The sequence below is a fragment of the Mycoplasma sp. 13536 genome (genome assembly GCF_055523495.1).
This window is the reverse complement of the sequence record NZ_JBVFVC010000001.1, coordinates 749,729-865,071: the sequence shown is the minus strand read 5'-3', so window position 1 is coordinate 865,071 and position 115,343 is coordinate 749,729. Positions and strand designations below refer to the sequence as shown.

The window sequence follows — 115,343 nt, the reverse complement described above, 5'->3', positions numbered from 1 at the left end:
GGCAAACCAGAATGTCTTATGCTATGCTCTCAAAACGCAACTCCAAAGCTATAAAACAAACTCTTGTCAAACTAATCAAGAAACATAACTTAGACATTAAAACTTTAACAGTTGATAATGGTAGTGAAAATGTCTTATTGCACGAGGTAATTCCAACTGAAAGATTATTTAAATGCCAACCATATAGTTCATGACAAAAAGGTTCAATAGAAAATATGCACCGCTTAATTAGGTATTACATTCCCAAAGGAAAAAGCTTAGATAAATACTCTCAGCAAGAAATTGATTATATGATGGAAAAAATAAATAACTATCGGCAAGTTGTAAGGCAATATAAGATAACCTAAAAACTTTTTTAATCCCCCGCCTTTGATTGCAATCAAAGGGGCCTTACTTTTGGCAAAAGTAAGCAAAACCAACGAGAAAACACTGCCGCGTTTTCTGTTTTCGCATACATTTTTTTATCTAAAAATTATGTTAAAATTAAAAGACAATTATTTTGTTAACATCTCGCAAGTGACTTTTCCAAAAAACACAATATTATAATAGTAGAAATAAAAGAAATTATTTTATATAATATTAATATTATTATTTTTTTACTTTTTAAACTAGTAAATAGATATTTTATTATTAGATCATAGATAAATATTAAAATGGCTGAATTTTTAGATAAATACTTTAATTGTGTTAATGTATTTATATTGTACAATTTTAAAATTATTTTTGGATAGGAGCTATAACTTGCAAAATTTTGAACCAGATTCTTTAAAATGATATTTCTTGGATAATTCATTAAATGACCCAAATTTATTAATAATATATAAATATTATTACGTAATATTAATAATTATGGTTCTATTACTTTTTGTTATTCAATTTTTTTATATGAATGAAAGGAAAAAAACTATGAAAAAACAAAAGATTCCTTTTGTTCATATATATAATTTGTTAAATGGATCCACTATGAAATTTTTTACGACTAACAAACTTAAAATAAAAGAAGATTACTTTAATTTTATGCTTTTATTGGTTTCAAAATATGATAAATATCTTCAGAATAGTATTTGAAAGAAAAAAATAAACATTTGATCAATTTTGTTATACCTTTATCATCTTTTTATGTACTTTTTTAATTGATATATTTGATGGGCTGTAACTAGTGATTATTATATAATTCATATTATCTTCACCTTAACTGTGCAAATATGTATAATTATTTCTGTATTTATTATTTATAAAACTAATAATAATAAGTGGCTCATTTCAAGTTATAAGAGTCAAAAAATAATTCAAGAATGGTGATTATTAAATAGAGAACTTCCTAGCAGCAATGATTTTCATAATAAATTCGCTGATCATTATATTAACCTATGTAGAAATTAACAAAATTTATATTTAAAAGATTTGACAACAAAAAATAAAAAGATAAAACTATATAAGGATATAAGCAATTACGATACTGAAATTTTTAAATCGCAAGAAGAATTTCTTAACTTTTTAATTATATTACCATTTGACAAACTTTATAAAAACAAGAAGAGTAAGGAGCCAATAATATGAAACTAAAAAAACATTTTATTAATTCTTTCGAAGTTATTCAAGCAATGGGTGCGCCCACGGCTATAAGCAATACAAACCAAAATACAGTTAATATTTATGAAAAGACTGCGCAAGACGATATTTTGAAAAGAATTGAACTTTCCAAAGTCAGAATATCTAAATTGGATATTACCACCTTGCAACAAACACTAAAAAATCCTATAGAATTAAAACAAATTTTAGCCAAAAATGAATTCACCGATGAGGATAGACAAAGGAACAGACAAATATTAAATATTATAAATAATATAGATTTGTCTAAAACAAAAATAAATATTAATGCGATAAAACTTAAGGTTTTATCTCATCCAATATTTATAGATGATAGATACGGGACTTTGGATAATAAAAAACGAGAAAGGAACGTAAGTGATAATAAACCAAAGCACAAAATTCCCACCCAGGTTAACACTGAGAAACAATGATATGTTAATAATGATGTTGAAATTAAAGATTTACAAACATCAAAATTGCTCCATATCATGTTACAAAAAACTTATGACACACTTAAACATAAGGAAGATTTAACTAAAAACTTAAAAGAAACTCAAGAAATTATTAAAAATATCGATATTGCAATTGTAGCATTAGCAACTGCTACAGTAATTTCAAGCTTCGCAGCAATTTTCTTTTGACCCTTTGCAGGACTTAGTTTAGCTATTAGTGCAGTAATATTAGGTTTAAAACTAGGGAAAGACCATTTTATCAATAAAAATAATAGCACAAAACAAGCTCTAGGAGCTCTTGAATCCATAAAAAGCACAAGCTTGTTGAATCATGCACCGGATGTTGCTCAAGGTGTTTTCAATGGTGTTTTATTCGGTAATGATCTTTTAAAATCAATTGGTTTGGTACATCTTGAAATATCTAAAACAACCACAAAATATTTATCATTAGTTAGCTTTATATATGATGCGCAATCCTTATCTAATTCAATTTATAGTTTATTAGAAACCGATAAAGAATTATCTAATATATACAGAGATATTTCTAATATCCAAAATTTACAAAATCAAAATAAAAAAGAATGAGCTGAATTTAAGAAATTAAATAAAATTGTAGTTATTTCTGAATCTTTGCAAAATAAATCGTATAAAGATGGTGGAACTGGAGGTACAAACAAACTTTTTAAACGTTTAATTGATGGTAAAATCTTCACACGTAAAGAAATGCTTGAGATGAGTAAATATGAATTAGATATGTATAACCTTATCAAAGTTAAGCGCACTGTTACTAAAAATAACAAAACATATACATATGAATATATTCGTAGCAAATATAGTAATAAAACCTTAAAGGATAATCTAGGTTAATAATGATAACCATTGGACTTACAATTACATATTTAATTTTGCTTTTACTTGGATTTTTATGGTATATATTTTTAAATATTTATAAAAAGCGTGTTAATAAGTTAGGTTTAGTTTTTTATAATTTAGTTTTTATAAGTTTTGAAGAAACTCAAAATTATTTTTTGGAAAACAAAATAAAGCTTGACGATTGGTTTTTTAGCGCTTTGAAAGATATCCATGATAAGTATGGATTAGATTTTCAAAAAAAAGCACGGGCATGGAATCATATTTTCTGATTATCAATTATTTTTTGAGTTTCGATACCCTTATTTTCTCGTGTATTTTTTTATATTTTTCCAACACTTGGTGTGTCAGTCTTTTACGGGATGCCTGTTTATTTGATTAGCCATATTTTCTTTTTTTTATTTATGTTAAATATTGCTGTTATTTATTCAAAATACAAAATAATAGTACTTGCTAAATGAGATAACATTGATAATTGGAGATTAAAAAATAAGGAATTTACAGATAATAATTATATTACCCAAGAGGAATTAAGGGCACTTTATAATAAAAAATGTAAAGATTTTAAAAAGTATAAAATTACGAACATTAAACGACCATTAATATATGTAAATGCAAAAATAGATTATGAAAAAACTGATAAAGAAATCTTTGATACACCTGAAAAATACTTATATTTCATTTTAATCTTACCTTATAATGTGTTTAAAATCAATTTTAAAAAAACTACACATAATTTTATTAAAGAGCTTTAATTTATATTTTAAAACTATATGTAAAATTTTACGTATAGTTTTAATATTATCTATAGTTATAACTAAATTTGCTATAATAAATAAAAGGGGGATAATGTTCACAAAAAAAATATTTAAAATGCATAAAGAGGGTTTTAACAACCTTAATTCATATGACTTTCTTAATTTTATAAATAACCCGCCTTTATGGTATCTTATATTAATTATTGTAGTACTTTTTACTTTAACAATCATTTACGCTTATTTAAAACAAACTATACGAAAAAAACAAAATTTACCATTAATTTATATTCATAATATTTTAAATGGAAAAACTAAAAATTTTTTTATACAAAATAAAATAAAAATTAATGATGAATTTTTTGATAAGATGGAATTGCTAGTGAAAAATTATGAAAATACAATAACATATACCAAAGAATGACGTGAGAGATTTAGACCTACAGGATTATTTGTAATAATTTTCTTTTTTGCTATGATTCCGCTGATTTTAAATTTAACTGTAACGCATGACTTTTATACCATTAAATTACTAATATTTTTCCCATCTACATTTACTTATATTTCTTTGTCTTTTATTATAGCTAAATATCATACTAATCCTTTAATCATTGGTAGTCAAAATATTCAAAGCATTATAAATGAGTGAAAAGAGCAAAACAAAAATTTTGATGAATCTCGTAATATAATTAATTTATTTAATATGATGAAAATAGACCTTGAGCAACACAAAAAAATAATTTATAAAGATAATAATAACAAAAGTATTAGATTTGAAACGAATTGAAAAACATATAATAAATCAATTTTTAAAAATCCAGAAGAATGATCTTATTTTAAATTATTATTGCCGTGAAATAGTATTTATAAAGATAAAACAAGCCAAAAACCTTTTTGAATTATAAAGGGTGAAGATTCAGCTGGTAAAATATGTTAAATTTAGTTAATAAAATATGACTAGTATTTTATTAATAAGAATAAGGAAATTATGTTTTACACAACGTTTTTTATTACATGAATTTTTGTTTTATTAATATGGCTTTGTTTCCAGACATGATTTATTTTTTTTGTTAAAAAGTTTTATAAACTACAAATTTTTCATGGTAATTTTTTATTTCTTGTAAAAGGAAAAACAGCTGAATATTACATAAAAAACGAGATTAAATTAGAAGATGGTTTTTTTGAAATCATCATAAGGATTTATAACAAATATTTTTTAAGAACTAAGTTATATGCTATAGCTTTTACTTTATGTTTGGCTTTTTATCTTATTCTTTCAATTTTTTTTCTTGGTTTTACTGATTATTTAATGAATATATTAGGAGAATTATCATACCCTTATGTCTTAATGATTTTTATTTATTTATTTTGTTTTTGTATTACACTTAGTGGGTTATTGTTTTACTTTAAAACTATTTGGTATTTTACTAAGCTTGAAAAACTTAGCCTTAAAAAGGTGCAAGAGTGGCAAAACTTAAACACTCTATATAATGATAATAAAAAAATAAGTTTTGATAGTTTTGGAAATACAACTAACTTTAAAAAACCAATAAGATTCTTCATCTCATCAGCAACAGAATCTTCGCTTATATTTTTACAAAAATTCGAACCTATGAACTATGATAAAGAAATTTTTGATAACCAAGAGCAATATATTTATTTTCTGAATATTCTACCTTATGATGATATTAAACTTAATTTTAAAAAAATAGAAAATAATTTAATAGCTGAACTTTTAAAGTAATATCGTAGATATAAAAGTAAAATAATAGATAATAAAAGCTCCAAAAAGTCAACATGACAATGTTGACTTTTTTGTTACCTCTTTTTTAGTATCAACAATACTTTTAAATATTGATATTTAATTCAGAATAATTTGCTAACTGAATCTAGTATATTGAAGGACAAACTAATATTTATAATAACTTAATGGACATTAGCAAGATACATAACATTTTTGTCATAAAATGCAACGTTCACGAAATAAAATAAGGAGTTATTTAGAAAGAAAATCTTAAAAATAAAAAAGTTTTATACATAGTGGGAATGCTTTAATATGACCAAAGTATTGTAATATTCATCATTGCTTTAAATGCTATATTTTGAAATAACTTTTGGTACAAAAAACACAATAAAAAAAACATATTAATTGGAAATGTCACATGCAAGTTTTTTGCATGTGACATTGTTTTTGTCTGCCTTGTAATAAAATAGTTGTATTAATAAATTTTAAAAAAATGAAAGGAGACTTTAAAATTATATGAAAAATTTAGAAAAATATATTTGTGTTTTTGACAAATATCGAAAAGAAAATAAATATCAACATTTTAAAATCGAAGAGAATTACAACACTATCTTGAAAATGCAAGGAGCTCTTGAGTCGCATCGAAAATTAAGATCAGACCAAATAGATCTAGAACAACTTTATAATATTTTACAAGAACTTTCTGAAGGCTTCTCAATCCAAGAAGTAGCCAAGATTTTTGATAGAGACATTCGAAGTATAAAAAGTAAAATCCAAATTATTACAAATCGCAGACTACTTAGTTTAGATAAACAAAATCGCTATGTTTGTCCTAAGTGCTCAAAAAGAGTAATGCGTGTTAAAACCCTTAATTTTACTAAACTATACGAACATTTATTAGGTTATTCATTTTCGCGACTCTTTTTTGTAAGTGATGCAATTAAAGAGAAATGAAAGGCCTACAGAAAATATTGGTATAGTGAACTTAATACATACAATAAAAATAGAAACAAAAAGAATTTGCAGCAAAAAGAAGTTAAGAAATCAGTTACCTATCTTGTTAATTCTTTTAAAAAATTATCCCCTGATGAATTTGCTCCTTCGCCTAGTACAATTTATAAAATAATTAAAAAATACCCTTATTTCCTTGATTTTGACCATATTGTTAAAAAATCTGAAGGCAAATATGGCATAAGGAAGCAAAAACAAACCAAACCTAAAACATTAAAATATGCTACAGAAATTTCAAAACGTCCAGCTTATATTAATGATCGCTCTGAACACGGCCATTTTGAATTAGACACCGTTATTGGTAAAATCAATGATACATATTGTATTGTAACCATAATTGAACGGCAAACCAGAATGTCTTATGCTATGCTCTCAAAACGCAACTCCAAAGCTATCAAACAAACTCTTGTCAAACTAATCAAGAAACATAACTTAGACATTAAAACTTTAACTGTTGATAATGGTAGTGAGAATGTATTATTGCACCAGGTCATTCCAACTGAAAGATTATTTAAATGCCAACCATATAGTTCATGACAAAAAGGTTCAATAGAAAATATGCACCGCTTAATTAGGTATTACATTCCCAAAGGAAAAAGCTTAGATAAATACTCTCAGCAAGAAATTGATTATATGATGGATAAAATAAATAACTACCGACAAGTTGTACGGCAATATAAGATAACCTAAAAATTTTTTAAATCCCCCGCCTTTGATTGCAATCAAAGGGGCCTTACTTTTGACAAAAGTAAGCAAAACCGCCGAGAAAACACTGCCGTGTTTTCTGTTTTCTCATACATTTTTTTATATAAAAATTATGTTAAAATTAAAAGACAATTATTTTGTTAATATCTCGCAAGTGACTTTTCCAAAAAAGAAATAAAAAAAACATATTAGAAATATTTACATAAACTATAAATTATGTTATAATAGCAAAGCATTATAACAGCAGCTTATTATAGCTTAAGGGTAAACCTAATTTTAACGTTTTTATTTTGTTAGTAAAGAAGCTGAATTTAATTGAACACATTAAGTTAAAATTAATTTAAGATAGAAATAAGCCCTCTTAAAATAGTGCACAATAAGAAAAGAGGAATAAATATGTCAAGATATACAGGACCTGTATTTAAAAAATCTCGTCGTTTAGGTTTTTCTATCCTTGAAAGTGGCAAAGAATTTGCTAAAGGTAAGAAAAGAACATATGCTCCTGGACAACACGGGAATAAAAGAGTTAAATTATCAGATTACGGATTACACTTATATGAAAAACAAAAAGTTAAACATTTATTTGGTGTAAGCGAAAAACAATTGCGTAAAACCTTCCAAAAAGCTATTAAATTAAAAGGTGTTACAGGTACTAACTTACTTCAACTTTTAGAAGTTCGTTTAGATAATTTAGTTTACAGAGCAGGATTTGCTTCAACTAGAAGACAAGCTCGTCAATTAGTTAACCATGGACACTTTACTTTAAATGGAAAAAAGGCTAACATTCCATCAATTTTAGTTTCACTTGGTGATTCAATTGAGTTAAAAGAAAAATCACGTAACAACAAGCAAATTACAGAATCATTGGCAACTAATCAAGCAGCTGCTTGATTAACAAGAAAAGACTTTGTGTTTAAATTAGATAGATTACCAGAAAGAACTGAAATTCATCAAGAAATTAAAGATGCCTTGATTGTTGAGTTCTATTCTAAATAATAACTAAGTAAGGAATCTAATGAAAAAAAATCTTCACCCAGAATATCACGAAGTTCAAATTGCTTGTTCAACATGTGCTACTAAATTTACTTTTAAATCAGTTAGAAAAAACTTTTCAGTTGATGTTTGTTCAGGATGTCATGCAGTCTTTACTGGAAATAGAACCCAAGTAAAAGCTACCGGAAGAATTGATAAATTTAACAGACGTTTACAAAAAATGTCTAAATAATATAAACTAGCATAAGCTAGTTTTTTATTTTAACGTTTCTAATTAAAATACAAATAGTTTTATTTACAATATCAAGAGAATATATTAAAATACTAAATTTTCTCATAAACCTAATATAATTTAATTGTTTTTTGGAAAAGTCACTTGCGAGATGTTAACAAAATAATTGTCTTTTAATTTTAACATAATTTTTAGATAAAAAAATGTATGCGAAAACAGAAAACGCGGCAGTGTTTTCTCGTTGGTTTTGCTTACTTTTGCCAAAAGTAAGGCCCCTTTGATTGCAATCAAAGGCGGGGGATTAAAAAAGTTTTTAGGTTATCTTATATTGCCTTACAACTTGCCGATAGTTATTTATTTTTTCCATCATATAATCAATTTCTTGCTGAGAGTATTTATCTAAGCTTTTTCCTTTGGGAATGTAATACCTAATTAAGCGGTGCATATTTTCTATTGAACCTTTTTGTCATGAACTATATGGTTGGCATTTAAATAATCTTTCAGTTGGAATTACCTCGTGCAATAAGACATTTTCACTACCATTATCAACTGTTAAAGTTTTAATGTCTAAGTTATGTTTCTTGATTAGTTTGACAAGAGTTTGTTTTATAGCTTTGGAGTTGCGTTTTGAGAGCATAGCATAAGACATTCTGGTTTGCCGTTCAATTATCGTCACAATACAATATGTATCATTGATTTTACCAATAACGGTGTCTAATTCAAAATGGCCGTGTTCAGAGCGATCATTAATATAAGCTGGACGCTTTGAAATTTCTGTAGCATATTTTAATGTTTTAGGTTTGGTTTGCTTGTTCTTCCTTATGCCATATTTGCCTTCAGATTTTTTAACAATATGGTCAAAGTCAAGGAAATAAGGGTATTTTTTGATTATTTTATAAATTGAACTAGGTGAAGGAGCAAATTCATCAGGGGATAATTTTTTAAAAGAATTTACAAGATAGGTAACTGATTTCTTAACTTCTTTTTGCTGCAAATTCTTTTTATTTCTATTTTTATTGTATGTATTAAGTTCACTATACCAATATTTTCTGTAGGCCTTTCATTTCTCTTTAATTGCATCACTTACAAAAAAGAGTCGCGAAAATGAATAGCCTAATAAATGTTCGTATAGTTTAGTAAAATTAAGGGTTTTAACCCGCATTACTCTTTTTGAACACTTAGGACAAACATAACGATTTTGTTTATCTAAACTAAGTGGTCTGCGATTTGTAATAATTTCGATTTTGCTTTTTATACTTCGAATGTCTCTATCAAAAATCTTGGCGACTTCTTGGATTGAGAAGCCTTCAGAAAGTTCTTGTAAAATATTATAAAGTTGTTCTAGATCGATTTGATCTGATCGTAATTTTCGTTGTGTCCCAAGAGCTCCTTGCATTTTCAAGATAGTGTTGTAATTCTCTTCAATTTTAAAATGTTGATATTTATTTTCTTTTCGATATTTGTCAAAAACACAAATATATTTTTCTAAATTTTTCATATAATTTTAAGGTCTCCTTTATTTTTTGAAAAATTATTAATACAACTATTTTATTACAAGGCAGACAAAAACAATGTCACATGCAAAAAAACTTGCATGTGACATTTCCAATTAATAAATATAATTTAATTGTATGTATTCGAATTTCAATTAATCATAACTAACATACATACACCTATTTTAAATATTTTAAATTATATGGAGATATATGCAACAAAAATATGACATAGTTATTATTGGTGGAGGAATTATTGGATCAGTGATTGCTTATGAACTATCACAATATAAACTCAAAACCATTTTACTAGAAAGAAATCCGCTTTTTGCGGACGAAACATCAAAAGGTAATTCTGGAGCAATTCATGGTGGCTTTGATCCTGAACCACACAAACTTGAAGCTCGTTTAAATGTTTTAGGAAACCAGCTTTGACGTGAAAAAATCTTTAAGGACTTAGAATTTCCAAGAGTACAAGCTGATTCATTAATTTTAGCCTTTAACGAAGAAGAAATGCAACACGTTCATATGCTGTATGAAAGAGGTTTAACTAATAAAGTTCCACAAGAATATTTAAAAATAATTGATAGAGATGAAGTATTAAGACGTGAACCTAATGTTAATCCTAAAGTAGTTGGTGCCTTACTTTGCACTAGTTCTTGGGCAATTGATCCAGTTAGAGCTAGTTATGCTTTTTTAGGAGCTAGTGAGCAAAATGGAACAACTTTAAGTAAAAATTCTGAAGTAGTTAATATTCAATATCAAAATGATGAATTTACTATAACATTAAAAAATGGAACAATATTAAGATCTGATGTTGTGGTTAATGCAGCAGGACATTATGCTGATGTATTGGCTGAAAAAGCAGGATATGGAGATTTTAAACAAAAAACCCGCCGCGGAGAATATCGAATTTTAAGCCGAAGTGAAGCAGGTATTGTTAAATCAATTTGCTTTAAAGTGCCAACTATCCACGGAAAGGGAGTAATCGTTGCTCCTATGTTAGATGGCAGAATCTTAGTAGGTCCTACTGCACAAGAAAATGTACCAAAAGATGAAACGAGACTTGTAACTAAAGAAAAATTTGATTATATTGGTCAAATTGGTACTGAAATAATTCCAAGTTTACGAATTGACAAAACTGAGCTTACATTAGCTGGCTCAAGGCCAATTGACGTTGAAACTAATGATTTTGTAATTAGGTCAGCGAAAGATAATAAAAAGTTTATTAATGCTGCTGGAATGCAATCACCAGCTATTGCCTCTGCTCCTGCCATTGCACTCGAAATAGTGAAATTAGTTCAAGAAGCAGGAATTATCTTAGAAAAAAACCCAAACTATAATCCAAAATTTAAAATTCAATTTTAAGGAGTTTAAATGAACAATAAATACGTTATTACACTTGATTCAGGAACGACATCATGTCGTACACTTGTAATTAATCACCAAGGGCAAATTGTGGCAAGTAGCCAAGTTGAATTTGATCAACATTTTCCAAAATCTGGGTGAGTAGAACATGACCCACTTCAAATTTGGAATGTGCAACTTTCAACTATGCAATCTGCAAAGCATAAAGCAAAAATTAAATCTCATGACATCGTTGCCCTTGGCATCACCAACCAACGTGAAACTGTAGTTTTATGAGATAAAGAAACAGGTTTACCAGTATACAATGCAATTGTATGGCAAGACCGTCGTACAAGTGATTATTGTGAGACATTATTAGACACTGAGTGAGCTCAAAAAATCACAGATAAAACAGGACTAATTATTAACCCTTACTTTAGTGGTACAAAAATTAGATGAATTTTACAAAATGTGCCTGAAGCTAAGGAAAAATTAGCTGAAGGAAAACTATTAGCAGGTACCATAGATACTTGATTAATCTGAAAATTAACTGATGGAAAAGTACATGCCACAGATGTTTCAAATGCCTCAAGAACCATGCTATACAATATTCATACTCTAGATTGAGATCAAGAAATTTTAGATCTTTTTGAAATTCCTAAATCAATCTTACCAGAAGTAAAATCTTCGTCAGAACACTATGGAATTGTAACCCCAACTTTATGATCAAATAAAGCGCTTGGTGAAGTACCAATTACCGGTGTAGCTGGTGATCAACAATCAGCTTTATTTGGTCAAATGTGCACGGAAGTAGGAATGGTAAAAAATACTTATGGAACAGGATGTTTTACATTAGTAAATACCGGTACTACTGCTATTAAATCACAAAATAAATTATTAACAACTATTGCTTGAAAACTTGGTAATCAGCCAACAGTTTATGCATTAGAAGGTTCAGTTTTTATTGCTGGAGCAGCAATTCAATGATTAAGAGATTCAATTAGAATAATTTATAATTCAGCTGAATCAGATTTCTTTGCCTCATTAGTAAACGATGATCAAAGAGTTTATGTAGTGCCTTCATTTACAGGGCTTGGTGCACCATATTGAGATTCAAATTCACGTGGAGCTATTTTTGGTTTAGAACGTGGAACTAAACGTGAACATTTAGTTAAAGCAACGCTTGATTCAATTGCTTACCAATCAAATGATTTAATTCAAGCAATGCAAAAAGATTTAGGTAAACCAATTATTCAATTAAAAGTAGATGGTGGAGCATCAAAATCAAATTACTTAATGCAATTCCAAGCATCTATTTCGAATGTAAAAGTAGAAAGACCTTCAAATACTGAAACTACTGGACTAGGTGCTTCATACCTTGCTGGTTTAGCTGTGGGGTATTGAAAGAGTATTGAAGAAGTTAAAAAACTTAACCAACCTGATAGGGTTTTTGAACCTAATTTAACCAAACAAGAAACAGATAATCTCCTTAAAGGATGAGAATTATCTGTTAAGAAAACTTTAAATTGAACTAAAGATTTAGAATAGGAAAATGTATGTTATATTTATCAGAATTTATTGGAACAATGCTTCTTATTATTCTTGGTAATGGTGTAGTGTACAGCGTTTCAGGGAAACGCATGTTTGCTAATCAACCAGGAAAATGAATCGTTATTGCACTTGCATGAGGTTTAGCAGTGCTTGTTGCGGCTACCGTTGGCGTTGCAATGGGTGGTCCTGCTCATTTAAACCCAGCGGTGACAATCTTTTCGCTAGTTTCAAATAGTTTTAAAAATGCCAAAGAACTAGCTTATATTCCATTGCAAATTTTAGGTGCAATGGTTGGACAAATCATTCTTAACTTTATAAATTGAAAACACATTCAAGAAACTGACCTTGGTTCAGTACGGGGAGCTCACTGCACTGGTCCAGCTTATGACAATTTCAAAGAAAAAGCGGCTATCTTTAACTTTGCATATGAATTAGTTGGAACACTTTTATTAGTTGGTGTTATTTTAGCTTTAGGAAGCAAGAACCTTATTACTTTTGGATGAGCTCAAGGTCCATTACCTGTTGCATTATTAGTTATGGTAATTGGAATGTCACTTGGATCATCAACAGGTTATGCAATTAACCCAGCTAGGGACTTAGGACCTAGAATTGTTTATTTATTAATGGAAAAAACAGTCTTAGCACCACGTAAAAAAGAACATGTTGGAGCTAACTGATCATACTCATGAGTACCAGTTGCAGCGCCAATGCTTGGTGGAATATTAATTGGTGCAATTGCGCTTGCAGTTTAACAAAAATAAGATAAAATTAAATTTGTGCATTTTACCCTGCACAAATTTATTCATGTTTAGAGGAAAAATCAATGTCTTTTATTTATAAAAATTTAAATTTTAAGGCATAAAGTCTATACGTGAAAGTTATTACTTATATGATAGAACAGAGGTTAAATTTTGAAGATAAATTTATCTAAAGCAAAAATGATCATTAAGTCAATTCACCAAGAATTGACTGATCAATTAGATTATATTACACAATTAGATCTAGTAACAGGCGATGGGGACCATGGATCTAATATTTTAAGAGGTTTTGATGCTTGCATCGAACTTGATGCAAGCAATCAAACTTTAGAAAGCTACTTTGCTAGCCTTGGTAAAATGTTAATGACAAAGGTGGGCGGCGCAAGTGGTCCTTTATATGGAATGTCATTTTTAAATGCTTCGAAAGCTTTTGCCAACTTAGAAGTTATTTCATGAGATGCATTTAAAAACTTTACAAAAAGCTTTGCAAATACTTTAGAAACTTTAGGAAAAGTAAAATTAAATGATAAAACAATGTATGATATTTGAAGACCTTTTAGCATAAAAGTATTTGAATATAATGATTTTAATTCAAAGCTAAGAACTGACTTATTAGCATACTTAGAAAACCTTGTTGAAGCAACTAAAGATATGGTTGCTTCGCGGGGAAGAGCTGCTTATTTAAAAGGTCATTCAACAGGATCTATTGATCCTGGTGCATACACCACAGCAATTATTTTAAAAAACTTTGTAAGGGAACTTTAAAGTATGGCTAAAGCTAAATTATTTATTTTAATTAGTCATTATCAAAAATTAGCATTAACACTAGCTGAATATTTAACTAAGATGTTGCCTCTTAACAGCGAGTTTGTTAAAATTGAAGCATTGGGTGGTGTAAATAATGGCCAAGAATTAGGTACAGAACCAATGCAAATTTATGAATTAATTCAAGTTAATCCAAAATTTGAGGAAATTTTTATTTTTTCTGACCTTGGTTCAGCTACTTTGGGCGCTGAGTCAATAGCAATGCTTTTGCCAGATAAAAAGATTCATGTTGCTAAAGGAGCATTTGTGGAAAATACCTTTGGAGCATATGTTTTAGCTAATTCTGGTGCAGGTTTTGATGAAATAGTTCAAGCTTCACATGAACCATTAGCTAAATAATATAAAAAATAAACATCATAACTAAATTTGATGTTTATTTTTCTATTTTTTGCTTTTTGGCTTTATTTTTTTTTTTTTTGTTTTAAAAAATTTTAATATAATTTATATGTTAGTTTGAAAAATCTTAATAAATTTAAATACTTTAAAAGTAAACAGGAGTACAAATGACAAAAAAACAATGAATATTATTAGGTGGTGGGCTTGCCTTAGGTGCAGCAGTAGTAACTACTGCAACTATTATTGCGGTTACTAGCACAAATAAAACTAATACCCAAACAAACCCACAACCTGAACAACAATTTACAGTAAATAACAATTTAATTTTAAGTAAAACTGTAAGTTCCTTAACAACAAATGATGAATCAGCTCTTAATGCAGCTTTATCAGCATTTGCATCTTTATCACCAGAGAACCAAGCTAACTTGGTTAGTGAAAAAGTTAAGTTAGATCAATTAAAATACCAAATGGCTGATTTAAAGAAATTAGAATCTTTTAGAGCAACTCATAAAACAATTTTAGCTAAAACTAAATCTAATGTTACTGTTGCTGATCGTAGCCTTGTTGAAGCAGGATATACAGCGTATTATTCTATCTTAGGCGAAGTTTCTGATGCTACAACTAAATTAGCTGCTGAAAAAACTAAGTTAGATGATTTATCAGCAAAAATTAGAGAATTAGAAACTGAACAAAATAAGAGCCAAGCATATACTAATGAAGCTGATGAATTCAAAAGAGTTAATGCTAAAATACTTGCTAAAACAAAAGCAAACGTTGCAATTAGCGATAAAAACGAAGTGGATTTTGCAATTAATTGATATGATGGTTTCGCAGCATCAATTAAAAGTATGTTAACAAACGAACATACCAGGTTGCAAGAATTAAAAACCCAAATTGCAACTTTAGAACAAGAAACTAAATATCGCGAAGATCACAGTGTTATTTTAAAAGAAACTGAAGAAGGTTTAATTTTAAAACTCAAAGACCTAGTATCTTCAGCCCTTAGCGATTATGAATCATTAAATGCTGATAATAAAACAAAGCTTGCTAGTGAAAAACTATTATTAGAAAAATTAAGTGCCCAAGTTACTAAACTTGAAACTTTAAAAGCAGAAGTAACTAGTGCTTACCAAACTAGAATTTTAATCCAAGAGAAAAAACAAGAGTTTGAAACAAATGTTAATGACGATAAAACCTTGGATCAATATAATCAGCTTAACGATTCAATTGAACCTTACTTAACATCAATTTATGAAACTACCAAACAAAAAATAACTAGTGAGCTAGGAGATACAACCGAAGCTAAAGAATTATTAACTAAAGCTGAAGAAATTAATAAAAAACCAACTTGAAATGATCAGGAAATGAAAGATCTTGAAAAAGAGGTGGAGAAAGCTAAGGAAAAACAAAATAGTCAAGAGTATAAACTAATTCAAGATGTTATGCTTAAAAAACCAACAATTGATCAACATAAAAATGAAATTCTATTTTATCTAAATTATGGAACTGATGGATCAAAAATTAATGAATTTGCAAATAAATTTGTTAAAGTAAAAGTAGTTATAAATCAAAATAATGAAGAATTCGTTCAAGAGACTACACAATCAATTAAAAGTCCGAAATGGGAAAGTGATGATTTAGTAGAAAGACTTAAGATTAGATCGGGTACTAAAGTAGATTTAGGAAAATGAAAAGAGGATAAAAATCAAAAAACTGAAAGTAGTATTCCAAAAAGTTCAGAAACTAATAAAAGTAAAAATGGTACAGAAAGAAATGAATCTACTAATGCTACTAATGCTACTAATGCTCAGTTCACTGCCACTATTTACTTTAAAGACGAAAATGACAAAGAGTATCTATACGAAGTTATAACTCATAATCCAGAAACTAAATCAGACCAACCAGGAGCTGCTGCTGCTTCATAAGATACGCTAATAAATTTTCTAAAATAACGGATTTAGCCCGTTATTTTTAATCATATTTTTATTTTTTTAGTATAATGTAAATTATTTAAAATTTATATTATCAAGGAGAAATTTGAAAAAAATTGTTTTAATTGTTATTGATGGTTTAGGTCTTAGAAAACAAACCCAAGGCAATGGCTTTGCGCTAGCTAAGACCCCAACATTTGACCATCTCTTTACAACTTACCCTAATTCTATTATTCAAGCTTCAGGAGAGGCCGTGGGGTTACCTGAAGGTCAAATGGGTAATTCTGAAGTAGGTCATTTAAATATTGGTGCCGGTACTATTGTTTATACCGGACTATCATTAATTAAAAAAGCTTTAGCTGATGGAACTTACAAAGACACTAAAGCATTTGTTGATGTTTTTCAAGATGTTTTGAAAAACAATACCACATTACATTTAATGGGATTATTATCACCTGGTGGCGTTCACTCATTAGAAGATCATTTATTTGAGTTATTACATGCTGCATATAATTATGGACTTAAAAAAGTCTCAGTTCATGTCTTTGGTGACGGTAGGGATGTAGCACCTCGCTCAATTAAAGAATCATTAAGCAAATTACAATTAATTTGTGATAAATATGGTTATAAAATAGCATCAATTTCTGGTAGATTTTATGCTATGGATCGAGATAAAATGTTTGATAGAGTATTTCAAGCTTATGATGCTATTTTGGGAAATGCAAAAGTAAGTTATATTGATCCTGTAACTTATGTTCAAGATCAATATAAACAAGAGATCTCTGATGAATTCTTTATTCCAGCTATTAACCAAACTTTAAACCAAGATTATTTTGTTAAAGATTATGACTCAATTATTTTCTTTAATTTTAGACCAGACAGAGCACGTCAACTAACCCATTTATTTATTAATTCAAACTTATATGATGTTAAAGCGCCAAATCAAGTAAAAATTAATAAATTTGCTTCAATGATGAAGTATGAAGGCTTAGATACATTAATTGCTTTTAGTGAAATGGATATTCCAATGCCAATTGGAAAAGTTTTAGAATTAGAAAATAAAAGTCAGCTAAGAATTGCAGAAACCCAAAAATATGCACATGTAACTTTCTTTATGGATGGGGGAAAAGATATTGAGTTTAAAAACTCAAAGCGTATTATGGTCGATTCTTTAAAAGTTGAATCTTATGCAAAAGCTCCCCATATGTCAGCAGAAGGAATTACTGATCAACTGCTAGAAAATGCTTTAAATTATGATTTAACGATTATGAACTATGCAAACCCTGATATGGTTGGTCATACTGGCGATTTACAGGCTACTATTAAAGCTATTGAATTTTTAGATAGTCAATTTGCTCGTATCTTAGAATGAGCAAATAAAAACAATGTAACTGTTTTTATTACAGCTGATCATGGTAATGCTGAAATTACAGAAGATGAACAGGGCAATCCAGCTACAAAACATACCAGCAGCCCCGTTATGTTAATTTGTAGTGATAAAAGCATTAAACTAAAAAATGGTATTTTGGCTAATGTTGCCCCAACAGTTCTAGATTATATGGGTATTAGAAAACCTAAAGAAATGGACCAGGATTCACTATTAATTAAGTATTAAAAAGATAGATTTTAAAAATCTATCTTTTTTAACAAATAAATTAATTTAGTTCATAGTTGAACATGATATTATAGATATAAAAAGTCCGACATTTAAATGTCGGCTTTTGTTGAATTTAATCTATGATTTTTGCCCGTGATCTCAAAGAACTTTTTCCCCAGTATCAATGTTAAGCAATGATATGGTTCAGCTTTTTGGATCTAGAGTTGTCTTTGTGTTTGTGAAAGTTGTTTTAACTTTTAAGACGTAGTCGCTTCCTTCATTTTTAATTCCTCAAGCAGAATCATTATAGTTGAAGATTTGTTTAGTCTCAGTTAAAATATCTCCATCTGCTGCTGTAATTTGAATTTCAAAATGTGTATATTTTTTTTGTAGTTCCTGGATTTTGTTATTATCAGTAACTAACTTAAATTTCCATTCTTGAGTATTTGATTCAAATTCAGGTTTAGCTATTAATACAGACTCAATAAAGTCTCTTTTATCTTTTAATTCCCCGGATTTTTCCTTAGCTTTCTCCACCTCTTTTTCAAGATCTTTCATTTCCTGATCATTTCAAGTTGGTTTTTTATTAATTTCTTCAGCTTTAGTTAATAATTCTTTAGCTTCGGTTGTATCTCCTAGCTCACTAGTTATTTTTTGTTTGGTAGTTTCATAAATTGATGTTAAGTAAGGTTCAATTGAATCGTTAAGCTGATTATATTGATCCAAGGTTTTATCGTCATTAACATTTGTTTCAAACTCTTGTTTTTTCTCTTGGATTAAAATTCTAGTTTGGTAAGCACTAGTTACTTCTGCTTTTAAAGTTTCAAGTTTAGTAACTTGGGCACTTAATTTTTCTAATAATAGTTTTTCACTAGCAAGCTTTGTTTTATTATCAGCATTTAATGATTCATAATCGCTAAGGGCTGAAGATACTAGGTCTTTGAGTTAATAATATAAAAAAAGATAGATTTAAATCTATCTTTTTAAAATTAAGAATAAAAAACTTATTGTATTATATGGCGGGGGTTAAAGGAATCGAACCCTTACTTGCAGTTTTGGAGACTGTAGCACTGCCATTATACTAAACCCCCGTTTAGTAATATAATTATATACTATTATTATAAATTTAATAATAGTATTTTATTTGCTGCTTGATATTTGTCCAATGACAACTATTTAGGTCCATATATAAATCCCATGGAAAGTGAACTAATTTAATTAAAATATGGTATAAATTATTTATGAGAATCAAACATAACATAGATAAGTACAAAAACTTAACAAACTACGAACTAAAAAAACAGCAATCTCTCATATTAATTGCTACTAATATTGAAAAATCTTTATCGCAACTTAGTTTAATTACAAAGCTCAGTGTATCAACTGTGAAAAGATATAAAAAAATAATAAAAAGTAATCGAGAAATTGACATCAGTCATAAAAATAAAAATCAACAAAGAAGTTGCAAAGTTACCGATTCAGAAATTGAATTAGTGTTTAAAGATTATTTAAAAACATGTGAAATTATTTTAAATAGCGTTCTAACAAATAACCAACTTTCGTTTAAAAGTTATTATTATTCAGAATATGGTTCTTTTATAAGGCAAAAAATTTCTTACAAAACTTTGGTAAGAAGATTCAACCAATTAGGATTATTTAATATACATGCAACCAAAAGAGGAAGAAAAATAGCAAAATTATCAAAGAAGAAAACTTCACAAGATAAACATGGACAGCAAAATTTAACATTTTAGTTATTTATAATTCCATAGCAAATTGCTGTGGAGTTTTTCAGTTTAAGTTTGATTGAATTCGGTCATTGTTGTACCAAATTACATATTCTTGTATCATATCATTAAGTTCATTAAATGTTATTTTTGAATAATCTAAATCATTTAATAATTCAGTTTTAATGATTCCAAACCAATATTCAATTTCTCGATTATCAAGAGAATTTCCCACTCTTGATAACGAAATAATCCCACCAAGATTTTTAACTTCTTTAATATATTGATGATGTGTATATTGAAAGCCATGATCTGAGTGAATGATAAAGTTTTTGTATTTGTATTGCTTTAATGAATTTAAATTGTCTAAAACTAGTTCTAGATTATTACTTTTTGATAATTTAAAACCAACAATTTGTTTAGTTTTATGAGACAAAATTGCAGACAAATAAACGTGTGATTCTAACACATCTTTTGGCGCTTTTATATATGAAACATCAGTTGCATAAATATTTCGATTGTTTTGATCATTATAATCACGATTTACGAAGTTATCAATCTGAGTAGATAGATTTTTAATTTCTTTTCGTTTTGATTTTTGTCTAAGCTTACATTTTAGGCCTAAAAGGTTCATATATCTCCCTAATGAACGTTCGTTTATATCTATTTTGTATTTTTTAGATATGTAAACACTTAGTTTTAACCTTCCATATCTTGACTTTGTTTCTGCGAACGATTTTTCGATTACATCACTATATTTAGGGAGTTTTTGTGCAATTTTAATATTTTGAGTTTTAGAAATTGTTTGTCTAGAAATGCCAAAAACTTCTGCAAGCTTAACATAACTTATACTAAAACTTTTAGATTCAATAACTTTCTTACTTTTAGGTAATTCGTTGGTAATTTCATAATATCTTTTAGCTATTTGTAACAAATCATCACGATCAAAAATATCTCAATTTGGTTCTCTTTTCGTCTTAGGTTTGCCGCTTCCTTTTTTACGGCTTTCACCTTTCTTTGTCTGCAATAAGTCTTCCATACCTAAATTATAATACTTAATTATTTTATTAATTCTAACTTTTACACTATTTCTTTGTAAGTTTTTTGTTTCTGGTGATATTTGGTAAATAGCTTGGAAAGCACCTGGGAAACCTGATTTTTGATATTCTTCATATATTTTTGCAAATTCTTCTTTCTTTAAATGTCTTGACATAATTTATCCTTTCAAAAAAATTCTTCGTTGGTACCAACGAATGGTAACAGAAAAGCTAACATTTACATGTTAACTTTTCTGTCCGGCTTTAAGAGACAACATTGCTATTAAAAAAATATTATAAACAAATTAAACAAAATGAAAAACAAAGACAAGTTTTGGGTCTAAAGAAAAATTTAGAATTTGGTGAAATTGTTGAAATCGATGCTCAGCTTGAACCATATTTAAAAAATAATAAACCATTCTATCTTTATCATGCAATTGATGTTGCCACTGGAACATTATTAGCAGCATGATTTGAAGAACAAGAGACAACATTAGGATATCAAAGACTGTTAGAAATAGTATTTAAGAAATATGGATTTATAGTGAACCCCACAAGTTGGACCAAATCAATTGGTAAAACTTAGGGGGTTTTTATTATGAAGTTAAAATTAGAAGATAAACTAAAGATTATAAAACTATATAAAACTGGTAAGACTAGCAAACAAATTGCAGAAATTTTTAATGTAAATATGCGTACAATTCAGTTTATAAAGCATTTGTACAACCTCCACGGATTACACATATTTACAGAAAAAAATAAACGACGAAACTTCAGTCCTAACTTTAAATTAGAAATTGTTAAGCAAGTATTAAATGGTAAACCCATCCGCTCTTTGGAAGCAGAACTATTAATTAATACTGGAATAATTAATTCATGAATGAAAAAATTTAAATTATTTGGGTATAATGGTCTTATAAATAAAAAGAAAGGTAAAATGCCAATGACCATGCCAAAGAATAATAACCCAAAACAAGATAAAACATTATCTAGAATTAAAGAACTCTAAGAAAGAAATGCCCAGCTTGAAATGGAGGTAGACCTCTTAAAAAAATTGAGAGCCTTGGTTCAACAAAGGACAGAGCAACCAAACAAGAAAAAGCAAAAGTAATATTTGAATCAAGGCATAAATATAAATTAAGATTAATGCTAGACTTTTTCCAATTAGCAAAGTCAACATACTTTTATATTGTTCAAAGTTTTTCAAAAAATGATAAAGATTTTGATTTAAAACAAGTAATAACGAATATTTTTAATGAGAATAAATCCCGTTATGGATATCGAAGAATTTGTTTAGAACTAAGAAATAGAGGTTATATTATTAACCATAAATAAAGCCGGACAGAAAAGTTAACATGTAAATGTTAGCTTTTCTGTTACCATTCGTTGGTACCAACGAAGAATTTTTTTGAAAGGATAAATTATGTCAAGACATTTAAAGAAAGAAGAATTTGCAAAAATATATGAAGAATATCAAAAATCAGGTTTCCCAGGTGCTTTCCAAGCTATTTACCAAATATCACCAGAAACAAAAAACTTACAAAGAAATAGTGTAAAAGTTAGAATTAATAAAATAATTAAGTATTATAATTTAGGTATGGAAGACTTATTGCAGACAAAGAAAGGTGAAAGCCGTAAAAAAGGAAGCGGCAAACCTAAGACGAAAAGAGAACCAAATTGAGATATTTTTGATCGTGATGATTTGTTACAAATAGCTAAAAGATATTATGAAATTACCAACGAATTACCTAAAAGTAAGAAAGTTATTGAATCTAAAAGTTTTAGTATAAGTTATGTTAAGCTTGCAGAAGTTTTTGGCATTTCTAGACAAACAATTTCTAAAACTCAAAATATTAAAATTGCACAAAAACTCCCTAAATATAGTGATGTAATCGAAAAATCGTTCGCAGAAACAAAGTCAAGATATGGAAGGTTAAAACTAAGTGTTTACATATCTAAAAAATACAAAATAGATATAAACGAACGTTCATTAGGGAGATATATGAACCTTTTAGGCCTAAAATGTAAGCTTAGACAAAAATCAAAACGAAAAGAAATTAAAAATCTATCTACTCAGATTGATAACTTCGTAAATCGTGATTATAATGATCAAAACAATCGAAATATTTATGCAACTGATGTTTCATATATAAAAGCGCCAAAAGATGTGTTAGAATCACACGTTTATTTGTCTGCAATTTTGTCTCATAAAACTAAACAAATTGTTGGTTTTAAATTATCAAAAAGTAATAATCTAGAACTAGTTTTAGACAATTTAAATTCATTAAAGCAATACAAATACAAAAACTTTATCATTCACTCAGATCATGGCTTTCAATATACACATCATCAATATATTAAAGAAGTTAAAAATCTTGGTGGGATTATTTCGTTATCAAGAGTGGGAAATTCTCTTGATAATCGAGAAATTGAATATTGGTTTGGAATCATTAAAACTGAATTATTAAATGATTTAGATTATTCAAAAATAACATTTAATGAACTTAATGATATGATACAAGAATATGTAATTTGGTACAACAATGACCGAATTCAATCAAACTTAAACTGAAAAACTCCACAGCAATTTGCTATGGAATTATAAATAACTAAAATGTTAAATTTTGCTGTCCATGTTTATAAAAGGGTTAAAAGATTGATGAAATTACTTAATTTATTTGGTTTACAGCCAAAATCAAAATATAAATCATATAAAGGTGAAATTGGGAAGATTTGTAATAACTTACTCCTTACAAGGATTGTTGACAAAAAGAATCATAATACTTATTACGAACGAAATTTCAAAACCACAAAATTGAATCAAACTTGAAGCACTGATGTTTCTGAATTCAAAATAGCAAGTGGAAAACGATATTTATCACCAATTATAGATGTACATAACCGCGAAGTTGTTTCATACGCAATTTCAAAAAGTCCTAATTTTGAACAAGTGAATCAAATGCTAAATAAAGCTTTTAAAAAGTATAAAAATCTTAATGGTTTAATTTTACATTCTGACCAGGGATGGCAATATCAAATGAAACAATATCGTGACAAATTAAGTAAAAGAGGTATTAAACAAAGTATGTCGCGAAAGGGAAATTGCTATGATAATTGTGTTATTGAAATATTTTTTGGAACCATGAAAAACGAAATGTTTTATGGTCATGAAAAAGAATTCAAAACTCTAGAAGACTTAGAAAAAGCGATGCGCAAGTATATAAATTATTACAACAAAAAACGAATTATCACAAAATTAAAAGGACTGACACCTTTAGGATATAGGCATCAATCCTTAAATTAATTTTAGTCCAATTTTATGGGTTCACTATATTTCCAAAGAAAATTTATACTGATAAAAGAAGAACTTTTTGGGGAAACGAAAACACACAAACAATTTTTGAAAAATATTTAAATAAAAAAGGAATAGAAGTACTCAGTTCATCTAATCCCAAACATAAACCACACGCTGAGAGATCTTTTAGAACATCATTAGACCAATACCCATTATTAATTCATGAAAACGGATATAAAGATATTAACGATTTAAAGCAAAACAACGAAGTATTTCAAAATTATTACAACACAAGGAATAAAAAAATAATTTCTAAACATAATGTCTTTCAAAAAGAAGGAAAGAAAAACGGCAATTGAGCCGTTGATTTAGAGATTAATAGAAAAGTTTTAAATGGTGTTGTTAGATACCAAGGTAAAAACCTTGCAGCTTTCGATATGCATGACAAAAGGATTATATTTCCTTATAATTCTGATGTTGTGTTAGTACATTCTTCTGATGATAATTTGTATTTTAAATATAATGGAAAAAAATACTTTGCCAAAGAACCTAATGGAAAATATCTAAGCTTTACAGAAATGTGAGCTCTTGAGAAAGGTTTAGACTATTCTATCCCTGCCGTTGGAAAACTAGCATTTATCCATAAGAAGACAAACTCATTTTTTAAAACTCTTGAATTATACATCTCAAAGTTTAATAGTGCCACTGCGCATGCACAAGGAAATAACCTTGAAGCCAATAAGATTATGGCTGAGTATTTAGAGATACTTCGAACATTACACAGAAGCATCAATGATGAAATAAAAATTGATGCATATTAATTTTAATATTTTTTAATAAAAAAGAGAATAATAAAAATAGAAAACGCGGGCACTGTTTTTTGGAAAAGTCACTTGCGAGATATTAACAAAATAATTGCGTTTTAATTTTAACATAAATTTTACATAAAAAATGTATGCGAAAACAGAAAACACGGCAGTGTTTTCTCGTCGGTTTTGCTTACTTTTGCCAAAAGTAAGGCTCCTTTGATTGCAATCAAAGGCGGGGGATTAAAAAAATTTTAGGTTATCTTATATTTCCGGACAACTTGCCGATAGTTATTTATTTTTTCCATCATATAATCAATTTCTTGCTGAGAGTATTTATCTAAGCTTTTTCCTTTGGGAATGTAATACCTAATTAAGCGGTGCATATTTTCTATTGAACCTTTTTGTCATGAACTATATGGTTGGCATTTAAATAGTCTTTCAGTTGGAATAACCTGGTGCAATAAGACATTTTCACTACCATTATCAACTGTTAAAGTTTTAATGTCTAAGTTATGTTTCTTGATTAGTTTTAGAAGAGTTTGTTTGATAGCTTTGGAGTTGCGTTTTGAGAGCATAGCATAAGACATTCTGGTTTGCCGTTCAATTATCGTCACAATACAATATGTATCATTGATTTTACCAATAACGGTGTCTAATTCAAAATGACCATGTTCCAAGCGATCATTAATATAAGCTGGACGTTTTGAAATTTCTGTAGCATATTTTAATGTTTTAGGTTTGGTTTGTTTTTTCTTCCTTATGCCATATTTGCCTTCAGATTTTTTAACAATATGGTCAAAATCAAGGAAATAAGGGTATTTTTTGATTATTTTATAAATTGAACTAGGTGAAGGAGCAAATTCATCAGGGGATAATTTTTTAAAAGAATTCACAAGATAGGTAACTGATTTCTTAACTTCTTTTTGCTGCAAGTTCTTTTTATTTCTATTTTTATTGTATGTGTTAAGTTCACTATACCAATATTTTCTGTAGGCCTTTCATTTCTCTTTAATTGTATCACTTACAAAAAAGAGTCGCGAAAATGAATAGCCTAATAAATGTTCGTATAGTTTACTAAAATTAAGGGTTTTAACCCACATTACTCTTTTTGAACACTTAGCACAAACATAGCGATTTTGTTTATCTAAACTAAGTGGTCTGCGATTTGTAATAATTTGGATTTTGCTTTTTATACTTCGAATGTCTCTATCAAAAATCTTGGCTACTTCTTGGATTGAGAAGCCTTCAGAAAGTTCTTGTAAAATATTATAAAGTTGTTCTAGATCGATTTGATCTGATCGTAATTTTCGATGCGACTCAAGAGCTCCTTGCATTTTCAAGATAGTATTATGATTCTCTTCGATTTTAAAATGTTGATATTTATTTTCTTTTTGATATTTGTCAAAAACACAAATATATTTTTCTAAATTTTTCATATAATTTTAAAGTCTCCTTTCATTTTTTTAAAATTTATTAATACAACTATTTTATTACAAGGCAGACAAAAACAATGTCACATGCAAAAAACTTGCATGTGACATTTCCAATTAATAAAAACGCGGGCACGTGTTTTCTGGAAGTTTTGCTTACTTTTTAAAAAGTAAGGCCCCCTTGATTGCAATCAAAGGGGGGGGTTAAAAATCTTTTTGCATCATTTTGAAATTTTGTAGTTAATTTAATGATATACATAATTATGTCTTGATTTTTTAGACAGTAAAAACATCAAAAAATATATAAATTTTCCAATTTAGTTGCCAAAGAAGAAAAAAAATTTTTTTTCTTTGTTTTTTCGTTATCTTTTATTGCAACAAAGGAATCCATAATATAAATCAAAAAATAAAAAAAGATTAACCCCAACAGTCTGGGCAAAAAATTAAAAAAGTAGTGCAAAAAAGTAGTTATTCTACAAATTTAATAATAGTATTTTATTTGCTGCTTGATATTATATATATTTATCAGAAAGTGTTTTAATAATATATTTAACTATATATTGATTTTTAATTTACATATAAAACAAGTTGAGATTGTTAATTTTCATTTTAAAAATCATAATAATATCTAAATATTCGTGTTTTACACATTTGATAACTATTAATAAACTAATTTAATTTAGCTTATTAATTGGAAATGTCACATGCAAGTTTTTTTGCATGTGACATTGTTTTTGTCTGCCTTGTAATAAAATAGTTGTATTAATAAATTTTAAAAAAATGAAAGGAGACCTTAAAATTATATGAAAAATTTAGAAAAATATATTTGTGTTTTTGACAAATATCGAAAAGAAAATAAATATCAACATTTTAAAATTGAAGAGAATTACAACACTATCTTGAAAATGCAAGGAGCTCTTGAGTCGCATCGAAAATTACGATCAGATCAAATCGATCTAGAACAACTTTTTAATATTTTACAAGAACTTTCTGAAGGCTTCTCAATCCAAGAAGTAGCTAAGATTTCTAACAGAGACATTCGAAGTATAAAAAGTAAAATCCAAATTATTACAAATCGCAAACCACTTAGTTTAGATAAACACAATCGCTATGTTTGTGCTAAGTGTTCAAAAAGAGTAATGCGGGTTAAAACCCTTAATTTTACTAAACTATACGAACATTTATTAGGTTATTCATTTTCGCGACTCTTTTGTTTTTTGGAAAAGTCACACGCGAGATATTAACAAAATAATTGTCTTTTAATTTTAACATAATTTTTAGATAAAAAAATGTATGAGAAAACAGAAAACACAGCAGTGTTTTCTCGTCGGTTTTGCTTACTTTTGCCAAAAGTAAGGCCCCTTTGATTGCAATCAAAGGCGGGGGATTAAAAAAATTTTAGGTTATCTTATATTGCCGGACAACTTGTCGATAGTTATTTATTTTTTCCATCATATAATCAATTTCTTGCTGAGAGTATTTATCTAAGCTTTTTCCTTTGGGAATGTAATACCTAATTAAGCGGTGCATATTTTCTATTGAACCTTTTTGTCATGAACTATATGGTTGGCATTTAAATAATCTTTCAGTTGGAATAACCTGGTGCAATAAGACATTTTCACTACCATTATCAACTGTTAAAGTTTTAATGTCTAAGTCATGTTTCTTGATTAGTTTTAGAAGAGTTTGTTTGATAGCTTTGGAGTTACGTTTTGAGAGCATAGCATAAGACATTCTGGTTTGCCGTTCAATTATGGTCACAATACAATATGTATCATTGATTTTACCAATAACGGTGTCTAATTCAAAATGGCCGTGTTCAGAGCGATCATTAATATAAGCTGGACGTTTCGAAATTTCTGTAGCATATTTTAATGTTTTAGGTTTAGTTTGCTTCTTCTTTCTTATGCCATATTTGCCTTCAGATTTTTTAACAATATGGTCAAAATCAAGGAAATAAGGGTATTTTTTGATTATTTTATAAATTGTACTAGGTGAAGGAGCAAATTCATCATGGGATAATTTTTTAAAAGAATTCACAAGATAGGTAACTGATTTCTTAACTTCTTTTTGCTGCAAATTCTTTTTATTTCTATTTTTATTGTATGTATTAAGCTCACTATACCAATATTTTCTGTAGGCCTTTCATTTCTCTTTAATTGTATCACTTACAAAAAAGAGTCGCGAAAATGAATAACCTAATAAATGTTCGTATAGTTTAGTAAAATTAAGGGTTTTAACCCACATTACTCTTTTTGAACACTTAGGACAAACATAGCGATTTTGTTTATCTAAACTAAGTGGTTTGCGATTTGTAATAATTTTAATTTTACTTTTTATACTTCGAATGTCTCTATCAAAAATCTTAGCTACTTCTTGGATTGAGAAGCCTTCAGAAAGTTCTTGTAAAATATTATAAAGTTGTTCTAGATCGATTTGATCTGATCTTAATTTTCGTTGTGTCCCAAGAGCTCCTTGCATTTTCAAGATAGTGTTGTAATTCTCTTCGATTTTAAAATGTTGATATTTATTTTCTTTTCGATATTTGTCAAAAACACAAATATATTTTTCTAAATTTTTCATATAATTTTAAGGTCTCCTTTATTTTTTGAAAAATTATCAATACAACTATTTTATTACAAGGCAGACAAAAACAATGTCACATGCAAAAAACTTGCATGTGACATTTCCAATTAATATTCGCGACTCTTTTTTGTAAGTGATGCAATTAAAGAGAAATGAAAGGCCTACAGAAAATATTGGTATAGTGAGCTTAATACATACAATAAAAATAGAAATAAAAAGAATTTGCAGCAAAAAGAAGTTAAGAAATCAGTTACCTATCTTGTGAATTCTTTTAAAAAATTATCCCCTGATGAATTTGCTCCTTCACCTAGTACAATTTATAAAATAATCAAAAAATACCCTTATTTCCTTGAATTTGACCACATTGTTAAAAAATCTGAAGGCAAATATGGCATAAGGAAGAAAAAACAAACCAAACCTAAAACATTAAAATATGCTACAGAAATTTCAAAACGTCCAGCTTATATTAATGATCGCTCTGAACACGGCCATTTTGAATTAGACACCGTTATTGGTAAAATCAATGATACATATTGTATTGTGACCATAATTGAACGGCAAACCAGAATGTCTTATGCTATGCTCTCAAAACGCAACTCCAAAGCTACAAAACAAACTCTTCTCAAACTAATCAAGAAACATAACTTAGACATTAAAACTTTAACAGTTGATAATGGTAGTGAAAATGTCTTATTGCACCAGGTTATTCCAACTGAAAGACTATTTAAATGCCAACCATATAGTTCATGACAAAAAGGTTCAATAGAAAATATGCACCGCTTAATTAGGTATTACATTCCCAAAGGAAAAAGCTTAGATAAATACTCTCAGCAAGAAATTGATTATATGATGGAAAAAATAAATAACTATCGACAAGTTGTACGGCAATATAAGATAACCTAAAATTTTTTTTAATCCCGCGCCTTTGATTGCAATCAAAGGGGCCTTACTTTTGGCAAAAGTAAGCAAAACCGACGAGAAAACACTGCCGTGTTTTCTGTTTTCGCATACATTTTTTTATCTAAAAATTATGTTAAAATTAAAAGACAATTATTTTGTTAACATCTCGCAAGTGACTTTTCCAAAAAACAATTTAATTTAGCTATTAATACTAACATAAATTTTTACAACAAAATGGTATAATATGAGCATGAAAAAAGTGTCTAATAAAATCTTGAAATTTAATTTAAATGACATATCATTTTTTCCAAGGTGAACCTTAAAAAAAATGGCCTTTGTTTCAATTTTAATTGCAATATCGGTAAGTTTTTCGATTGTGGTTGTACAAATTATGCCATTTGTCATTATTCCTTCTTTTAAGATTGGTTTTATTAGTTTACCAATAAAAATAACCGGATTTATTTTTGGACCTTGGACAGGATTATTCGTTGGGTTAATTAGTGATTTTTTATCGATCTTATTTGTCCCCCCCGTGGGTTATAATTTACTCTATACAGTAGCTGCTGGCGTTAATGGATTTATTCCGGGAGTTTTTAGTGTTTACTTCTTATACTTTTTAAAAGAGGCTTTTGAATCTAATTATGCTAAAGATAAATTAAATAAAAAAATTAACTTGCTTGGAGTAAAATACCAAAAAGCAGTTTTAGATAATGACCAAGATAAAATTAATAAATATTCTTTATTAATTTTAAAATATGACCAAAAGATTCAGAATATTATTAATAATAAAAGTCAAAAAACTTTAATGAATGTGAATTTATTTGTTTCGCTTGCTTTTTTAATTTTATCATTAGGAATTGTCTTATCAATTGTATTTTATTCGCCGCAACGTGTTATTGATCGTTCATTTATTAAGGATAAAAATATTTTACTTGCTTTAATGTCGTTTGGTTCGTTAACAATGGTAGTTTTTGTAATCTTTGGTAGATTTAAATTTAAACCAAAGTTTTACAATGTTTTATTACCAATCATTTCTTTTAGTGCTATTTTGGAATTAGCAAATTTACCAATTTTATCATATGCTGACTTATATTCATTTGGTGGATCTAACAAAGAAGATGTGTTTGTTTGATTAACTCAACATGTTCTACTCAGCCCAATTAAAATTTATTTCAATATTTTTGTAATTTATTTTGCATATTTAATTATTAGTGGATTAATTAACAAAAATTCTGAATTATCATATAAATAAACAATGCAAGATAAAAATTTATTAATTATTTCAAATATCTTTGCTAAACCCAAAAAAAGTAAATTTTGAATTTCTAAATTTCAAGATAAAAATTTAGAACATGATATTTATATTCCTGAAATTTATTTAGATAAAAAAGCTACAGGGTTTTTAATTCCATCCCAAAATAAAAATTTGACTTTTGATAAATTAAAAAAGCTTTTAACCAAAGATCAAAAATCAAATATTTTTTTATATTCATATGACCATGACTTACAAACTTACCAAAGCCATAAAGATCATTATAAACACCTTGCCTACTTAGATTTAAATAATTTATCTTTACAACAAACAACTAAAAACTCGTTTTATTTATTTTGAAAACAATGTATTAAAATCACAAAGCAAGAACTTGCTAACAAAAGCAAAAATATTTTTGATACAAAATATTCCTTAAATACTAAAAATTATTTATTTCCTAAAATATACTTTTTTGCTAATCAATTGCAAGCTACAGGGAAAGAATTTAAACGTTTACTAGATTTATTTATTGAAAGATATAATTATAAAAATAAAGCATCTTTAAATATTGATTTAATGCTTAAGGATGCTTTTGCTTGAATTAAGAATTATGAAGAAGAACTAACAAATTTATTTATTGAATTTTTTAGAGAGTTAAATCTTAGTTCACAAAAATTGCTTCATGATTTAGAAAATAATGAATTATTTTTCCAAGAGCTAAAAATATTGAAATATACCAAAGACATTTTTTACATTAGAAAAATTCATAATAAAACCTTACTCCATGTGTATAATGATTTTAAAATAAAAGCTCTTGATCAAGAACTTAAAACTATTAAAAAATATCACTTAGCTCTTAAAATTAAAAACCAAAAGTTTATTAGTACTATTATTAAAAAGCAAAAAGAAAAATTAAGAATTATTAGAAATTATCTTAAAAACACAAATAATAATAATTTTCAAGCAAAATTTGATTTATATAAAAATAAATATTTAACAAATAATATTATAAATTTTTGAACTAAAAATAAATCACATTTTGAATATTTAGAAGAGGATTTAATTTTTGATTTAGATAATCTAGTTAATGAAGAACTTAATTCATTCTTTGAAAAAATTCCATTTATTCCTAGTTCAAACAAATTTAATTTTTATAAACAAATTAAATTATTAAAAAAGAGTATTAGGTATGAACTTAATATTAACTTTACCAAATTTTATAATATCTCTTTAAATAATAAAAATAAGATTAATAATATTATTCAAAAATTAGAAAAATATAAAAAACAAGCTCAAAACTCGTTTTTAGTAAAACAAAAAAAATATAAAGATAAAGATAATAATCATATTTTACATTTAGCTGAACAAATAAAAACTAAGAATGCTCAATTAGTATGGGAACAGCGTAAAGCATTAGAATTATTCAAAAAAAAATTAGAAGCACGCGAACTAAAATTAGTACGTATTTTAAAAAATTTAAAAAGTTTTCAAAATCTCACTAATAGATTTTACAAATATGTATCTAAACTTGCTTTTGCTTTAAAACTTGATCAAAAACAAAGTAACTTGTTAGATAAAATTAAATCTAAGAGATATTTAAATCACATTGTTAACTTTAGTTTTTACTTTTTTGATAAAATTGCTAATTTTATACTTTCTAAATATAAAGCTAATTATACATTTAAAGAATTATATTTTTCAATTTTAAAATTTATTGAAGTTTATAGGTCACTTGGATTAAATTTATCTGATTATTTTATTGATTGTAATTTATTACCAACCTTAAATTTATTTAAATTAAATTTAGGATTTCAAGCATTAAAAAAACCTAAATTCATATTTATTAATGATCTTATGATAAGCGAAAATAATGATTATAAGGATCAAATCCAAAACATCTTAATAAACCTTGCAAAAGTTTATAATTTTAATTATGTTTTTATATCTCATGATTTTAAATATTTAACTAAATATTACTCAGAAATTTATGTTTTTAATGACTATACCCTGTTAGAACTTGGATATACCCAAAATATTCTTGCTAATCCAATTAATCCAACTGTGAAAAGTTTAATTATTAGTAATCATATAGATTATTCACAAGATAATTATTCCAAAGCTAATTTTATTAATTTTAGTTTTTTTAGAATAACTAATAATGAATATCATTATATTTTTATTAATTGATCTAACTTTATTTTGTGAACATTAAAAACTGTAAATATGCAAGAAGGATCTGAAGATGATGTTCAAGATTCTGAATTATATAATGCTGTTATAGAACTAGATTTTTCAATTGATGAAATAGAAAATATGCCAAGTTTATATTACTTAGAAAACAACCGAGATTTATTGAAAGATTATTGGGCATGGTTAATTAAAGATAGAAATGATAATTTTAACATTTTTATTAATGACTTAAATTATTAAAAAATTCGGTTTTAAAACCGAATTTTATAATTTTGTTATTTCGATAACAGGGGTTTTTTGTTTGCTTTGACTTTCTATTACCTTAAAAGCTATCGTTTCATCTAAGACAAAACGAGAATTTTTATATAGTTTTGGTTTATTAATTTTATTAGTCAATCACTGGTATAAATACATGTCTAATTCATTTTCGTTAAGTAAGTCTTCATCAATTTCTAATTGTTTAAAAACTTCGCTCATTTTAACGTCTTCTTTAATTCGTGCACGTTCTAATGATATTTCATAGATTTTATGATCATCGTCATATTCATCATATATTTCACCTACTATTTCTTCAATAATATCTTCAATGGTAATAATACCAATAATATTTGATGAAGAATTATTTTCAACTACAAATGCCATTTGGGCACGTTCGGCACGCATTTTTTCTAGTGCGCTTGATAAAATTGAATTAGCTGATATATTCGGTACTCTTTTAATATAATTCATAATTTTCCCACGTTGCAAGTGAAAAATGTCTTTTAATAATAAAATACCAATTAATTGACCACCATGCATAACAGGCAAACGTGAATAATTTGTTTCTTTGAAAATCTCATGAGCTTCTTTCACAGATGATCTAAAACTAATAGATGTAACATCTTTTAGTTTTATATAGTGAGAAGACACCTTAGTTGAATCTAAGTCTAAGGCTTTTTGTGCTAACATGCTTTCGCCTGCTTGCAGAACTCCTTCTTCTTGGGCTAAGTTAATAATACTTTTTAGATCTTCTTCAGAATTAGTTACATAAACCCTTGTTGTTAGTTTTGAAAAAGGCCAAGTAAGAATTCAAAAAATTCAAAAGTTAACATCAATATACCAACTAAAAAATTGTAAGTATTTTTTGGGATTTTTCTTTGCAATCAATTTGGGAGTAATTTCGCCAAATAAAACCAACAAAGGAGTTACTAAACAAATTGAGATAATTAACCGGCTTGTTTCATTAGTAAGTAATAATCCTAGCATATAAGACGTTAAAGTGGCAGAAGCTACATTAACTAAATTATTGGCTATTAAGATAGTTGTTAAAATGCGGTTAAATCTTTTATGGTGTTTTTCGATAAGTTTAGATGATTTTTCATTATTTTCTTTCATTTCGTGAATTTTAACCGCAGATAATGATGAATACGCTGTTTCACAACCACTATAAATTGCACTTAATAAAAATAAGAGTAATAGCCCAACGATAATACTCACAAAAAGTGGAATATTTAAGGTAGGTTGGCTGGTTAAAGTTGATGTTGCTTGTTGAGTTGAGGCATACCTCGAGTATATGTCCATGATTCTCCTAATATTTTCGTTCGTAGAAGGTTACTTTGGCACCTTCATAAAGTAATTCACCTTCTCCAATTGGTCCACTACGGTTTTTAGCAATGGATAAATCAGTTAGAATATGTGAATTAAAACTATTGAATTGGTCTTGATTGTTATCTGGTTTTAATTTTGTTTGATTTCGACTTAAAAAGATTACAATATCAGCATCTTGCTCTATGGCTCCTGATTCTCTTAGATCACTTAATTGGGGCTTTTTATTTTCGCGACTTTCAACAGTTCTTGATAATTGTGATAATGCTAAAATTGGAATTTTTAAATCAATTGCTAAAACTTTTAAAGCTCTTGAAATTTGCGCTACTTCATTTTGACGATTACCACTAAATTCACTACCTGAGATTAATTGTAAGTAATCAACAATCAATAAACTCAATCCATTTTTATTTGTGGTTTGTATCTCTTTGTGCAATTGCTTAATTTTTCAAACTAAATCTGAAATTTTGCTTGAAGTATTATCATCAAAATGTAAATTAGTAATATTTTTATTCCTTGAAATAACTGATCTTAAAATGACTAAATCGTTTTGTTCTAATAATTTGGGTTTTTGTAATTTACCAAGGTTAATTGAAGCTAAAGATGAATAAAACCTGGTGGTTAGTTCAGTATAAGGCATCTCTAATGAAATAAAAGCACAACTGTATGGCCTAATAATTTGTCCTTGTGCATCAACTTGCTCTTCTTGGGTAATATTTTTAGCTATATTTAATGCAAGGGCTGTTTTACCTACCCCGGGTCTTGCTGCTAAAATAATTAATTGTCCTGGCTTAAAACCTTGAATTAAATTATCAATTAAATCATAACCAGTTTTTAATCCTTCATTAGTATCATTCACTAGTCCTTGTGATATTAATTCTTCAAATTCTTGGGTTGCTTCATTAAATGGAATAAAAGAACTATTCTGTAAAGATGAAGAATAGTTTTCTTCTAAGAAGGTGGTAAAATCTTGAACTGAATCTTGAAAGTTTAAATTTTTTTTAGTGTTTAAGGCTTTAAGCGAGGCTTGGTAAAAAGTTTCTAAATTACGCATTTTGAGCAATTCAATTAATTGCTCAATTTTATCTAAAAAATTATCAGCATTAGCAAATAATGAATTAATTTCATTAATTAAAGCACTAGTTACTTTTGGGTATTTGTGTTTTAAGTCTTCAGCTTCAACAAATTCCTGAATTTCGTAATAATCGTTAAAAACCCCAACACCATGGATGTTTTTATTACGTTTTTCATTAATAAATTCGAAAAGTTGTCTATTATCATCATGATAAAAGTGTTCACCAGTTAAATATTGGCAAGCCGTCTGTTGTCTATTTGCATCATCCATCATTAAGTTTAAAACACTTTTTTCGGTTAAATCATCATTGAATAAGGTTTGTTGGTTATTTAAAAATTCAAAACTTTCAAAATTATGGTATTTTCAAATATGTTTTTTTCTATTTTTTTTCATTAGTAATGTTTAAGAATATGCGTAAGGTTGCTTCAATTTCTTTGTAGATATAAACTTTAATTTCATGATTTCCATGTGAAACTAGGTGGATTTTTTGTAATGCATGTTTAGGCAATTTAAAGCCTAGTTCTTTAAGTTTTTTATCAATATCTTTAGTAGAAATTAAACCATGCACATTTAAATTCCCGTTTTTGTCAATCGTTGCTGATAATTGGAATTTTAATGTTAAATCTTCTATTTTAGATTTTAATTCGTGCGCTTGAGAACGCTTTTCGTGTTCGTCAGCAACTAAATTATCTAAAACTTTATTTAATTTAGCTAAATTGGCTTCATTGTAAGCAACTGCAAAACCTTTTTTTATTAAAAAATTGGTTCCGTATCCAGCTGATACTTCAATTATGGTATTTGCTTTACCATCTTTACAATCTTTAGTTAATATTACTTTCATTTTTAATTAATCTCCCTGCGGTTGTTATAGCATGTTTGACATTATCAACAAATGTTTCTAAATCTTCTTGACTAGTTGCGGCTGCTGCATTAAAGTGGCCTCCTCCTCCAACAGCCTCGCAGATAATTTGAACATTTGTATTAATGCCTCTTGCACTTAGTTTATAGATATTTTTTTTATTTTCTAACTTAGCAATAACAAAGGAAGCAATTCTTCCTTTGATACGTAAGATTTCATTTGCTGCTATTGAAATTTCATCATTCGAGGCTTCAATATTAGAATATGCTAAGAAATGTCCTTTTTTAATTTCGTAAATATTTTCAATCAATGATTGAATTTTATCATTAGTGCTGTGGTCTATTTTTAATACTTCAACACTTCGAGATGAACTAGCATTTTGACTTTGCAATCATGATGCAGCTGCAAAGGTACTTGAAGTTACTGATTTTGAAAATTGGCTTGTATCAAGCATAATTCCATTGAGCAACATTTGAGCGGCTAATTTAGATAAAACAAACTTATTTTCTAAAAAGGTAAGAATTTCTGTCACGATTTGGCAAGTACTTGAAGAACTTGTTTCAACATAACAATTAGTTTTTAATGCAAAATCAGTTTGTTTTAATAAACGATGGTGGTCGAGAATAAAAATATTTTCACGTTTCACATTTATAATTGCCTTTGGATTATCAGTTCGCTCAGGATCAGCCACATCAACAAAGATAATTAGTGAATTAATATTGGTATTTTTTAAAGCAAAACTAGAATTATAAACAATGTTATTTTTGGGAATTTTATAATCTTTAATCATTTGAGTAGTAGTTGAATCAAAAGCATCTGAAATAATATAAGGTTTCTTTTTAAAATGTTTAACTAGTTCATAAACAGCATAAGCGGCACCCCAAGCATCTAAATCTGCTAATTGGTGACCATAAATAAAAACTTGATCAATACTTTCATCTAAAAGTTTTTGTTCTAATTGCTCTGCCAGATACCTAATACGTGTTTTTGAATTATCTTTTAAAACTTCAGTATTTGAACCTAAGAAAAAAGTTGGTACAAAGTTTGTTTGAATAGCTATTTGATCTCCACCACGAGACTGAGCTTGAGTCAAAGCATTTTTGGCTTTTTCGATTTTTGTTTTTAGTGATATTCATCCGTAAGAAAATCCTCCGCTAATAGTTAGTTTTTTAACTAATTTATCACTAAGAACATTTTTTATATTAAAAAATAAATTAAAGTTTTCGTTAATTAATTTATGAATACTTTCTTCATTTGTAAAAATCAAGAATTTACCATTTGTATATTGCCGATAAATAAAATTATACTTTTGACTATATTCACTTAGCACAGTTACTAAAATACTATTAATTTTAAATAATTGTTCTTCAGATAAAATTGACTGATATAGCAAATAGTTATCAATTTCAATTTCACCAATAACTGGCATTTGTTCTTGTGCTTGAATTTTATAAATATTTTCACTTGTTACATCACGAAAAATTAATAAATGCTCTGTTGGAAAAATTTGCAATTGGAAATATTGATCCTTAAAATTAATTAATAAGTATTTATCAAAAGGTAATTTATTATTTACTAAATTTGGATCAAGAGTTTTAATCATATTGGCTAAATTCACTCCAATAAAATCTTGACCAAATGTTGTTTTAATATAGTTTGTAGTTCAAATTATTTCATGGTTAGTATTATAAATGCACATGCCAAGATTATTTTGGTCTAAAATATCATGTAAAATTTTATTAAATGAAGTATCAATTATTTTCTTGTTTTTGGCAAAATTTCTTGCTCCCCAATAAACAATCAAAATTGTTATTGTTAATAACGAAATAATTGCAACCGAAATAATAGCAGAAACAATTGCCTTATTATAGTCATTTAGTGATGTTAAAATTATTATAATACTTAGCAATAGTGAAAGTATCCCAGGAATCAGTCAAATTAATGATTTTTTACTAAATTTCATTTTTACTTCCTTTACTTTATATATAAATACTTAATAATTTATATTATAACATTTTTAAACTTTTATGGCTTTCTTTTGTGTAAAAAAAGATCTTAATGATCTTTTATTTGTGTTCGTGAAAAGAAAGGATTAAGGTAGCGATAATCACTCCTAAAAATAAAATTGCCAATGTAATTAATCATTTATGTTTACTAAAATGTTGGTGGTAAAATTCGGGAAAAAATTCCACTAATGATGTGAAAATAAATATTCCACCAACCCCTGCATATAACATTGCTTTACCAGAGTAATCAATTGAGCCACCTGCAAACATGCCTATTACCATAAAAGGCAAAAATAAAAACAAACCTAAGAATGATAATAATAGTGCTTTAATAGGCGTATAGCCAGATTCTTTTAACCTTATATAAAAAACAATTTCTTCAGGTATTAAATGAATAATTAATGAAAAAAAGTAGGCAAATGTAATTGAATAGTTAACTTCGCCAATTTCATTTGGGGTAAATAAACTAAGGTTGTAACCTAATAACAAACCTTCGGGGATTCGGTGAGTTAAAAGTAATAATAAAGCGATAATTTTTAGCTTTGCCTCTGTTTTTTTAAATATTGTCGAATTGGCAATGTCTATTTTATCTTGAGAATTAAAAATATAATCTTCATGAATGTGGTGATGATGTTCATGATCATTATTATGATCATGAACAAAAACACTAAGTGATTTATGCTTCAAAAGTTTTTTGTTAAATTGATATGATAAAACAAATTTAATAAAAAAAGCAAATGTAAGGCCAATTATTAAACCGACAACCACAAATAAAATATTATATCCATATAATGCAATTTTAGTATAGTCTCGTCCAAATGTTTTAGATACAAATAAATATGAATTTTCGAGGGCTTCACTTAAAAACCCAAAGGTTGCTAGGACAATAAAAAAACCTGTCGAAAAAGCATATACGTAAATACTAAAGGATTTTTTCGATAAATATTTATTTAAAAAAGGTAAGAATAATGAAATTAAAATTGGTATTAGAAGCATTGCTGCTAAAAATATTAAAATTAACAGAAGTTTTGCTATTATTTCATTATTTAAGTTATTTGATAAAGAGTTATATAAAGTTTCGATTCAACGCATTATAAGTTATGTTTAATTTCAATATTATGATACACTTCTTGAACATCATCATCATCTTTAAGTTTATCAACAAATTCAAGCAATTTTTTCTCTTTTTCTGAATCGTATTCAACATACATATTTGGAATATATGTTACTTCACATTGGGTGAAGTTTTCAACACTTAAAGCTGCTTCAACGGCATTTTTTAAATTACTGAAGTTTTCGGGTGAGCAAGTTAAGATAAATGAAGCATCAGTCTCTTGTACATCTTGTGCATTATTTTCTAAGGCAACAAAAGTTACTTCATCATTTGAATAATTTTGTTTTTCAAATTCAATAACACCTCTTTTATCAAAAGCAAATGGCAATTGCCCAGTTTTTCCTAAAGTTGCATTTTGTTTGTTGAAATATGCCTGAATATTTGATTTAACACGATTTACATTATCACTTAAAGTAACAACGATAAAAGTTGCTCCACCACTTACTGTAGCATTGAATAATAATTCAGTGTACGTTTCTGAATTTTTAGAACCTTTAGCCTTCGCAATAGCCCTTTCAATATTATCTTTTGGCATATTTTTTGCTTTAGCTTTAGTAATTGCTAATTTTAAAGCTGGGTTCATATCTGGATCTGGCCCAAGAGATGCTGCTACAAAAATTTCTTTTGAAAGTTTTTGGAATATTTTTCCTCTTGCTGCATCTTGTGCTCCCTTACGGTGTGCAATATTTGCTGAATGTGAATGTCCTGCCATAATTTTCTCCTATTTTATGTTTCTAACTGTATATATTTTATCACGTTTATGTTGTGTTATTTTATGTTTATATTCTATTTTATCGATAGTTTCTCTATCTAAAAATTCTACTAATTTTTCTCTATTATTATTATAATGATTTAAATAAAAATCTAAATTATTATAACTAAAACCTAGTTCAAGTTCATCACTTTGACCTTCCCATAGTCCGGCACTTGGTGTTTTGTTGATAATTTGGTTTGGAACATTTAACAAACTTGCCAAAAATCTAACTTCTCCTTTGGTAAGTTTTGAAATTGGCAATAAATCGGCCCCGCCGTCGCCAAATTTGGTAAAGTAACCTATAAAAACTTCATCAGCATTATCAGTTCCTAAAACTAAATAATTATGTTCTTGGGCTAGGGCATATAATGTACTCATTCTTAGCCTTGGTTTGATGTTAGCAATCGCTAAATCATTTTTTAAATTTAGTTGGTTTGATAAAGATTCAAAAGTTTTGCTTAAGTCAACTCTTTGAAAAGTATCGTTAAAGTTTTTTTCTAATAATTTAATATGATCTAAATCACTTTGAATCATATTATTAATTGGCATAACAACACCAAGGGTGGATTTAGGCATAATTGATTTCGCAATTGCATAAACTAATGAAGAATCAACTCCGCCACTAATTCCAACTACAAATCCCTTTGCATTTGCATTTAGCATTCGAGACTTTAAGAAGTTTTGAATTTTCTTTAAGTACTTTAATGCAATTTCGCGGTCATAACTTACTTGAAAATTATTATATTTACTAATTTTACTCATTTTACTCCTTTTTTGGAAATTTTAATATATAAAATTAAATATAAAGTATACTTTTTACGGTTTTTGTAATTTTTAGATTTTATATTTAATTATTTATTAATTAGATCTTTAATATTTTAATGTATAATAATGAAATATAAAAATTTTTATTTAAAATTATTTGAAAAGTTGTTTTTAATAAAAAATAACTTTTAACATTATAATAGTATATTGATTTTTTGGAACTTAATTAAATTTTAATTTCCGAAAAAAAATATTTATTAAAATCAGAATTATGGGAGAAATATGAAAGAAAATAAATTAACATTAAGTGCTTTAATCTTAGATAAAAAGAAAGCTTGTGTGCCTGGTGCAATTATAGAGCAAGAATTTTTTAATAATGCTGATCACCTTGCTTTTAAAAGATTTAAAAAAGGTGATAGTTTTGTTGTCGTCTATCATGATGAAAAAAATACCATTGATTCGCGTGCTATTTTAGCAACATTTTTACGTATTGTTGAAGTAAACACCCCAAATGGCAAATGACATAAAATAATTTTTAAATCAAGAAGTTATTTTGATGTAGATGATATTGGTTTAATTGTATACGACGAAAGCGATCCAAAGGCTCCATATAAGTTTTATCCACAAATCCAATATGAAGAAATTGCACAAAAATATGATCTAGGTCAAATTTCATTTGGTGTAATTGGTGAACGTGATGATTTAGACTTATTTACTGATCTAAATGCATCTCAAAACGAAAATGATTTAATGAGATATTATGACATTTTTAGATCATTACAAAACCCTATTGAAAGAGATGCTGATAATAGCAAAACTTTTGAAGAAATTTTCTTTATTAATCAACCTCTTTCTGATCAATATGCTTCAATTAACTACCTTGAAGAATTAGTCCGTAAATATACTGAGTATAACTTTAAAAAACATGGTTTTGAAAGTACTAAAGAATTTTTATTAAGTGCTATTTCATATTTAAATAATGATTATTTTGATCGTGGAACAATGTATCATGAATTTTCAATATCAGAATTACAAGAAATTTTACGCCGTATTAGTGAATTTTTAGGGTTATCTGCCGGAATTTCAAAACAAGTTCAAGAAAATATGAATAAAAAAGTATCTAATCAACATAAGGAATTCATAATTCGTGAAAAGGTTAAAATTTTACAAGAAGAGCTAGCAAATATTAATGTTCCAATTGTGGAAGATGAATATGCAAATGACTTACGCGATAAAACTAAAACACAAATTTATCCTGATTCAGTTAAAAAATTAATTACAGAAGAAAATAAGCGTTCAAGCGAAATGATGCCAGCTTCCCCAGAAGCTTCAATTTCAAAAACTTTTGTTTCCACATTAAAAAAATTACCTTGAAGAAAAACACAAAAAGAATTTTTAGATATTAAACATGCCCGCGCAGTTTTAGAAAAATATCACTATGGATTAGATAAAGTTAAAGAAAGAATTGTTGAATATATTGCAGTTATTATTAACCAAAAAAATAATGAGAGAAAATCTGCTAAAAAACTCAAACTCGATAATCAACTAGAAGTAGATTTAAACTTATTTAAAGAAGATAATAAAAAAGTTCAAGAATTCAATAATGTTCCGATTATTTGTTTAGTTGGTCCTCCTGGTACTGGAAAAACTTCTCTTTCTAAAGCAATTGCTGAATCATTGCAACGTAAATTTGTAAAAATTTCTTTAGGAGGAGTCCATGAAGAGAGTGAAATTAGGGGTCATCGTCGCACATATGTTGGTGCGATGCCCGGAAAAATTATTAAAGGTATTTTAAAAGCAGAAGTTTCAAACCCTGTTATTTTACTTGATGAAATTGATAAGATGGCATCAACTAATAAAGGAGATCCAGCTAGTGCAATGCTGGAAGTTTTAGATCCAGAACAAAACTCTAAATTCCAAGATCATTATCTTGAACATGAATATGATTTATCTAAAGCAATCTTTATAGCAACGGCAAACTATTATGAAAGTATTCCGCACGCCTTAATTGACCGTGTTGAAATTATTGAACTTTCATCTTACACTTTAACGGAAAAAATTCATATTGCTCGAAAACATTTACTTTCTAAAGCGATGCAACAAGTTGCTTTACCTGAAGATTACTTGCAACTAAGTGATGAAACACTTAAATATATTATTCAACATTATACTTCTGAAGCCGGTGTACGGGGATTAAAACGTATTTTAGATAAAATCGCACGTAAATTAACAGTTAAATTGTTAGAAACTAAACAAAAAGATTGACCAAAACATCATGCTGTTGAAATTGAAGATTTAGAAGATTTATTAGGAGTTGCTCTTTACAAGAAAAATAAAGAAATTGAAGAAGAAAAACCAGGAACCGTTAATGGTCTTGCCTATACTTCAACTGGTGGTTCATCATTGCAGATCGAAGTTAATATTTTCCCTGGAAAAGAAGAGATAAAAATCACTGGATCATTAAAAGAAGTTATGAAGGAATCTGCTCAAATTTCTGTCTCATATGTTCGTTCTAATGTTGAAAAATTTGGTATTAGTGGATTTGATTTTGACAAACATACAATTCACATTCACGTTCCTGAAGGCGCCGTTCCTAAAGATGGGCCTAGTGCAGGTGTAACATTTACAACTGCCTTAATTTCTGCATTGAAAAAATTCCCAGTTCCACCAATTTATGGAATGACTGGTGAAATCACCCTACGTGGTAAAGTTTTAGATATTGGTGGATTAAAAGAAAAATCTTTTGCAGCAAACCAAAAAAATATTCAAAAAGTATTTATTCCATATGGTAATATTAATAATTTAAGGGATATACCAGCTGAAATAAAAAATACATTAACATACATTCCTGTTAAAAATTACGAAGAAATATACAACGTAATTTTCAACAAGAAAAAACCATTAAAAGTAATTAAAGAATAGTATGGGCAAGCACTTCACTGCCAAATCATTTACACTTTTTACAATCAACTTCATCGTTGGTTTAGGTTTTATAACCACAATAACCAGTGTTTTAAATCTTGGTTATTGGGGTTATCTTGTTATTGTATTATCTTTATTGACTGTTTTGGGTACATCATTAGTATTTTCCCGTTTATCCAACGTATATAGCGATCATTACGGAGGATCATATGCCTTTGCCAGAAATATAGATGATGATATAACAAATCACACTTACTCAATGAAGAAAAATTCAAAATTATCAATGCATCAAAGATTTAATCGCTCTTTTAAACGTAATTTTATTTTCTTTATTGGTTGAAACCAATTTATTCAATCGCCAATTTTATCTTCAATTTCGCCCTTGCTTTTGTCAAGAATTATTGAAGATATTCTTAGCCAAAATACACCTAACCTAATTATAATTATTTGAATTATTAGACCTTTAGCAGTATTATTATTTGGGATTTTAATTATTATTTCTACTTTTGGTTTAAAACTTAGTAAAAAAGTAATTTTAGCAAGTTCAATTTTAAAATGGTTAGTCCTTGGACTTGGGCTAATTTTACTAATTACCCAAATTACAAATCTAGGTTACCATGAAAGTTTTGTGCGTTCTAAAAATATCAGCACCAAACTTATTTTTTCTAGTACTCTACTGTTTATTTTTGCTTTTGCGGGAATTGAAGACATGGCTGCTATGACCAAAGATGTGCATTTTAAAAATTTTAGAGTAATTTTACTTAGCGCAATCGGGTTAGTTTTTGTTTTTTACATGATTGCTTACTCTGTAATGCTAGGACTACGCGAAGCATTTATTGATAAAAAGTTTCATGAATACTATAATTTATCTTTAGGAATTTTTGGTTTAATCATCTTTGTGGTTGGTTTTATATCTGGAGATATTGGTTATAAAATAACTCAAACTGTTTCAAGTGCACGAAAATTAGTGCCACTGGCTCAAGATAATTTAATCGTTGAATCTTTAGCATTAAAGAACAAAAATAACGAATACAAAAAAGCAATTATTTTTGTTGCCTTTTATACACTTGTATCAATGGTTGTTTTATGTTTAATTGTATTACTAGCCCCCAAAGAAAAACAAAGCGATTATTTTGATGCTGTAATTAACATGAGTTCAATTGCTTTATTACTTGAAGATATCATGACCTTTATTGTTGCCTTTATCTTGGAAAAGAAGAAAAAAATTACAAGAATACCTCTTTGAGAGAAAATGGCATATGTTGCTGGAATTATATGAGCATCATTTTTGTTAATTACATTTTTTGTACCAGGTATTTTTGGTGCTAGTTTAAATAGTGAAGTGATCTTTACTATTTTTGGATACCTTGCATTCTTAATTTCGGGCTCTTTAATTCGCTATTATTCATATTATAAATACAAACAAAAACTTAAACACATGAAACAAAAAGCAATTTTATATCATCACTAAAATCCTAGTTTAAACTAGGGTTTTTTAGTGATTTTAAAGGTGGATTTAGGCCTTTTATAACGACTTAGTTCCTAAAAAAAAAAAAAAAACAGCTAAAAATATTTTTAAGGCTGTATTCAAGGCATGAAAATATATTATGTTTGTAGGTTTATGCATACAGAATTTAACAATATAAAGTATAATTAAATACGTAATAATATATAGGAGGTAAATTCAATGACAAATGAATTATTTGAGAAGAAAAGAATTTATGTTAATTATAATTCTAAAATTAGTTCTAAATCGAAGAACCAATGAATTTTTATTTATAAAATTATCTTAATTCTTTTCTTTTTTGCTGGAGCTTTGTCGCTATTTTTAACACTTGACAAATCACTATTCCCAGCAACTTTAATTAAAGTTAACAGCACTAGTGCAAACTTGCAAGATTTTATTTCATTTGAAACGATTACAAAGCAAGAAAACAATGCCGTTGTCTTAATAAGGTTTAGTATTTTAATGTTTGTATTTTTATTTAGTATTTTCAAAAATTACTCAAATATTAATACGCAAAAAGAAAAATTAAAACATTATTCAATATTCTATGTTTTATACTTTTTGTTATCACTTGTTTCATTAATTTTATTTTACACATTTATTTTAACCAAAAATGATAATGGTGCAGAAGTAAAATTTAGAGCATATCAATACTTAGAATTAATTTATATTTTAATTCCCTTATTATTGATTAACGTTGCTTTTGAAATATATAACTTTTTAATTAAAAGAAAGTCAGACCCTGTTTTATATAAGTCTACTTGACCTTTAATTATTCAGGTTATTTCCCAAGTTGTATTAACTACTTTTGTGTTATTTAATGTATTGCTTTGAGTTTCATATTCAAAAGCAAATGGGGCAAGATTATTCAGAAACACAACAGGAAATGAACAAAAATATTGAAACTTTGTTGATCAATTATTTAATATTAAAAGTTTTGGTAATTTAGCTATTATTGCTGTTTCATTTATTTTCGTAATATTCTTAATCTTCGGAGCAAACGTAATTAAATTACAAAAATTATCAGAAAAGAATATTTACAAACATCAAGATAAAGATTCTTTCTTAATTGCACTTGTATTTGCTTTATTAGTGACAGTGTGATTAGCAACACTTTTACTACAAGATCCTGCTAAATTTGCGATTTTAGGTGCGGAAGCCACTTACAACTTTAACAATGGGATTATTATCCTATTAGCAATTCTAGCAACTGGATTATATTTCTTAGTTTCATACTTAAAATACACTAAGACAAAAAACCCATCAAATTTAATTATTAGATTTTCAATAGCACAATTATTAATTTGATTACCATTTATGGTATCTGTAATTCAATTTGAAAATTCTAATTTTATGATTATTAATTTATTAGTAATTAGTCTTTTATCAATTTCCACATTTACTCACTACATACTAGTAAATAAATTTATTAACAAGTTAACATTTATCATGTTAGTAATGATCTTTTCATTCAAAATTATTTTATTATTAATCTTAGGTTTAAACCACCAATTATTAATTAATAACAATTATGTTTTGGTTTCAGTGCCAACCCCAATTTCAGTAATTAAAATTATCGTTATTGTATATGTAGCTTCAATATTTACATTATTTGTAGTACAAGCATTACAGTTAGAAACTCTTGTAACCTTAAGAATGTTTAAAGAAAAAAGATTTAGTTTAAAGAAGGGAAACTAGCATATGAGAAAAACAACATTATTTAAAAAAACACCAAAAATCAATGAAGAAGGTCTTTTTGATTTATACAAACAATATAAAACTGTTTATGAACAAAACGCTTCTAAGATTTTATCTTTTGAGACCATAATTAGCAAACCATTATTGTTAAATAATTTAGGTTTTAAATCGCCTGAATTTAAAACAATTAAACATAGATTAGAAAAAGCTGTTAGAGAGCGCCACAATATTCAATTTAAGGATTTCACAATTATGTTTAACTTAAATTTAAAATATTCAAAAGTTACAATGGTTCCACTAATTGCTAGTTGTGAAATCCTTTCAGATAATCATGTGATTAATTTTGTGACTGATGAGGAAGATTATGCTATTAATAATCTTTTAACAGCATTTAATACAGAAATTAGCGAATTAATCTCAAGAGGTTTTTATTTAGAGCTTATTCCTAACACACTTATTTTTCAAGGTCCTGATTCATTAAAACTATTTTTTAACCAAGAAGTAACTTCAAAAGTTGAATAATGCACATAAAGGAACTAGTCCAAAAGAAACAGAACCTAGAAAATATAAAATTAAAAGTAAATAATGATAAAAATATTTTGTTAATTAACATCCTTAATTTAACAAAAAAATTATCATTTTACTTAGATAGTGCTTTGCTTAACTCTAATTTATTAAAGTTTTTAAAATCTAAGTATACTATCTCAAATAACTTTATAACTGATTCCAAACCTACAACTCATAAATTTCTTTTTCATAAAACAAGAGAGCTCTATGTTTATATTACTGAAGAACAAAAATATGGTACTGAATCGTATACAAGATATGAAAATGAAATTTTAGAAAGAGCTAAAAAATCCGAAATTGATTTGATTACTATTGGAGAACGTGCCAAATCATTTGCACAGCAACATAAATTTAATCAATTATTACATTTTGAAAATACATTATTTAAGAACTTAACAACTTTATTAACTAAAACAATTAAAATACTATTTATCGAAAATAACTATACAAAAGTAAACTTCGTACTTAACTCAAACAAAAACTTTAAAGACGTATTTACAGTCTTGCCACTTGAAGCATTCGACGTAGCAAAATTATTACATACCGAATCTGGAGTAGATCAAAACTCACAATTCTTATCATTTGCGGAAATTTATCCAAATATTGAAAACTTTATTGAGTCACAAATTTCAATTTTCTTAGAAAATGCTATTAATTCACTTATTACTGAATCATCATTTTATGCAGCTAAAAACAATTTAGTTACAATTGATAAAAAACTTAAACAACTTGATGATGAATTATTTTTATTAACTAAACGTATTAACCGCGTAAAACAAGAAAAGCAAATTGAAGAAATAACTTTCTTAACCAAGAAAAAACGTACTATTTTTGAGGAAGGTGGCAAATAATGGCATTTAAACAAATTTCGATAACTTTCTTAAACAATAAAAAGAAAGATAACATTTATGATTATGATGTTTTTATTAATAGTAATGATGAAGATACATGAGTTAAACTAGGTGATAATTCAATTGGTTCTTACCCAAGACTTTTATTAAAATTTGTTAATAATACATTGCAAAATACGTTTTTTATGTTCTTAGAGAATGTGAGTTTTCTTACGCATGATAATATGATGAATATTAAAACGTTTTCAAAACCTAACTTTTACAAAAAAACAAAGCAAAAAATTGCTTTAAATAATGATTTGGTTACTAAAAAACAACGAGTATCAGATTTAGTTTCAAACCAATTTATTGGTTGATCAATCGAAGAAGTACTCGAATTAGAATTTTTAGAATACGAAATCTTTAAACTATCAATGAGTAAGTTATTGAATTTAGAGGAGGTTAATAACCATGAATAAAAAATTCAAAAAACTGTTTAACTTATTAGCCCTTTCGCCAACTTTACTTGCACCTTTAGCTTTAGTTTCACAAACTCCAGGTGAAGGTCAAAATCCTAACCCAGGAACTGGGGGAGAGCAACAAAATCCTGGGGGCACACAAGCTCCACAAACCCCACCAAAAAATGCTGAAGACTTCGACTCATTTAAAGAAATTGCTGAAAATGCGACTAAAGAAATGGTTACTAACGCGGTTAACAACTTTATTTCATGAGTTGACGACCAAAAACAAAGAATTAATACTCAAGAAACAGATTTTCAAAAGAAATTAAGTAAAATTACTTACTTAAACATTCTTTCAAACTTTTTCAAAAAGAATAAGGATGAAATTATTGCAAATCCTTCGGCTAAGGATTTAAATATTATTTTCCCGTTAGTGGCTGGAACCCAGCGTAACGTTGATATCTCAAATATTAAATATAACAATGAAGATTTTAATGGGGTTTGAGTTGGATCAACTAATCCAACTGATTATAAAACTCCATTAGGTGAAGGAACAACTTTTCAAGTACCTGATGGTGGTAAAGATCAAGTTAACTCATGAGATAAGAAAAAATTAGAAGAATCTCTTGGGAAATATGGAAAAAGTTTATTAGAAGAATTTAATAAATTAATTTATAAAGAAGAAGATGCCCTAGAAATTGATAAAGATTATTTTTTATCACTTAACGAAGATCCAAAAGATAATAGATATGATATTAAACCACCACAAGGTTATAATTCATGAGATGAATATATTGTTTCTAAATTTAAACCTAGAATTTCTAAGTTTGACTTAGAAAAAAATATTGAATTAACAAAAGAAGAACAAGAACAACAGCAACAGCAACAACCACCTGATCCAGATAATCCTGATAATCCAGATCAAGATAAACCAACAGATCCAGTTAAAACTCAAGAGATCTCACAAGGGATTCCGCCTTTATCTCCTGAACTTAAATGGCATCAGATGGATGATAGTGACATAGCTGAAAAATTTGCTTCTAATAACGAAATTTTCTTCTTTAAAAACCCTGTTAACACTAGATATAAATATACTGTACAAAGTGTTAAAAAAGAAGGTGATAAATATATTGCTGAAGTAAAACTTAGTGATACAGTTGAAGTTGATAAGAATAGAACTTATACTGCAGAAGTAAAAGTTCATAATAATAAAAAAACTGCGGCTTTAACCGAATTAACTTACCAAACAATTTCAAAATTATTTACAGACTTATATAAGTCATTAGGAATTGATGAAAAAATAAACTATACAAATCTTGAAAGTAATCAACTATCTGATGCTTTATTTCAAATTGTTAATAGTGGTGTTCAATTAATTAACACTGCATCATTTATTAAAAATTATGAAGCTGTACAAAATGCATATGCAAATGATATTTCCTTAAATGAAGTTTCTAAAACAGTTTTAAATAGTTCTGGTTTTGAAGATAACTTAACTGAGTTAACCTTAGCTTCAATGAAAACTTCACAAATTAATAACTTACCTTACTATTATTCGTTAGTTAATGCTTTAAACCGTAAAAAAGAGTTATTAAAAAATCGGATTACTCGTAACGATAAATTAGAAGGTCAACTAAAAGAAAAAGGAATTGACATTAAACATATCAACACCTTTTATTCTAACTTAGAAACCAAAATTTATAAACTTAGAAAATCAACTGATCTTTCAACATTTAATGTTACAAAATGGTATGAAAGATTCATTCAAAATATTAAAATAGTTTCTGAAGAATTATTGCTATTACAAAAAGTAATTGGTGAAACTCAAACTCAAACATCGCAAAGCCAATCTACTCAACCAAATATTCCAGCTGGTGCTAATGCCCAAGAAAACATTCAATCTCAAGAACCAGTGTCTAACCCTGCTGAAGGCGAGCAACAAGCTGCATATAAAGAGATTATTAAACGTAATAACCAAGAAGTTAAGACTAATGGTAGCATAATTATGGGATTTGGAATTTCGCTTTGAGTTATGGGACTTATAGCAAGCATCGCAAACATATTTGTGCTTATAAAAGCATTTACAACAGACCGTTGAAAACAATATAGAAAATTATCAATTTTATTAGCAACATCATTTGTTGTTGCAATTATTGTAGGTATTGTCTTACATATTTTAGGATTATAGGAGGAAAAATGAATAAAAATCCAACAATTACATCTATATTTGATTATATAGTAGAAGTTACTGGGGAATTCCCATATAAACAAAGACAGTTTTATCATTTATTAGATAATACTGAAGTTAAATTAATGTTAATAAATGCGACAGCAAACAAAGCCTTTTTATTAGCTAATACAAAAGAAGCTCAACTTAAAATTGGTGCTGAAATCGTGTTAGAAAATGATGATGCTAGAGTTGATACACCAAGTGATTTATTTGGAAATGTTATTGACATTTTTGGAAACAAAGTACTTCCAACACCTGAGAAAAACTATTTATATACACAACCAACAGGAGCTAAAGTTTTTGAACTCGCCCACGACTTAATGTCAGTTAAAACACTTAAAGATCAGTTATTTACTGGTATTGTATCAGTTGACTTACTTATACCAATTGGTAAAGGACAACGTGAATTAATTATTGGTGATCGTCAAACTGGTAAAACACATATTGCTATTAACACAATTATTAACCAAGCTAAGGAAGGTGTTAAATCAATTTATGTCGCAATTGGCCAAAAACGTGAAGCAATTTCAAGAATTTACCGTACTTTAAGTGAATATGGAGCAATGCAAAATACAATTATTATCGATGCGCCTTCAACAAGTGCTTTTGAACAATACCTTGCACCATACATAGGAATGGCACATGCTGAAAACTTATCATACGAACATGATGTTTTGGTTGTCTTTGATGATTTAACAAAACATGCAAACATTATTCGTGAAATTGCACTTTTAACTGACCGTCCAGTTGGTAAAGAAGCTATGCCAGGGGATACATTCTTCTCACACTCTCAATTATTAGAGCGTTCAGGCAGTTTTGAAAATAGAAAAACTATTACTGCCTTGCCAATTTTACAAACTATTGATGGAGATATTACTTCATTAGTATCATCTAACATCATTTCAATTACTGATGGTCAAATTGTAACTAGTGCCGATTTATTTTCACAAGGAATCTTGCCAGCTATTAACATTGATCTATCTGTTTCGCGTACTGGATCAAGCGTGCAAAGCCGTAGTGTTACTAAAGTAGCTGCCGAAGTTGGTAAAGCATACAGAAAATACAAACGTCACTTAAAACTTTCAATGTTAGATTATGAATTTAACAAAGAAACTACTGAACTATTAAACAAAGGTAAGTTAATTGAAAAATTATTTAATCAAAAAGGCTTTGCAATTTATTCTAAAAAAACAGTATTGCTTACTTCTAAATTAATCTCATGGGGATTATTTAACGGCATAAAAGACCAGGAAAGGGCCTTGCAATTTATTGATTTATTAATTCAAACTAATGATCAAGCCCAAAATGCTTATAATAAGATTATTAATGATACTGAAGTTTATGATGATGCCTTAGTAAGAACTTTCTTTGCATCAGCTTTAAAACAATATGCTAAATATAATGGTTATAATTGAGATATAACCATTGACCATGAATTTGTTGACTTTGAAGAAAGTTACCTTGAAGAATTAGCAATGAAATTAGGAGATAAATAATGAACGGAAAAATTTTAAGTTTATGGTCAGACGTTCTTGAAATAGAATTTTCTAAAGATAACTTGCCAAAAGTAAACCATTTATTAACTTTACATAATGGTGCAACTTATTTATTAGTAAAAAGAGTGCTTAATGATACTACTGTTAGAGCTATTGTAATTTATAGTTCACAAGAAATTTCAATTAGCGATGTTGTTACAAACCTTGGACATAGCTTTATGGTTCCAGTTGGTAAAGACTCGCTTAATAACATTTACTCATTTAGAGGTGAAGCATTATTACCACAAGAATACCTTCCACTTAAAGTTGAAATGAATTCAACTATCAATAACAATCGTTTCCTTACTCGTGAATTTAAATTTATTGAAACTGGTATTAAAGCAATTGACTTCTTTATTCCAATTGTCAAAGGATACAAAATTGGTATTTTTGGTGGAGCCGGTGTTGGTAAAACAGTTTTAATGAAGGAAATGATTTTTAACATTAACCGTCAATCACCTAATACATCAAACATTTTCATTGGTTCAGGTGAGCGTTCAAGGGAAGCAATTGAGTTATACAATGAGCTTAAATCTTCAAATCTAATGGACAAATCAGTTATGTATATTTCTAAGATGAATGAATCACCTGGTGCTCGTATGTCAATTGTGCCAATTGGAGTAACAGCTGCTGAATACTTAAGAGATCAACATAACCAAGATGTGCTTTTATTCGTTGATAATATTTACCGTTTTTTACAAGCTGAAAATGAAACAAGTGCTACCTTAGGAAAACGTCCATCAGTTGGTGGATATCAATCTACTTTGGAAAGTGATGTTGCAGCTGTTGAAGATCGTTTATTTAAAAACGAAAATGGATCAATTACCTCATTCCAAACAATGTTTTTACCAATGGATGACTTGTCAGATCCATCAGCAGTTGCTGTATTTAACCACTTAGATGGAAACTTAGTTTTATCTCGTGCTCAATCTGCTAAAAATATTTTCCCTGCTTTTGATCCATTAGCTAGTCAATCTAACTCAGTTACTGCTGAATTATTAGGTAAAAAACACTTTGATGCAATTATTGAGGCTAAGAGAATTTTAAAAGCTTACAAGGATTTAGAAGACGTTATTTTAATTTTAGGTTTTGATGAACTGGATGATGAAAGTAAAAACACAGTCAAAAAAGCTTTACAACTTGAAAACTTCTTTACACAAAACTTCTTCATGACTGAACACTTTACTAAATCACCAGGGGTTTTTGTGCCACTTAACGAAACAGTTGACTCTGTTATCAGAATTCTTGAAGGAAAATACTTGAAACAAAGTCCTGAAATTTTCCAATATGTTGGATCAAACTTAACTATTCCTACTGATGATGAACTTGAATCATCAATGCAATATAGTTAATTTTAAATAATGAGAAAAAGAAAAATATTACAGGGACTTATTAGTGTTTCATCACTTATAAGTCCTTTGTTCTTTCTTAGTGCATGCAATCCAACACAAAAAGAGCCAGAAAAACCAAACCCAGAACCTGATCCTGCCCCACTGCCTCCAGTTGTAAATGATCCAGGCAAAAACAATGATAGTGAAATAAAAGATCCTGGTAATAATACCACCCAAAAAACGCCAGAAGTTACTAGCACTAAAAGCTTAAACCATTTTAATTTAGTGCAACTTGATCCTTATTCACGTCAAGTGGATTTTTGATTCCATGCCCAAAACCAAAAAGATTTAAAACGCGATAAATTCCATATTTTACTTAATGATACTGTTAAAGTTGACTTAGTTAATGGATCAGTTTCATATGGAGTATATGCCGGAAGTTTTGAAGTGCCTAACTCACTCAGTTCTTTAACTAAAGCTCAGTTATTTTATGAAGATACTACTGTTAAATATCATTCTGAGCAAATAGCGCAGCCCATAGAATTTAAAACTGACAAACTAGGTTATGTTGACTTTGAAATTACAAAACATTCTAATGATTCAAAGAAACTTGAAGATATTTATCCAACTGATTTAAAGCTAGCGGATTTGGAAATTAATGTTAAAGGTCAAAATGCCAATTTATATAATTACAATGTTACAAAATTTGATTATTTTGTAGACCAAAAAGGCCAAAATATTTCTGATTGACTAGGAGCTTTAAATTTAATTATTACTTTTACAAATAAAACAAATCCAAGTGAGGTATTTACAAGATCTAAACTTATTACTGGTCTTAAATTTAACCCAATTGATGGTAAAAAAAATAATGCATATGATAAAAACGATCCTCAAAACCATGAGCATTTAAACCATGATTATGTTTTATATAAACATTTAAACCATCAACAACGTTATGAAATGGATAATGTGTTATATTTAAATAGTTTGATGGCACATTTACAATTTAAAGGAATTTCGCCCCTTGATTACCGCTTAGATTTAAATATTGCTTCTAACAAAGAAGCAATAAATAATTTTGATAAAAAAGCTAAAGAATTAGGTTTAGATACATATCAATCTTCTTATATTAAGGGTTTTACATTACCAAAATATGACACTAATGGAGAATTTTTAGGTCTTGCAATGCAAGAAGGTGGGGAAATTGAAAAAGGACCTGAACGTGCGGATTCAATTGGGCGTTTCCAATGGAGATATAGTGGCCTTGCACGAACTTTAGTTAATGAATATTATAAAACGGCAGCAATGCAGACTTATAGCGTACAATTTACTAATCCAGTGGAAGGATCAACTCAATCTTCTGCTGGAACAATGTGGATTTTAGATTATCAAATTTCTGAGGATGGGAAATATCCAACTAAATGATATTTTGGAACTAACTTACACGTTGCAGATAATTTTACGAGCCAAACTCGGAATGTAAGCATTGCTAAATTAAAAAATAATATTAATTTAGATAAACAATTTTCTGCAGTAAGCACTGATATTGATTTTGAACAATTTACTTTTAGAAATGGTGTTGCTCAATCTATGGTGAAAAAAGTTTTTGAAGGAAAAAACTTTTTATCTTCAAAACCTGCTGATTTTTTAACTCCAGAACAAAAAGCAAAATATGAAAATTTAGAAGAATTTGTGGATTTTGCAGTGCTAGAATTTGATTTTAGCCACGTTAATTCAGATAATGTTTGAGCCTATGATTATTCGACAAATGCAAGCTCAAATTTAGATTATGAATATGATCAAATCAAGAATAAACCTGATGAATTTGCAAAACTAATTACTAATGATTATGCAAACACCAAAGATAAACATATTAAATTTTTACAAAAATCATACTTACAAGACTATTCTCAAATTGACCGCGAACTAATTTCAACTAATGAAACTAAAAAACAGTACCAAGGGAACGAACTATATTCAGTTGGGTACCCATTATCATTTGAAGATTATTTCTTTTTAAATGAAGATGGATCAGGTGCAAATCAAAGTGAAAATTACCGTACCAGAATGGATACATATTCACTTTGAACAAATTCAAACCCAGAGTTTTATTGGCATAAAGATGAATATGAGCAAAGTTATAAAGATTTAGGTAACTATTTATCTAGTTCACTTGGCTACCGTACTTTTACTAATAAACCAGGACTTACTGATGCTTTTTTAACTGCAACTCATACTGGTAAAGACTTTTATGTCTCAGGCAATGATAAATTAATTGGGTATGGGTTAAATTATTTACCTAAGCAATATGTTCCATATGGTGGAGCTAGTGGGACATCATTTAGAAATCAAAATAATGAGCTTGTTGGTGTTTTCCATTCTGGTAACTCTGCTGCTCGTACTGGTTTATTAGCTGCCTTTAGATCAGAAGGATTTAATTACCAAGGATTATTCGGAGAATATAATTTACCTCAATATGATTTAATATATGGAGGAGGAAATCTTCAAATTAACTCCTATCGCCAAGCTATGGCTCAAATATACCCTGATTTTAAAACTAATTTATTCCCTACAGGTTTTAATAATATTCCTGAAGAATTTAAATTTAATAAATAAAATATAATTTTCTTATATAATATATACATAAAAATTCGTTTTTTTATAAATTCTATAAATATAGAAAGGAATATTATGCATAAAAAACTAAAGAAATTTCTTATTTTTGGTGCAACTGCTCCGATTTTTGCCATTGCTAGTTGCACAGCACCTGCTCCTGAACCAGGAGCAGGTAATCGAACAACGACACCCACACCTAGTGATCCTACCCCAGCGCCCAAAGATCCGAGTAAAGAACCAGTTATTGGAACAAAGGAAACAAATCCTAACCCTGAAACACCAAAGACTGAGCCAAATCCAGGCAAGTCTGATCCAACTCCTCCACCAGTAAAGAACCCGAACTCTACAAAAACACAAAACGAACGTGAGAACGAGAAAAATACTAATCCATTAGATACTAACCCAGGTTCTAAAGATCAAGAAGAAAAAAAATCAGATACTGTTACACCTCCACCTTCAAAATCGCAGCAAGAGTCTCCAAAAAAAGAAGAACCTGCTAAACCTGCAAATAAAAACCAACAACAATATGAACAATTATTAACTGAAGTTCAAATATTTTTAAAAGATGAATTAAAGTCTGAGTTAAAGTATGAATTGTACAGAGATTCATTAAATCAAATAATTGATGATACTAATTATTATTTAGTTACAAATCACACAGTAAATTCAGAAGATTTATATAAGCAACAATATAATAAATTATCTTTATCTTTCAATGAAGCTAAAAGTAAGTATAAATCAGCACCCGAGGTTTCATATACTGAATCTGACTTGCAACATAAAGAAGGTAAAGGAAAAAGTGAAGATTTACTTTCATTAAATTATTCTAACCAAGTGCCTGCAAATGCTAAAATTAATTTAGAAGCTATGAGTTATTTAAAATTCCTTAGTGCCGAGCAAATCAAAAGGTACTATGATGACAATGACCCAGCTTTAATCAAGCAACTTGGAAAAGACGGAATTTCTAAAAACCGCAAGATTATTGATGATAAAGTAAAAGATATTACCAAAGGAAAAGATAAAAAAATGGATCAAGTAAAAGCGGTTTTTGATTGACTTACAGCTAATTTAAAATATGCACAAGGTGCAGATCAAACTGCTTCAATTGACCCTGTTGAAGCTATGAATAAATTAATAGTTGTTTGCGGTGGTTTTAGCAACTTATACAAAGCAATGCTTGATTCTTTAAATGTCCAAAGTGCAGTTGTGATCGGTTGGTCAAAATATGGGTATCACCAATGAAATATTGTTTTTGACGAAGATAAAAAAGAATTTTTCCATTCTGATGCTACTTGGGGCCAAAGTTACTACGCTAAGACAAATGATGATTTTGCTAAAGACCATAGGTCATTTGAAATTTTAAATTCGCCATATGTAAAAGATGGATTCGAATATAAATATTATCGTGGTTTTGCTCTTAATGGTAATAAAAACAAAAATGCGGATCAAAATCAAAAACATGCTGATAATATTAATGATTTAAAAGTTACAAGTATTTCATCACAAGCATTAAAAGAAAGCAAAAAATTATACATTGGTGAATATATTGAGCAAATTGATTATGCTGGCGGAACTGGTGAAGTAGTTGAATTTACTGTTAATCCTCATAATAAGCATTTTAGTGCTAAAGATGGTATTTTATACAACAAAGAGATGACTAAATTACTAGTTATTCCTAATAAACTTACAAATAAAGAATTTACTTTACCTAAAACAGTTCGTGAAATTCAAGATTGAAAACAATCATTCAATAACCCATATTTGGAAAAAATTAACGTAGAACCAGGTAGTTATTGGTTTGCATCTTATGGTGGCATTTTATACACTAATAACTTTGAAAGATTAGTTTTTGTTCCTAATAATATTGGCCCAACTGTTACGGTACATAAAAATGCCAATTTTAAAGAACATACCTTTGCACAACTGAAAAATATTAATGAAATCATTATACCTGAAGGTGTCACTAGATTACCACAATGGTTTGTAAATAGTGTAACAAGTTTAAGAAAAATTCACTTACCTTCCTCATTAACTGAACTTAAAGAAGATTCATTATGAAATGTTTCTAACCTTACAGTTAAAGTACAAGATAAAATGAATCAATCTGTTTTAAATATTTTAAAGAAAAAAGGTTTTAAAATTGAAAAATAAACTAAAATAACATGGCTAAGGCCATGTTATTTTTAATAAAAGTTTCTAGGATATACTCGATAGAAACTTTACACAGTATATTTGTATAAGAAGAAAAAGATAACACCAATAACTATTAACAATAGAATAATTGAAATAATACTAAAATAAAAGATTAAATGAAATTTAATTTTTTTATATTTATCTAAATTACTATTTTCTTGGTGATGTTTTATAATTTGCTCTATTTCTTGAATTTGGTTGTTTTCTTTTTCAATTTTATCTATTTGATTATTCATTATCAAATTTTAATTCCGGCATTACGCTTAATGCTATTGCTTCAGGGCCAGTATGAACAGCAATTACTGAAGGTGTTAAGAAGATTGATTGAGGATTAACTTTAAAGTATTTATTATTCATTACAATATCTACAAGTTCTTGCTTAATACCATGAATAAAAGTGATTACAAATTTCTTATCTTTAATTTTAGATGATTGTTCTTCACAATACTCCACAATGCCCTCAATAACTTTTTGGATTGCCTTTGCAATATTTCTTTTTAAACTTGCTAGTTTAACACTACCGTCTTCTTCATAACTTAAAATAGGCAACATTGGTATTTTAGTTAAAACGAATTTTTTAAAACTTGATAGTCTACCACCTTTAATCATGTGATCAATATTTTCAGGTACAATGTTTGTTATAGATGATTCATTAATTCACACCATTTCTTCATATAATTGTTGAATTGTATAATTCTTTTGTTCATATAAATGTTTTAAATAATCAACTGTTTTAGTTATTTGATCCCCAATTAAATGGTTTTCCATAACGTGGATATTACCAAGTTCTTGCCCAATTGTACGAACTGTGTTAGCAGTTGCTGATAATTTTGAAGAAATTCCCACAAAAATTACATCATCAAATTCTTCCGAAGCATCTTTTAATATTTGTTCAATTGTATCTAGTTTTGGCAATGATGTTAAAACTTTATTAGCTTTAGAAATTTTTTCTAATAACTCTTGGCGATCATCAATACCATCAAGGTATGTTACTCCATCAATTTCTACTTGCAAGGGTAAAAATTTGTAACCTAATTCTTGTGCTTGTTGCTTTGTTAAACAAGAAAAAGCATCTAATATAATTCCTAATTTTTTCATAAAGTAATTTTAACATAAAATAAATATAAATCTAAATATTAAATATATTATTAAGATTAAAAATTTTATAAATAGTTATGCAAAACATAAGGTAATTTTAGGCTTCATGGTTATATAATTATTTATATTAATTTAAATAAATAATAAAGATGCTTATTGTTTTTTATAGGATAGCAAAATTTATATTTATGTAAATTACTCTGATATCACCAAAGTTGTTTGGTGTTGATTAATGTACTCTTTTTTTATGATAAAAAAGATATACTAAATATTATAAACAATAATATTAACTGACATAAACGTGAAGCGTTGTCTAGCATCAATAACTTTGTAGTTTTTACCTTATTAAATAGAAAAATTAATATTTCAAATATTAGATGACAAAAAAATGAAGATTATTAAAACCTATATAATTGATATAATTATTCATATTTAAAAGCATACCTTGATAAATAGTAAAAAACTCACGACGACTAAACAAGTATAAATAATTTGCTTATTTGAATATTCCCTGTCTAACTAGTGTGAGTTTTTAAAAAAAGATAAAAATTATTATTTTTAAGTTTGTGAGCTTTGTATCATTTGCGTATATTTACCATTTATTTGCAATAATTCACTGTGTGTTCCTTTTTCTAGTATTTTACCTTTATCGATAACTAAAATTAAATCTGAGTTAATTATTGTACTTAGCCGGTGGGCTATTGAAATTGTTGTTGTTTTGTTAGTTAATTTATCCATTGATTTTTGAATTTCTAATTCAGTTAAAGAATCAATGTTTGAAGTAGCTTCATCTAAAATAATAATGTGAGGATTTTGATAATTTACCCTTGCTATGGAAACTAATTGCTTTTGTCCTTGGGATAAACTTGAATTATGATTTATTAAATATGATTTTGTACCTTGTGGCATTTTGTCTATGTGGGTTATTAAATTTGAATTATCAATTGCTTGTTGTAATAATGATTCATTAAATGGTTTAGTTGCTCCATAGGTTATATTATTTTCAATTGTATCTGTGAAGATTTGAGTGTCTTGGAGCACAAAGCCAAAAAGTTTTCTTAAGGAACTTTTTTTGATTAATTTAATGTTAATATTGTCAATTAAAATTTCACCACTGCTAACTTCATAAAAGCGACCAAGTAAATTAACAATTGTTGTTTTCCCTGCCCCGGTTTTACCAACTAATGCAATTTTTTGCCCTGGGAACACTGTAAAACTAATATTATCTATGGTAGCAATATTTTCATATGCAAAGGAAACATTCTTAAATTCAATTAAACCTTGATAACTTGCAAGTTTATCTTGTTGCTTATTAACTCAATAAAATTTATCATTTTCTTCTTTGAGATAAATCTCACCTTGGTCTTCTTCATCTTGCTGATCTATAATCCCAAAGATACGTTTTGAACCTTCAATGGCTTTTAAAATATCGTTAGCTCGCATCATGATTGTTGACACAGGATGTGCAAATGATTTGGCAAATTGTGTAAAAGAAACTAAAGTACCAACTGTTAAACCAAGACCAGCTGAATTACCTTGAACAAATAAAATTGATCCAAAAACAGCAATTGTTCCATAACAAATTAAACCAATGTTAAATGATACAGGAAATAACATTCCAGATAAGCGGTAAGTTTTGTGACTTATTTTTTTGTGCTCATTGGTTAGTTTATGGTATTTTTCAATAATTTGGTTTGAATTATTAAAAATTTTAGTTGTGGCAAAGCTGCTAAGAGATTCTTCAACAAATGCTGTTACAATGGCATTTTGCTTTCTTTCATTTCCAAAAGCTTTTTTAGAATGTTTCATAATAAAATATGATGAAACAATAATTAATGCTAAGAAACAAAGCATAATTAATGTTAATTGCCAACTTAAAGTTAGCATCATAATAATTGAAACTGAAAGAGTTAAAATTGAATTTAGAATATTGGGAATTACATCTCTAAAAAATCCTTTTAAAGTCTCAATATCGGATGTAAAGGCAACAATGATTGAACCCTTCATTTCTTTATTTACATAATCCATTGGCAATTTTTGAATTTTATAGTAAAGTTGATCTTGAATATTTTTAGTTGTTTTAAATGTAACCAAGTTTAAAAATCAAGTTCCAATGAATTTAAAGATAATTGCAAATAAGAAGAGTAATGCTGATAAAACAATTACTAAAGTAAAAAAATGTCAATCAAAAGTTTTTGGATCTCTAATAGCATTTGCGTCTAAATAATCTTTTAAAACAAGATCCACAATAACTTTACCAATAAAAATTTGGTTATAAAGCATTCCAATTGAAGCAACTAAAAATAGAAAGATCCCTAAGATTAAAATTAGCTTATTATTAGATCACAGAAGTTTAAAAATGCGCTTTACTAAATTTTTATCATGTTTAATATATTTTGAATGCATAATTAAAAACTTTCTATAATTGAATTTTGGTATGAATAAATATCTTTATAAAACTTATTTAATTCTATTAATTCATCATGATTACCAAAATTGCTAATCATTCCATCTTCTAATACTATAATGTTATCGCAATCTTTAATTGAACTAATTTTTTGCGAAATAATAACTTTCAGACAATTATCAATTTGATTAATTGTTTCTTTTATGCTTTGTTCTGTTTTAAAATCTAATGCACTAGTTGCATCATCCATTATTAATAAATCAGGATTTTTAATTAATGATCTGGCAATTGCTAGTCTTTGGCGTTGTCCACCTGAAAAATTTGAACCTTTTTGATTAACTAGAGTATTTAATTGTTCTGGACTATTAATGACAAAGTCATAAATTTGTGCTTTTTGTAAAACATCATAAATTTCTTTATCGCTTACATCATTCTTAATTGAGGTAAAATTTGATTTAATCGTCCCTGAGAATAAAATATTTTCTTGGAAAACAATTGATATTTTTTCACGTAATCTATCTAAATCATACTCTTTGATATTAATATCATTAATCAATATTTGGCCTTCAGTAACATCATAAAAGCGGGCTAATAGGTTAACTAGAGTACTTTTACCTTCGCCTGTTTTACCAATTATTCCTAATGAAGTATGCTTATCTAAAATAAAATTAATATTAGATAAAGTGTTTTGTTTATTTTGCTGGTATTTAAATGAAACATTTTTAAATTCAATTTTTTGGATTATAAAATCTTTAATAGGATTTGCCATATTTTTAATTTGAGTTTTGTGGTTTAATATTTCGCTGAGTCGTTTTGAGCTAGGGATTGCTATAAAAATATTGTAGCTAATATTTAAAATTCCTAAAAATGAAGAAGTAATCATTCAAATATATGTTCCAAATAAAACAATATGCCCAACATCAATTTTATTATTTAAAAATAAATTAACACCAATAGTAGCTAATAAAATCAACGACATATAAATGACTGTCATAAATGAAGTTTCACCGAAAGAGTTAACTAAAACAATTTTTAAGTTAGATTTCATTAATTTTCGAGTATGATCTTGAATTTTTTTAGTTTCTAAATCTTCGGTAACATTAGCTTTAATTGTTTTTAAAGAATGCAAGTTTTCTTGCAATTTCTGGTTAAATTGATCATTATATTTAAATAGTTTGCGGATATTTTTACGTACAATATACATAATTGCATACATAACAAAACAAATTGGAATTGAAATGAGGAAAACATATGATAATTGGGTTGATTCACTTAATGAAAAATATAGGGCACTTGAAAACATAAAGACCGAGCGGACAACAGATGTAACTCCTAACTGCAGAGTTCTTTGCATTGAACCAACATCATTACTTAACCGGTTTAAGATTGTTCCAACTGAAAAGTGGTTTAAGTCTTGTGGTGAAAAACTTTGAATTTGTTCAAATAATTTATTTTTAATATTTGCACTAAACTGTGTTTGATATTTAGATACTAAAACAACTTGGACAAATACCGAAATAAACAAAGTTGAAAAAATAAATAAAAATAAGTAACCTGCGTTTTGATAAATAGCTTGTTGTTTTGTTATTTGTCCTTCTCATTTATCTAGCGAAATAATATTAATAATGTTTTGCACATACCTTGGTGTCATAACTTCCAAAAAGATTTGAATACAAATAAGGGCTATTGTTACGAAAATTAAAAACCTAATGCCTTTAGTAAAATCTCAAATTTTAATTTTATTCTTAGTTTTCAACGTCGTGTCCATCTCTAATGCACTCACATTCATAACTTCGCTCTAAATCAATTTGATAAATTGATTTAAGCAACGGTTTAAATTTTTTAACAAAAGTATCATTTAAATAATAATATGAATACAATCCTTTCCTGCTAGCTGAAATTATTTGAGCTTTTTTCAAATCATTTAAATGCTTAGAAATGTTAGATTGCTTTGCATTTAACACATTAACAATTGTCATCACATCACATTCATTTTCGTGACACGTAAATAAATGCATGATGATATTTTTTTTAATTTTTTTAGATAAAAAACCCAGGATATTTTCTAAATTTAGCGAATTATTTTCATACATACAAATATCTTTCTTTTAGCTTAATTTTTCAATTCTTTTTCATTGTTAGCATTTTGATTTGGTTCATTTGAATTTATGATTAAATCAAGTTCTTTACGTAATTCATCTTCATTGATGGGCTGATCATTTACTAAAGTTTTTTCATTTGCTATATTTGGTTTATTTAATATATCATCTTCAAATGCAAAATCATAATATTCAAAATCTTGGTTTTGAATGTCTGTGGTTTTTTCACTTGCTTGAATATCTTGATCGCCATCTACTTTATAATCATCTTTATTTATTGAATCATTTATTTGAATTGCTGGGTCTTGTTCATCTCGTTTTGGAGATTGATTATTTGAAATTTTTTGTTCAAGGCTTTGGATGTTTTTTTGTTGTATAACTTCATTCTTAATTTTAGTGTTTTCAACATGCTGGTTGATATTTTGAATATCAACTACTTTTTCTATTTCTTTATCAGATGTTTTTAACTGATTTGCAAAAGTTGGACTTTCTAATTGTTTTTCAACTTGTGCATTATTTTCATTTTTTAAAAAGTAGTCTAATTCACCTTTGTTCAAAATGTAGGTTAAACTTGGTTTTAGTTCTTTATTCTTTTCTTGATTTTCTTCATTGTTAAATCAATATTCTAATTCATTTTGTTGATGAATTCATGAAATAGGTGAGATTATGTGTACATCATATTTTTTGGATTTTAAGAAACGGAATTGGTCTCTAATATCCATATATGTTTCGTTGTTTAAGTTAGTAAAGGAATCAAAAATAATTGCCTTAAAAGGTTTTTGATTTTTGGTAATTAGTAAGTCTATTTTCAAAGAACCAACAATATAATTTTCAAATATTTCATATTGATTTTGGTTGGATATACATTTATTAATACTATTTTTTACTAATTCAATAAATCATTTAGAATTTTCTAAATTACTAATAGTTTTTTGTTTATTTGCTTTTAAATCAAATAATTGTAAATCATCAACCGGATTATCATTTTGATTTAGGGAATCATAAACATCTTGTTTACGTTGGATACTGGTTTTTTCCAAAAATTGCAACCATTTTTTGAAAATTTCTAAATCTTCAGAATAATTCTCAGGTAATTTAATATCAGACGCTCTAACTGTTTTAACAACAATCATTTTGTCTTTTGCACGAGTTATCGCTACATTTAAAGTATTTTTACCACTGTTTGGCTTACAAATTGAAGTTGAAGAAAACCTTGTAAATTTATCATATGATACAGTAGTAATAACTAAGTCAGCTTCATGACCTTGAATATTTTCAACATTACGAATCATAATTTTATTTTCAGTAATATCATCATAAAGCTCGGGATATTTATTAAGCAATAGATTGTTAATATAATCACTTTGTTGTATATTAAAAGCTAAAATAATGATTTTATTATATTTTTTTAAATTTGCTTTTAAGACTTCAATAACTTTTAAAGCTTCAACTTCATTTTTTTGGTCTTTTCATTGTCCTTCTACTTGATATACTTCAATTGCGTCATTGATATTATCATCGTTTGTATCAATCACATCTAATTGCGAGTTATAAAAATGTTTTGATGAAAAAGACATTAGTTCAGAATAATTTGAACGGTAATTTTTGTCTAATAAAATTTTAGTGATATTTAGAGATGAAGCATAATCTAATATTGATTCAACTTTTCCAAAAATACTATCATCAGTACTGCGACGACCAAACCAATTACTTGGGCTCATTTGTTTTGGATCTCCTGCTAAAATTTTAGTTTTAGCTAAATATAAAATTGGTAGTCCCTTTTCGATAAAAATTTGACTAGATTCATCTAAGATTGCATAGTCAATTTCGCCTTTAGTTCAATGTGCTAAATCAGTGTCAGGAGTAACTACAATAATTGGATAAATTACTTTTAGCAATTTGGCAAATTTTTTCATGAATTTTTGCGGTTCTAGGTTTTTAATGCGTACATGCTGTGCAAATTCCTGATATTCTTTGCTATCATTTTCATCTAATTTAGTAAGGCGGTTGTAGATTCGTTCTAAAATAATTTTATGTAAGATCTTTTGGTCTCAAATAAATTGTTGATATTTTAAATTTTTACTTAATTCAATAATTTCATTTAGTTTATTAATGGTTTCTTTATCCAGAGAATTTTGCGGTAACTCATTAAAAAAAGTGATTAAATCTGAAAAACTTCCATCAAATTTAGGTATATGTGATTCGATATTTTCAGCAACAATTTTAAGCTTGCGATATTTTGGTAAAAAGGTTAATCATTTTATTTTGTTTTCTTTTTTCAAAATTTCAAGAATTTGACCGTGGGAATATTCATATTCAGGGTATAAAATATCATTTGGTAAATTAATTAACATTTCAACATCGCTTATATAATTTGGATCTTGTTTATGTTTTGCTAAGTAATAATAAGCCCTTAGGATTGATTGAATATGTTTATTTATTAAAATATCATTTATTAAATAAATGTATTTTTGTTCTTGTTGACTAATAATGGGTGTTCGTTCGCTTGGATTAATTGGATTTTTGAAATTTTCCAATAATTCAAGGTATTTAATAATTGGTTCATAAAACTTATTTTTATTGATATTTTTAGATTTTAAAGCAAAAAGGCAAAATGATTGTAAAATACCCATTCTTTCTTTAATAACATCTAAGGCTGCCTTTTTTTGCGAAGCAACTATAGCAGTTTTGTTATAAATTAAAATATTAGTGATTAAATTAACTATGGTTTGTGATTTGCCTGTCCCTGGTGGACCTCAAATAATCGTATCTTGATTTAATGATGAAACAATTGCTTTGTCTTGCGATAAGTTTGAAGGTGTAATTTTAAAAATTGTGTAGTTAGGATTATTTATTGTTTTGGTGATTGTTTCTTGGTAAATATTTTTATTAAAACTAACTTTTAAAATTTCATCAAATTCTTGTTTTTCAATGATTTCTTTCATTCTTGCACGTGAGTAACCACCTAATGGTTCAAAAATACCAATAATGGCACCGGGGTGAAATATTAAACTTTCATTTTGAATTTCACTTTCACCCATATTTTCGAATGATCCAAATACTTCTTCTGGCAATGTAAATAAATTTTCCCAATCTTTTTGTAAGATTGTAATTAATGCATTCATTGAATTAATATTTAAATTTTTGTCAAGGTGCAAGGCGATATCTTTACTTTGGAAAAAGAATAGTAGTTTTTCATTAACTTTAATATCACCTTCACTTATTAAAAATGGTTTTCCATTTTTAATATTAATAGTAACTTCTTTAAAGAATAATGGTGCATAAATTACTTTATCTTCAATTTTCAAACTTATAAATAAGAATCCAATATGTAATGGTCAAACATTAGTTTCTTCCAAATATTCATGGGCCTTAACTGATAATTGCTTTAAGGTAGTAACTTGACTATGAATCTTGCTTTGAATAATATTAAGAATATTTTTCTTAATTTCATTAAAATGAGTTTTAGCATTTAAAAAGCGTTCAAACTTTAATTTACGGATATTTTTACTTTTAACTATATAAGTAAGTTCATCTAATGAATTTGATAATTCAATTTCTTTTTTTAAAGCTAATAAAGCCCCATCTAGTAATGAAATATTAAATGTTTCATTGTTTATAATTGCTTGGTATTGTTCATGGTCAATAAGATCTTTAAGATCTAAATAATCTTTGCGATTATTTCGGGTAAAAATTGCAGGATCTCCAGGTTCAACATCAAGCAAATTATTTAAAATAGTTGTATATTTAATGTCAATTGTATTCATTATGCTCCTTTACTATCTTGTAATGCATCAAATGTTGCTTTGGTATATACACCTAAAATTATTGAAATTAAATTACTTTTCACAAAAAGTCCACTAACTCCCTTAATGTTTTTGATTTTTTCTAAGCTTACTAATGAAATATCTTTAATTTCTAATTCAATTCTTGAAGGTTTATATTGTTTAATAATGTAATTATTTATGCCTAAAGCTTCGATTAATTTTGTTATTTCAAAAGGAGGATTATTCACTTGGTAAATAGTATTTTTTTCATGTTTTACTTTTTTTCACTTTAAAAGTATTAAACCAAATGTAACAATAATTAAAATAATTCTTTTCCATTTATTATTTATCATATTTAATATGATACTAGAAAATACAGAAATTTAAAACATAATGTTGATATATGCAATTAAAAAATAAAAGCAAATTGTTTTTTGCTTTTATTTTCCAAATTTAAAGTGGCAAACATCGCCATCTTGCATAATGTAGGTTTTACCTTCTTGCCGTAGTTTACCAGCATTTTTTGCACCTAATTCTCCACCATATTTTAAATAATCTTGGTAACTTATCACTTCCGACTTGATAAATTTTTTCTCAAAATCACTGTGAATCACCCCCGCACATTTAGGAGCAGATCAACCTTTTTTATAAACTCAAGCTCTTGCCTCGATTTTTCCTGCTGTAAAATATGTTTCAAGATCTAATAATTTAAAAGCAGCTTTGGTTAAAATGTCAAGCCCACTACTTTGAATATTATAAATTGTAAATAACTCAAGTTTTTCATCATTATTTTCTATCATACTTAATTGAGCTTCTAATTCAGCTGAAATTGGGATTAACTGTTCATGGTCTTTTAAAGAACTTTCAAGTGATTTGTATAATTCATCATTTTGATAATCAATAAATTGTTCACTATTTAAATTAGCAACGTAAATAATTTTCTTAAAGGTTAATAAATTATAACCTTTAATTAATTTTGTTTCAGCTTCATCTAAGAGTGCTTCACGTGCTGGTATAGTTTGTTCTAATGCTGCTTTTACTTTTAAAGCAGCATTTTGTTCAATAATTGCATCTTTATCCCCAGATTTCGATTTTTTAGAAACTCTATTTAAAACGTTATTTATAGTTTCTAAATCTGCCAAGATTAATTCATAATTAATAATTTCTTTATCTCGTACTGGATTAATTGAGTTAGCAACATGTAATATATTTTTATCATTAAAACATCTAATAACATGAATAATAGCATCTACATCGCGAATGTTCGCTAAAAATTTATTACCTAAACCTTCACCTTTTGAAGCTCCTTGTACTAAACCAGCTATATCAACAAAATCAAAAGTAGCTCAAACAACTTTATCTGGATTAATTAATTTTGCAATTTGCTTAAGGCGCGGGTCAATCAATGGAACAGTTGAAATATTTGGTTCAATTGTGGTAAAGGCATAATTTGAAGATTCAACTTGTTTTTTGGTTAAGGCGCTAAATAAAGTACTCTTACCTACATTGGGTAATCCGATAATTCCGGCTTTTAATGACATAAGACTCCTAACTAAAAAAATTTATTTATAAAAATGTATTTTATTTATTTTACTTTAAATTTGGTAAAATTAAAAAAATATTAGGATAATTAGGAGATTTATGGCCTTTAGTACTTTAAATATTTGAAGAAGTTTTTATAATAATGAATCAATTTCAACATTAGAGGAATTTGATAACGAAATTAAACATTACCATACGGATTTTGACAATTTAGTAAGCAAGGCTAAAAGTACAGTTTATGGCATTGAATTTGTAGGAATTAATAAATTTAATTTAGACCATTTAAATCCATTTAGTTGCCTGAGTATTTTTGCAATTTTCTTGAAAGATCTATCAAGTAACAAAAATAAAAAAATATTAATTGCAACTGATTTTGGGAATGCTCAAGGCCAAAATTTAAAAAACTTATTAGTACGTTATGCTAACAAAGCAAAGTTTGAAGTTTTTACTCATAATTATGATACCATTAATGAATTTTTATTTTATAAAACTATCGAAACTACTGGCATTAATAATGGAATCTTCTTAAGTTATAATCAAACTCAAAATAAATATTATTTGAAGTTAGTTAAAGATAAGATTGATCTAAAATTGCAAGAATATATTTTTTACTTAAGTGAATTTACTAAAATTAATAATTTATTTTTATTATCACCAAGTTCTCAATCAACAATTATTAATGTTGATAAAATACTTAAACTTTACTGTTCAAATTTTAAAACTAATTTTACATCAAAAACAGGTGACTTTGAACTAAACAAAACATTAAAAATTAGTATTATTGCATCTAATTCTCTAGATTTATTTATCTTACAAAGAATTTTGAATAATTCTAGTTATAAAGTTGTTATATATAAAAGAAATATTTCAAATAAAATGCTATTTACTATTTTGGATTTAAATTTTGTCAAACATAAAACGGATTTAATTATTCATCTTAATGAAGCAAAACAGTTAAAAATTTATGCTAAAGTTAAAAGTAGGTATATTACCCTAAAAGAAGAAGATTTAATTTACTTATTTATTAACTATAATTTTTTAACTTGAAAAAATGATTCAAGCCTTGATTTAAACCAAGTTTATTTACCATTTTATGTACCAAAATTTATTCTCAATCTCTTAATAAATTTTAAAATACCTTATGATAATAATCAAAATATTGCCTTAGGGACTAATAACGTTTTACTTAGTTACACTCATAATAAATTTTCTGCAAATTTAGGTAACCAATTAAATTATTCAAATTTTGACTTTATTTTAAAGTTATCTAAAATGTTTTTAGACTATAAAAACAACAATTATCTTTTTGGTTATAAGTATCTTAAAACCCTTGAAAGTAAATTTAATTTTTCTTTAAGCACCAAAGAAGTTAATTTTGAATACTATGAAGCCTTGGAAGCATTAAATATTTTTGAAGTGGGCAAAGTTTTTTTAAAGTCCATTAAACTTACTAAAATCCAGCAACATGAATTTAAAAATCGTGAGCAACATGATTTATTAGAAGTTACTTTTAAGTATAAAGAGCATAGTTTTTATATGTATGCTTTTTATGATTTTAACAAAAAAAACCTTGTTCTAAAATTTGAATCCGAATTAGCAATGAACTATTCTAAAACAAAGAGAGTCTTAGTAAGAATAATCCACAAATTCTTACAATGAGTAATTATTAAAAACTTAAATAAATTTAAAAAAGAGACAAAAAATGCAAAAATGAACCTGAAAACAAATTCTTAAAGAATATTTAAAATTTCAATTTAAAGCAAGAAAAACTTATTTTATTTTAAGTTTATTTTTTATATTTTATTGGTTAGTTGTTTTAATTGATTTTATTGTGCAACACCGTTATGATAATTATAAATTTTTAAATTCTATAAACACTTCAATTATAATTACCTTTGTAGGTGCGCTTTTGGCTTATGGTTTAAAAATGGGCTTATTAAATAAAACGATTAATAATTTTAAAAACATTAATTCTAAAAATACAAAAATTAAAGAGCAAAAAAAGCTTATGGAAATGTCAGAAAGTCAAAAACAAATTTTTTATAAACAAAAAGAATTACAAGACAATTACTATAATAGCTTTTATTATAAAACCTCCTTTGGCTATGTTTTAAATTTGGTTTTATGAACCATAATTTTTGTAATTAATATCATTATTACTTACGCTTAAAAACTTATTAATTGGAAATGTCACATGCAAGTTTTTTTGCATGTGACATTGTTTTTGTCTGCCTTGTAATAAAATAGTTGTATTAATAAATTTTAAAAAAATGAAAGGAGACCTTAAAATTATATGAAAAATTTAGAAAAATATATTTGTGTTTTTGACAAATATCGAAAAGAAAATAAATATCAACATTTTAAAATTGAAGAGAATTACAACACTATCTTGAAAATGCAAGGAGCTCTTGAGTCGCATCGAAAATTACGATCAGATCAAATCGATCTAGAACAACTTTTTAATATTTTACAAGAACTTTCTGAAGGCTTCTCAATCCAAGAAGTAGCTAAGATTTCTAACAGAGACATTCGAAGTATAAAAAGTAAAATCCAAATTATTACAAATCGCAAACCACTTAGTTTAGATAAACACAATCGCTATGTTTGTGCTAAGTGTTCAAAAAGAGTAATGCGGGTTAAAACCCTTAATTTTACTAAACTATACGAACATTTATTAGGTTATTCATTTTCGCGACTCTTTTTTGTAAGTGATGCAATTAAAGAGAAATGAAAGGCCTACAGAAAATATTGGTATAGTGAGCTTAATACATACAATAAAAATAGAAATAAAAAGAATTTGCAGCAAAAAGAAGTTAAGAAATCAGTTACCTATCTTGTGAATTCTTTTAAAAAATTATCCCCTGATGAATTTGCTCCTTCACCTAGTACAATTTATAAAATAATCAAAAAATACCCTTATTTCCTTGAATTTGACCACATTGTTAAAAAATCTGAAGGCAAATATGGCATAAGGAAGAAAAAACAAACCAAACCTAAAACATTAAAATATGCTACAGAAATTTCAAAACGTCCAGCTTATATTAATGATCGCTCTGAACACGGCCATTTTGAATTAGACACCGTTATTGGTAAAATCAATGATACATATTGTATTGTGACCATAATTGAACGGCAAACCAGAATGTCTTATGCTATGCTCTCAAAACGCAACTCCAAAGCTACAAAACAAACTCTTCTCAAACTAATCAAGAAACATAACTTAGACATTAAAACTTTAACAGTTGATAATGGTAGTGAAAATGTCTTATTGCACCAGGTTATTCCAACTGAAAGACTATTTAAATGCCAACCATATAGTTCATGACAAAAAGGTTCAATAGAAAATATGCACCGCTTAATTAGGTATTACATTCCCAAAGGAAAAAGCTTAGATAAATACTCTCAGCAAGAAATTGATTATATGATGGAAAAAATAAATAACTATCGACAAGTTGTACGGCAATATAAGATAACCTAAAATTTTTTTTAATCCCCCGCCTTTGATTGCAATCAAAGGGGCCTTACTTTTGGCAAAAGTAAGCAAAACCGACGAGAAAACACTGCCGTGTTTTCTGTTTTCGCATACATTTTTTTATCTAAAAATTATGTTAAAATTAAAAGACAATTATTTTGTTAACATCTCGCAAGTGACTTTTCCAAAAAACAACGCTTAAAAACTAATAATATTTATTATTAGATTTTTTTGTTTTTGGTATAATGAAATTCATATGAATAATTACAGTAAAATTAATGAAACATTCTTAAATCATTTAAAGTCTTCCGGGTTTGTTTTTCAAGGTAGTGAAATATACGGTGGCCTTGCCAATACTTGAGATTATGGGCCCTTAGGTTCACTTTTAAAAGACAATATTCGTGATTTATGAAAAAAAGAATTTATCTTAAAAGAAAGCAGTAATTTTTTAATTAATTCTAAAATTTTGATGAATCCGCAAGTTTGGGTTACTAGTGGACATGTATCAAATTTTAGTGATCCATTGATTGAAAATAAAATAAATGGGAAGCGCTATCGAGCGGACAAAATAGCTCAAGAAGTTAATCCAACCTTAGTTCCTGAAAAAATGACAAAAAAGGAACTCAAAGAATTCTTAGATTATAATGTTTTTGAATATGAAGGTTCTAAAACAAATTGAAGTGAGATCAGAGAATTCAACTTAATGTTCGAAACTGAGCAAGGAATCGTTGAAGGAAGTAAAAATAAAATCTATCTACGTCCTGAAACTGCCCAAGGTATTTTCGTTAATTTTAAAAATGTTTTGCGCTCTACTCGGGCTAAATTACCTTTTGGAATTGGCCAAATTGGTAAAAGTTTTAGAAATGAAGTAACCCCGGGCAACTTTATTTTTCGGACCAGAGAATTTGAGCAAATGGAATTAGAGTTTTTCAGTTTTCCAGATCAAGCTGATTATTGATTTGATTATTACGTTAATAAAGCTCAAAATTTTATTTTAAAATTAGGCATTAAGCAAGAAAGCATTAAAATTCGTAATCATGAACCTGAAGAATTGGCCCATTACTCAAAAGGAACAACTGATATTGAGTTTAAGTTTCCATTTGGCTGAGGTGAATTACTTGGGGTTGCCAATCGCAGTGATTATGATCTAAAATCTCATGAGCAAGCTTCAGGTGAATCCTTAGTTTATTTAGATCCGGAAACAAATACAAAAATTACTCCATATGTGATTGAACCAAGTATTGGTTTAGACCGTTTAATGTATGCAATTTTACTTGATACATATTATGAGGAAAATTTTGATAATGGAGATTCTAGAATTCTATTCAAATTTCCTTTAGAACTATCTCCATATAAAGTTGCTATCTTGCCATTAGTTAAAAAACTTAGTCCTAAAGCCAAAGAAATTATGTCTTTTTTAGTTGATAAAGGAATTTCATGTGTTTATGATGAAGCTGGTTCAATTGGTAAACGATACCGCCGCCAGGATGCAATTGGGACATATTGATCATTAACAGTTGACTACGATTCACTAGAAACTAACACTTTTACCTTAAGAAATCGTGATACAATGGAACAATTTAGAATTGATCTAGATCAAATATTTAAATACTTATAGAATATAAAAATGAACCAAATAAATTTTAAAGAAATCAACCAACAAATTTTAGATAAAGCAGACATAGTACAAGTTATTTCTAATTTTATTTCCTTAACTAAAAAAGGAAATAATTATTTAGGTTTATGTCCTTTTCACCAAGATTCAAACCCTAGTTTTACAGTTTCTGTATCAAAAGGTATTTATAAATGTTTTTCATGTTCAGAATCCGGTAATGTAATAACTTTTATTAAAAAACATCTTAATAAAAGTTACCTTGAAACACTTGAATATTTATCTAATGAATTATCGCTTAATTTAGATTTATCTCACATTAATTCTCAAAATATTGCGACTAAAACTGAACAGGAAATTCAGTTACTAGAGCTTTTAAATGTTGCTAATTCATTTTTTAAAATTAAAGCAACAAGTAATATAAAAGCCCAAGAATATTTAAAAAAGCGCCAGATTTTTGATCCTGAGATACGTAAAAAATTTAATATTGGCTATGCTCCTTATCATGAGTTACGTGAATATTTAAACACATCTGCTAATTTTTCAAATGAGCTAATTTTGCAAGCTGGGCTTATTAATAATGAATTACATGATATTTTTTGGAACAGAATTACCTTTGGAATTAAAAATGAATTTAATGAAATAGTAGGTTTTAGTGCTCGGGCGCTAGATGAAGATAGCAAACCTAAATACATCAATTCACCTGAAACAATCTTGTTTAATAAATCCAAAATCTTATATAACATTTATAATGCTTTAGAAGAGGCTCAAAATACCAAGGAAATTATTATTGTTGAGGGTTTTATGGATGTTATTGCCTTTGATAAAGCTAGTTTTGGTAATGTTGTAGCTTTAATGGGGACAGCTCTTAGTAATCATCATGTTTCATTAATAAAACAATATTCAATTACTTTATTTTTAGATAATGATTTAGCAGGGATTAATGCTACTTTAAAATCTTTAAAAACTTTATTACGTAATCAAGTGCAAGAAGTTTATGTTGCATATAATTCTGCAAATAAAGATCCAGATGAAATTTTAAATAGTGAAGGTCCACACGGCTTAAAACACATTTTAGATCAAAAAAAATCTTTTATTGATTTTATTTATGATTATTATCTTGATTTACACAAATTAAAAGAAGTTTTTGATTTCAAGAACGTGAAAAAATTTAGTGATGATGTTAAAGAGTTTTTATCATTAATAAGTTATGATAAAAAGAATTATTTTGCCTCTAAATTTAAAAATGAATTTAATTATGATTTACTGGAAAATTTAACAACACCATCCTCGCCACTACATGAATTAAATAATTTTATAAACATGGATTATGAGACATATTATGAATCATATAACATACATAATTCTAAAATTTTAAATCAAAGTAAATTTAATGATTTTATGGCCAATAATATTAGAATTAAATTCTTAATTTACTTTATTTTAAAACCTGACTTTGCAAAACGCTTTTTTCAATTAGATAATTCAAGTATTCTTTATTGTAAACCACAAGATTTAGCCAATACTTTTAATGAAATTAAATCAAGTACTTTTACGTATTTAGAACTTGACCCCAGTTCAGAAAGTAATGAATTAGTTCATAATATAAAGCGGCAAATGCACCGCAAAGTTTTTGATTTGATTAAATCTTATAATGAACAATTTCGTGAAGATGATTTAAAAGAATTTTATCTTAGTTATACTAATAAGATACAAAATACTTTGCAAGAAGAAAGTGGGAAAGTTGCATTGACTCCATTAATACGAGAATTATTAAATTCTCATAATGATGAAAATCGCAAGTTTAATATTACCCCAAGCACAAAAAACTATAATAATTTAATTAAAGAATTAAAACGTTTTAAAGAAATTAAATTATAAGGAGAAAATATGAAATCTAACTTTAAGACTTTTATAAATTTACTAAGCAATGATATGAAAAAGAAAAATAAATCTAGTTTATCTCAAGAAGAGGTAATGGATTTTTTATACCAACAAAACTTAGATGTTCCAGATGATCAAATGGATGAATTATTTAACCAACTAATAGAAGAAAATATTTTAACCAACGAACAGGATTCTGGAGATTTAGATGAAGTTTTCTTAGAAGATTTCCAAAAAGAAGTATCTAATAACTCTAAAAAAATAAAAAAACAAACTAACGAATTTGACTTAGAATCGATAACTGATGAATTAGATAAAATTGAACTTGAAGAACCTAATTTTAGTGACTTAGAAGATGGCAATGATGATGATTTGTATATTGATGATGAATCAGATGAAGAACAAGATGACGAAGATTTAGAAAAAGATTCCGATGAATATTCTGATGATGATTCAGAAACATACTATGATGAATTTAGTGACGATGATGATTTTGATCTAGGCGAGCAACTATTGAATGTTGAAGAGAAAAAATCTGAGAATTTATATAATAAACTTACTGAAACTAATGACATTGTAAAATGATATATGCGTTGGATAGGTAAATATGGTAAGTTATTAACAGAAGCTGAAGAAAAAGAGTTAGCTCGCCGCATGATGCAAGGAGGCTTTCGTGGTAAAAAAGCCCGCGATACTTTAATTAATCGTAATTTACGTTTAGTAATTAATAATGCTAAAAAATATAAAAACCGTGGTCTATCTTTTATTGATTTAATTTCAGAAGGTAATTCAGGAATTATTAAAGCTGCTCAAAAATTTGATATTAATAAAGGATTTAAGTTTTCAACTTACGCTACTTGGTGAATACGCCAAGCAATTACTCGTGCAGTTGCTGATCAAGCTCGCACGATTAGAGTTCCAGTGCACATGGTTGAAACAATTAATAAAGTTTCAAAAGTAGAACGTGAATTAAGTCATGAACTAGGCTATGAACCCTCTGATGAAGAAATTGCAGAAAGAATCGGAGGTGCATTTACAACAGACAAAGTTCGCTACATTCGTAAAATAAATGCTGACCCTATTTCATTAGATAAACAAGTGGGTAAGGAAAATGATTCACAATTTAGTGATTTTGTTAAAGATGATAATATTGTTAGCCCAATCGATCATTCGTCAAAAGATGAGCTAAGTGTTATTTTACAAAAAATGCTTGATCGTTTGGAACCTGATGAAAAAGAATTAATTTCTAAGCGTTATGGAATTGGAGTTGACCAAAACGGTGTTCCTTATAAAGTGCATAGCCTTGAAGCTTTAGCAGCTGCTCGAAATAACGTATCAAAAGAAAGAATTAGGCAAATTGAAAATAAAATTCTTAAGAAATTAAGAAATGACCCAAAATACGGAAATATTTTAAAGGATTTTTATTAATATGACTGTAAAACAAGTAATTGAATATTTAGAAGATTTATACCCTTTAAAATATTCTGAACCTTGAGATTATTCTGGTTTAAATGTAAAAAACAAACTTTCAAGCAAACTTACTGGTGTTTTATTAGCAATTGATTTAACAAATGCAGTTTTAAACAAAGCAATTGAGTTAAAGTGTAATTTAATTTTAACTCATCACCCATTTATTTTTAGTGATTCTTGGGGTAAAGAATATCAAAGTGCTCCGTATAAAAAAGAAATTAATTCCAAATTAAAAGAACATAATATTAGCGTTTATTCTTTACATACTAATTATGATATAGCATACTTAGGTACCTCGCACCAAGTTTTTAAATATTTAGGATTAGATGAATATAATTTAAGAATGATTCCAACTTTATATGGAGTTGTTTTTGATAATCCTGCTGGTGTTAATTTAATTGAGATTATTAAGGAAAAATTTAATTATCAAAATACCTTAAGGTCTAATTTTGATCCAAATCAATTAAAAGAATTTAAGAGAGTAGCTATTTTAGCAGGATCTGGCTCCATTTATGATATTAACAAACTAAGTTCCAGTCTAAAAGTTGATTTATTTATTACTAGTGATTTAAAATGAAATGAATGAATTAACTACCAAGAAAAACAAATTAATGTTTTAGAAATCCCGCATAAGTGCGAAGAAGTCTTTGCATATCAAATTATGCAAGACTTAGAGCAAATTTTGCCTAAAGATAAAATTTATTTTAAAGCAATAAAATTACCATATAAAAACATCATTTAATAATAAATACTAAAGAAGGTTTTCATGTCTAGAAAATTTACAATTAAGCGAATTTTAATTTTTATTCTCCAATTATTAATTTCTAGTGGATATTTTGCTAGCATGATTTTTCTTACACTTTTTATTAATAATGACCTAATTTGGCTTTTACTGATTTTTATTTATTTACTTAATGTAATTACAACTTTTGTTATTCATGCTCAAAACAGAAATAACCAGGCTAAGTTTAGTTGGTTATATTTAGTGCTATTTGTGCCTATTTTTGGTCATATTATTTTCTTTGTCTTTGGTTTAGATTTAAAATCTAAATTTGAAAGGCAACTAGAAGAATTACCCGAATATAAAATTTCATATTATTCAGATATAAATGCATCGGCTCATAATTCGACAAACCCTATTATTCAAAAAATGATTTTAAAACGTAAAACATTAATGTATGATGCAAATATTCGTTTAATATCAGAAGGATATGATTTTTATCAAAAATTAATTCAAAGTTTAAAAGAAGCTAAAAAAAGTATTTTCATTGTTACATACATAATTAAAAATAGTGAAATAGCAAAAGAAATTATTGAAATTTTAAAACAAAAACAAAAACAAGGCATTGAAATTAAGTGACTAATTGACGATTTTGGAGCAATTGGTAAACAACGTAAATACATTAATAATTTAATTAAAACAAATTTAATCAAAATTCGAATGATTGGTAAAATTTATTATCCATTTATAAATTTTTCATCATTTACACGAAACCACCAAAAATTCTTTATTATAGATTCCAAATTAGTATTTTCTGGCGGAAATAATATTTCAGATGAATATGGATCATTATCTCCAAAATACGGTCATTGAATTGATGTTAATTACATTATGCAAGGACCTTATATTAATTCCTATGTGTTACTATTTTTCAAATTATGGCGTTTAATTTCGAAAGAAAAAATTAATAATTTAAGTTATTATTTAACATATAATTCACACCAAGAAGAAACATATAATTCCAGGGCTTTATTGGTAGCTGATTCTCCAAATTATAAATACTCCACAATTGAAGACTTTTTACTTTTGGCTTTATCAAATGCAAAAAGTAGCATTAAAATTGTAACTCCATATTTTACATTAACAAGTTCTTTAGAAAAACTGTTAATAATAGCATTAAAAACCGGGGTGCAAATTACTATTTATTTTCCCGGATTGCCAGACAAAAAACTTGTTTATAAAACTGGTTTAAACCAATTAAATCGCTATATTCCATTTGGGTTAAAAGTAAAAATTTATTCTGATCATTTTTTACATTCGAAAATGGGAATTATTGATGGTGAAGTTGGTTGACTGGGAACTAATAATTTAGATCCTCGCAGCATGTTTTCGCAATATGAAACAGTTGATATTGTGCAAGGTGAGATTGTCGAAGATTTAAAAACGTTATTTAGAAAATATGATAAAAAATGTATTAATTTTCACAAAATGTCGAATATTGAACGTAAATATAATAAAATTGAAAACTTCTTTTTCAATTGAATTAAAACATTAATTTAATTTGTGGTATAATTATATTTGGCATTTATTAGAAAATAATTAATTAGATATAGAAAGGTTCATAATATGAAAGAATTGAAATGCAAAATAATTGACCCAATTGGTTTACATGCACGTCCTGCTTCATTGGTAACAGCTGTTGCTGCTAGATTTAAATCAGAAGCAAAATTATCATATGAAGGACGTGAAGGTAATTTAAAGTCAATTATGAATATTATGGCGCTAGGAATTAAATGTGGCGCAGAAATTACAATTAAAACTTCAGGTGAAGATGAACAAGAAGCTATTGATGCAATCAAAAAAGCTCTTGTAGACCACCAATTAATTTAATAAATAATAAAAAAGTGACTTGATTTCTCAAGTCCTTTTTTATTTGAATTATTTTTTGTCTTGAATAGCAACTACACCAGGAAGAGCAATGCCTTGTAAGAATTCTAGACTAGCTCCGCCTCCAGTTGAAACGTGTGAGAACATATCTTCCATACCAAGTTTTTCAATAGCGGCAACGCTATCACCCCCACCAACAACAGTATAGGTATCTTTTAAAGTTGCAATTGCTTTGCAAACTGCAAGAGTCCCATGTTTGTAGTTTTCAAATTCAGCAACACCCATAGGTCCATTTCAAACCACAGTTTTTGCATTTACTAAGGCATCCTGTACAGCTTTAATAGATTTAGGACCTAAATCAAGTGCCATGTAGCCTTCTTTAACTGAAACTTCTTGAATTTCGGGTGTAACGTCTTTAAATTCGGTTGCTACAGCATGATCAACTGGTAAAATAACCTTATGTTTGTATTTTGCTAAAAAGTCTTTGGCAAGTGGCAAGTAATCATCTTCTACTAATGAATTACCAACGTTAATGCCTTGAGCTTTTAGGAATGTATAAGCCATCCCCCCACCAATAATCATTTTGTCAGCAATTTTAATTAAGTTTTCAAGTACCTTAATTTTATCTGATACTTTAGCTCCACCAATAATTGCAACATATGGATGTACAGGATTTTTAAGAGCTTTTTCTAAAGATGAAACTTCTTTTTCCATTAAATAACCTAATGCAGATTCTTTGATATTTTTAGCAATTCCAACGTTTGAAGCATGCGCACGGTGTGCTGTACCAAAAGCATCATTAATAAAAACATCAGCTAACGATGCTCAATAAGCACCAAGTTCAGGGTTATTTTTACTTTCAGCCTTGTTGTTTAAATCTTCATAACGTGTGTTTTGTACTAAAATTACATCCCCAGGTTTCATTTCGTTAATAACTTTTTCTAAGACTGGGCCTTTAGTTTGTTCGACAAACTTAATTGGTCTTTTAAGTTGGCGAGCTAATTCAAAAGCTACTGGTTTTAAAGTATGTTTTGAAAGACAAGAATTTTCTTTAACTCTCCCGTGGTGTGAAAGTAAGATTAACTTTCCACCATCATTTAAGACTTTTAATAAAGTCGGCAATGCTGCACTAATTCTTTTTGTTGATGTGATAATACCATCTTGTACTGGAACATTAAAGTCAACACGTACTAGGACTTTTTTACCAGATAGTTGTAAATTGTCAATTGTATTTTTCATGTAATCCTCCTAATTTTATAATACATAAATATTATAAATTATTTTCATAAAGACAACATTTAAAACTATAAAAAAATAGTAAATATTTTTAGGGCTAGATATGGGATGAAATGTCTTAATATCCCATTAAAAAAATTGAGTTTTATGGTAAAATATTAATACCTAAGGGTGGTTAGTATGAAATTATCATTAATATCAATCGTACCAAGTGATTTAAAACAATTAGAATATTATTTTGAAGCTTTGGAAGAGCAAACTAGTCAAGATTTTGAAGTAGTATTGTGTTTAAACAATGCAAATTCAAAAAATTTAGAAATTATCAAAGAATTGGGAAAATATCAAGCTTCTTTTGGTAAGAGGCTTAAGTTTATTTATAACTCAAAACAAACCACTGCTCAAGAAAGTTTACTTAATGCTTACAGGGTAATTTCAGGTGAATATTCTGTTGTTTTTAATTGTGATATTCAATATATAAAAAAACATTATGTGGAAAGAATGATTCAAGCAATTGAGCAAACTAAAGTCGATATTTTGGAATTTAAACCAAAAATAAATGGTTCAATTACTTGAAAACCAACAGGTAGAGTGGTCGAGGGTCGCAAGATTAATTTACAAGAAAATAAATTAACTTTTGCTTATACTTATCCATTTATTTTCAATAAAATTATTAAAAAAAGCTTATCAAATAAAATTCTTGGTCATAAATTTAAAACAGCTAATAATAATAAATTGTGTCTTGAACTAAACTATATGTTATTTTTAGAGGCTAAAACGTATACATATTTAGATTATAAAATGTTTGCTGAATATTTTCCTACTGATATTTGATTAATTACCAAAAACTTTTTAACTTCTTTTGATAATTTACAAAATATTGTTCAAATTAAACATTTAAACTTTAATGATGAATTAGTTTATGCAAAATATTATTTTATTAAATTACTCTTAACTGGTTTTTTAAATGAAACAAAATTTATGTACCGTCGAGTCTATAAAACTAAGGAAGATATTTGAGAAAAACGTAATCCAAAAGTCTTTGAAGCTCATTTTGAAATAATTAAAACGCTTGATTTGCAATATAAATCTAAAAATTATTTTATTACCAACCCATATTTCTTACGAAATAATAATGAAATTATTTTATTATCTCTGCCAATTTCAAAACTAAAAAACACCAAAATTTTAAAGAGACTTAGTTAATAAGTGTATAAAAATGCAAGTTTCTTTAAAAGATTGCTAGCAAATATTATTGATTTAATTTGTTTTTTTTCATTAGTATTGTTATCATTTTATCTTTTAAGAATTACAAAAAAACCAAATGACTTGCCTAGTGCGGGTGTTTTTTATTTCGGGGTCGTTTTAATCTGGATTTTTCTTGCTTTATTTTACCAATTAATTCCAGTTTTATTTAATGGTAAAACAATTGGTTTGTGGATTTGCAAATTAAAAATCATTAATTCAAAAACTAAGGATTTTTCCAAAATATCAATCTTTAAACATAATTATTTTATTACTTGGTTTTTTTTCGTGATTTTACTCATTACATTATCCTTCTTAAGTCATAAGAGTTTTGTGTGAAATGAACAAAAACACATAACTTTACGAAATGATTTATATCATCAGATTGTGTTGAGAATCATTACTACTTTATTAACTATGCATTTTTTTATTTTAATTGCAGGGTACTTTATGCTGCTGGTTTCCAAGCGCAATTTAATTTTAATTGATTTACTAACCGAAACCCGAGTGGTTGAAGATAAACAAATTAGGCAAGTAATTAGTGAACTTAAATTCTTGCCCCAAAAAAATATACGCCGAAAATTTATTTATAAATAGGAGGAAACATGCTATTAAGAAAAATCGATTTATTAAGTGATTTAAATGAAAAACAACGTGAAGCCGTTGTTTATTTTGATACCCCCTTACGGATTATAGCTGGAGCTGGTTCAGGAAAGACAAAAGTTTTAACCAGAAAAGTATCATACTTAATTAATGATTTAAATGTTCCAGTCGAGTCAATTTTAGCTGTAACTTTTACTAATAAAGCAGCTCAAGAATTAGTGCAAAGAATTGGGAATTATTGTCAACAAGATATTGGAAAAATTAATGCTAAGACTTTCCACTCTTTCTGCGCTGATGTCTTGCGCAAGGACATTCGCCAGTTAGGATATCCTACAAGTTTTCAAATTATTGATGAACAAGACAAAGATACAATTTTAAAAAAGATTTATAAATCTTTAGGAATTACAACTACAGAAATTCCATATAAGACCGCTTCGCAATATATTTCTTGAGCCAAGAATTATTCAGAAGACCCTAAAGAATTTGCAAAAGTCTTATCTAAGGAACAAAAACCTTCGATTTTGAATAAAATCTATATTGAATATTTAAATGAATTAGCTATTAATGGTTCTTTAGATTTTGATGATTTAATAATTCAAACTTATAAACTGTTTACAATGCGTCCTGATGTTTTAGCTAAATATCAGAAAAAATTTAAATATATTTTAATTGATGAGTTTCAGGATACTGCATCTATGCAATATAACATTATGAAAATGCTTTATACAGATCACACACATTTAACAATTGTTGGTGATCCTGATCAAACCATTTATAACTGAAGAGGTGCAAAAGTTGATTTAATTCTAAATTTTGATAAAGATTATCCTGATGCTAAAACTGTTATTTTAGATTTAAATTACCGTTCAACTAAAAAAATCTTGGAAGCTGCTAATAAATTAATTAAACATAATAATATTAGATTCAGTAAAGATTTAGTAACACAAAATGAGGATGGGACTGATTTAGAATACCAACATTTATACAATGAAGAAGCAGAAGCTGCATGAGTTGTCACAAAAATAAATGAATTAAAAAAACAAAAAAACCCTTTGCGTTCAATTGCTATTTTATTTAGATCTAATTATTATTCGCGGGCTTTTGAACAAGCTTTAATTGAAGCTAATATACCCCATAAATTAATTAATGGAGTTAAATTTTATCAAAGAGATGAAATTAAAGATGTTATTGCTTTTTTAAGGGTTTTATTTGATGGACACCAAATCTCACTTGAGCGCATTATTAATGTGCCAAGCCGGGGGATTGGCGAAGTGAAATTACAAAGAATTAGAGATTTTGCAACTAGTCATCATAAAACCATGTTTTGAGCTCTGCGTGATCATTTTAAAGAATTAAATCCTAAAGAATTTGGCGTTGATTTTCTAAAAAATAAACTTAAACCATTTTTGGAAACTATTTTATTATATAAAAATGCTATTGAAACTAAAAAACTTAAAATTAGCCGTGCCCTTGATGCATTTTTAGAAAAAATAGGTTATTATGAAAGTATAAAAAATGATAAAAACCTTCGTGGGACAGCTAAAGAAAATGTAAAAGAATTAATTAAATCAATTGATAATTGGGAAAAGAATAATGTTGGCGGAACTTTAGAAGATTATCTTAATATGGTAAGTTTGCTTTCTGTAAGTGATGAATATCATAATGAAACTAACTATGTTACTTTAATGACAATTCATTCATCAAAAGGTTTAGAATATGAAAATGTCTTTTTAGTTGGACTTAGTGATGGAGTTTTCCCAAGTTTTAGAATTTATGATGAAGGAGATTTTATTAATAATTCAAAGGGTAAAAGCACTAGTGAACTATTAGAAGAAGAAAGGCGCTTAGCATATGTTGCTATTACTAGGGCGAAGAAAAAATTATTTATATCATCATCACGGGGAATGGTTTACTCACTTGATAAATTTAAAGTTCCATCGCCTTTTTTAAGTGAAATGGGGATTAACCTGAGTGATACGATTTTATTAGATGATCCAACTAAATTTGTTTTAAATACCGAATCATATAATGATGTTGTATTAAAAAATGAACAAATTGCAGTTGGTGATATTATTTCGCATATTACTTTTGGTGAAGGTGAAGTTATTGAGGTAGGTAATAGTAATGATATTGAAGTTTTATTCCATAAAGATCAAGTCACACGAAAATTAAATAAAACCCACCCAGCAATTAGGCTTTTAAGTAGGTAATTATGGCCATTTTTTATGGTTTTATTTTCTTTACAATCTTTCTTTTAATTATCTTATTACTTATTGCAATTCTGGTTTGCATTTATATGTATTTTCATGCCTCATGGGATATCATGCATTATGAGATTGATATGAGTAATTTAAGGGTAATTAGATTAAATAAAAAAAATGCATATTTTGCAACTAATTTAGATGTTAAAAAAACAACAGTAGGCATGTTTAAATATGGTTCTTTAAAAGAATTCTTAGCTTATTTTGAACCAGATACTCAAATCAATTTGAATAAATTTTTAGACAATCCATTTACTCATAAAGAAACACATGAACTAGATATAAAATTTAATAATTTTGTTATTAAAAAATATCATTTTATAACTTGATTTATTTTTAAATTAGAAAGTTATTTTTTAAAAAAACATGTTGTCAAAATGACTATAAGAAGTATTGCTGCAAATAAGTTTTTTTGTACAATAACCTGGAAAAAAGTTTTTAGCAAAAAACAAATTTTTAAAATACCTGAATTAAGTGATAAAGCAAGTGAAATAGCTTGGAAAAATTTTGTAGTTATTGGTGGTTTATTAAAATTAGAAAAATATAATGCTATTTTTTATAAAAATGAAATATCTTTAATTATTAAATCTTTAGGTTTAAAAGGCAAAAATTGAAAGATTGTTAAAGATGAGGATACGTTAATTTTTTTAGTTAAAAAAGTAAACAAATATCGTTTTAAACACTTACTGAAAAAAATAACTACCTTAAATACCCAATATGGCCTTAATCCATTTTTTGATAAATTTACTATTTTTAGATATCCTTCACTAAATACCTTATATTACAAACATAACCTTAAAGAATTATTAAATTATTCACTTTATAATATGATTTATTCTAATTCCCCAAATAATTACCTTAATTTAAATCCGGCAATTTTAAAAGAAGAAGTCTTTCAAACTTTTAGCAAGAATTTAAATTTATATAAGACTTTAAATGCTAATGCACTAAAATTTAAATTATCTAGGCAAAAAGTAATCAATACATATTTAACTAATGATAAAGTTAATTTATCGTTAGTTAAAGTGTCTATTACTAATGAATTAATTAAGCAAGAATGAATTGATTTTTTTGACTTAATACCAACACTAGCATATAAATATCAAAATCTTTGATTTGATTATGTTGATAGCTATGGCAAAGAAGAAAATCTTAATTTAATTTATAAAATACAGCAAGCAGACTTTTTACGAAATGATTTTTTAATAGACGGTGCTAAAGTTATGTGTTTATTAACCTCACAAAGCGATTATTTTGATTATAAAAAAATTAATAATAAAATAGCAATTTATTCTAATAATAATTATGAATATGGTATTTATTTAACTAATATAAATAAAAGTATTTATAATTTAATTAATTCATTAAACAACTTAAAACTAATAGTTTTAAGTAAAGATATTTGTAATAATTTAAAAATGTGAAATATCATCTTTTCATGTTATCGATTATTACAATTAACTAAAGCAAAGAATATTTTAGTGATTTATGAAACTATACCGCAAGGTTTAGAAGATTTAATTTACTGCAAATTCGATTTAAAATATACTTTAGATATAATGGACTAAAATATACCTACTAAATTATAATTTAAAAGCAAAAATAAACACAACCAAGATTTCTTGGTTGTGTTTTAGTGTTAAGTAGATTAATTACCTGATTAAGGATTAACTACTAGCTTATTGTCCCCCCCGCTGCTTGGGCTGAATTAGATGAAGTTTCACTTTTTGTAACATCTATTTCATAGTATGCGAATTCATCTGCAAAACTAGGATTACGTAATCATGCTTTAATAGTTTTGATATTTTCTATTTTAGTTTTGTGTTCTTGATTTTGATTTTCTTGAGTAGCTTCCGCTGTATTAGCTGAATTTTCGTCTTTCTTTTCCATTTTGTATATTCCAAACTCGATTTTACGTTCTGGATTATTATTATTATAGGTCATTCCTCAATTTTCTTTTGTAGGATCCATTAAATATTCATATCCAGAGTAAATTTGACCATTAGTATCTTCAATTTCAAGGTGCACAGTATGGAAATAAGAAATTAAGTTAGCAAATTTTTCAAATTCTTTGCTATATTCTTCAGATTTTGTGTTTTCAGTTTGACTTTCTGTATTATTTTGTGTACCTGCATTAAAGGTTAAAGTTAAAGTTGGTTTACTATTTGAACTATCTGGAGTTTGTGAGAAAACAGCACTTTTTACTACACTTTTTACATAATCTTGCACTTGCTTGTATGCTTTTTCATCTTCTTCTTTTTGTTTTTGTTCAGGAGTTTTAGCTTTAGGTATTAAAGTTGTGATGTGGAAGTATTCTCCATCATATTTATATTTTAAAGTTAAAATTCTATTTTCTTGATTAAATTCAGCTAAATATAATTTTTTATTATTTGAATTAGCAGTACCTTCTAATTTGTTAACATCTCAGTTTTGTTTTATTTTTAAAATAGCTGTTTCGGGTTTACCTCCTGATCCTTGAATTGATAAGTATACTTGATCATTGGTATTACTTGTTGGGCCATAAAGTTGCATTTGTTTTAGTTTTCCACCTTCTTTATTAGCAGGTTTTTCTAAATATGCTTTTAATAACTGATCAAAACGTTCACCTAGTCCTTCATCTGTAACATTTTCTAAATGTTCCCCAACTTGATTATAATCAGGTTCCTGAACTGGAGGAGTGGTGTCCCCTGGGTTTTCGGTTTCTGGAGGAGTGGTGTCCCCTGGGTTTTCGGTTTCTGGAGGAGTGGTTGTTACATCAGTTAAGGTTGTAAATGAACGTTTGACATTAAATGATGTATCGTTGTTTACCTTGATGGTATCTAGTTCGTACGTAGTTCCTTTAGTTAAACCAGTAATAGTAATTTTATATTCATTATCAGCTGGTTTGTTTAAACTTGAAACTGTAAAATTATGAGTTGTGTCATTAACTTTTACATTAAGTTGGTCTGTTCCTTGTAGACCAGTAATTTTAGCGGTGAATTCAGCACTTGTTTGAGTTACTGTAATTTCGCTAACATTTTGAATAGTAAATTGTCTTTTTTGGGGCTGAGGCGCTGTACATGAAACAGCAGTAACAGCGGTAATTGAGACTAAGTTAGTTGTTATTAATAAAAATTTTCGTAATTTCATAAATCTTCCTTTTCATATAATATTTGATTATCTTAATAAATTTAAATAAAATGTAAATTTTTGCTAGTATTAATTGGAAATGTCACATGCAAGTTTTTTGCATGTGACATTGTTTTTGTCTACCTTGTAATAAAATAGTTGTATTAATAAATTTTAAAAAAATGAAAGGAGACTTTAAAATTATATGAAAAATTTAGAAAAATATATTTGTGTTTTTGACAAATATCGAAAAGAAAATAAATATCAACACTTTAAAATCGAAGAGAATTACAACACTATTTTGAAAATGCAAGGAGCTCTTGGGACACAACGAAAATTACGATCAGATCAAATCGATCTAGAACAACTTTATAATATTTTACAAGAACTTTCTGAAGGCTTCTCAATCCAAGAAGTAGCCAAGATTTTTGATAGAGACATTCGAAGTATAAAAAGCAAAATCCAAATTATTACAAATCGCAGACCACTTAGTTTAGATAAACAAAATCGCTATGTTTGTCCGAAGTGTTCAAAAAGAGTAATGCGGGTTAAAACCCTTAATTTTACCAAACTATATGAACATTTATCAGGGTATTCGTTTTCGCGACTCTTTTTTGTAAGTGATACAATTAAAGAGAAATGAAAGGCCTACAGAAAATATTGGTATAGTGAGCTTAATACATACAATAAAAATAGAAATAAAAAGAATTTGCAGCAAAAAGAAGTTAAGAAATCAGTTACCTATCTTGTGAATTCTTTTAAAAAATTATCACCTGATGAATTCGCTCCTTCACCTAGTACAATTTATAAAATAATCAAAAAATACCCTTATTTCCTTGAATTTGACCACATTGTTAAAAAATCTGAAGGAAAATATGGCATAAGGAAGAAGAAACAAACCAAACCTAAAACATTAAAATATGCTACAGAAATTTCGAAACGTCCAGCTTATATTAATGATCGCTCTGAACACGGCCATTTTGAATTAGACACCGTTATTGGTACAATCAATGATACATATTGTATTGTAACCATAATTGAACGGCAAACCAGAATGTCTTATGCTATGCTCTCAAAACGCAACTCCAAAGCTATAAAACAAACTCTTCTAAAGCTAATCAAGAAACATAACTTAGACATTAAAACTTTAACAGTTGATAATGGTAGTGAAAATGTCTTATTGCACCAGGTTATTCCAACTGAAAGACTATTTAAATGCCAACCATATAGTTCATGACAAAAAGGTTCAATAGAAAATATGCACCGCTTAATTAGGTATTACATTCCCAAAGGAAAAAGTCTAGATAAATACTCTCAGCAAGAAATTGATTATATGATGGATAAAATAAATAACTATCGGCAAGTTGTAAGGCAATATAAGATAACCTAAAAACTTTTTTAATCCCCCGCCTTTGATTGCAATCAAAGGGGCCTTACTTTTGGCAAAAGTAAGCAAAACCGACGAGAAAACACTGCCGTGTTTTCTGTTTTCGCATACATTTTTTATGTAAAATTTATGTTAAAATTAAAACGCAATTATTTTGTTAATATCTCGCAAGTGACTTTTCCAAAAAACAAAATTTTTGCTAGATATATTTAAAATTTATTTCAGGAGTAAAAGCAAATTTTAAAATATCTGTATATATTTTATTATATTTATATAAATTACATGCAAAAAAAAAAAAAAAAACATACTAAATATAATTCTAAAACAGTGGACTTTGCTTGAAAAGTTAATTATTCTATAAATTTAATTTTATATTAATGCTAAATCATATAAAATTAAACCATGAAAGATATTATTTATTTACATACTAATACTGAATATTCGTTTTTAAATTCAACAATTAGACTTAACGACTTATTTAAACTTGCAAAGCAAAAAAAAGTTAAATATTTAACATTAACTGATTTTGAAAATTTCCACGCTTTACAATTTTATTGAAATTTTCAAAATGAATATGACTTTAAATTAATATTAGGGGTTGAATTAAAACTAACAGAAGGTTTTCAAATTATTGCTTTAGCTAAAAATAATTCTGGTTTTTTAAAATTAAAAGAATTAGTTTTAGCTAAAAGCACTCAAGCAGAAATTTCATATTATGATTTAGATGATCCTAATATATTTTTAATTGATCACTTTGAATTAGGAGCAAAAGCTAAGAATATTAAATTAGATAAATATTTAGGTAATTTTTATTTAAATGCCAAAACAATGCAAGAATATCAAACAGTATATGCTCCTACTAAAAAGATTTTATATTTTGATGATAATGAATTATTACCAATTTTAAATAAAATTGGTAATTTAGATGAAAACAATACTATTTATAGTGAATATTATGAAATAGGTGAATTTTCTGATGTTAATGATGAAGTATACAATAATATTTTATCCATTGTCAATAGTATTGAAAATTTTAAACCTGATACGTCTCTTAAATTACCAAAATATTCAAATAATTCAGTAGAACAACTACTTAATTTAATAAATGGGGAACGTTATCATCAAATTATTAAAAAATATGATAAAGAATTAGTTGATCAACGAATTAACTTTGAATTTAAAGTAATTAAAAAAATTGGGTTTATTGATTATTTTTTAATTATTCAAGATGTAATTAACTATGCTAAAAATAATAATATTTTAATAGGTCCTGGCCGTGGCTCTGCTTCAGGTTCATTAATTTCGTATTTAATTGGTATAACTTCAGTAAATCCAATTGAATTTAATTTATTGTTTGAAAGATTTTTAAATTTAGAAAGAGTTGGCTTGCCGGATATTGATATTGATATTCAAGATAACAAACGAGATTTAATTTTTGAATATTTAGCTAAAAAATACGGGCAAGATAAAGTAGCCTTTATTTCGACATTTCAAACTATGGCTTCAAAAAATTCCCTACGTGATGTTGGAAGATATTTAAATATACCACGCAGCGAATTAGATGCAATCTCGGCTTGTTTATCAATGCATGATCTTTCATTAGAACATGCTGCACTTAATAATAAAAGATATGCTTTATATGCACAAAAATATCCTAAATTACATTATTTAGCGTCGCGCCTTGAAGGTTTACCAAGACAATTAGGAATTCATGCAGCTGGCTTTATTATTAGCAATGAACCTTTAATTAATATTGTCCCAGTACAAGAAAGTAATTTTAAACTAAACCAATTACAAATGACAATGAATAATTTAGAACAATATGGATTAATTAAAATAGATTTTTTAGGTTTAAAAAATCTAACTTTTATTAATGAATTAGAAAGTGAAATTCCAAAAGATTTGCATTTTGACAAAGTAATTAATAATTCGATTGCTTTATTTAATGATTTACCAACTTTTAAATTGTTAAATTCAACTTTAACTGATGGTATTTTTCAACTTGAATCACCTGGAATGCGCAAGGCAATTAAAGAAGTGGTTATTGATAAATTTGATGATATTTATGCCGTTTTAGCTTTATTTAGACCTGGGCCAAGCAAATATATTAAAACTTATGCTAAAAATAAAATTAATCCATTATTTATTGATAAAATTCACCCATTATATGATAATATTGTAAAAAATACTTACGGAATTATTGTTTACCAAGAACAAATTATGCAAATAGTGCAAGATGTAGCTAATATGTCGTTTTCAAAAGCTGATTTATTTAGAAGGGCAATTTCTAAGAAAAAAGAACAAGAACTCAAATTATATAAAGATGAGTTTTTTGAAGGTGGACTAAAAAATGGATTTAGCAAGGAAACTTTAAACACAATTTATGCTAAGATAGAAAAATTTGCTGATTATGGATTTAATAAATCTCATGCAGTTGCGTATGCTTTTATTAGTTATAAATTAGCATATTACAAAGCAAGATTTCCAATGATTTTTTATAAGTATTTATTGTCAAATACTGGAGTTGATCAGCAAACTATTAAAAATTATGTTGATGAAGCAAGGTTGTTTAAAATTACCACTAAAATTCCAAACATTAATATTTCTAGTTTTGAATGTGAAATAAAAAATAATGTGATTTATTTAAGTTTTGCCTTAATTAAAGGAGTGGGGCAAGCTGCTATTGAGAAAATTATTAATGAACGTCAAAGAGGCGGTTTATTTACTAGTTTTATTTCCGCATGATTAAGGTTAAAAGTTGCTGGGCTTGGAGAAAGTATTTTAGAAACATTAATTAAAGCGGGTGCATTTAATGTATTTGGTAATGTTAAAATGCTTTTAGCAAGTTTAGATATTTGCCTTGACTATTATGAATTGTTTAAATTTGAAACTAAAAAATTAGATAACCCACTTGAGTATTTAAATAAATTTATTAGTGTTCATAAGTTTGGTGATCATTTACTAACTGAAGCCATTCAGGATATTGAATTTGAAAATGAATGAGAAATTAAATTACTTGGCTCAATGTATAGCCATGAATTTTTAAAAATTAATAATACTTCAAATTTACAAAATGAACCAAATGAAATTTGCTTATTAAATTTACAAGATCAAGCAAATTGGCTTAAAGTAAAAATTTTATCTGTTAGCAAAGGTAAAAAAGATAATCAACTGAATTTTAAATTACAAGATAATTCTAAGGCAGTGATTGCTTCAACTTGAAATACTAAATTGATTTCATGGTTAACTAAGGAACTACCTAAAACAGTTCGAGTATTAATACTAAAAAAGGATGATAAATATTATAATTTGAAAGATATCGAGGAATTAATTTATGAAGAATAATATATGTTCATTAGTAATTGATGGAAATTATTTACTATTTCAATCCTTTTATGCCACTTACCGCGGAGATTTAACTCAAATTTTACGTAATTCAAATGGAGTGCCTACAAATGCAATTGCAATTTTTTTATCTCAATTAATTAAGTTGTTAAAATTTATTGAACCAACTCATTTAATGATTGCATTTGATGCACAAGGCAAAACAAAGCGGCACAACATTTTTCCTGAGTATAAATCAGGGAGAATTAAAGCACCGCAAGAATTATTTGACCAATTTGATTATATAAAAAAATTACTTACCTTATTAGATATTAAATGAATTGAACAAATAGGAGATGAAGCTGATGATATTATTGGAACATATTGTAAAAAAATGTCTGGAGAAAAATATATTTTTTCATCAGACAAAGATTTATTACAATTAGTCGATTTAAATACTTCATATATTATTAAAAAAGGTTTGGATATTTCTATTGTTAATTTAGATAATTTTTATCAAATTTATCAATTAAATCCAAGCCAAATAACTACATTTAAAGGACTTAAAGGTGATACTAGTGATAATTTACCTGGGGTTCCAGGAATTGGTGATAAGACTGCACTAAAATTAATTGGAGCTTATAATAACTTTGAAAATCTTTATCAACTTTTAGAATTAGGGCAATTAAACGAATCCAAAAGCATTATTGAAAAGTTAAGCAAGGGTAAAGATTCTGGATTTTTATCTTACGAATTATCTAAAATTAATACTAATGTCCAAAATTTAAATTTAGATATTGATTTTTATTTATTAAATATAAACTATGATAATGCATTAGATTATTTAAATGAATTAGAATTAGAAAAATTTAAACTAGAACTAAAACGCTTTTTAAATAAAAAATAAAAATGGTTGCAATAGTTGGTAAAATATGTGTTGGCAAAAGCAAAATTTTAAAATTATTATTTAATAAAGGCTATCATGTTTTAGAAGTAGATCATTTTGTTACGTTATTATATAAAGATATTAATTTTGTCAAAAAGGTAAAAAATTTAGTAAAGTGTGATTTGGTAACAAAAAATACTTTAGATAAACAAAAAATTAAAAGATGAATTTTATTGGATATACACAATTTGCAAATATTAGAAAATTTAATAAATATCGAACTTTATATACACCTACAAAATCATATCTATGATTTTGTAGAATATCCAATTTTATTTAAGGCACCTAAAGAAATAATAACGTTATTTAGCGAAGTTTGACATGTACAAATTCCGGAAATAAGGCGAAAAAGTTTTTTAAATAAAAAATATGGAAAAACTGATTTAATAAAAAAATTAGATACTTTAAATACTTATAATTGGCAAAATAAGGAACTTTTTAATAATTTAAAGGTTGTGGATATCTCTTGGGAAAAAGCATTAGTTTACCCTAAGAAATAATTATTATCTTTTAAATTTATAAATATTATTTAAAATTGTTTTGCATTTAAACCAAAAAGGAGTAATCATTATGAATTTTTTAGATTTTGACTATTTTAAAATTTCACTTAAAACAACTATTTATAATTCTGATTTAAGTAATTTACGTAAATATTATGCACCTATTTTAGATCATTTGAGTATTTTACTTTATGAATACTTAAATGATTTAGCTAAAAACAATGATCTCGTTACACCGTATAGTTTTGCTACTTTAAATTTATTATTAAATACTAATGAAACAAATTTGCACCAAGCTAGGATGCAACTTGAAGCATTAGGTTTAATTAATACTTACAAAGATAATGAAAGTGCAACAATTATTTTGGAATTACATAAACCATTACAAGGGCAAGAAATTATTAAAAATCCATTTATTTCACAAATGATTAAGCAAAAAGTTGGTGATGCTAACTTTAAGCGTTTAACAAGCCTTCCAAATAAAGTTGTTATCAATAATTTTGCTTTTGAAGATATTTCAGCTAATTTCTTTAATGTTTTCCAAGAGTCACTAACGAATTCACAAAATATTGTTAAGAATTTTTATCTTAAAACAGGTCAAGATCATATTAACGAGGATAAAATTAAAAATATTGTTAAACAACGTGAAGTTTATACTAAATTAGAAGTATCGAACATTAAATACGCTAATGACTATCAAGCATTAATGCAGCTTAGGCCTAGTGAATTTATTATGCAAATGACTAACAATAATAATTTTGAATTAAATGAAGGCTTTTTAGAAACATGAACTAATGTGTTTAAGGAATCTAAAACCTTAAACTTAGTAATTTATTACAGTATTAAGCGTTATAAAAATGATACATGGCCTAAATATGTTAATTTATTAATTAAAGAATTATCTGATACTCATCTTAATGAATTTAGTGAAGTTGAAGCATACCTGGATGGTAAATTTAAAAATAGTACCCGTACCAAAAAAATGTATGAAGAAAAACTAATTTTAAAAAATGATTATTTAAAAGGTTTAAAAAATGTCTAAACTTAATTTTTCGACTAATGATAAAAAACTCAATCAAGCACTTAGTAGTGATATAGATCAAGATAAATTAATTACAAAATTAAAAAATAATAAATTTCTTGCAAACCTTATTCAAAAACATAATTTAAATGACCAAGAAATTTTTACATATCTGCCCCAAATGTTAATTTTAGAACAAGAAAGCCATAAAACTAATTTAGTTTGACAAACAACAATTGCTAGAAATCATAAAAATAAGCTAGTTTTTGGCAAACAACTCAGTGCTACAAATTTAACAAACGAATTTAAAATAAAAACAAATATCTTATTTAAAGATTATAATACATATTCAAATGATGATCTTTTAACTAAAGCTATTTTAAGTTTATTTCAAGATGAATTAGATATTTATGAATATTTAACAGATTTGTATAACAAAAAAACAAATTTAGACACTTTATACATAACTGGGTCAATTAAATCCAAACGCTCTTATACTTTATCGTTAATTGCAAACTATTATGCAATTAACGATCAAAAAGTAGCCTATTTAGATATTAATTTACTAGAAGATAAACTTAAACGTAGTTTTAATAAATCAAATTTAGACATTGATTCTTTGTTAGAAGATTTAGTTAATGTTGATATTTTAATCTTTGATGAAATTGGTTTAAAGCAACTATCTTTATGGTTTTTAGATAGTTTCTTTTTACCTTTATTAAGTCAAAGGCTCCAAAATAAATCCAAAACATATTTTGGTTCATATTATAATTTTAATGAACTAGGCAAGCAACTTTTTAAGAAATCACCAAGTGGTGAAAATATTGACCCCAAAGGCCCACTTGCTAAAAAACTTATTTATTTAATTGATCAATTATCAAAAGAAAAGGTGTGAATCCATCATGAGTAAAAATCCATCAAAAATTGTTCTGGCTGGAACACCAAATTTTTCAGTACCAGTTTTTGAAGAAGTAATCAAACATTTTAACGTTGTTGCTATTGTATCGCAACCAGATAAACCAGCAAACCGAGGTTATAAGCTTGAAGCTACTCCTACAAAATTATTAGCCCAAAAATATCAAATTCCTCTATTTCAACCTAATAAAATAAGCGAAATTTATGAAGAATTAAAATCCTTGGATTATGATATTTTGCTAACTTGTGCTTTTGGGCAGTATATCCCAAGTAAAGTTTTAGATTTAGCTAAAATTGCCTCAATCAATATTCATGGCTCATTATTACCTAAATATCGAGGCGCTGCTCCTTTGCAACATAGTTTACTAAACGGAGATTGTGAAACGGGTATTACATTAATTTATATGACTAAAGAAATGGATGCTGGAGATATGCTTTTTAAAGCATCATTGCAAGTTAGTGATTTAGATACTTCTGATTCATTATTTCAAAAAGTATCTAATTTAGCTAAAATGCAGATAACAAATTGATTAACTAAATTAATTAACAATGAAATCAATCCTGAAAAACAAGACGAAAGTTTAGTTACTTTATCACCTAAGTTACTTAAAGAAGATGCATTGCTAAGTAATCAGTTAACAACAACTGAAGCTTTTAATAAAATTAGAGCATATTCTTCAAATCCAGGGTGTTACTTATATTTAAACAACAAACGAGTTAAAATCTTTTATGCCAGTTATACTAAAATTCCTAATTCTTTAGAACTGATATTTAGAGATGGAACATTGTACGCAACTGATTACCAATACGAATCTAAAAAACGAGTTAAATTAGCTCAATGAAAATAACCTGGAAACATTTCCAGGTTATTTAATTATTTTTGTGAATTACTAATAAAAAACTAAAAATTTGTATTATAATAAACCAGTAAAAGATGAAATTTTACATTTACACTTTAAAATATATACTTTAAATTTTAATTTTATAATAGAAGGGACAAAATGAAAAAAGTTGCAATTAACGGATTTGGAAGAATTGGTAGATTATTCTTCCGTAGATTATTAGAATCAGGGTCAAACCTTGAAGTTGTGGCTGTTAATGATTTAACAGATGCTAAAACATTAGCTCACTTATTAAAATTTGATACAGCATTTGGTAGATTAAATGCTACTGTTGAAGCCAAAGAAGGCGCAATTGTTGTAAATGGTAAAGAAATTAAAGTCTTAGCTGAAAGAGACCCAGAAAACTTACCATGAGGAGAATTAGGAATCGACTTAGTTGTTGAATCAACTGGATTCTTTACTAAACGTGAAGGAGCTGAAAAACACGTTAAAGCTGGAGCTAAAAAAGTTGTTGTTTCAGCACCATCAGACAAAGATGTTAAAACAGTTGTTTACAATGTAAACCATAATATTTTAGATGCAAGCGATACAGTTATTTCAGCTGCATCATGTACAACAAACAGTTTAGCGCCTATGGTTAAAGTACTTGTTGACCAATTTGGTTTAAAATCAGGGTACATGACTACGATCCATGCTTATACTGGAGACCAAAGATTACAAGATGCTCCTCACAAAGACTTACGCAGAGCACGTGCTGCTGCGGCAAACATGGTACCTACATCAACAGGTGCTGCTAAAGCTATTGGATTAGTTGTTCCAGAAGCAAGTGGTAAGCTAGATGGTGTTGCAATTCGTGTGCCATTAATTACTGGATCATTAGTAGACTTAACAGTATTCTTAGACAAACAACCTACTGTTGAAGAATTAAATGCTGCTATGAAGGCTGCTGCTAACGAAACAATGAAATACGAAACAGAAGAAATTGTTTCTTCAGACATTGTTAATTCATCACATGGTTCAATCTTTGATTCAGCACTTACAACAGTAAAACCAACACCTGAAGGTAACTTATATAAATTATTCTCATGATACGACAATGAAATGTCATATGTATCACAATTAGTTAGAACAGTTGTTTACTTTGCTAACTTAGATAAATAGTTTTAATTAAACTACACAAAATATAACACCATAGCTTGTGCTATGGTGTTATTAATTATAAAAATTTTTTAAACTAAATAATTACTAAATATATTAGTTATAATCCCCAATTATAATTTGGAATAGTTAAATTTATTTATTATGGTATATTTTTTTGAGTAACAGGTGTACCTTAAATTTATTAAATGGAAATGTCACATGCAAGTTTTTTGCATGTGACATTGTTTTTGTCTGCCTTGTAATAAAATAGTTGTATGAATAAATTTTCAAAAATTAAAGGAGACCTTAAAATTATATGAAAAATTTAGAAAAATATATTTGTGTTTTTGACAAATATCGAAAAGAAAATAAATATCAACATTTTAAAATCGAAGAGAATCATAATACTATCTTGAAAATGCAAGGAGCTCTTGGGACACAACGAAAATTACGATCAGATCAAATCGATCTAGAGCAACTTTATAATATTTTACAAGAACTTTCTGAAGGCTTCTCAATCCAAGAAGTAGCTAAGATTTTTGATAGAGACATTCGAAGTATAAAAAGCAAAATTAAAATTATTACAAATCGCAGACCACTTAGTTTAGATAAACAAAATCGCTATGTTTGCCCTAAGTGCTCAAAAAGAGTAATGCGGGTTAAAACTCTTAATTTTGCAAAGCTATACGAACATTTATCAGGCTATTTGTTTTCGCGACTCTTTTTTGTAAGTGATACAATTAAAGAGAAATGAAAGGCCTACAGAAAATATTGGTATAGTGAGCTTAATACATACAATAAAAATAGAAATAAAAAGAATTTGCAGCAAAAAGAAGTTAAGAAATCAGTTACCTATCTTGTGAATTCTTTTAAAAAATTATCCCCTGATGAATTTGCTCCCTCACCTAGTACAATTTATAAAATAATTAAAAAATACCCTTATTTCCTTGATTTTGACCACATTGTTAGAAAATCTGAAGGAAAATATGGTGCACGGAAGCAAAACCAAACCAAACCTAAAACATTAAAATATGCAACAGAAATTTCAAAACGTCCAGCTTATATTAATGATCGCTCTGAACATGGTCATTTTGAATTAGACACCGTTATTGGTAAAATCAATGATACATATTGTATTGTGACCATAATTGAACGGCAAACCAGAATGTCTTATGCTATGCTGTCAAAACGCAACTCCAAAGCTATCAAACAAACTCTTATCAAACTAATCAAGAAACACAACTTAGAGATTAAAACTTTAACAGTTGATAATGGTAGTGAAAATGTCTTATTGCACCAGGTTATTCCAACTGAAAGACTATTTAAATGCCAACCATATAGTTCATGACAAAAAGGTTCAATAGAAAATATGCACCGCTTAATTAGGTATTACATTCCCAAAGGAAAAAGCTTAGATAAATACTCTCAGCAAGAAATTGATTATATGATGGAAAAAATAAATAACTATCGACAAGTTGTCCGGAAATATAAGATAATCTAAAATTTTTTTAATCCCCCGCCTTTGATTGCAATCAAAGGGGCCTTACTTTTGACAAAAGTAAGCAAAACCGACGAGAAAACACTGCCGTGTTTTCTGTTTTCGCATACATTTTTTTATCTAAAAATTATGTTAAAATTAAAACGCAATTATTTTGTTAATATCTCGCAAGTGACTTTTCCAAAAAACATGTACCTTAAATTTAATATACTACCACCAAATTTAATGGTATTGTGTTATAATTTAATAATAAAATAAAAAGAGGTAAACGTGATAAAAGTTAAGATAATATTTATATTAGATGTTTTATATTCGCTTTTACCATTATCAATAATTGGATGCAGTGTAAATTCGCCACATAAAGAAGTCACACAAAACCCAGATTTTCAAAATAATTTTCGAACTAGATTGCAAAGAGAAATAAATTCTATATATAGCAGTGCTAAAGACAAGTTTTTATCTTTTGCAACTGTAAATAAATTTATTCCTGAGGCTATTCGAAATGATAAAGATAAATTTAAAAATTATGTTTTAAACTTTAAATTTTTTGAATCAGTTGGATCAAGCAAAAAATTAGATGTTTTGGTTAAGTTACAAACTAAAGAAGATTTTGATGAAATTATTATTAAAAGGTTCAAACAATTAAATAACAGTCAAGATTTAAAAATAAACGATACGGAAATACGAGAGGAATTTCAAAGAATTTATCTTAAAAACCAAAATGTATATGAATTTTTAAAATTTAATGATATTTATATTTATGATGATGGTTCTTTAGGTTTTTATTACTACTTTGTAGTACCATTTGAATATGACAACAATATCCAGTTAAATATCATTGAACCAGAAAGATACATCGATGAAGTAAATCTTCCACCAACAAATTCAACATGAGCTGTTTTTGCGTTACCAAAGAATAAAACTATTACTGTAAAAATGCTAAAACCACAAGATACTAATATGGATTCTGCTTCATCGTGAGAATTCAAGAACAAACTTATTAGTTGATACAATGATGAATTTAAAAATTATTTTAAATAATAACTGTAAATAATTTTAGTAAAAAGTTAACTTTTTATATTAATTCAATTATCATAATATTCTTATTTATAAACTTTCCTTAGAAAATAAATAATAATTTATTAATAATATTTTTTAACCCTTAAATAAATGGTTATTTGTTTATTTTTAGATTAAAGATTCTTTTGTAGAATAACTACTTTTTTGAACTACATTTTTAATTTTCTGCCCAGACTGTTGGGGTTAATCTTTTTTTATTTTTTGATTTATATTATGATGCTTTTGTTGCAAAAAAAAGATAATGAAAAAACAAACCAAAAAAATTTTTTTCTTCTTTGGCAACTAAATTGGAAAATTTATATATTTTTTGATGTTTTTACTGTCTAAAAAATCAGAACATAATTATTTATATTATTAAATTAACTACAAAATTTCAAAATGAAGCAAAAAGATTTTTAACCCCCCGCCCTTGATTGCAATCAAGGGGGCCTTACTTTTGAAAAAGTAAGCAAAACTCCCAGAAAACACGTGCCCGTGTTTTCTATTTTTATTATTTTCTTTTTTATTAAAAAATATTAAAATTAATATGCATCAATTTTTATTTCATCATTGATGCTTCTGTGTAATGTTCGAAGTATCTCTAAATACTCAGCCATAATCTTATTGGCTTCAAGGTTATTTCCTTGTGCATTCACAGAGACACTATTAAACTTTGAGATGTATAATTCAAGAGTTTTAAAAAATGAGTTTGTTTTCTTATGGATAAATGCTAGTTTTCCAACGGCAGGGATAGAATAATCTAAACCTTTCTCAAGAGCTCACATTTCTGTAAAGCTTAGATATTTTCCATTAGGTTCTTTGGCAAAGTATTTTTTTCCATTATATTTAAAATACAAATTATCATCAGAAGAATGTACTAACACAACATCAGAATTATAAGGAAATATAATCCTTTTGTCATGCATATCGAAAGCTGCAAGGTTTTTACCTTGGTATCTAACAACACCATTTAAAACTTTTCTATTAATCTCTAAATCAACGGCTCAATTGCCGTTTTTCTTTCCTTCTTTTTGAAAGACATTATGTTTAGAAATTATTTTTTTATTCCTCGTGTTGTAATAATTTTGAAATACTTCGTTATTTTGCTTTAAATCATTAATATCTTTATATCCGTTTTCATGAATTAATAATGGGTATTGATCTAATGATGTTCTAAAAGATCTCTCAACGTGTGGTTTATGTTTGGGATTAGATGAACTGAGTACTTCTATTCCTTTTTTATTTAAATCTTTTTCAAAAATTGTTTGTGTGTTTTCGTTTCCCCAAAAAGTTCTTCTTTTATCAGTATAAATTTTCTTTGGAAATCCATATTTCTTAAATACTATTTCTAACAGTCTTTGATATCCTAATGTTGTTTCTTGTTCTTCAAATCATGCTGCTAATAATGTTCCAGTGGCAACATCAATTGCATGATAAAGACAGAATGGTTTATTATTTTTTAAATATGGTTCAAGCTGAGCATCGATTTCAACAATTTCACCAAATTCTAAATTTTTCTTTAGACCCAAAACTTGTCTTTGTTTTTCATTTTGTTTAATTTGTTTATAATATTTTTTTAATAGCAATGTTGTCTCTTGTGAAGTTTTCTTCTTTGATAATTTTGCTATTTTTCTTCCTCTTTTGGTTGTATGTATATTAAATAATCCTAATTGGTTGAATCTTCTTACCAAAGTTTTGTAGGAAATTTTTTGCCTTATAAAAGAACCATATTCTGAATAATAATAACTTTTAAACGAAAGTTGGTTATTTGTTAGAACGCTATTTAAAATAATTTCACATGTTTTTAAATAATCTTTAAACACTAATTCAATTTCTGAATCTGTAACTTTGCAACTTCTTTGTTGATTTTTATTTTTATGACTGATGTCAATTTCTTGATTACTTTTTATTATTTTTTTATATCTTTTTACAGTTGATACACTGAGCTTTGTAATTAAACTAAGTTGAGATAAAGATTTTTCAATATTAGCAGCAATTAATATGAGAGATTGCTGTTTTTTTAGTTCGTAGTTTGTTAAGTTTTTGTACTTATCTATGTTATGTTTGATTCTCATAAATAATTTATACCATATTTTAATTAAATTAGTTCACTTTCCACGGGATTTATATATGGACCTAAATAGTTGTCATTGGACAAATGGTTATTTGTTTATTTTTAGATTAAAGATTCTTTAAATCTTATTGTATAATACAAAGGACACAAATAAACGGAGGCATTTATGAAACAAATACTATTTATAAATGGATCACTTAATACAAGTGATTCATCATATTCAACACAAACTCTAAACTATGTTAAATCATTATTTAACCAAGAAGAATACGCAATAGAGGAATTTAATTTAAATCAAACCATTTTTGCACAAAAGATTCTTACTAATGGTAATTTAAAAACCTTTTGACAAGAAGTTGACAGCGATATATGAATTAATAAACTTAAGCAAGTAGACTTATTAGTTATTTCAACTTCAATGATTAATTTTGGACCAACTGCAGCCTTAAAAAGTTTTATCGATGCAATTGCAGTTGCTGAAAAAACTTTTTCATATAAATATTCAACAACCAATGATGCAATTGGATATTTAACTAATTTGAATGTTTTAGTGATTGGTGCACAAGGCTCAAGTTTTGGAATTTATCCTTGAGGTGACCATATTAAATGATTAAAAGGAACTTTTAATTTCCTTGGAGCTAAAGCGATTTATAACTTTGATATTTATGGCACCAAAACAACTGAAATTGCTAAATTAAGACCAAGTGAATATGTGCAAAGCATTCAAGAAGAGATTAAAACTCTAGTTAACAAAATAAAAAGCAACTTATAATTAGCTATTTTAAACCATTTAATGCATATTATGTGCCTTAAATGGTTTTTATAAAAATTTTAAAAAAAATACCAAAAGATTTAATAAAATTTATTTATAGGGTAAGTTTATGAGTAAGTTTTTTAAAAAGTTTTTCAGATTTAGCACATTATTAAGTTTATCTTTTGTAACATACAGTTGTACAAATATTACTAAAGAACCACAGTTAGTTGATGATAAAGAACCTAAACAAATTGAAGTTAGCTCTGATAATGAAATAAGCAAAGATCAATTAAATTTTGAAAATATTTTTGAGTTGCCAGAAGATAAAAAAAATATTGGCCAGCTCTTTGATAATTTAAAAAATGAATATGAAACTAAGCAAAAAACTAAATTTAGTAAAATGAGATTATATGGTTGAACAAAAAACAAACAAGGTCGTAAAACTGATAAAATTCATTTGACAATGCCAGCTCTTGGTAACAATAAAAGAAATTCCTTACTAAAATTTCGAAAAGATCTAGATCTAAGCAACCTTCCATGAGAATATAATCCCCAGGGGCATTTTGTTAATACATCTTTTGATGAAACTACTAGAGTTTTAACTATTAAATATGTTTTAAATAATAAAACATATTTACAAAAGATTTTTATCCCAAAAGCAATAGAAACAAATAATTTAGAAAATCTCAACATTAATAAAAACATTGAAAATGCTGATACAAAACAAGATGTTATTAAAAATGAAAATTCAAATATACATAAAGATTCAGTTGCAAAAACAAAAAAACAAAATTCAAACAACTTTAATAATAATGAGTTATTAAATAGCACAAAATCTTTAACAAATAAACCTGAAGAAAGTCTTCCTTCAATTACCTCCGTTAAAATATCAACCTGAAATATTCAGAATTTCGGTAATAAAAAAATCACAAAAGAAGATTTTAGAATTCAAGCATTAGCAGAAATAATTTCTCTTGAAAAATTGCAATTTATTTCAGTTCAAGAAGTTAATTACGAGGGATTTAATGGTGTAAGTACTTTGGTTGAAGTTTTAAATGAAAAATATAATTTGAACTTTAAGTTAGCTAAAAGTCCTAAGGGCTTAAAATCAAAAGATCGTCTTGATTCTCATGCTGTTTGAGAATCATATGGTATTTTATATAATGCTAATAGTTTTGAACAACTCGATAATAGTGGTTTTGAAGATTTTGAAGGTAAGAATGTTGTTTTTACTCGTCCATTATGAATGTCATATTGGAAAGTAAAAAATTCTACTACTAAATTTTGAATTATTAATGGTCATTTAGATGGTCCAGGAGCAAACCGTAAGTATAATGAAATATTAAGCCCAATAATTGATGGATACAAATGAAGCTCGCAAGGAGACCAGGAAGTTAAAGAATTTCTGGACATCCATAATGCTTTTGAAAAACTAAAGGACTTTTATCCAAGTAAAACATTAGAAGATTTAGTTATTTTTAATGGTGATACCAATATTAAAGAAAATCATTTTATAAAATCAAATAATTATTATTTATCTAAAAAGTACGAATTAGGATATAAAAATTCCCAATCTAAAAATGACATTGAATCTTACAAAACATCATTTTCCAAAAAACGTTATGTGAATCCATATGATAAATTTATTGCTTTTGATCCAAATGATGAATTTGAAGCTTTGGACGCAAAAGATTTTAAATTTGATTTAAAAAATGTATTCAATAATAAATTAGATTATCAAAAGTATTTAGATTTATATATTAAAGAAAAATCTAGTTCACAATTAACAAAAGAAGAATTAGCCTTAAAGTTATCTGACCATACTTTTGCTAATGCTTTAATTAAGATAAAAAACCCTTAATTTAATTATGCAAATAATGGATATTTTATGGTAAAATAACATTTATGAAAAATACAAATAAAATTGCATTATCATGTGAACTTTGTAGACGTAAAAATTACTATACTAATAAAAGTTTGGGGAACCCTAAACGTCTAAAAATTAAAAAATATTGCATTCATTGTGCTACACATAGCTTACATCAAGAAGAGGTCTAAAGTGGAAGAATTAATTAAAGTTAAAGACAAAAAACCAAAAAGATATTGAATTAGAAAGTTAGTTAAGGAAATTAAACGAGTACGTTGACCTGACTTTAAAACTAATAAGAAAAATTTTATAATGACAATTGTATTTGCATTTTTATTCACTGTGTTTGTTTCATTAGTAACATATGGACTAACTGAACTGTGGTCAGTTTTATCATTAAATTAATAATTAAGTAGATGGAGATTATATGGAAACTATATTTAAATGATATGTTATTTCTACAATGAGGGGTAAAGAAGATGCGGTTATTGAATCGCTAAACAACCGGATTGAAGCTGAAAATATCTTAAAAGATTTTGATTTAAATGCTAATGAAGGCTCTGCATTTAAAATATTTCAAAGACCAACTTTAACCCAACGTGAGTGGCAAAAAAAAGAAGAAGGCTTACCATACAAGATTAAAAAAGTAAATTTATATCCTGGATACATTTATGCCAAAATGCATATGTCTGATGAAGCATGGTATTTAGTGCGTAACACCCAATATGTTACTGGACTAATTGGATCATCTGGAAAAGGGGCAAAACCAACTCCAATTGGCATTTTAGAAATTAAAAAAATGTTTAAACTTGAAGCAGACTATTGACGTTCATTTGAAGCTGGTGAAGATATTTTTGGTTATTATCAACCTGGTGATATAGTTGAGATTATCGATGGTGTTTATACTGGACATGAAGGAGGAATTACTTCAATTAATAATAATGAAAAACAAGTAACCTTAAAATTTGAAAGTTATGGTAAAGAACAAGAAATTACTGTTTCAATTGATACAATTGTTAAACTAAAGGACAAAGATTAATAAGTAAAACACAAATTTTTCAATTTGTGTTTTTTAAAGGAGTTATTATGTTGAGAATAATCAGTGGGCTATATCGTAACCGTAAAATAAATTACCCTGATTTAAAAATTGCTAGGCCAACAACTGATAAGGTTCGCGAAGCAATTTTTTCATCATCACAATTTAAAATTCAAAATAGCTATGTTTTAGATCTATTTGCAGGTTCAGGAGCTTTAGCCATTGAAGCTTTAAGCAGAGGTGCAAAATTTGCTGATATTGTTGAAAAGAACAAGGATGCTTATAAAATCATTAATGCCAACCTTTCTTCATTGGGAATTAAAAATGCTAATTTATACCAAGTTAATGCCCTTGATTTTTTATTAACTAAAAAACAAAGATATGATTTTATCTTTCTTGATGCTCCTTATCAAGATTATGATTTAATAAGCCAAGCATTAACCTTAATATCCCAAAATAATATTTTAAATAATGAAGGAGAAATAATTTTAGAAACAGATAACATTTCTAAAATTATAATTCCTGCTTCCTTATATATTTATAAAGAACGTAAATATGGAAAAATATATGTCTATTATGTTGTCAAACGATAAAAAAATAACAATTGGTCAAATCTTAGAATTAACATGCCAAGAACTAAGTTATGAAGGACTAGGCACAACTCGTATTAATAATAAACCAATTTTAGTTAGTAATTTTTACCCTAATGAAGTAGCAAAAGTTAAAATTGCTAAAGTATATGCTAAATATTGTGTTGGGATAATTGTTGAAATGTTGCAATATTCAAAGCATAGGGCAAATAAGCAATTTACTAATTTAGATGCTATGCCATTAGCTAATTTAAATTATCAAGCCCAGCTTGAGTTTAAACAAAGATATTTAAATTCATTATTTAAACGCAATTTTGCTTGAATAAATTTAAAAGAAATTATTGAAGCAAACCAAGTTTTTAATTACCGAAATAAGGCTAAATTTTTGCTTTCAATAGTTAATAATAAATTATCATTAGCTTCTTATTTAAAAGATGCTAATGATTTAAGTTATGATACTTCAAATTTAAGTTTAAATAATTTAGAATTAAATAAGGTTTTAGAATTAATTTTACTAACCATTAATAACTTTTATAATTACAATGATAAATTAATGCATTTAAATTTTTTTAAAACAATATTAATTAGAATAAATCATCTTAACTTGGTTCAAGTAGGTTTTGAACTTGAACCAAGTTATGATTTACCTAAAAATTTAATTAATGAATTATTCTTAATTGACAATTTAATTGAAATATATATTTTAAAAAATAATCAATATTTAAAACTTGCATGCAAAGATCAATTTCAAATTTCTTTGTTAAACAAAACCTTTAATTTAAATCTTAACTCTTTTTTCCAAGTTAATAGTGAAATAGCTTTTAAAATGTTTACTTTAGTTAAAGAAATAAACCATACTAAATACAGCAAAGTATTAGATTTATTTTGTGGGGTTGGAATTATTTCTACTTTAGTTGCTAAAGATAATCAAGAAGTTTTAGGAATTGATATTACTAAAGAAGCTATTAATGATGCTCAAAGATATGTTTTAAATAACAATTTAAAACATAAATATATTGCTAAAGATATTTTTAAATCGCAACATATTTTGAATACTTTTATTGATCAAAATACTCTAAGTATCATCGATCCTCCTAGGAGTGGTTTGAATACTGAGTTAATTAATTATCTAAATCAAAACAATATAAATACCTTAATTTATATTTCGTGTAACCCGAGAACTTTAGTAAGAGATTTAAAAGATTTTTTAAATAATGGTTATAGTATAAACTGAATTCAACCTTTTGATATGTTTCCAAATACAGCACATATTGAATGTGTAGCTTTACTAACTAAATAAGCTATAAGAAGTTTTTTATTCTTAAAAAAGAAATTATATTAAATGGGCACCAAACTAATGTAAATATTGGTTAGGCTGCCCATTTTTTAGCAATAACTTCAATATATAAAAGTTAATTTTTATTTTGCAATATCAAGCTTTTTATGTTTTTCCTTCCATATATATATATATATATATATATATATATTATAATTAGATAATTAAAGATAAAAATATATAACAAAAATTTTAAAGAATTATATTTAGATTTTACATATAATGTTATATATAAAAAAAGAAGAAAGATAAAATAAAACAATGTAAATATTATAAAAATGCATTTTTTGTATTAGTTTATTATGGTTTACTAGAAAGTGGAAATATGAATTTATCGTTAAAAATAACATGCTCAAGAAATGTAGATTCTGAGATTTTAGACATCCTTAGAGATGGCAAATATCATGATGCAAAATTATCTACAAATAAAATTGAATTAAAAAGGGATCGTCGGGATGATAGATATATTGATTCATTAAGTAATGTTAAAATAGCATTAAAAAAAGAAGGTCAAGGATATTTAATCCTTATGGGAAACTTATCTCGTGATTTTCGCAGGCCTTATGGTGGGTCATTTTATATTGTTAAAAAAATTGATGAAATTTCAGACTTTAAACAAGTTAAGGGAGTTCCTGCAAGTATAAGATTTTCAACAATGGATGAAGACTTAACTACAAATGATGAACTTTCAGACTATATGCAAAAACTAATTGATAATCCTGAATTTAAATTTAATATTGATCAATTTTCAGAATTCATGGATATTTTTAAATTTTATAAAGATTTATCAGCTGAACTAAATAATAATTTTTCATTTGAAATAACATCAATTTCAAAGCCATATTATTTTATTCCGATTCATGTTAAAGATTTAAATTTAGAAATTAAAGAAGAAATTAAAGATCAAAATGGTCTGCTTAAGGGTTATAAAATTAGCGAGATTACTTATGAAAGACTTAAAAATGAAGTTAAAAGGCAAGTTTTAAAATTAATTAATATACACATTAAGGATAGTAATGAGCCACTTCGTTGAATTAAACGAGTTGGATATGACAACATTTTTTTATCTAATAAATTAAATATTTCAGAAAAAGATGTTGAAAATTTAAAACAATTTGAGGTTATTAACTCTAACATTGTCAAGAAAGAAGTAGTTTTATCCGGTGAATTTAAAAATAACGAAGACTATGAGAAGCATTTTAGTGCTTTAAACTTATATGATATGGGTCAAAAGATTAAGATTGATTCCATTGATAATTCGCTTCGTTTAATTAATCAAGGTGCAACTGGATCAGCCATTTCCCTTTTAGAATATTTAATTGGTGATAGTAAAATGCCTACTAAGCATTTAGAACCTACTGAGGTAACCAATAAATATACAAATGGTTTAAACAATTCACAGAAGCAAGCTTTTTTAATGGCTGTTGATGGGTCTCCTGTTAGTTTAATTAAAGGTCCTCCCGGAACTGGTAAAACACATGTTATTAATGCAATTGTTCAATATATAACTAAAGAATTAGGACAAAAAGTAGTAATTTCTTCACAAACACATATTGCCATTGATAATGTTTTAGACAAATTAATGCAAAATTTCGATATTATTATCCCAAATCGAATCACCAACCGAAAAAATAAATACAGCGGAAATGAAATAGATTCAACATTATATAAAACATGGGCACAAAAATTTTCTGAGCATAATAAGAATGTAACATATTTAAAATTATCGGCTGCTATGGAAAAACAAATGGCTCATTTTGCGGGTGAACCAAGATTTAAATATACTGAATATTCTTCACCAAGTAATTTTCCAGTAATTGGTATAACCACTACCTCAAGTGCTTTAGGTGGCAAGAAAGGTTTTGAAATCCTAAAAGGATATGATTGGCTTATTATTGATGAAGTAAGTAAATGTCCTATTAGCGAGGTGCTAAGATATTTACCATATGTAAGCAAGGTTATTTTGGTTGGAGATAATTACCAATTAGCACCATTATTAGAATTTTCAAAAGAAGATGTTAAAGATTTGCCTTCATATAATGAAGATAAATTTGAAAAACTTCAAAATATTTATGAGCAATCAGTTTTTGATAAAGTAATGGATAAAGCACAACAAGCAAATCGGTTAGTTCTTTTAAATGAAAACTATCGATCTGTAAAGTCAGTGCTTGCAGCTTATAACGTATTTTATGACAATAAACTTGAAAATAAACGTGAGCAAGTTAGACCCAATAAAGTTCGCTTCAATGTTACAGATAACAGTATTAACTATGATACTAATGATATTTTCTTTGTCGAGGTTTTAAATGGACAAGAAGCTAGAGAGGGAACTTCAAGATTTAATATTGAAGAAATAAATGCAACTGCATTTATTTTGAGAGATGTAATGCAAAAGGCAATTAATCCTGAAAATATTTCAGTAAGTGCTATTTTCCCTTATGCTGCTCAAATTGAAAAGTTCCAAAAGCAAAATATTGCTTTAATTAATGAAGCTAAAAAATTGTTTAAATCTTTTGAAATTGATACCGTAGATGCTTTCCAAGGTAAAGAATCAGATGTTGTTTTGGTTAATACAGTAGTCACTGATGCATCGCAACGAAATTTCCTAAATGATTTTAGGAGAATTAATGTCGCTATGTCACGGGCTAGAGATAAACTAATAATTTTTGGTAATAATCGTGTGCTTCGTCAAATTTCAATGAAAATACTTAATGGGCAAGAAAGAAAATATTTTAATGAAATAATTAGTTATATAACATCAAAAGGTAAATTTATTGAATATAATGGAGGTGAAGTAAAACATGCAGATAAAAGCAAAAGTAGCTTTAAGCTTGCCTAATAAATATTACAAAATAACTTTAAAGTATGATACATTCCAAAAAGCAACGTGAGATCAATATTTCATTGCATCCTTAGTTTATAATACAAATTATGAAAGCGATGCACATGTTTATATTAATGAAATTACAGGAAATGGTTCTTTAAACCAACATTTTAAAATACTTTATGATGAAATAATTAAAATGGAACCTGAACAAATTAAAGGTATTTTAGAAAATTCTTTATACCCTATCACCATAGTGGAGCAAAAGAATCATTTTAAATATTATGAAATATTTGATGCGACTAGGTTTAATAACCAAGTTTTTCATGGTAATTTAGAAAATGATAAGGATTTATTAGCAAAGATGCTGCTTCCTACAAGGAAAGAAGTTAAGTTATTAAGCATTGATTTTGATATTCAAGTTGGTAAAGTAGTAAAAAATATCTATAATACTATTTTTAGTGATGCTGAAATAAAAGTTGATCTAGATAATGAACAATATTACCAAATTTCAAAAGAAAATTTTTTATCAGTCTACGAAAAAGAAGACATCTATAGTGATTGAATGCCAATGATAGGAAATAAAATCACACAAGGAAATTGAAATGTGCTAACTAAACTAGTTGCTGATTCTTGGGGTAAGGTTAAATATACTTATAAAACTAAAGATGATAATCTTGCAGTTTTATTACCGGATGGAATCCAAGAAACATCCGTTATTAGTGCTTATGGTTTATTATTTTATAAAGATGTCAAACATTCTTTTGATATAAAAAATCAAGATAAATTTATTGAAGCAGTTGAGTTTATGAAAACAAAAAATTACTTAGCAGAATATCCGCAAAAAAGTTTAATCAGTCTATTAAATATACTTCCTTGGAAAAAAGCTCAAGAAATTATTCAACTTACACTTCAACGTAAAAAATTAAAAGATGTAATTGAGGCAGCTTTAAAACTAATTAAAGAAGGTCATAGCACCGGGTGAGAAAAACCAACTTTAATGGTAATTAAAAACCAGGCTCCAAAGCGCTATTACAAATACCTTTATAAATTAGATAGTGATTTAGGATTTGAGGATGCTGATTTATTAGATATTGATGATATTGATTTAAATCAAGAAGATAAAAAACGTAAAGATGCATACTTTGAGAAAAGAGACAATTATCTTAAAGAAATTAACCAAATGGTTGGTGATATGACAACTTCTGGTGTAAGAGAAAATCTCAAAAAACTTCAAAAGGATAAGTTAGTTAATTCAGTTAAGAAATTTTTAAATGATGTTCAAGGACACAACAAAGGTGGTCTTGAAAAATTATCATTAGAAGAACTTGCGAAAAAATATGAAGAAATTAAAAGAGTATATAATGGTGACTATGCTAAGGTTAAAGAACGTTGTGATAAACTAGCTGATTAATATATTATGAAATATTTATTTTTTGATATTGAGTGTGCTGATGGTTTAAAAGCAATTTGTGAATATGGATATGTTCTTACAGATGTAAATTTTAATATTCTTGAAAAACAAAATATTTTAATTAATCCTGAAACTGAATTTAACTTAACTGGTCGAAAAAATCGCCCCGATCTAGTTCTTACTTACCCCCACGAAGTATATTATAAGCAACTTTCTTTTGAATATTATTATCAAACTATTAAAGAATTAATGGTGCAGGATGATTTAGTAATTTTTGGCTATGCTGTAGAGAATGATATTAGTTTTTTAGCTGGAAGTATAAAACGTTATAACCTGGATTTTTTTAATTATATTTCTTATGATATACAAAAGCTTGTTAGTGTTTTAAATAATGATGGAACAAACCATCCTTCATTAGAAAAAGTGTTTAATGATTTACTAAATAGTGGGGATGAAGTAAACTTGCAAGATCACAAAGCTTGTGATGATGCACATAAGTCAATGCTTGTCTTAAAAGAACTAACCAGCACACAAAACTTAAATACAATAGAATTGCTTCATTTATACCCAGATCTAAAATATAAAACATTTGATTATTTAAAACAACGCGAACAAATTCTAAAATTGAGAAAAGAAACACGTAAGAAAGAACAAATTGCAAAAAGAGTAAGGAGAGAAGAACGTAAAAGACGACAAGAGTTAAAACGAAAGAAAAAATTTGATCAATTTTGAGAAACAACTTTAAAACTCGCTAAAGAAGGTGGATTTGAAAATATAAATGTCCCTGAAGAATCATTGAAAGATATCCTTAAAGCAATTAATTATTATGAAAGAATTAAATTACACAAAAAACAAAATGTTAAAAATCAAATTAAAGATAATTTCAACAATGAAACATTTGAAGAATTTTTTGAAAAATCCTTAATCTTATCTAAAGAAGG

At 27.1% G+C, this 115,343-nt stretch carries 93 protein-coding genes and 1 tRNA gene (2 of these 94 running past the window's edge); 70 read left to right on the top strand and 24 right to left on the bottom strand.

Annotated elements, in window-relative coordinates:
• The 8 genes from AC0B4N_RS03475 to rpmE all read left to right on the top strand — a co-directional run.
• On the top strand, positions 1–347 hold the final stretch of the coding sequence (locus tag AC0B4N_RS03475; RefSeq protein ID WP_465102460.1) for an IS30 family transposase. Its footprint begins 838 nt before the window's first position; the window shows 347 of its 1,185 coding nt (coding positions 839–1,185); the start codon falls outside the window, past its left edge; it ends in the stop codon at positions 345–347.
• Between the two features lie 1,209 nt (positions 348–1,556).
• Entirely contained in the window at positions 1,557–2,912 is a 1,356-nt protein-coding gene (locus AC0B4N_RS03470; protein ID WP_465102459.1) for a hypothetical protein, read from the top strand.
• Between the two features lie 161 nt (positions 2,913–3,073).
• A complete protein-coding gene (locus AC0B4N_RS03465; RefSeq protein ID WP_465102458.1) occupies positions 3,074–3,670 on the top strand; it encodes a hypothetical protein in 597 nt (198 codons plus the stop codon).
• A 94-nt stretch (positions 3,671–3,764) separates the two neighbouring features.
• The gene (locus tag AC0B4N_RS03460) at positions 3,765–4,607 is read left to right on the top strand and encodes a hypothetical protein (RefSeq protein WP_465102457.1); all 843 of its coding nucleotides are present in this window, start codon (positions 3,765–3,767) and stop codon (positions 4,605–4,607) included.
• A 372-nt stretch (positions 4,608–4,979) separates the two neighbouring features.
• Positions 4,980–5,414, top strand: a complete 435-nt coding sequence (locus tag AC0B4N_RS03455; RefSeq protein ID WP_465102456.1) for a hypothetical protein — start codon at positions 4,980–4,982, stop codon at positions 5,412–5,414.
• 516 nt (positions 5,415–5,930) lie between these two features.
• Positions 5,931–7,115, top strand: a complete 1,185-nt coding sequence (locus AC0B4N_RS03450) for an IS30 family transposase (RefSeq protein ID WP_465101920.1) — start codon at positions 5,931–5,933, stop codon at positions 7,113–7,115.
• Positions 7,116–7,526: 411 nt separating this feature from the next.
• Positions 7,527–8,126 (top strand): 30S ribosomal protein S4, encoded by a 600-nt coding sequence (rpsD, locus tag AC0B4N_RS03445; protein ID WP_465101645.1) that lies wholly within the window; start codon positions 7,527–7,529, stop codon positions 8,124–8,126.
• 19 nt (positions 8,127–8,145) lie between these two features.
• Complete coding sequence (gene rpmE, locus AC0B4N_RS03440) at positions 8,146–8,355, top strand: 50S ribosomal protein L31 (protein WP_465101644.1); 210 nt, start codon at positions 8,146–8,148, stop codon at positions 8,353–8,355.
• 313 nt (positions 8,356–8,668) lie between these two features.
• Here rpmE and AC0B4N_RS03435 read toward each other — a convergent pair whose 3' ends face one another.
• Positions 8,669–9,853, bottom strand: a complete 1,185-nt coding sequence (locus tag AC0B4N_RS03435) for an IS30 family transposase (RefSeq protein ID WP_465102455.1) — start codon at positions 9,851–9,853, stop codon at positions 8,669–8,671.
• 208 nt (positions 9,854–10,061) lie between these two features.
• Here AC0B4N_RS03435 and glpO point away from each other — a divergent pair, with 208 nt between their 5' ends.
• The 7 genes from glpO (at position 10,062) to gpmI (ending at position 18,211) form a co-directional block, all read left to right on the top strand.
• The gene (gene glpO, locus AC0B4N_RS03430; protein ID WP_465102454.1) at positions 10,062–11,216 is read left to right on the top strand and encodes a type 2 glycerol-3-phosphate oxidase; all 1,155 of its coding nucleotides are present in this window, start codon (positions 10,062–10,064) and stop codon (positions 11,214–11,216) included.
• A gap of 9 nt (positions 11,217–11,225) precedes the next feature.
• Positions 11,226–12,743 (top strand): glycerol kinase GlpK, encoded by a 1,518-nt coding sequence (glpK, locus tag AC0B4N_RS03425; RefSeq protein WP_465102453.1) that lies wholly within the window; start codon positions 11,226–11,228, stop codon positions 12,741–12,743.
• A gap of 8 nt (positions 12,744–12,751) precedes the next feature.
• Positions 12,752–13,498 (top strand): MIP/aquaporin family protein, encoded by a 747-nt coding sequence (locus tag AC0B4N_RS03420; RefSeq protein ID WP_465102452.1) that lies wholly within the window; start codon positions 12,752–12,754, stop codon positions 13,496–13,498.
• Between the two features lie 159 nt (positions 13,499–13,657).
• On the top strand, positions 13,658–14,269 hold the full coding sequence (dhaL, locus tag AC0B4N_RS03415) for a dihydroxyacetone kinase subunit DhaL (protein ID WP_465102451.1): 612 nt from the start codon (positions 13,658–13,660) through the stop codon (positions 14,267–14,269).
• A 3-nt stretch (positions 14,270–14,272) separates the two neighbouring features.
• Positions 14,273–14,668 carry a PTS sugar transporter subunit IIA domain-containing protein gene (locus tag AC0B4N_RS03410; protein WP_465102450.1) on the top strand — a complete coding sequence of 132 codons (396 nt, stop codon included), beginning with the start codon at positions 14,273–14,275 and terminating at the stop codon, positions 14,666–14,668.
• A gap of 164 nt (positions 14,669–14,832) precedes the next feature.
• Positions 14,833–16,590 carry a hypothetical protein gene (locus AC0B4N_RS03405; RefSeq protein ID WP_465102449.1) on the top strand — a complete coding sequence of 586 codons (1,758 nt, stop codon included), beginning with the start codon at positions 14,833–14,835 and terminating at the stop codon, positions 16,588–16,590.
• A gap of 112 nt (positions 16,591–16,702) precedes the next feature.
• Positions 16,703–18,211, top strand: a complete 1,509-nt coding sequence (gene gpmI / locus AC0B4N_RS03400) for a 2,3-bisphosphoglycerate-independent phosphoglycerate mutase (RefSeq protein WP_465102448.1) — start codon at positions 16,703–16,705, stop codon at positions 18,209–18,211.
• Between the two features lie 120 nt (positions 18,212–18,331).
• Here the strand turns inward: gpmI and AC0B4N_RS03395 are convergent, their stop codons facing one another.
• Both AC0B4N_RS03395 and AC0B4N_RS03390 read right to left on the bottom strand, forming a co-directional pair.
• Positions 18,332–18,919, bottom strand: a complete 588-nt coding sequence (locus tag AC0B4N_RS03395) for a hypothetical protein (RefSeq protein WP_465102447.1) — start codon at positions 18,917–18,919, stop codon at positions 18,332–18,334.
• A gap of 291 nt (positions 18,920–19,210) precedes the next feature.
• Positions 19,211–19,284 (bottom strand) — tRNA-Trp (locus AC0B4N_RS03390).
• Positions 19,285–19,434: 150 nt separating this feature from the next.
• Between AC0B4N_RS03390 and AC0B4N_RS03385 the strand changes: the two genes are divergently transcribed.
• Positions 19,435–19,947 carry a hypothetical protein gene (locus AC0B4N_RS03385; RefSeq protein WP_465102446.1) on the top strand — a complete coding sequence of 171 codons (513 nt, stop codon included), beginning with the start codon at positions 19,435–19,437 and terminating at the stop codon, positions 19,945–19,947.
• Positions 19,948–19,951: 4 nt separating this feature from the next.
• Here AC0B4N_RS03385 and AC0B4N_RS03380 read toward each other — a convergent pair whose 3' ends face one another.
• On the bottom strand, positions 19,952–21,133 hold the full coding sequence (locus tag AC0B4N_RS03380; protein WP_465101581.1) for an IS3 family transposase: 1,182 nt from the start codon (positions 21,131–21,133) through the stop codon (positions 19,952–19,954).
• A 101-nt stretch (positions 21,134–21,234) separates the two neighbouring features.
• On the opposite strand from AC0B4N_RS03380, the gene AC0B4N_RS03375 reads away from it, so the two are divergent.
• The 6 genes from AC0B4N_RS03375 (at position 21,235) to AC0B4N_RS03350 (ending at position 25,073) form a co-directional block, all read left to right on the top strand.
• The gene (locus AC0B4N_RS03375; RefSeq protein ID WP_465102445.1) at positions 21,235–21,543 is read left to right on the top strand and encodes a hypothetical protein; all 309 of its coding nucleotides are present in this window, start codon (positions 21,235–21,237) and stop codon (positions 21,541–21,543) included.
• Between the two features lie 12 nt (positions 21,544–21,555).
• Positions 21,556–21,966, top strand: a complete 411-nt coding sequence (locus AC0B4N_RS03370; protein WP_465102444.1) for a transposase — start codon at positions 21,556–21,558, stop codon at positions 21,964–21,966.
• A gap of 137 nt (positions 21,967–22,103) precedes the next feature.
• Positions 22,104–22,292 (top strand): IS3 family transposase, encoded by a 189-nt coding sequence (locus tag AC0B4N_RS03365; RefSeq protein ID WP_465102443.1) that lies wholly within the window; start codon positions 22,104–22,106, stop codon positions 22,290–22,292.
• Between the two features lie 88 nt (positions 22,293–22,380).
• A complete protein-coding gene (locus AC0B4N_RS03360; RefSeq protein ID WP_465101581.1) occupies positions 22,381–23,562 on the top strand; it encodes an IS3 family transposase in 1,182 nt (393 codons plus the stop codon).
• 9 nt (positions 23,563–23,571) lie between these two features.
• The gene (locus AC0B4N_RS03355) at positions 23,572–24,261 is read left to right on the top strand and encodes an IS3 family transposase (RefSeq protein WP_465102442.1); all 690 of its coding nucleotides are present in this window, start codon (positions 23,572–23,574) and stop codon (positions 24,259–24,261) included.
• A gap of 428 nt (positions 24,262–24,689) precedes the next feature.
• On the top strand, positions 24,690–25,073 hold the full coding sequence (locus AC0B4N_RS03350) for a hypothetical protein (protein ID WP_465102441.1): 384 nt from the start codon (positions 24,690–24,692) through the stop codon (positions 25,071–25,073).
• A gap of 239 nt (positions 25,074–25,312) precedes the next feature.
• On the opposite strand, the gene AC0B4N_RS03345 is transcribed toward AC0B4N_RS03350, so the two are convergent.
• Complete coding sequence (locus AC0B4N_RS03345; protein ID WP_465102118.1) at positions 25,313–26,497, bottom strand: IS30 family transposase; 1,185 nt, start codon at positions 26,495–26,497, stop codon at positions 25,313–25,315.
• A 797-nt stretch (positions 26,498–27,294) separates the two neighbouring features.
• Between AC0B4N_RS03345 and AC0B4N_RS03340 the strand changes: the two genes are divergently transcribed.
• Positions 27,295–27,735, top strand: a complete 441-nt coding sequence (locus AC0B4N_RS03340) for a hypothetical protein (protein ID WP_465102440.1) — start codon at positions 27,295–27,297, stop codon at positions 27,733–27,735.
• A gap of 154 nt (positions 27,736–27,889) precedes the next feature.
• Here the strand turns inward: AC0B4N_RS03340 and AC0B4N_RS03335 are convergent, their stop codons facing one another.
• Positions 27,890–29,074, bottom strand: a complete 1,185-nt coding sequence (locus AC0B4N_RS03335) for an IS30 family transposase (RefSeq protein ID WP_465102283.1) — start codon at positions 29,072–29,074, stop codon at positions 27,890–27,892.
• Between the two features lie 225 nt (positions 29,075–29,299).
• Between AC0B4N_RS03335 and AC0B4N_RS03330 the strand changes: the two genes are divergently transcribed.
• The 3 genes from AC0B4N_RS03330 to AC0B4N_RS03320 all read left to right on the top strand — a co-directional run bounded on the left by AC0B4N_RS03330 (position 29,300) and on the right by AC0B4N_RS03320 (position 33,659).
• Complete coding sequence (locus AC0B4N_RS03330; protein ID WP_465102439.1) at positions 29,300–29,980, top strand: IS30 family transposase; 681 nt, start codon at positions 29,300–29,302, stop codon at positions 29,978–29,980.
• Positions 29,981–30,227: 247 nt separating this feature from the next.
• Positions 30,228–31,229 (top strand): ECF transporter S component, encoded by a 1,002-nt coding sequence (locus AC0B4N_RS03325; RefSeq protein ID WP_465102438.1) that lies wholly within the window; start codon positions 30,228–30,230, stop codon positions 31,227–31,229.
• 3 nt (positions 31,230–31,232) lie between these two features.
• A complete protein-coding gene (locus AC0B4N_RS03320) occupies positions 31,233–33,659 on the top strand; it encodes an MAG1360 family OppF-related protein (protein ID WP_465102437.1) in 2,427 nt (808 codons plus the stop codon).
• Between the two features lie 24 nt (positions 33,660–33,683).
• Here AC0B4N_RS03320 and AC0B4N_RS03315 read toward each other — a convergent pair whose 3' ends face one another.
• The 7 genes from AC0B4N_RS03315 to nadE form a co-directional block, all read right to left on the bottom strand.
• A complete protein-coding gene (locus tag AC0B4N_RS03315) occupies positions 33,684–34,979 on the bottom strand; it encodes a CNNM domain-containing protein (protein WP_465102436.1) in 1,296 nt (431 codons plus the stop codon).
• A gap of 7 nt (positions 34,980–34,986) precedes the next feature.
• On the bottom strand, positions 34,987–36,471 hold the full coding sequence (locus AC0B4N_RS03310) for a replicative DNA helicase (protein ID WP_465102435.1): 1,485 nt from the start codon (positions 36,469–36,471) through the stop codon (positions 34,987–34,989).
• Positions 36,458–36,919, bottom strand: coding sequence for a 50S ribosomal protein L9 (gene rplI / locus AC0B4N_RS03305; protein WP_465102434.1), 462 nt, complete (start codon positions 36,917–36,919; stop codon positions 36,458–36,460). Before rplI ends, AC0B4N_RS03310 begins: the two co-directional genes overlap by 14 nt.
• Positions 36,900–38,900 (bottom strand): GGDEF domain-containing protein, encoded by a 2,001-nt coding sequence (locus AC0B4N_RS03300; protein ID WP_465102433.1) that lies wholly within the window; start codon positions 38,898–38,900, stop codon positions 36,900–36,902. The genes rplI and AC0B4N_RS03300 overlap by 20 nt, the downstream gene beginning before the upstream one ends.
• Positions 38,901–39,003: 103 nt before the next feature.
• A complete protein-coding gene (locus AC0B4N_RS03295; RefSeq protein WP_465102432.1) occupies positions 39,004–40,035 on the bottom strand; it encodes a ZIP family metal transporter in 1,032 nt (343 codons plus the stop codon).
• Positions 40,035–40,769 carry a YebC/PmpR family DNA-binding transcriptional regulator gene (locus AC0B4N_RS03290; RefSeq protein WP_465102431.1) on the bottom strand — a complete coding sequence of 245 codons (735 nt, stop codon included), beginning with the start codon at positions 40,767–40,769 and terminating at the stop codon, positions 40,035–40,037. The genes AC0B4N_RS03295 and AC0B4N_RS03290 overlap by 1 nt, the downstream gene beginning before the upstream one ends.
• A 9-nt stretch (positions 40,770–40,778) precedes the next feature.
• The gene (nadE, locus tag AC0B4N_RS03285) at positions 40,779–41,573 is read right to left on the bottom strand and encodes an NAD(+) synthase (RefSeq protein ID WP_465102430.1); all 795 of its coding nucleotides are present in this window, start codon (positions 41,571–41,573) and stop codon (positions 40,779–40,781) included.
• 285 nt (positions 41,574–41,858) lie between these two features.
• On the opposite strand from nadE, the gene lon reads away from it, so the two are divergent.
• From lon to AC0B4N_RS03230, 11 genes are all read left to right on the top strand, one after another.
• A complete protein-coding gene (lon, locus tag AC0B4N_RS03280) occupies positions 41,859–44,498 on the top strand; it encodes an endopeptidase La (RefSeq protein ID WP_465102429.1) in 2,640 nt (879 codons plus the stop codon).
• Between the two features lies 1 nt (position 44,499).
• A complete protein-coding gene (locus AC0B4N_RS03275) occupies positions 44,500–45,969 on the top strand; it encodes an amino acid permease (RefSeq protein ID WP_465102428.1) in 1,470 nt (489 codons plus the stop codon).
• A gap of 216 nt (positions 45,970–46,185) precedes the next feature.
• Positions 46,186–47,703 carry an MSC_0624 family F1-like ATPase-associated membrane protein gene (locus tag AC0B4N_RS03270; RefSeq protein WP_465102427.1) on the top strand — a complete coding sequence of 506 codons (1,518 nt, stop codon included), beginning with the start codon at positions 46,186–46,188 and terminating at the stop codon, positions 47,701–47,703.
• A 3-nt stretch (positions 47,704–47,706) separates the two neighbouring features.
• Complete coding sequence (locus AC0B4N_RS03265) at positions 47,707–48,225, top strand: MSC_0623 family F1-like ATPase-associated protein (protein ID WP_465102426.1); 519 nt, start codon at positions 47,707–47,709, stop codon at positions 48,223–48,225.
• Positions 48,225–49,121, top strand: a complete 897-nt coding sequence (locus AC0B4N_RS03260) for an MSC_0622 family F1-like ATPase gamma subunit (protein ID WP_465102425.1) — start codon at positions 48,225–48,227, stop codon at positions 49,119–49,121. The genes AC0B4N_RS03265 and AC0B4N_RS03260 overlap by 1 nt, the downstream gene beginning before the upstream one ends.
• Positions 49,121–49,579, top strand: a complete 459-nt coding sequence (locus AC0B4N_RS03255) for an MSC_0621 family F1-like ATPase epsilon subunit (RefSeq protein WP_465102424.1) — start codon at positions 49,121–49,123, stop codon at positions 49,577–49,579. Before AC0B4N_RS03260 ends, AC0B4N_RS03255 begins: the two co-directional genes overlap by 1 nt.
• Complete coding sequence (locus AC0B4N_RS03250) at positions 49,572–51,749, top strand: MSC_0620 family F1-like ATPase-associated subunit (protein WP_465102423.1); 2,178 nt, start codon at positions 49,572–49,574, stop codon at positions 51,747–51,749. Before AC0B4N_RS03255 ends, AC0B4N_RS03250 begins: the two co-directional genes overlap by 8 nt.
• Positions 51,750–51,757: 8 nt before the next feature.
• Positions 51,758–53,287 (top strand): MSC_0619 family F1-like ATPase alpha subunit, encoded by a 1,530-nt coding sequence (locus AC0B4N_RS03245; protein WP_465102422.1) that lies wholly within the window; start codon positions 51,758–51,760, stop codon positions 53,285–53,287.
• Positions 53,287–54,678: an MSC_0618 family F1-like ATPase beta subunit gene (locus AC0B4N_RS03240; protein WP_465102421.1), complete on the top strand. Its 1,392-nt coding sequence runs from the start codon at positions 53,287–53,289 to the stop codon at positions 54,676–54,678. The genes AC0B4N_RS03245 and AC0B4N_RS03240 overlap by 1 nt, the downstream gene beginning before the upstream one ends.
• 9 nt (positions 54,679–54,687) lie before the next feature.
• Positions 54,688–57,273: an Ig-specific serine endopeptidase MIP gene (gene mip, locus AC0B4N_RS03235; RefSeq protein ID WP_465102420.1), complete on the top strand. Its 2,586-nt coding sequence runs from the start codon at positions 54,688–54,690 to the stop codon at positions 57,271–57,273.
• A gap of 75 nt (positions 57,274–57,348) precedes the next feature.
• Positions 57,349–59,424: a transglutaminase domain-containing protein gene (locus AC0B4N_RS03230; protein WP_465102419.1), complete on the top strand. Its 2,076-nt coding sequence runs from the start codon at positions 57,349–57,351 to the stop codon at positions 59,422–59,424.
• Between the two features lie 68 nt (positions 59,425–59,492).
• Here AC0B4N_RS03230 and AC0B4N_RS03225 read toward each other — a convergent pair whose 3' ends face one another.
• The 8 genes from AC0B4N_RS03225 to ychF form a co-directional block, all read right to left on the bottom strand.
• Positions 59,493–59,702 (bottom strand): hypothetical protein, encoded by a 210-nt coding sequence (locus AC0B4N_RS03225; RefSeq protein WP_465102418.1) that lies wholly within the window; start codon positions 59,700–59,702, stop codon positions 59,493–59,495.
• Positions 59,695–60,564 (bottom strand): DegV family protein, encoded by an 870-nt coding sequence (locus AC0B4N_RS03220; protein WP_465102417.1) that lies wholly within the window; start codon positions 60,562–60,564, stop codon positions 59,695–59,697. Before AC0B4N_RS03220 ends, AC0B4N_RS03225 begins: the two co-directional genes overlap by 8 nt.
• 558 nt (positions 60,565–61,122) lie before the next feature.
• Positions 61,123–62,970: an ABC transporter ATP-binding protein gene (locus AC0B4N_RS03215; RefSeq protein ID WP_465102416.1), complete on the bottom strand. Its 1,848-nt coding sequence runs from the start codon at positions 62,968–62,970 to the stop codon at positions 61,123–61,125.
• A gap of 2 nt (positions 62,971–62,972) precedes the next feature.
• Positions 62,973–64,760 (bottom strand): ABC transporter ATP-binding protein, encoded by a 1,788-nt coding sequence (locus AC0B4N_RS03210; protein ID WP_465102415.1) that lies wholly within the window; start codon positions 64,758–64,760, stop codon positions 62,973–62,975.
• A complete protein-coding gene (locus AC0B4N_RS03205; RefSeq protein WP_465101606.1) occupies positions 64,717–64,989 on the bottom strand; it encodes an ArsR family transcriptional regulator in 273 nt (90 codons plus the stop codon). The genes AC0B4N_RS03210 and AC0B4N_RS03205 overlap by 44 nt, the downstream gene beginning before the upstream one ends.
• 95 nt (positions 64,990–65,084) lie before the next feature.
• Positions 65,085–68,837 (bottom strand): AAA domain-containing protein, encoded by a 3,753-nt coding sequence (locus AC0B4N_RS03200; protein WP_465102414.1) that lies wholly within the window; start codon positions 68,835–68,837, stop codon positions 65,085–65,087.
• Positions 68,837–69,190 (bottom strand): PTS glucose transporter subunit IIB, encoded by a 354-nt coding sequence (locus tag AC0B4N_RS03195; RefSeq protein WP_465102413.1) that lies wholly within the window; start codon positions 69,188–69,190, stop codon positions 68,837–68,839. The genes AC0B4N_RS03200 and AC0B4N_RS03195 overlap by 1 nt, the downstream gene beginning before the upstream one ends.
• A gap of 87 nt (positions 69,191–69,277) precedes the next feature.
• Positions 69,278–70,378 carry a redox-regulated ATPase YchF gene (ychF, locus tag AC0B4N_RS03190; protein WP_465102412.1) on the bottom strand — a complete coding sequence of 367 codons (1,101 nt, stop codon included), beginning with the start codon at positions 70,376–70,378 and terminating at the stop codon, positions 69,278–69,280.
• Between the two features lie 100 nt (positions 70,379–70,478).
• Here ychF and AC0B4N_RS03185 point away from each other — a divergent pair, with 100 nt between their 5' ends.
• From AC0B4N_RS03185 to AC0B4N_RS03145, 9 genes are all read left to right on the top strand, one after another.
• A complete protein-coding gene (locus AC0B4N_RS03185; protein WP_465102411.1) occupies positions 70,479–72,113 on the top strand; it encodes an MAG5620 family putative phospho-sugar mutase in 1,635 nt (544 codons plus the stop codon).
• Positions 72,082–72,549 (top strand): hypothetical protein, encoded by a 468-nt coding sequence (locus AC0B4N_RS03180; protein ID WP_465102410.1) that lies wholly within the window; start codon positions 72,082–72,084, stop codon positions 72,547–72,549. Before AC0B4N_RS03185 ends, AC0B4N_RS03180 begins: the two co-directional genes overlap by 32 nt.
• Before the next feature lie 123 nt (positions 72,550–72,672).
• Complete coding sequence (locus tag AC0B4N_RS03175; protein WP_465101895.1) at positions 72,673–73,857, top strand: IS30 family transposase; 1,185 nt, start codon at positions 72,673–72,675, stop codon at positions 73,855–73,857.
• A gap of 250 nt (positions 73,858–74,107) precedes the next feature.
• Positions 74,108–75,469: a glycine--tRNA ligase gene (locus AC0B4N_RS03170; protein WP_465102409.1), complete on the top strand. Its 1,362-nt coding sequence runs from the start codon at positions 74,108–74,110 to the stop codon at positions 75,467–75,469.
• A 9-nt stretch (positions 75,470–75,478) separates the two neighbouring features.
• Positions 75,479–77,344, top strand: coding sequence for a DNA primase (dnaG, locus tag AC0B4N_RS03165; protein WP_465102408.1), 1,866 nt, complete (start codon positions 75,479–75,481; stop codon positions 77,342–77,344).
• Positions 77,345–77,353: 9 nt separating this feature from the next.
• The gene (locus AC0B4N_RS03160) at positions 77,354–78,775 is read left to right on the top strand and encodes an RNA polymerase sigma factor (protein WP_465102407.1); all 1,422 of its coding nucleotides are present in this window, start codon (positions 77,354–77,356) and stop codon (positions 78,773–78,775) included.
• Between the two features lies 1 nt (position 78,776).
• Positions 78,777–79,559 carry a Nif3-like dinuclear metal center hexameric protein gene (locus tag AC0B4N_RS03155; protein ID WP_465102406.1) on the top strand — a complete coding sequence of 261 codons (783 nt, stop codon included), beginning with the start codon at positions 78,777–78,779 and terminating at the stop codon, positions 79,557–79,559.
• A 24-nt stretch (positions 79,560–79,583) separates the two neighbouring features.
• A complete protein-coding gene (locus AC0B4N_RS03150) occupies positions 79,584–81,098 on the top strand; it encodes a phospholipase D-like domain-containing protein (protein ID WP_465102405.1) in 1,515 nt (504 codons plus the stop codon).
• 66 nt (positions 81,099–81,164) lie between these two features.
• Positions 81,165–81,428, top strand: a complete 264-nt coding sequence (locus AC0B4N_RS03145; RefSeq protein WP_099309444.1) for an HPr family phosphocarrier protein — start codon at positions 81,165–81,167, stop codon at positions 81,426–81,428.
• Positions 81,429–81,476: 48 nt separating this feature from the next.
• Here the strand turns inward: AC0B4N_RS03145 and AC0B4N_RS03140 are convergent, their stop codons facing one another.
• Entirely contained in the window at positions 81,477–82,664 is a 1,188-nt protein-coding gene (locus tag AC0B4N_RS03140) for a phosphoglycerate kinase (protein WP_465102404.1), read from the bottom strand.
• Positions 82,665–82,841: 177 nt separating this feature from the next.
• Between AC0B4N_RS03140 and AC0B4N_RS03135 the strand changes: the two genes are divergently transcribed.
• Genes AC0B4N_RS03135 through AC0B4N_RS03120 form a run of 4 tightly spaced genes read left to right on the top strand, consistent with a single transcriptional unit; the run spans position 82,842 to position 88,335 of the window.
• A complete protein-coding gene (locus tag AC0B4N_RS03135) occupies positions 82,842–83,864 on the top strand; it encodes a glycosyltransferase family A protein (protein ID WP_465102403.1) in 1,023 nt (340 codons plus the stop codon).
• 3 nt (positions 83,865–83,867) lie between these two features.
• The gene (locus AC0B4N_RS03130) at positions 83,868–84,500 is read left to right on the top strand and encodes an RDD family protein (protein WP_465102402.1); all 633 of its coding nucleotides are present in this window, start codon (positions 83,868–83,870) and stop codon (positions 84,498–84,500) included.
• Positions 84,501–84,508: 8 nt separating this feature from the next.
• Complete coding sequence (locus AC0B4N_RS03125; protein ID WP_465101592.1) at positions 84,509–86,716, top strand: ATP-dependent helicase; 2,208 nt, start codon at positions 84,509–84,511, stop codon at positions 86,714–86,716.
• A gap of 2 nt (positions 86,717–86,718) precedes the next feature.
• Positions 86,719–88,335, top strand: a complete 1,617-nt coding sequence (locus AC0B4N_RS03120) for an MHO_4530 family protein (RefSeq protein WP_465102401.1) — start codon at positions 86,719–86,721, stop codon at positions 88,333–88,335.
• 106 nt (positions 88,336–88,441) lie between these two features.
• Here AC0B4N_RS03120 and AC0B4N_RS03115 read toward each other — a convergent pair whose 3' ends face one another.
• Positions 88,442–89,896 (bottom strand): hypothetical protein, encoded by a 1,455-nt coding sequence (locus AC0B4N_RS03115; protein ID WP_465102400.1) that lies wholly within the window; start codon positions 89,894–89,896, stop codon positions 88,442–88,444.
• 184 nt (positions 89,897–90,080) lie between these two features.
• On the opposite strand from AC0B4N_RS03115, the gene AC0B4N_RS03110 reads away from it, so the two are divergent.
• From AC0B4N_RS03110 to AC0B4N_RS03065, 10 genes are all read left to right on the top strand, one after another.
• On the top strand, positions 90,081–91,265 hold the full coding sequence (locus AC0B4N_RS03110) for an IS30 family transposase (protein ID WP_465101889.1): 1,185 nt from the start codon (positions 90,081–90,083) through the stop codon (positions 91,263–91,265).
• Positions 91,266–91,664: 399 nt separating this feature from the next.
• Positions 91,665–94,607: a DNA polymerase III subunit alpha gene (gene dnaE / locus AC0B4N_RS03105; RefSeq protein ID WP_465102399.1), complete on the top strand. Its 2,943-nt coding sequence runs from the start codon at positions 91,665–91,667 to the stop codon at positions 94,605–94,607.
• Entirely contained in the window at positions 94,597–95,493 is an 897-nt protein-coding gene (locus AC0B4N_RS03100; protein WP_465102398.1) for a 5'-3' exonuclease, read from the top strand. Before dnaE ends, AC0B4N_RS03100 begins: the two co-directional genes overlap by 11 nt.
• Before the next feature lie 2 nt (positions 95,494–95,495).
• Complete coding sequence (locus tag AC0B4N_RS03095; protein ID WP_465102397.1) at positions 95,496–96,032, top strand: nucleoside/nucleotide kinase family protein; 537 nt, start codon at positions 95,496–95,498, stop codon at positions 96,030–96,032.
• Between the two features lie 70 nt (positions 96,033–96,102).
• The gene (locus AC0B4N_RS03090) at positions 96,103–97,074 is read left to right on the top strand and encodes a replication initiation and membrane attachment family protein (RefSeq protein WP_465102396.1); all 972 of its coding nucleotides are present in this window, start codon (positions 96,103–96,105) and stop codon (positions 97,072–97,074) included.
• Entirely contained in the window at positions 97,067–97,963 is an 897-nt protein-coding gene (locus AC0B4N_RS03085; protein WP_465102395.1) for a hypothetical protein, read from the top strand. Before AC0B4N_RS03090 ends, AC0B4N_RS03085 begins: the two co-directional genes overlap by 8 nt.
• Positions 97,956–98,816, top strand: a complete 861-nt coding sequence (gene fmt, locus AC0B4N_RS03080) for a methionyl-tRNA formyltransferase (RefSeq protein ID WP_465102394.1) — start codon at positions 97,956–97,958, stop codon at positions 98,814–98,816. Before AC0B4N_RS03085 ends, fmt begins: the two co-directional genes overlap by 8 nt.
• 153 nt (positions 98,817–98,969) lie before the next feature.
• Positions 98,970–99,971, top strand: coding sequence for a type I glyceraldehyde-3-phosphate dehydrogenase (gap, locus tag AC0B4N_RS03075; protein ID WP_465102393.1), 1,002 nt, complete (start codon positions 98,970–98,972; stop codon positions 99,969–99,971).
• 295 nt (positions 99,972–100,266) lie between these two features.
• Complete coding sequence (locus AC0B4N_RS03070) at positions 100,267–101,451, top strand: IS30 family transposase (RefSeq protein WP_465102392.1); 1,185 nt, start codon at positions 100,267–100,269, stop codon at positions 101,449–101,451.
• A gap of 267 nt (positions 101,452–101,718) precedes the next feature.
• Entirely contained in the window at positions 101,719–102,489 is a 771-nt protein-coding gene (locus tag AC0B4N_RS03065) for a hypothetical protein (RefSeq protein WP_465102391.1), read from the top strand.
• Between the two features lie 560 nt (positions 102,490–103,049).
• Here the strand turns inward: AC0B4N_RS03065 and AC0B4N_RS03060 are convergent.
• Positions 103,050–104,582, bottom strand: coding sequence for a transposase family protein (locus tag AC0B4N_RS03060; protein WP_465102390.1), 1,533 nt, complete (start codon positions 104,580–104,582; stop codon positions 103,050–103,052).
• 165 nt (positions 104,583–104,747) lie between these two features.
• Here AC0B4N_RS03060 and AC0B4N_RS03055 point away from each other — a divergent pair, with 165 nt between their 5' ends.
• The 10 genes from AC0B4N_RS03055 to AC0B4N_RS03010 form a co-directional block, all read left to right on the top strand.
• Positions 104,748–105,353: an FMN-dependent NADH-azoreductase gene (locus AC0B4N_RS03055; protein WP_465102389.1), complete on the top strand. Its 606-nt coding sequence runs from the start codon at positions 104,748–104,750 to the stop codon at positions 105,351–105,353.
• 109 nt (positions 105,354–105,462) lie between these two features.
• Positions 105,463–107,196 (top strand): MnuA family membrane nuclease, encoded by a 1,734-nt coding sequence (locus tag AC0B4N_RS03050; RefSeq protein WP_465102388.1) that lies wholly within the window; start codon positions 105,463–105,465, stop codon positions 107,194–107,196.
• Between the two features lie 44 nt (positions 107,197–107,240).
• Positions 107,241–107,393 carry a 50S ribosomal protein L33 gene (gene rpmG / locus AC0B4N_RS03045; protein ID WP_465101577.1) on the top strand — a complete coding sequence of 51 codons (153 nt, stop codon included), beginning with the start codon at positions 107,241–107,243 and terminating at the stop codon, positions 107,391–107,393.
• Positions 107,359–107,607: a preprotein translocase subunit SecE gene (gene secE / locus AC0B4N_RS03040; protein ID WP_465102568.1), complete on the top strand. Its 249-nt coding sequence runs from the start codon at positions 107,359–107,361 to the stop codon at positions 107,605–107,607. The genes rpmG and secE overlap by 35 nt, the downstream gene beginning before the upstream one ends.
• A gap of 22 nt (positions 107,608–107,629) precedes the next feature.
• A complete protein-coding gene (gene nusG, locus AC0B4N_RS03035) occupies positions 107,630–108,241 on the top strand; it encodes a transcription termination/antitermination protein NusG (protein ID WP_465102387.1) in 612 nt (203 codons plus the stop codon).
• A 47-nt stretch (positions 108,242–108,288) separates the two neighbouring features.
• A complete protein-coding gene (gene rsmD / locus AC0B4N_RS03030) occupies positions 108,289–108,831 on the top strand; it encodes a 16S rRNA (guanine(966)-N(2))-methyltransferase RsmD (protein ID WP_465102386.1) in 543 nt (180 codons plus the stop codon).
• Positions 108,794–110,128 carry a 23S rRNA (uracil(1939)-C(5))-methyltransferase RlmD gene (rlmD, locus tag AC0B4N_RS03025; RefSeq protein ID WP_465102385.1) on the top strand — a complete coding sequence of 445 codons (1,335 nt, stop codon included), beginning with the start codon at positions 108,794–108,796 and terminating at the stop codon, positions 110,126–110,128. The genes rsmD and rlmD overlap by 38 nt, the downstream gene beginning before the upstream one ends.
• A gap of 361 nt (positions 110,129–110,489) precedes the next feature.
• Positions 110,490–113,003: a DEAD/DEAH box helicase gene (locus tag AC0B4N_RS03020; RefSeq protein ID WP_465102384.1), complete on the top strand. Its 2,514-nt coding sequence runs from the start codon at positions 110,490–110,492 to the stop codon at positions 113,001–113,003.
• Positions 112,966–114,402 carry a hypothetical protein gene (locus AC0B4N_RS03015; protein ID WP_465102383.1) on the top strand — a complete coding sequence of 479 codons (1,437 nt, stop codon included), beginning with the start codon at positions 112,966–112,968 and terminating at the stop codon, positions 114,400–114,402. The genes AC0B4N_RS03020 and AC0B4N_RS03015 overlap by 38 nt, the downstream gene beginning before the upstream one ends.
• Before the next feature lie 6 nt (positions 114,403–114,408).
• Positions 114,409–115,343, top strand: the 5' portion of a protein-coding gene (locus AC0B4N_RS03010; protein WP_465102382.1) for a hypothetical protein. Its footprint extends 178 nt past the window's final position; only the first 935 of its 1,113 coding nucleotides appear in the window; it begins with the start codon at positions 114,409–114,411; the stop codon falls past the right edge of the window.